The following is a 113591-nucleotide window of genomic DNA, read 5'->3' as shown; positions in this document are numbered from 1 at the left end:
GGTCCAGCGCACCGTCCCGCCCTCGGTCTCGAACTCCTCCGGCAGCTCCCAGTCCCCCATGCGTCCTCCTCGGTTACCGTCTAAGACTCTTAGACGGTAACATCGTCGGCATGGTCTACGCACGCTCCGGAGCACCGGGAGAACTGGGCGAGCTCGAGGCGCTCTGCAACTCCGCACGCCTGCTCTACACCGAGGACGCGCTCATCACCTCCGCCAGCGCCGCCGCCTGGCTGCGCGAGCAGGGACGCGACCTCGGCGAGCCGAACCGCAAGGAGCACGACCTGCTGGTGACGCTGCGCGAGACCGTGCGTGAGCACCTCGCAGGCACTTCGCCCGAGGCGAGCGCGACCACACTGAACCGGATCGCCAAGTCCACTGTGGTCGGAATCAGGTGGTCACCGGAGGGCGAGCCCGTGCTGCCGCCCAAGCGGCCCTCCGGCGTGGAGACCTACGTCGCGGAGCTGCTCGGCGCACTGTTCACGGCCGGGCTCTCCGGAGAGCTCGACAAGCTCAAGGTGTGCCGCAACCCCGCGTGCCGCTACGTGTTCTACGACCGTTCCCCCGCGCAGAACAGCGTCTGGTGCAGCATGGACATCTGCGGCGCCAGGAACAAGATGCGCACCTACCGGTCACGCCACGTGGGCTAGCCGCCTCGGCCTGACAGGCCTGGACCGCGCGAGGAAGACGCCCGCGAGCACCAGCACCGCACCGGCCAGGGTGTGCCAGCCGATGTCCTCGCCGAGCAGCAGCACGCCGATCGCCGTGGACCACAGCGGCGTCACGTAGGTGACCGTGGACGCGACAGTCGGGCCCGCGGTCCGGATGACGTTGAGGTTGAGCACGTACGCGAACCCCGTCGCGCCCGCGCCGAGCAGCACGAGCGCCAGTGCCGGACCCGCGCCGGGCCAGGTGGGCGCTCCCGCCACGAACGGTGTGACGAGCATCAGCTGCGCCGTGGCCGCACCGATCTGCGTCGCCGACAACGCGGCGGCCGATTCCGCTCCGCCGGAGAAGAACCGCCTGGTGTAGGCGAATCCGGCGCCGTAGCAGGTGGTGGCGGCCACGCACGCCAGCGCGCCGGAGAGCACGTCGCCGCCCCCGCCGCGCCAGGCTCCGAGCAGCACCAGCACACCCACGAAGCCCGTGACCAGGCCGCCGACCCTGGCGAGCGTGGGCCGTTCGTCGGCGACCAGCGCCATGGCGAACAGCAGCGTCGTGAGCGGGGTCGTCGCGTTGAGCACGCCGGCGAAGACCGAGCTCACCTGCGTCTCGCCGTACGCGATGAGCGCGAAGGGCACGGCGTTGAGCAGCAGCGCCACCACCGCGGCGTGCCCCCAGGTCCTCGGGTTGCGCGGCAGCGGCGTGCGCAGCACGGCGCACAGCACGAGCAGGGTCACCGCGCCGAACAGGCAGCGCCACAGCGCCACCCAGAGCGGAGCGACCCCGGCGTCGACCGCGATCTTGATCAACGAGAAGCTCGCTCCCCAGACCGCGGAGACCAGCACGAATCCCGGAAGCCACCGAACCATGGTCCCCACTCTCGCCTCAGCCCGGTCCGAGTGACCGGCGCCTTTCGGCCATGACGTTGCCCGATGCGCGATAGTGAGTCCAACAAGTACTTCGTGGTCGACTATGAGGGTTGCTCATGAACCTGCACCTGGCTCAGCTGCGCGCGTTCGTGGCGGTCGCGGACGAAGGCGGCTTCAGCGCGGCGGCCGGCGCGCTCGGCGTCAGCCAGTCCGCCGTGTCGCACGCCGTCTCCGCGCTGGAGCGCACGCTCGGTCTGCCCGTGCTCTCCCGCGACCGCAGGCCCAGGCCCACCGCCTTCGGCGAGGGCATCCTCGTGCACGCGCGCGCCGCGCTGTCGGCGACGTCGGCCATCGCCACGCTTGCCACGGAGCGCACCGGGGGCGCGAGCGGCATCGTCCGGCTCGCCGCACCTCCGAGCGTGTGCCAGGGACTGCTGCCCGGCCTGCTCGAGCACTGGAGCACGGAGTTGCCGCGGGTGCGGGTGCAGCTGTTCGAGGGCGACGACGACGAGGTCGCCGACTGGCTCGGCAACGGCACGGCCGACGCGGCGGTGCTCGTCGATCCCGGCCGCGACACCGGCGTGCTGGTGGGCGAGGACGTGTTCCACGCCGTGCTGCGCGAGGATCATCCGCTGGCCGGCGAGCCGGCGATCTCGGTGGCCGACCTCGCCGACGACCCGCTGCTGCTCTCGGCCGGTGGCTGCGAGTCGCACGTGCGGCGGCTCTACCGGGAGGCGCGCACCCCGCTGCGGGCGACCCACCACGTGCGGGAACTGGGGACGCTGCTGGCGATGGTGGCCCACGGAGTCGGGGTGTCCGTCGTGCCGGGGCTCGTCTCGGCGCTACTCGGCACGGGACTCGTGCTGGTTCCGCTGCGCGAGCGGGTGACACGCAGGCTGGTACTCACTGGTCCACACCACCAGCCGTGGCAGCCCGCCACGACGGCGCTGGTCGCGGCGGCCCCTCCGCGGCGGTGAGGCTCAGCCGCCCGCGCCGACGGGCAGCCGGACGACGACGGCCGCCACGGCGTCGCCCAGCTCGGCGAAGACCGGCAGCGAGCGGTCGAGCCCGGTCACCTCGAGGGGCCGGAGCACCGGCCTGCCCCCGGTGAGCGCCCACGGCAGCTCACGCTCGCCGGCCTGGGCCGAGAGCCCGACCAGCAGCGACAGCCCGGCGGCGCCGAAGAATCCGACATCGGTCAGATCGAGGACGAACGCGCTCGCGCTGCCGAGCTGTTCGTCGACACAGTGGCGCAGCGGTGGGATGGCGATGATGTCCACGTCGCCCGCGACGTGGGCGACCACGAGCCCCGCGGGCCGGGGCTCCACTCTGATGTCGAGATTCGGGCCGTCATCCATTTGTCCGCCGCCTTCCGGTTGTTCATCACGTCCGGGGAGTCGGCTGGGATACGGAGAGAAAACAGCTAACCACCTCGGGTGACCGTACGCGCCCGGCGCGCCGGGCCGCAAGGCCCGTTGGCCAGGAAGTCTACTGTGGACGGTTTTGCCGTCGCACCGCCCCGGGTACCCGGCGGGGCCCAGCACGCCTGCGAAGGAGTGACGATGTCCGAACCTCGCACGCACGGCCCCGCCCTCGTCCGGGAGGGCCAGAGCGGAGCACCGGCGATTCTGGTGCTCGACCCGCTCGGCGAGGCCAAGCACGGTGACCTCCCGCCGACGTGGAGCGGCCTGGTCGCCGACCGGCACGTCTGCTGGTGCAGGCTGCCCGCCGACGGTGCCCGCACCGAAGCCGAGGACCTGCTGGCCGACCCCGACGCGATCGGCTACACCGTCGATCTGGTGGTCAGCGGGCCGGTCGCGTTCGAGGGCCTCGGCATGGCGGCCCGGCACCCTGACACCGTGCGCTCGGTGCTGCTCGTCGCCCCGGAGAGCCACAGCTTGCACGACGGCGAGGACCTGATCGCCGCGAGGACGACCGAACTCGAGTCGGAGGGGGTCGTGGTGACGGTCGTCGCGCGCAGCTTCGAGGGCGAGCGCGACCGCATCGGGCCGCCGCTGCCGCTGGGACACCCGGACGTCGCCGTCGCGATCCACCACGCCCTCACCGCACGGGACCGTGCCTGAGCAGAGCAGCCACGTCACCACCGAGCACGACCACACCCCGGCGCAGGGCCGGGAGTACGAGGACGTGGCGGCCCTGCTGACCGAACTCGCCCGCCTCGACGACCAAGACCCACGCCATCCGGCGCTGCGGGAGGAGATCGTCACCCGCTGCCTGCCGCTGGCCGAGCACATCGCGCGCAGGTTCTCCGGCCGGGGCGAGGCCCGAGACGATCTGGTCCAGGTGGCCCGGGTCGGGCTGCTGAACGCGATCGACCGATTCGACCCCGCACGCGGCACCGGGTTCGTCGGGTACGCCGTGCCCACGATCATGGGTGAGGTCCGCAGGCACTTCCGCGACACGGGCTGGGCGGTGCGCGTGCCCCGCAGGCTCAAGGAGCTGCACCTGACCCTGAGCCAGACCAGCGGCAGGCTCTCGCAGACCCTCGGCAGGGCGCCCACGCCGAGCGAGCTGGCCGCCGAGCTGGACCTGGCCCCCGAAGACGTCTGGGAGGGTCTGCTCGCGGGCAACGCCTACCAGTCGGTGTCGATGGACGCGGCCCAGCACGACGAGTCGACACTGCCGCTGTCGGAGACGGTCGGCGAGGAGGACTCCGCGCTCGAGCACGTCGACTACCACGAATCCCTGCGGCCCCTGCTGGCCCAGCTACCCGAGCGCGAGCGGCGGGTGGTGCTGCTGCGCTTCTTCGGGAACATGACGCAGACCCAGATCGCCGAGCGGATCGGGGTGTCGCAGATGCACGTCTCGCGCCTGCTGTCGCACACGCTCGAACACCTGCGCGTGCGGTTGAGCGAATGAGTCGTTTGGCCCTGGACGGCGCCGGGTATCTGCGAGCCATGGTGAGCAGCGCCCGCGCCGCGATCCGGGACAGCCGCGGATCGCGCGGGCCCCTGGGCTCGGCAGCACCTGCCGTACACCCGAGGCCCGGTCCGGCCGGATCGGCCTCGCCACTCACCACAGCCGCGACCCGCACGCCGATCCGCGCTCACCCCGTCGTGATCGCGAAGGCCGCGGCGACCGCCGTCGTGCGCCGCCACGGTGGGTCCACCCTCAGCCCCGGGGCAACCGGGGCGCCCGACGAGCGAGCCACCGGCGCGCGCCGACCCCCACGCGTCCGGCCAGCACGCACTCGGCGGGGCGGTGGATCACCGCGAGGCGGCGCACGGCGGCCCAGACCCGCGCACACCGACCGTCCGGCCACGGACCGGCCACGGCCGGACGGAACGGCACGACACCGCATCTCGTCGAGTGAACCCGGACGAGCACGGAGAGGAGGACGCCCGTGAGCAGGCCACCGCAGACGCAGCAGCCACCCGGCGACAGCGCCGCGATGACCCCGCGCCCGCAGGACTCGATGGCCGCGTACGTGGGCAGGGACCTGTTGCGGGACCGGCGAGCCCTGATCACCGGCGGCGATTCGGGCATCGGGCGCGCCGTCGCGGTCGCGTTCGCCAAGGAGGGCGCCGACGTGGCGATCGCCTACCTGAGCGAGCACGCCGACGCCGAGTACACGAGGCGGCTCGTCGAAGAGCAGGGCAGGCGCTGCGTGCTGCTGCCGGGCGACCTCGCGCGGGCGCGGCAGTGCACGGACGTGGTCGAGCGCACCGTGGCGGAGTTCGACGGCCTCGACCTGCTCGTCAACAACGTCGCCACGCAGCTCGCACTGGAGTCGTTCGAGGACCTCACCGACGAGCAGTGGACCCACACCTTCGACGTCAACATCCACAGCTACTTCCGGGTCACGGCGGCGGCGCTGACGTACCTGCCCAAGGGCAGCGCGATCGCCTGCGGGGCAACAAGAAGCTCATCGACTACTCGGCCACGAAGGGTGCGATCCACGCGTGGACGATGGCGCTGGCGCAGTCGCTCGCCCCGCGCGGCATCCGCGTCAACCGCGTCGCCCCGGGTCCGGTGTGGACACCGCTGATCCCGTCGACCATGCCCGGGGAGCACGTCGAGAGGTTCGGCGAGCAGGTCCCGTTCGGCCGCGCCGCGCAGCCCGACGAGCTGGCGCCGTCGTACGTGTTCCTGGCCGCGAATCAGCTGTCGTCGTACTACACCGGTGAGGTCATGGCCGCGCTCGGCGGCGAGACCACCCCGGGCTGAGCGGGGCGCGAAGTCCGCACCGGTTCGCACCCCGGCTTCGCACCGATTAGCCTCGCGGCATGGCAACTCTGGTCACCTTTCACGCGCATCCCGACGACGAATGCATCGGCTGCGGCGGGATCATGCGCAAGGCCCACGAGCAGGGACACCGGGTCGTGCTCGTCGTGGCCACCCGGGGGGAACGCGGGGAGGTGCCCGACGGATTCCTCGATGAGGGGGAAGAGCTCTGGCAGCGGCGTGTCGCCGAGACCCAGGCGGCCGCGGACATCCTCGGGGCGCAGCGCGTGGAGTTCCTCGGCTACGTCGACTCCGGGATGATGGGCGAACCCTCCAACGACGCGCCCGGCTCGTTCTGGACGACTCCCGTCGAGGACGCCGCGCAGAAGCTCGCCGCGATCCTGCGCGAGGAGTCCGCCGACGTGCTCACGTGCTACGACCACAACGGCGGCTACGGCCACCCCGACCACATCCAGGTGCACCGCGTGGGCATGCGCGCCGCCGAGCTGGCAGGCACGCCCCGCGTCTACCAGAACACGATCAACCGCGATCACATGGCGCACGGCATGCGCGAGCTCGCCGAGCGGCCCGAGTTCGCGGGCGTGGACATGCCCGAGCCCGACGCGAACTTCGGCCAGCCCGAGTCGGTCATCACCGCGGCCGTCGACGTCACGCCGTACCTCGGGCACAAGCGCCGCGCGATGCGCGCCCACGCCAGCCAGATCAGTGAGCAGTCGTTCTTCCTCGCCATTCCCGACGAGCCGTTCGCGTTCGCGTTCGGCACGGAGTGGTTCATCCGCGAGGGACACGGACCTGGCATCACCGAAACCGACCTCCTCGCCGGGCTGTGAGGCCCGACATGACCGTCTCCATCGCACTGTTCACGCGCGACCTGCGGGTCCACGACAACCCCGTCCTGCACGCCGCGGCGACCTCGGCCGAGCACGTGATCCCGCTGTTCGTGCTCGACCCGGCGATCACCGGTGGCTCCTTCAACCGGCCCAACCGCGCCGCGTTCCTCGCCGACTCCCTGCACGACCTGGACGCGAACCTGCGCGAGCTCGGCGGCCGCCTCGTGGTCCGCGAGGGCGAGGTCGCCGAGGTGGTCGCCACGCTCGCCGACGAGCACGACGTCGCCGAGGTGCACGTGGCAGGCGACGTCAGCGCGTTCGCCCACCGGCGCGAAACCGCGCTGCGGCAACGACTTCAGCAGAGCAGGCGCGAGCTGCGCGTGCACGACGCCTCGATCACCGTCGTGCCTCCGGGTGCGATCACTCCGTCCGGCAACGACCACTTCGCCATCTTCACGCCCTACTACCGGCGGTGGGCGGCCGAGCGGAAGCGGCCCGTGCTCGCTCCGCCGGAGCGCGTCTCGCTGCCGAAGGTGCGGGCGGGCACGCTGCCGAAGACCGCCGACATCTGCACCGGCGACACCGCCCCGGACCTGCCCGCGGGCGGCGAGCGGGCGGCGCGGGACCTGCTGCGGCACTGGCTGGACGGACCGGTCGACGACTACGGCAGCAGCAACGACGACCTCGCGGGCGACGCCACGTCCCGGCTGTCGGCGCACCTGCACTTCGGCACGCTCTCGGCCACCGAGCTGGTGTCGGGTGCGCACGGCTCGCCTGAGTTCGTACGCCAGGTGTGCTGGCGCGACTTCCACCACCAGGTGCTCGCGGCGAGGCCGAAATCGTCCACACAGGACTATCGAGGCCATGGCGACCGCTGGCGGCGCTCGGAGAAGGACCTCACGGCGTGGCAGGAGGGCCGCACCGGCTACCCGATCGTCGACGCCGGGATGCGCCAGCTCCTGCGCGAGGGCTGGATGCACAACCGTGCGCGGCTGATCGTCGGCAGCTTCCTCTCCAAGACGCTGTACCTGGACTGGCGACTCGGCGCGCGGCACTTCCTCGACCATCTCGTGGACGCCGACGTCGCCAACAACCAGCTCAACTGGCAGTGGGTGGCGGGCACCGGCACCGACAGCAGGCCCAACCGGGTGCTCAACCCGATCCTGCAGGCCAAGCGCTACGACCCGGAGGGCGAGTACGTGCGCCGCTACGTCCCCGAGCTGGGCAAGGTGGCCGGTGCCGCCGTGCACGAGCCGTGGAAGCTGCCCGAGGCGATGTTGAAGGACTTCGGCTACCCGAAGCCGATCGTCGAGCTCAAGGAGGGCCTGGACCGCTTCCGCGCCGCACGCGGCAAGGACTGACTCACGGCGCGGGCGCGCCGACCGGGTTGGGAAACGGCACCACGCCCGCGGCGATGGTGCGCGCGAACGGGCGCAGGAATGCCGCGAGCCGGTCGAGTTCGGCGTCGGAGGCGACGGCGTAGGGCGGCGCGGCGAGCACGTCGGTGCGCCGTTCGACGTGCTCGCGCAACGCCACGCCCTGATCGGTCAGCGCACCTGACGCGGAGATCAGGCCGCGCTCGCGCACGCGGTCCGCCGCGTCGGCCCACTCCCGCGCCGTCCAGCCCCGCGCGGGTTCGGTCAGCGAGCGGCTGCCGTCGGCGGCGTCCCTGAGCACGTGCGCCTCGATACCGTTGATGCCCTCGGACACGAGCACCGCGACATGCCCGTCACCGCGGTGTTCGCGCAACGTCGTGGCGGCCTGCCACAGCGCGGCGACGCCGTCGTCGGGCCTGGCGAGCGCGGCGTTGGCGGCGGCCAGCGGGCGACCCGCCCACGACACGGCGTCGGCGATGCGGTGCAGCAGCTCGACGATCCCTGGCAGGTGCGGGTCGGTGCGCAGCTCGGGAACGGCGGCGTCGAGCGCGGCCACCGCGCCCTCGGACCGCGCGGCGAGCGCCGTCGCGGGCGGAGCCAGCTCCCACACGGCGGGCAACGACCTGGCCAGGAACGCGGGCGCGAAGTTGTGGAACGCGGCCGTGACCGCGCCGAGGCTCGCCTGCCCGAGCGGAGCCGCGCGCATCGCGACATAACCACGCCAGAACCCGCGCAGCCCCACGGCCTCGTGCGAGGCGCGCGCCTGCGGGGCGAAGTAGGTGACGTCGTGCACCGGTTCCAGCAGCACCCACGACGACCGTGCGACCTCGGGATCCACCTGACCAGTATGCCCCGGCGTGGGATCATGGCGGAGTGCCGAACGCCGGGGACCGTCGCCTGATCGACCCACACCGGGTCGAGGCCGCGCTGGCCGGGCTCGGTGAGCGCGAGACGGTACAGGAGTGGGCCGAGCGGTTCTCCGTGCTGGCCGACCCCTCACGGCTGACCCTGCTGGTGTGCATCCACTACGCGCGCGAGATCTGCGTGTCCGACCTCGCGGTGGCCGCGGGCATGAGCGACACCGCGGTCTCGCAGGCACTGCGGCTGCTGCGTGCGCACGGGCTGGTGACGGCCACCCGCAGCGGCAGGGTCGTCTACTACCGGCTGGCCGACGACACGGTGCACGAACTGATCCACCACGTGCGGCCGCACACCACGGCCGACTAGGCACGCGATCTCAGTCGAGCCGGAAACCCCACGGCAGCTCGAGGCGATGGGCGGCGAGCAGCGCGGAGTCGGCGAGCAGATCGCGGGTCGGCCGGTCGGCCACCACCACGCCGTCGTCCACGAGCACGCCGCGCGGGCAGAGCTGCAGCGCGTAGGGCAGGTCGTGGGTGACCAGCAGCATCGTGCGCTCCAGCGTCAGCAGCAGCTCCGCGAGTTCGCGCCTGGCAACGGGTTCGAGGTTGGCCGAGGGTTCGTCGAGCACCAGGACGTCCGGCTCGCACGCGAGCACGGTGGCCAGCGCGACGCGGCGCCGCTGCCCCACGGACAGGTGCATCGGCGAGCGCACCGCGTGCTCGGCCATCCCGACCGCGGCGAGCGCGGTGGCCACCCGCCCCGGCACGTCGGACTCGGCGACTCCGAAGTTGCGGGGGCCGAACGCCACGTCCTCGGCGACGGTGGGCATGAACAGCTGGTCGTCGGGGTCCTGGAACACCACGCCGACGCGACGGCGGATCTCCGCGAGCGTCCGCTTGCGCACGGCGATCCCGGCCACCTCCACCTGACCGCGCTCGGCGGTCAGGACGCCGTTGAGGTGCAGTGCGAGCGTCGTCTTGCCGGCGCCGTTGGGGCCGAGCACGGCGACGCGCTCCCCCGGCTCCACGCGCAGGTCGACGCCCGCCAGCGCGCGGTGCCCGTCGGGGTAGGTGTAGGCCAGGTCCTTGACCAGTACGGCGGGAGTCACGTCGTCCACAGCGCCACCCCGCACGTGAACGCGACCACCAGCGCGGGCAGGACCCCGGCGAGCCAGCGCGCCACGCTCACCGGAGCCGCCGGCGGCGCGGGCTGGACCGGCTGGGCCCCCGTCCAGCCGCGCGACAGCATCGCCAGGTGCACGCGCTCGCCGCGTTCGTAGCTGCGCAGGAACAACACACCGATGCCGCGCGCCGTCGCTCCGGCCTGCCAGAGGAACCGCGGGTCGTGCCCCCGGCACACGCGCGCCGTGCGCATGCGCCGGGCCTCGGCGACGATCACCTCGGCGTAGCGCAGCATCAGGCTCGCGATAGTGGTCAGCAGCCGCGGCACGCGCAGCCTGCGCAGTCCTGCCACGATGTCGCCGGGAGACGTGGTGGCGGCGAGCGTCAGCGACACCAGCACGCCGAGCGTGCCCTTCACGAGGATGTTCCAGCCCGCCAGCGCCCCGTCGACCGAGACGGACACACCCAGCACGTCTGTTCTCGGCGCCGCGCCGGTGAACGGCAGCACGAGCGCCAGGAGCACGAACGGCACCTCGATGAGCGCCCTGCGCGCGAACCAGCCCACGGGCACGCGCGCGATCGTCCACACCGCGAGCAGCACCAGCAGGTCCACCCCGAAAGCCCAGAACGCCTCCCTCGGCGTCGCCACGACGCACAGCACCGCGGCGAACGCGCCCACCACCTTCACCTCCGGTGGCAGGCGATGCACCGGCGAGTCGCCAGGCCGGTGCAGCACCGTGGCGGTCACGATCGGTCGCGGCGTCCCTGCCCGCCGCGGGAGCCGGATCGCGCGCGCAGCAACCAGAACAGCCCGCCCGCGATCAGCAACGTCGCCAGCACGCCCAGGATCCCCGCGACGCCGAGGAACCCGTCGTCGCCATCCACCGCGTAGTCGGCCAGCGGCGAGCCGGCCAGCGCGTGCTCGCGCGCGTGCTGTGCGGGGCACGAGCCGTGCAGCGCTCCGCCGACCTCCGTGCAGCCCCTGGCCGTCACGTGGTCGAGCCCGTCGGGGTTGCCGGAGGCGAAGTAGGACACCACCCCGGCGAGCAGCAACGCGACCGCCACCGCGACGGCGGCGAACAACAGTCCTCGCCTGCTGACCCTGGAGCTCACGACGTCACCTCCCTCGCGGCCGTGCGATCGCGCAGCAGGTACACCAGATCCGGCCGCACCGACGCGACCGCTCCCACCGTGAGCGCGGTGAGCACGCCCTCACCGATGCCGATCAGCGCGTGCACCCCGAGCAGTGCCGCCGCGAACCCGCCGAGCGACACCGCACCCTGGCCGCCGAGGGCGTACTCCACGACGAACCCCGCCGAGGCCACCACGGTGTTGACGAACGCGGCCACGAACGCCACTCCGAGCAGCCCGGCCCGCGACCGTGTCGCGACCGACCGCAGCGCCACGGCCACGAGATAACCGGCCGCGGTACCCAGCAGCGCCATGTTGATGATGTTGACGCCCAGCGCGGTGAGCCCCCCGTCGGCGAACAGCAGGGCCTGCACCACGAGCACGACGCTCACGCACAGCGCGCCGACCCACGGTCCCACCAGGATCGCGGCCAGCGCGCCACCGAGCAGGTGCCCGCTCACACCGGGCAGCACGGGAAAGTTGAGCATCTGCACGGCGAAGACGAACGCCGCCACGAGACCGGCCAGCGGCGCCGTCCGGTCGTCCAGGTCCGTGCGCGCTCGCACCAGAGCCACGGCGACGCCGAGTACGGCGACCGCGCCGGTCGCCAGGGAGGTGGGGGCATTGAGCAGGCCGTCACTGGCGTGCATCGCGAGCGTGCTCATCGGCGGACTCCGAGGTGCTCGGTTCATCACCTTTTCAGCTGCTCAGATGTTAGGCGTGGCGACCTCGGAAAACCACTACTAGCGTGAACGGCATGATCGGGTTACCGAGCACGATCACCGCGTGCCTGTTCGACCTGGACGGCGTGCTGACCAGCACCGCGACCCTGCACATGCAGGCCTGGAAACAGACCTTCGACGACCTCCTGCGGCGCCGCGACGGCGGCGATTTCCAACCTTTCACAGAGCGGGACTACACGGCCTACGTCGACGGCAGGCCCCGGCTCGACGGTGTCCGGACCTTCCTCGCCTCGCGCGACATCGAACTACCCGAGGGCGGCCAGGACGACAGCCCGGACGCCGTGACGGTGCACGGCGTCGGCACCCGCAAGAACGATCTCGTCGGGCGCATCCTCGAGGAGCAGGGCGTGCAACCGTACGCGGGTTCGGTGCGCTACCTGGAGGCCGTCGAGCGGGCCGGGCTCGCGATCGGCGTGGTCACGTCGTCGGCCAACGCCGTGAGCGTGCTGTCGGCCGCGGGGCTCGACCGGTTCGTGCGCGCCCGCGTCGACGGCAACACGATCTCCGAGCGCGGGCTGCGCGGCAAACCGGCGCCCGACTCCTTCCTCGCGTGCGCCGAACAACTCGGCGTCGCGGCCGCGCACGCGGCGGTGTTCGAGGACGCGCTCGCCGGTGTCGAGGCGGGCAAGGCGGGCGAGTTCGGGTACGTGGTGGGGGTGAACAGAGCCGACCAGGCGGGCGCCCTGCACGAGCGGGGCGCGAGCACCGTGGTGGACGATCTCGCCGAGTTACTGGAGGAATCGCCGTGACCGATCCCGCACGTGGTTACGAGTGCTCGCCGTGGGAACTGCGCTGGCGAGGGCTCGCGGTCGACCAGCTGCAGCGAACGGAGTCCACCTTCGCGCTGTCCAACGGCCACATCGGCATGCGCGGCACGCTCGAGGAGGGCGAGCCGCGCGGACTGCCGGGCACCTACCTCAACGGGTTCTACGAGGAACACGAACTGCCCTACGCCGAGGCGGGCTACGGCTACCCCGAGGCGGGCCAGACGGTCGTGAACGTCACCGACGGCAAGGTCATCCGCCTGCTGGTGGAGGACGAGCCGCTCGACATGCGCTACGGCCACGCCACGGCGCACAACCGGGTGCTCGACTTCCGCTCGGGCACCCTGCGCAGGGAGACGGACTGGACGTCACCGACGGGGCGTCGGGTGCGCGTGCGGACCGAGCGGCTCGTGTCGTTCACCCAGCGCGCGGTGGCGGCCATCCGCTACGAGGTGGAGCCGCTGGACGACGAGGTACAGCTGGTGGCGCAGTCGGACCTGCTGGCCAACGAGCCGATCGAGTCGGACACGGGCGACCCGCGCGTCGCCGCCGCGCTCGAGGCGCCGCTGCAGTCCGAGTACGTGATGGCCGAGGACTACCGCGCCGTGCTGGTGCACCGCACCAAGCGCTCGGGCCTGCGCATGGCCGCCGCGATGGACCACCAGGTGGAGACCGGCGACGGACTGCGCACCGAGATCACGTGCGAGGAGGACCTGGCGCGGCTCACCCTCGCGGTCGACGTGCCGCTCGGGCAGAAGCTGCGCGTCACCAAGTACCTCGCCTACGGCTGGTCGGCCCAGCGCTCGATTCCCGCGCTGAGGGCACAGGTCGACGCAGCGCTCGCGGGCGCGCTGCAGACCGGCTGGGACGGCCTGCTCGCCGAGCAGCGGCAGTTCCTCGACCAGTTCTGGAGCACCGCGGGGGTGGAGGTCGACGGCGATCCCGAGCTGCAGCAGGCGATCCGCTTCGCGCTGTTCCACGTGCTGCAGGCCGGGGCCCGCGGCGAGAGCCGCGCGATCCCCGGCAAGGGACTGACCGGCCCCGGCTACGACGGGCACGCGTTCTGGGACACCGAGAGCTTCGTGCTGCCGGTGCTCACCTACACGCTGCCCGACGCCGCGCGCGACGCGCTGCGCTGGCGTCACTCCACTGTGGACAAGGCGAGGGACAGGGCTGACCAGCTGGGGCTACGCGGCGCGTCGTTCCCGTGGCGCTCCATCAACGGCGCCGAGTGCTCGGCGTACTGGCCTGCCGGCACGGCGGCGTTCCACGTCAACGCCGACATCGCCGACGCCATCGCGCGCTACCTCGCCGCGACCGGCGACGCCGAGTTCGAACGCCAGCACGGCACCGAACTGCTGCTGGAGACCGCACGCCTGTGGATGTCGCTGGGACACCACGACCCGCACGGCGGGTTCCGCATCGACGGTGTCACCGGACCCGACGAGTACTCCGCCGTCGCCGACAACAACGTCTACACCAACCTGATGGCGCAGAAGAACCTGCGCGAGGCCGCCGACTCGTGCGACCGGCACCCCGACATCGCCGAACGTTTCGAGGTGAGCACCACCGAGATCGCGGGCTGGCGAGAGGCCGCGCGCACGATGCTGGTGCCCTACGACGAACTGCTGGCCGTGCACCCGCAGTCGGAACGGTTCACCGAGCACGCGCGGTGGAACTTCGCCGACACGCCCGCGGACAGCTATCCGCTGCTGCTGAACTTCCCGTACTTCGACCTCTACCGCAAACAGGTGGTGAAGCAGGCCGACCTCGTGCTGGCGATGCATCTGCGCGGCGACGCGTTCACGCCGGAGCAGAAGCAGCGCAACTTCACCTACTACGAAGGACTGACCGTCCGCGACTCGTCGCTGTCGGCGGCCACGCAGGCGGTGCTCGCCGCGGAATGCGGGCACCTGGACCTGGCCTACGACTACCTGGCGGAAGCGGCGCTGACCGATCTGCACGACCTGCACAACAACGTGCGCAACGGCCTGCACATGGCCTCGCTCGCGGGCGCGTGGATCGCCGTGGTCTCCGGGTTCGGCGGCATGCGCGACCACGGCGGCGAGCTCACGTTCCGACCGCGCATTCCGTCCGCTGTGGACCGGATCGCGTTCCGGATGTGCTTTCGCGGCTCGCAGTTCGGCGTGGAGATCGAGCAGGACAAGGCGACCTACCAGCTGCTCAGCGGCGACGGGCTCACGATCACCCATTACGACACCGAGGTGACGCTCACCGAGCAGGCCACCCCGCTGCCGCTGCCCGCGCTGCTCGTCACCGAGCACCCGGCGCAGCCCGAAGGGCGGGCCCCGCAGCACCGGGGCGACGGCGTGCCGCGCGAGGGCGACACCATCCAGCCCTGGTACGCGCGCGAGGTGCAGTGACTGCGCCGGTCAGTCCGGGGGTTCGAGCTCGCCCGCGTCGGGGGTGACGTCGTCGCCGGTCTGGATCTCGTTCTTGTTGGGCGGCTCGGGGACGTCCTCGGTGCCGTGGTCGAAGTCGTGGCCGGGCGGAGCCGGGACATCCGGCGACAGCTTCCGCTCCGGTTCCTCGCGGTTCACGTCGTCGCTGTGCATGTCTCGATCTCTACTCTCCTCCGCGGTCGTTGTCAGGTGGCACGGCCTCATGCGACCGACAAGCACGGATCTTCCTGCTCGGCCTGGTCGAGCAGGGTCAGCAACAGGCCCTGGGTCGTGGACCACGGGCACACGACCAGCGAGCCGCCGAGCACGGTCAGCAGGGCTTCCGCGACCACGGCTCCGGCCAGCGCCTGGTGCGCGCGCGAGCGCGAGATACCGGGCAGGTCGGCGCGGCGAGCCGCCGGCATCACGGCGAGCCGGGGAATCCAGGTGCGCAGGTCGTCGACGTGCAGCTCCACCGATGCCGCGGCGCGGCCCGGCCTGGCGCCCGTGAGGCGCGCGAGCTGGTTCAGCACCTTCGAGCAGCCGATGGTGCGGTAGCCACGCAGCTCGGGCTCCGCTTCGGCGAAGGCGGCCCTGGCGCGGTCGAGGGCGAACCCGCGCAGTGCGTCGATGCTCTCGCGTGACGGCACCTCGGCGTTGAGCCAGGTCCGGGTGGTCTCCCTGGCGCCGAGCCGCAGCGAACGCGCGAACGCGGCCTGCCCGCCGTCGCCCGCGGCGAACTCGACCGTGCCGCCGCCGATGTCGAGCACGGCCAGCGGTCCCGCCGCGGCGCCGAACCAGCGGCGCGCGGCGAGGTAGGACAGCTCGGCCTCGCGCTGGCCGCTGAGGAATCGCAGTTCGGTCCCGGTCTCGCGGCGCACTCGCTCCACGACCTCGGCCGAGTTGCACGCGTCGCGGATCGACGAGGTGGCCAGCGGGAACACGGTGCTGACGCCGTGCCGTGCGGCGAGCCCGCTCTCCTTCGCCACGGCGGCGATGATCGCCTCGACGCCCTTGGTGCCGAGTCGTCCCGAGGAATCGAGCGCGCGGTCAAGGCGCAGGCGAGTCTTGTGGCTGAACACGGGGTCGAGCAGGGATCCGCCACGCGCGGCCACCAGTAGCCGAGCGCTGAAGCACCCCACGTCGAGTACGCCCACCGTCGTCGAGGTCGTCGTTGTCGCCGCCGTTCTCACCCTGTCCTCCTGTCCGCCGCCAATTCGGACATTCCCACTACTGTAGGCGGATCACGACTGTATAACCCGAATGAGTGACATTTAATCGTGTGACGCTAGGGGCCGTAACGCCACATACCGGTTGGTGCGATCAGCAGGCATCGAGTGTCCGACGGCGGCGCCTGCCGACGGGACAGAGCGGGAAACTCCAGGTGGAGGGGGCGGCCATGAGCCGAACGCGTGCCGTGGTCCGAACGAGCGGCGAGCTCCGGTGTCTGTGACCGTAAACACACGTGACGACGCGGGCAGGCTGGGGGCTGTGGCGGCCGCCGTGGTCGTCACGCTCGCGGCGGTGCTGACCACCGTGACGCTCGCGCGCTCGCAGCCCGCCGACGAGGCACTCGACCACGCGACACCGCTCGGCCCCGGCACGCTGACCGACCGCGGCGAGGTACTCGACGGCCCTGTCCCTCGCGCCCACGATCCCCTGCCGGCGTCGGTGCCCGGCTCGCTGCACGTGCCCGAGATCGGGCTCGAGACCGACGCGCTCGCCGAACTGGGCCGCACCCCCACCGGGGTGCTCGAGGTGCCTGGCACCGCGGCGACCGTGGGCTGGCTGGCTGAGAACGGCACCCCCGGCGAACGCGGCGCCGCCGTGCTCACCGGGCACACCGACTTCGCCTACGAACACGGGGCGTTCTACCCGCTCGGCGACGTGCGGCCGGGCGCGGAGGTGTCCGTGGGCAGGGCCGACGGCACCACCGCGGTCTTCACCGTCTACCGCGTGCAGACCGTGGCCCACGACGCGGCGCGGGCACTGGCCACCGCGCCCAGCGACCACCCCGACCTGCGCCTGCTCAGCGTGTCCGGCCAGTTCGACTCCTCCGCCGCCGAACCCGACGCCGTGGTGGTGTTCGCCAGGCTCACCGGCGTGGCCCGCTAACCGGCCGAGGCAGAGGCAGCCACCCAGTCGGCCACGACGTCGGCCAGCACCGACATCGGCACCGCGCCGACGCCCAGCACCAGGTCGTGGAAGGCCTTGATGTCGAAGCGCTCACCGAGTGCCCGCTCCGCGTCGGCCCGCACGCGCTCGATCTCGAGCCTGCCCACCATGTACGCCAGCGCCTGGCCCGGGTAGACGATGTAGCGGTCGACCTCGGCGATGACCTCCACCTCGGTCATCGGCGAGTTGGCCAGCAGGAAGTCGATCGCCTGCTGCCTGCTCCAGCCCAGCGCGTGCAGGCCGGTGTCGACCACGAGCCTGCCCGCCCGCGTCGAGTCGAGGCTGAGCATGCCGAGCAGCGCGAGGTCGTCGGAGTAGAGCCCCATCTCGTGGGCGAGCCGCTCCGAGTAGAGCCCCCAGCCCTCCGAGTACGCGTTGAAGTTGCCCAGCCTGCGCAGCAGCGGCAGGTCGGTGAGCCCGAGCGCGGTGCTGAGCTGGAAGTGGTGGCCGGGTACGGCCTCGTGGAACGCGGTGACCTCGGCCGTGCAGCGCTGGCGCTCGGTCACCTCGTAGGTGTTGGCGAAGTACGTGCCCGGCCGGGAGCCGTCCGCGGAGGGCAGCAGGTAGAAGGCCGCCACGGAGCCGGGCGCGTCGGCGGGCGGCACCGGCTCCACGGCGCACGGCTGCTCGGGGATGCTGCCGAACCAGCCCGGCGCGGCCTGTTCGGCGCGCGCGATCGCCGAGCGCGCCGTGTCCAGCAGCTCGTCCTCGGACTTCCAGCGCAGCGCGGGATCGGTGCGCAGGCGCGCGAAGATGTCGGGAACGCTGTGGGTGCCGAACGCCCGCCCGCCGATCTTGGAGTACTCCACGGCGAGCTGTTCGATGATCCGCAGCCCGGTGGCGTGCAGCTCGTCGGGGCTGCGGTCGGTGGTGGTGTGCACGCGCGCGAGGGCGGCGTAGGTCGACTCCCCGCCGGGCAGGTGACACAGACCGGGCCGCTCGTCGGACCTGCCGTGCGGCAAGATCTCGGCCTCGAGCACGTCGCGGTAGGCCGCGAACGCCGGGTGCACGACCTCGGACAGCAGCGCGGACCGGCGCTCGGCGAAGTCCCCGTCGGGTGCGGTCTGGCGCGCCAGCGGGTCGGCGTCCGGTTCGGCCAGGTAGCGGTCGAGGTGCTCGATGGCGCCCCGCACGAGCCGCGCGACCGGGACCCGGCCAGCGGCCACGCCGTCGCGGTGACGCTGCGCCACCTGCTCGAGGAAGGCAGGGATCGCGGCGAGCCGGTCGAGCTGGGCGGCGGCCTGCACGGCGTCGCCCACCGGCACCATCGGCAGGAGGTTCAGCAGGCCTGCCACGGGCACCACGAACAGCGGGCTGATGCTGAACTCGGTCAGTCGCGCGTCGATCTGGTCGATCGCGGCCGTGGCCGAGATGATCAGCACGTCGCGCGTCACGCGGTCCTGTGGCGCCAGCGCGGCGGAGTCGAGTTCCCTCGCCCGCTCGGTGAGCTCGAGCAAGGACGCGCGGTGCCGCTGCTCGGCCTCCTCGCTGAGTTGCTCGAGTCCGTTCCTCGGCGATTCCATCCCCAGCAGAGCGGGCCACAGCGGGTCGGCGTCGAACAGCAGGTCCATGTACTCGTCCGCGAGCGCGGCCACAGCGGTCATGGCCGCAGCATACTGACGGGGGGCCATCCGACTACGCTTCTCCGCGTGGCTGTGACCGACCCTCTCGACGCCCGCCTGCTCGCGGCTCTCGCGGAGCTGGGCAAGGCCGCGGTGCACGAGGTCGCGGCCAAGGTGGGCATGGATCCGCGCGACGTCGCCTACCGGCTCGTGAACCTCTCGGCCAGCGGGCTGCCGCTGCTCGTGGGTGTGGAGAGCGACCCGAACGGGCTGCGCGCCGCGCTCGCGGGTGGCTGGGGTGCCCCGCCACAGCCACCGCAGCCACCGCACCCCCACCCGCAGCAGCAGACACCGCACCCGCAGCAGCAGCCGCATCCGCAGCCCGGTGGGCCGCAGGCCGTCCACGGAGCCCCGAGTGGCGCCTACCCGGTCCAGGGCGCGCCGAGCGGCGCGTATCCCGTCCACGGGGCTCCCAGCGGCGCGTATCCCGTCCAGGGCCCGCACCCCGGGCACGCCGCCCACGCGGCACAGGGCACGCCGTCCGGCCGCTACCAGCCGCCGCCTCCCGCGCAGCAGCGTCCACCGCTCGCTCCGCAGCAGCCGCCGCCACCGGACCCGGTGATGACCACGTGGGGCCCTCCGCAGAGCGCCCTGTGGGCGCGTGGCGACCAACCACCGTCGGCACCGCCCCCCGCGCCCGCCACGCCGCGCACCGGCCGATCCGGCGACGTGCTGCAGACCGAGGGCCTAGAGGGCGAGCGCCTGGCGGTGCAGCTGCTCGAGGTGCAGGACCCGGCCGACTATCTCTTCGGCGCCGCGGGCTACCGGCTCGACGAGGGCGAGCGCGCCGTCGTGGTGCACACCGAGATCACCAACCGGGGACCGATCCCGTTCGCGTCACTGCCGGACAACTACCTCGAGCTGATCACCACCGACGGCGCGGCGATCGCGAAGGCGCCCGTCTCGCTGAGCTCCCGGCCCCCGCACAAGATCGGCGTCGCGCCGGGCGAGACCACGGGTGGGCACACGGTGTACGTCCTGCCCGACGCCACACGGGTCGTGTCGGTGCGCTGGAGCCCCCGCCCGGAACCGGACGAGCGCTCCTTGCTCTGGTCGATCGACGACTGAGAACGACCCAGAACTAGGACTCGGCGCGCAGGACGTCGAGCGCCGCCGCGAGGTCAGCGGGGTACTCGCTCGTGAACTCCACGTGCCTGCCGTCGGCGGGGTGGGCGAACCCGAGCGTGCGGGCGTGCAGCCACTGTCGCGACAGGCCGAGCTTGCGCGCCAGCACCGGGTCGGCGCCGTAGGTCAGGTCGCCCGCGCACGGGTGGCGCAGCGCGGAGAAGTGCACGCGGATCTGGTGCGTGCGGCCGGTCTCGAGTTTCACGTCCACGAGCGAGGCCGCCCGGAACGCCTCGATCACCTCGTAGTGCGTCACCGAGGCACGACCGCCCGCGACCACGGCGAACTTGTAGTCGTGCCGGGGATGCCGGTCGATGGGCGCGTCGATGGTGCCTCGGATCGGGTCGGGATGACCCTGCACGAGCGCGTGGTAGCCCTTGTCCACCGTGCGTTCCTTGAACGCGCGCTTGAGCACCGTGTAGGCGTGCTCGCTTTTGGCCACCACCATCACGCCGGTGGTGCCCGCGTCGAGCCGGTGGACCACGCCCTGGCGCTCGGCGGCGCCGGAGGTGGAGATGCGCAGCCCCATCGAGGCCAGCCCCGCCACCACGGTGGGCCCGGTCCAGCCGGGGCTCGGGTGCACGGCGACGCCGACGGGCTTGTCGACCACCACGATGTCGTCGTCGTCGTGGATCACCTTGAGGCCGTCGACGGGCTCGGCGACGACCTCCAGCGGGGCGTCCGGCTCGGGCAGTGTCACCTCGAGCACGCCGCCCGAGGTGAGCCGGTCGGACTTGCCGACGGGCCTGCCGTCGACCAGCACGTCACCCGACGCGGCCAGCTCGGCGACGACGGTGCGGGAGAGTCCGAGCAGCTTCGCGAGACCGGCGTCGACCCGCATGCCGTCGAGCCCTTCGGGCACCGGCAACATCCGCGCGCTCACGCCTTGTCCTCCCCAGCCTGCTGCTGTTCCTGTTCCTGTTCCTGTTCCTTCTCCTGCTCCTTGCGGGACTTCGTGGTGCTGCCGTCGTAGTCACGGCCCATCAGCGAGAGCACCACGATCAGCACGGCGCCGATGGTGATGGCCGAGTCGGCGCCGTTGAACACCGGGAAGAAGGAACCGTTGGGCTCGAAGGCGGAGATGAAGTCCACGACGTGGCCGTGCAGCGGCCCGGGGGCGCGGAAGATGCGGTCGGTGAGGTTGCCGAGCGCGCCGGCCAGCACCAGGCCGAGGCCCACGGCCCAGCCAGGGGAACGCAGCCTGCGGGCGAACCAGATGATCGCGCCGACCACCCCCATGGCGACGATCGCGAGGATCCAGGTGCCGCCGAAGTCCATGCCGAACGCGGCGTAGGGGTTGCGGACCAGCTGCAGGTAGACGGCCCCGCCGAGGATGCGGATCGGCTCCTCGCCCTCCAGCGTCGCGGTGGCGACGATCTTGGTGACGAGGTCGACGGCGTAGGCGAGCACCGCGACGACGACCAGCAGCAGGATGCGCTGCCGGGGCGGCTCGGGGGCCGGGGGCTCCGCGTCGCTGGTTGACGGCTCGGGTGACTGCTCGCTGCTCACGGCTCCATTGTCCACGGCTGCCCCGCGCACCCGGCACGCAGCACCGGCACGCGGCTTCGGCACCGCCCGGCCCGTCGCCGTCGCCGCCGCGACGCGGGCACGCTCAGTCGCCCAGCTCGCCCCTCCACCTCGCGAGCGGTCCCGCCCTGTCCACGGCCCTGATCCTGCGTTCGGCGGCGGCCCGCACGTCCTGTGTGGTGACCACCAGAAGCTGGTCCTGTTCCTGCAGCCGCGTGGTGTCGGCGGGGGTGAAACCCTGGCCCCTGCGCACGACCAGGCTCACCCCGGAGCCGGTCGGCAGGCGCAGCTCCGCGAGGTACACCCCGTGCAGCCGGGAGCCGCGCTGGATGCGCACCTGCAGCAGCACGGCGCCGAGTTCGTCGAGCGGCGCGGCGTCGACCTCGATCTCCTCCGGCTCGGAGTCGGTGGTCAGCCCCAGCCATCTCCCGAGCGGCCCGATCAGCGCGCCCTGCAGCAGCGTGAACACGATGACGATCACGAACACGGCGTCGAGGAGCTGTTCGGCGCCTGGCACGCCCTCGGCGAGCGGGATGGTGGCGAGCACGATCGGCACGGCGCCGCGAAGCCCCGCCCACGACAGGAACACCTGTTCTCGCCAGGGCACGCGGAACGGCGTGGCCGACAGCAGCACCGACACCGGCCGCGCCAGCAGCAGCACCACGGCGCCCGCGACGAGTCCCGGCACCACGTTGTCCACCAGCCGTTCCGGCGAGGCGAAGAGGCCGAGCAGCACGAACAGCCCGATCTGGGCGATCCAGCCGAGCCCCTCCGCGAACGAGAGCGTGTCGGAGCGGTGCGGCAGCCTGGAGTTGCCCAGCACCACGCCCGCGACATAGGTGGCGAGCAACCCCGAGGCGTGCCCCGACTGGGCCGCCGCGTACGCCGCGAAGCACACCGCGACCGTGGCCAGCGGGTACAGCCCGGTGGCGGGCAGCGCGGCCCTGCGCAGCGTCTGCGCGCCGAGCCAGCCCAGCAGGAAGCCGATCAGCGCCCCGGCCACGAGCTCGTAGATCACCAGCAGCGGCAGGCTCCACGTCAGCGTGGCCCCCGACGCGAGCAGCACCACGGCGATGTAGGCCGGAGCGTCGTTGAGCCCCGACTCGAGCTCCAGCGTGCCGGTGACCCTGCTGCCGATGCCGGACGAGCGCAGCACCGAGAACACCGCCGCCGCGTCGGTCGACGACAGCACCGCGCCCCACAGCAATGCCGTGCGCCAGTCGTGGCCCAGCAGCAGGTGCAGCGCGGAGCCGGTCACCAGGATCGTCACCAGAACGGCCACAGTGGACAGTGCGATCCCCGGCCCCAGCGAGGGCCGCACCGTGGACCAGCGCGTGGTGAGACCGCCCTCGGCCAGGATCATCACGAGCGCGGCCAGCCCCAGGCTCTGGGTCAGCTGCGGGTTCTCGAAGTCGACGCCGAAACCGACCTCGCCGATGAGCAGACCGATGCCGAGGTAGATCAGCAGCGACGGCAGGCCCAGCCGGATCGAGAACCGGACGGCGAGCACGGAGGCGAGCAGAACGAGCGCTCCCGATCCGAGGATGACCGGAAGATCGTTCATGGCACCTCCCGTTCAGCCCGTTCGTGCGGTTCTGGGCCCTCCACAATAGATCCCGGCGGAGGCCACGGTGTCCGCAGGCGCGTTCTGTCAGGCGTTGTGCCCGCGCCGCAAGGAGATCACGACGAAACGCCCACCACCGCCACGGCGCGTGGCCACACCGGTACGCCACGTTTCCTTGTGGCCCCTGCGATGCCGCGAGGCCGAGCCGACCGCCCGGCCTCACCGTAGCGGGCTCACGCCGGCAGTTCGCGCAGAAAGGTCGACGCCGCCCGCACCCACGGATTCCGACGTTCCCGCGCTCTCCACCAGCACGGCGAACGCGACGTGGCCGCGGTATCCGGTGAACCAGCCGTGCGGGAGGGATCGGCAAGCTGCGTCGTGCCCGTTTTGCCCGCTGTGTCACCGAAAGCGGCGACTGTCGTTAAGGTCCTCGAGCGCGAAGCTCGACCTCACCCGCCGATAACCCCGTTCCCGGGATTGCGGCGAGGTGCCCTGACTCGACTCGCCCCGCAGCACCAGCACCCCAGCGGTGACGATCGCGACCACCGCCAGTGCGGCGCCGCCGAGCACCATGCGTTTCGTCCGAGCCCGCATCAGGCCCCCGGGGTTTTCAGTTCTCAGCCCGCTTCCGCGGCAACCCTGGCCACCGTGGCAAGGGCCGAGCCCACAAGAACGAGCCGGATGGCCCGTTCGGTCGCATCGGCCACCAGCTCCTCCGCCCGCTCGATGGCCTCCGTGAGCGGCACCGGCGCCGCGAGGATCCCGGCGTAGGCGTCGATCCCGGCGTCGTGGGTGGCGCGGGCGCCGCGGCCGATCGTGCCGGCCAGCGCGATCACCGGCTTGCCGTACCGCTTGGCGCGCCTGGCGACCTCGGCGGGCACCTTGCCCCTCGGCGTCTGGAAGTCGATGGCCCCCTCGGCGGTGATCACCAGGTCCGCATCGGCGAGGCGCGCGTCGAGTCCGGTGTGATCGAGCAGCACGTCGAAGCGGGAGAGCAACCGCGCTCCGAACGCGCCGGCGAGCCCCGCGCCGAGTCCGCCCGACGCACCGCCTCCGGCGACGAGCCGGAGGTCGGGTCCGCACCGGTGCTCGAGCACCTTGGCCCACTGCGTCATGGCCGTCTCCAGGGCGGCGACCTGATCGTGGCTCGCTCCCTTCTGCGGGCCGAAGACCGTGGCCACACCGGACGGCCCGGTGAGCACGTTGTGCGGGTTGCACGCCACCACGAGCTCGGTCTCCGCCATCCGTTCATCCACCGTGGACATGTCCAGCTCGACGGCACCGGCCAGCGCGTAGCCCCCGTCGGCGACGGGCTCGCCCGCCGCGTCCAGCGCGCGTGCGCCCAGCGCGGTGAGGGCTCCGGCGCCACCGTCGCACGTGCCCGAGTCGCCGCAGCCCACGAGGATCCGGCGGCACCCCGCGTCGAGCGCGGCTCTGATCAGCTCGCCGACGCCACGCGTGGTGGTCAGCCCGGGGTCGCGCGCGTCCGGCGGCACCAGGCGCAGTCCCGCGGCGGCGGCCATCTCGACGAACGCGGTCTTCGGGCCACTTCCGCCGAGCAGCGCGAAATGCGCGTCCACCGGATCGCCGACCGGCCCGGTGACCCGCACCGGCACGAGCGCGCCCTCGGTCGCCGCGGCGAGCGTGCTCGCCGAGCCCTCGCCGCCGTCGACGAGGGGAACGCTGTCCACCACGGCGCCGGGCACCACGCGGCGCAGTCCCGCGGTGATCGCACTCGCGACGGCCTCGGCGGCCAGCGACTCCTTGAACCCGCTCGGTGCTACGACGAAGCGCAGTGGCGTGATCGCGGTCATTGTTGTCTCCCTTGGGTCAGCGCAGCGGCAGGCCGAGCGCGGGCCAGACGGCCAGTGCGAACACGAGTACGAGCAGGATCACGAGCGGCCCGAGCACAGCCGAGAGCCGCAGCAGGTCGCCGCGCCGGTACGTCGGCACGCCCTCCACCGCGGCGAACATGGCGACCGGCTTGGCCGACGACGGCAACGTGTGGCAGAACCCGGCGGCGGCGGTGGAGGCGAACGCGATCGCGGCCGGGTTCAGCCCGGCGACCATCGCGAGCGGGATCACCAGCGGCACGAGCACCGACGACCGCGCGGAACGCGACTGCAACACCAGGTGTGCCGCGGCGCTGAGCGCCACCACCACGGCGAGGAACGCGAGCTCGTCGCCGATGCCCGCGGCCAGCGACCCACCGAGCCACGCGGCCGCACCCGACGAGGTCAGCGCCGTACCGAGCACCGCGGTGGTGACCATGAACAGCAACAGCGACCACGGCACCGAGGCGAGCGCGGGCCCGAACGACGTGGTGCCCAGCCTGGGTGACGTGGCCAGCACAGCGCCGACGAGCGCGACCAGTGCGGGTGAGGCACCGTGCAGGGACTCGGTGCACCACAGGACGATCACCAGCGACAGCACGCCGAGCGCGCGGCGTTGCTCCGGTGTCAGCGGTCCACTCACGCGCACGCCGGCGAGGTCCGCGACGTGGACGGGGTCGAGGCCGATCGGGTTGCGCCGGTCGGTCCTGCGAGTCATCAGCAGCAACACGAGCTCGGCGGCGAGGTGGGAACTCAGTACGGCGAACGGCATCCCGAGCAGCAGCCAGTGCGCGTAGCCGATGCCGGAGCCGGTCGCGTCGGCGAGCAGCTGGCTGGTGATCACGTGGGCGCCCGCGCCGGTCAGCGTCGCGACGGCGGAGAGCAGGATGACGGTGGGAAACAGCAGCGCGAGCGCCCGGACCACGGCGTCCCGGCCGGCGAGTGCCGTGGCGAGCGCGACGAAGACGGGCAGCGCCAGCGCAGCTCGCCCCGACGTGGCGGGAACCGCGAGGGAGGTGACGACCAGCGCGGCGGTGACGCGGTGGACGAGGCCCCGCACGGTGCGGGCGTTGCCGCACAGCGCCAGTGCGAACCGGGTGGGCAACCCGGTGCTGGTGAGCGCGGCCGCGAGCACGAACGCGGCGATGAGGAGCCAGATGGTCTCGCTGCCGAGTGCGCCGAAGAGCTCACCGGAGTGCAGCACGCCCGCGCCGATGAGCACGAGCACGGCGGCGAGCCCGATGTAGGTGTCGTCGAGGCGGCTGAACATCCACGCGAGCACGGCGACACCGAACACCCCGAGGGTGATCCAGCCGTCTACGGGAAGTCCTGCCATGTGAACAAGATTCGGACGCGGGGCTGAACAACGGGTGAAACGGACGTGAGCCAATCTTCATGCCCCACGCCCCGAACGCGGTGAAGGGCACCTTTACTGCATCTGATGCAGTAAAGGTGCCCTTCACCGCATGAGCAGAGCGCTCGACACGGCTCGTGGGTCAGCCCAGGCGGTAGCCCATGCCCCGCACGGTCACGATGTGGTCCTGGCCGATCTTGCGGCGCAGCGTCCGTACGTACACATCGACCACATTGGACCCGGGATCGAAGTCGTACCCCCACACGTGCGAGAGGATCTGCTCCCGCGAGAGAACCTGGCCCGGATGCCGCAGGAACAGCTCCAGCAACGCGAACTCACGTGCGGTCAGGTCCACCATCCCGTCGGGTGTCTCCGCGCGGCGGGTGCGCAGATCGAGCGACACCGGCCCGGCTCGCAGCACCGTCACCTCCGGCGCCCGGTCGGACGAGCGAAGCCGCAGCCGCACCCGCGCGAGCAGTTCCTCGAACCGGAACGGCTTGGTCATGTAGTCGTCCGCGCCGCCCTCGAGCCCCGCCACGGTGTCGTGCACCGAACCTCGCGCGGTCAGAATGATCACCGGCGTGGTGACCCTCGCCTGCCGCATCGCCTGCAGCACCGCGAACCCGTCGCGCCTCGGCAACCCGAGGTCGAGCACCACGAGGTCGAACTCACCGGCGACGACCTGGGCGAGCGCGGCGTCGCCGTCGCCCACCACCGTGGTCACGAAACCGTTGGCACGCAATCCCTTCTCGACGAACGAGGCGATACGCTGCTCGTCCTCGGCGATCAGGATCCGGCTCATCTGGTCATTCCCCCCGTGGGTAGTTCAAGTCCGAACGTCGCCCCCTGCCCTGGCTGCGACACCAATCTCACCTGGCCGTGATGCGCGTCGGCGATGGCCTTCACGATCGAGAGGCCCAGCCCCGCACCGGTGCCGTCCCTGGCCCCGGACTCCCCTCGCACGAACCGTTCGAAGATCCGGGCGGCGTCCTCGTGCGACACCCCGGGCCCGCTGTCGGTCACCCAGAACGACGTCGAGCCACTGTGGACGGCGGAGCCGACCCGGATGGTCGCACCCTCGACCGTGTGCTGCACGGCGTTCTGCGCCAGCTGCACCACCGCCTGCGTCACCCGCTGCCCGTCGATCCACACGTCACCCTCGCCCAGCGACTCCAGCACCCAGTTGCGGGGCGCGAGGGCCCTCACCTTGGCGTCGATGTCGCTCGTCAGCTCGGGCACGGACGTCCACTCGGGACGGACGAAGTCCGGTTGCTCGGCCTTGGCGAGCAACAGCAGGTCGTCGACGATGCGTGCCATGCGGTCGAGTTCGTCGGTGCACAGCCGCACGACCTCGGCCCGTTCGGCCGGGTCGTCGCCCATCACCTCCAGGTGCCCCCGGATGATCGTGATCGGGGTGCGCAGTTCGTGCCCGGCGTCGTCGAGGAACTGCCTGCGCGTGGCGAAGGCGCTCTCGAGCCGGTCGAGCATCGCGTTGAACTGCTCGGCCAGCGCGGCGATGTCGTCGCGTCCGTGCACGGGAATGCGGTGGGTCAGGTCCTGTTCGGTCAGCTCGGCCGCGGTCCGCCGCACGGTGTTGACGGGCGCGAGGATCTGACCCGCGACCGCCCACGACACCCCGGCGGCGAGCACGAGCGCCACGGCGCTGATCGCCAGCAGCGTGCGCACGGTGTCGTTGGCGTCGGACTTCGCGACGTCCACGAAGTAGCCGCTGACGAACCACGCGTTCGGCTGGTCGGATCCCGACGGCGGCAGCACGGCCATCCGCAGCCAGCGCAGCTCGCCACCGGTGGTCTCCGCCGTGCCTGTCGTCGACGGGTCCTCGACGATCCGGCGCAACAGCGCGTCGTCGAGCGAGACGTGGTCGAGCTCCTGGTCGCTCTGGCGCACCGTGTTGAGCCGGGTGCCCTGCTCGGTGATCCCGAGCATCATCTCCGCTCGATCGGGGTACTGGCCTGCCAGGTGCCGCGTCAGCAGTTGGTACGGGTCGGTCAGCGGTTGCCCGGTCGCCGGGTCACGCCCCATCCCCGCGACCTGCCGGAACTCGCGCACATCCTGTTCGAGCCCGCTGACGACCCTGCGGTCGATGGCGCGGTGCTCGAACTCCGCGACCAACAGCACCACGGTCGCGAGCCCCGCCGTCATCACGAGCACGAGCCAGCCCATGATCTGCACCCTGGCGGGAACGCGGGTGCCCTTCGCCGACTGCGGCTTGCCCGTGACGGGCTGGTACACGGTCGGCCGGTCGCTCATCGGGCCAGCGGGCTGGCTCCCCGAGCCGTCAGTCATCGTCGGGGTCGTCGGCGTCATCGGGACCGTCGTCATCGTCATCGTCGTCGTCCACCGGCGGTGGCGGCGGCAGCTGCACCCGGCTCGACGTGGTGGGCTCGCCGGAGGTGCTGGGCTCGCCGGACGTGGTCGGCGGCCCCGACGGCGGCGGGGTCATCTCGCCGGACTCGCCGATGCGCACGACGGGTGCGGTCTCGCGCGGCGGGCTCGGGTCCGAGAGCAGCAGCGTCGCGAGCACGGCCGCGACGGGCAGGGCGAGCACCGCCACGAAGGCGATGACTCGCGGGGTTGGGCTCATACCGGAACTCTCCCGCCCTGAGGAAAGGCCAGGATGAGCCGAAGATGAGGAATTCTTCATCGACGGCTCATCCCGGCCTGGTGTCTACCGCTTGACGACCGCGACGCTGACCTTGTCTCCGTCGCCGACCGAGCCTTCGAACCCGGCCTCGACGGCGCCGTACTCGACGTCGGTCGCGAGCGTCTCGCCCGCGACGAACTGTTCGTGCGCGCGCACGGCCGCGAGCACGTCGTCAGGCGCGTGCACGGTCAGCGTGATCCGGTCGGCGACGTCGAGGCCCGCGTCGCGGCGGGCCTGCTGCACCACGCGCACCAGGTCCCTGGCCACGCCCTCGGCGGTGAGCTCGGGCGTCACCTCGGTGTCGAGCAGCACCAGACCGGAGCCGCCGGGCAGCTCGGCCGCGGCGCCGGGGTCCCTCGCGACGAGGCGTCGCTCGTACTCGCCCTCCAGCAGCTCGATCCCGTCGGCCACCACGGCGCCCTCGGCGGTGGTGCTCCAGTCGCCCGCCTTGACCGCCTTGATCACGCGCTGCACGTCCTTGCCGAGCCTCGGCCCCGCCGCGCGCGCGTTCACCGCGACCTCGAAGCCGCCGTGGGAGGCGACGTCGGTGGTCAGCTCCACGGACTTGACGTTCACCTCGTCGCGGATGATGTCGGCGAACGGCCGCAGCAGCTCTGCGTCCTCCGCGGCCACCAGCAGCTTCGCCAGCGGCAGCCGCACGCGCAGCTTGTTGGCCTTGCGCAGCGACAGCGCCGAGGAGCACACCTGCCGCACCCGGTCCATCGCGGTCACCAGCGCCGCGTCGGCGGGCAGCTCGGACACGCTCGGCCAGTCGGTGAGGTGCACCGAACGGCCACCGGACAGGCCCCGCCACACCGCCTCTGTGGTGAGCGGCAGCAGCGGCGCCGCGGTCCGGCAGACCGCCTCGAGCACGGTGTGCAGGGTGTCGATGGCGTCCTGCTCAGCGGCCCAGAACCGGTCGCGCGAGCGCCGCACGTACCAGTTGGTCAGCACCTCGAGAAAGTCCCGCAGCGTGGCGCACGCGCCCGCGATGTCGTAGTTGTCGAGCGCGTAGCCGACGTCGGTGACCAGTTCCTGAGTCTTGGCGAGCACGTAGCGGTCGAGCACATGCCGCGAGTCCGTGCGGACCGAGCCCTCGACGCCACCGGCACCCGCGTACAGCGCGAGGAAGTAGTACGAGTTCCACAGCGGCAGCACAGCCTGGCGCACGGCGTCGCGGATGCCCTTCTCCGTGACGACCAGGTTCCCGCCGCGCAGGATGGGGCTCGCCATCAGGTACCAGCGCATCGCGTCGGAGCCATCGCGGTCGAAGACCTCGTTGACGTCCGGGTAGTTCCGCAGCGACTTCGACATCTTCTGCCCGTCCGAGCCCAGCACGATGCCGTGCGAGATGCAGGTGCGGAAGGCCGGCCGGTCGAACAGCGCGGTGGCCAGCACGTGCAGCAGGTAGAACCACCCGCGCGTCTGGCCGATGTACTCGACGATGAAGTCGCTCGGGTAGTGGTGCTCGAACCAGTCGGCGTTCTCGAACGGGTAGTGCACCTGCGCGTAGGGCATCGAACCCGAGTCGAACCACACGTCGAGCACGTCGGGGATCCGGCGCATGGTGGACTGCCCGGTCGGGTCGTCCGGGTTCGGCCGGGTCAGCTCGTCGATGTAGGGCCGGTGCAGGTTGTCCAGCCGGACACCGAAGTCGCGCTCCAGCTCGTCGAGCGAGCCGTAGACGTCGGTGCGCGGATAGGTCGGGTCGTCCGACATCCACACCGGGATCGGCGTGCCCCAGTAGCGGTTGCGCGAGATCGACCAGTCCCGCGCGTTCTCCAGCCACTTGCCGAACTGGCCGTCCTTCACGTGCTCCGGGTACCAGGTGATCTGCTGGTTCAGCTCGACCATGCGGTCCTTGAACTCGGTGACCGCCACGAACCACGACGACGCCGCTCGGTAGATCAGCGGGTTGCGGCAGCGCCAGCAGTGCGGGTACGAGTGCTCGTAGGTCTCGTGGCGCAGCAGGATGGCCCCCTGCGCCGCCGCGGAGCCCGTGCCGTTCTTGAGGTCACGGATGATGTTCGGGTTGGCTTCGAAGACGTTCTGGCCCTCGTAGTCGGGGACCTGTGCGTCGAACCGGCCTTTGGCGTCCACCGGCGTCACCGGGGCGATGCCCGCCGCGTCGGTGACGACCTTGTCCTCCTCACCGTAGGCCGGTGCGATGTGGACGATGCCGGTGCCGTCGTCGGTGGTCACGTAGTCGGCGCCGAGCACGCGGTGGGCGTTCTCGTGGCCCACGAAGTACGGGAACGGCGGCACGTAGCGAGTGCCGAGCAGGTCGGCGCCCCGGTACCTCCCGACGAGGGCGGGCTCCTCGCCGAGCTCCTTGGCGTAGGCGGCCACCCTGGCCTCGGCGAGCACGAACCGCCTGCCCTCGCCGTCGGCCACCTGGACGTAGTCGACGTCGGGGTTCACGGCGGTGGCCATGTTCGACGGGACCGTCCACGGCGTGGTCGTCCAGATCAGCAGGTGCGCGCCGTCGAGGTCGTTCTCGTTGCCCTCGACGCGGAAGCCGATGGTCACCGCGGGGTCCTGACGGCTCTGGTAGACGTCGTCGTCCATCCGCAGCTCGTGGTTGGACAGCGGCGTCTCGTCGCGCCAGCAGTACGGCAGCACCCGGTAGCCCTCATAGACGAGGCCCTTGTCCCAGAGCTGCTTGAACGCCCAGATCACCGACTCCATGTAGGTGACGTCGAGCGTCTTGTAGTCGTTGTCGAAGTCCACCCAGCGGGCCTGGCGGGTGACGTACTCCTGCCATTCCTTGGTGTAGCGCAGCACCGACTCGCGGCAGGCGCGGTTGAACTCCGCGATGCCCATCTCGTCGATCTGCGACTTGTCGGTGATGCCCAGCTGACGCTCGGCCTCCAGCTCGGCGGGCAGACCGTGGGTGTCCCAGCCGAAACGGCGCTCGACGCGCTTGCCACGCATGGTCTGGTAACGGGGAACGATGTCCTTGACGTAGCCGGTCAGCAGGTGGCCGTAGTGCGGGAGGCCGTTGGCGAACGGCGGGCCGTCGTAGAAGACGTACTCGTTGGCGCCGTCCGTGCCGGTCTCGCGCGCCTCCACCGTCGCCGCGAACGTGCGGTCGGACTCCCAGTAGGCCAGTACGTCCTTCTCCAGCTCGGGAAACGACGGCTGGGACGGGACCTGGTCGGCCGGCTGCCCGCCGACGGAAGCCTGGGGATACATCCGGGTGTGCTCCTCGCGGTTCATCGTTCTCGTACGGACTCGGTGAGCCCACACGGGGACGACACGGCGCCTCGGGCGCGCGTTCCGCGGTACCACCCCGCTTGCCCACGCGACACGGCGAGGGCCACTCGTTCGGCGGCGATGACGGGCCGCGACCGTCCGGTTCTACTGGGGCGCGGGCGCGCCCGTTCTTCCGGAGGCTCCCCGGTGATGGCCGGATCGACGCCTGTGCCTACCAGATTAACCGGTGTCGGCAAACCTTTTGTGCGCGGCTCCTCGGGGCGAGGAGTTCACTTGCGCGACTTGCGCTTCTCCCGGTGCTGCGCGGCCAGCGTGGCGTCGGGGCCGCAGAGCGCGCACGGCGTGAAGCCGAGCTCGCGAGCCTCCTTCGCGGGCAGCGGGATCGTGTCCTTGGTCTCGAGCCACGTGCAGCCGCTGACGTGGTAGCGCGGGAACTCGTCCACCACGAGGACCTCCGTCTCGAGCGACGAGATCACGAGCAGGTCCGCGGCATCGGTCTGTTCTTCGGCAGGCTCGCCCGCGACGGTCTTGAGCTCACCCGAGGCCGGCAGCAGCGCCGTCTGGTCCTCTCGCTCGGCCTCGGTCTCCGGCTCGGACTCCTCGTCGTCGTCTTCGTCGGAGTCGTCGGCATCGGTGTCGGCGTCGGTCGTGCTCGACGCCGGCTTCGCCGAACGCCTGCGCAGCCACTCGACGAGCAACACGAGCCCCGCCAGGACCGAGAACCCGACGGACACCCAGGCCCACAGCGAGTCGGCGGTGATGAGCGATGTGACCACCAGTCCGAGGGCGGCCAGCACCAGGATGAGGACGAAGTAGAGCACGGTGAATTACAACACGAGGGAAATGCAAAACGGCCCCGACCCTCCCACTGGGAGTGTCGGAACCGTTTCGTTGCGCGAGGTGAAGCGGGCGTCAGCCTGCTTCCGCACGGGGACCGAAGGAGTAGCCCTGGCCGCTGTTGGCGCCGGAGCCGCCGTTGCCGGACTGGCCCGACGCGGACGAGGACGCGGACGCGGGGGCCGCGGAACCACGGTCGTCGAGCTCACGCAGCTGGGACTCGAGGAACCCACGCAACCTCGTGCGGTACTCCCGCTCGATGGTGCGCAACTCCTCGATCTTCTTGTTCAGCGCGCCCTTTTCGGTGTTCAGGTTGTTCATCGTCTCGGTGTACTTGCGCTGCGCCTCGCGATCCAAGGTCGTTGCCTTGTCGCGGGCCTGGCGTTCGAGGGTCTCCGCCCTCGTCCGCGCGTCGTTCAACATGGTCTCCGCACGCGTACGTGCTTCATTGACCATCGAGTCCGCCTTCGAGCGGGCGTCGGAGAGCAACTGCTCCGACTTGGTCCGCGCCTCGGCGAGCATGCCGTCGGACTCGGTCTTGGCCTCGGCGGTCAGCCGGTCTGCCATCTCCTGGGCGAGGCCGAGAACCTTCGCCGCCTGGACGTTGGGCTCACCGCTGTCCCCCATGAAGCCGTGTGCCTGCGTCTGCTCCATCGACGAGGGCGGGGGCACGGGCGCCAGCCTGCGCGAAGGAGGCTCTGCCGGGGCCTGAGGAGCGGCGCCGACACCGGCCTTCGCGGACTCCAGCTCGCTACGGGTCGATTCCAACTCCGCATCGAGCTGCTCGACCTGCTGGCGCAGCTCGTTATTGTCCTCTATCAATCGGGCAAGTTCGGTCTCCACCAGGTCGAGGAACGCATCCACCTCGTCCTCGTTGTAGCCCCGCTTGCCGATTGGAGGCTTGCTGAACGCGACGTTATGCACGTCCGCAGGGGTCAACGACATCTGATCACCTCACGCACTCCATGGCCTTGCCGGACACCCGGGTTCCCCGTTACCCGGGATACGCCAGTTGCATCAGTATGAACACAACCAACAGCAGCACCATAATCGATAAGTCCAGCCCCACGCCGCCGATCCGCACTATCGGAATAATCCGGCGGACGAGTCGAACCGGTGGGTCCGTCACTGTGTAGATGGTCTCGAGCGTGACCGCAACCCCTCCGACGGGGCGCCACTCGCGGGCGAACGCTCGAACCAGCTCCACCACGATACGTGCCGTGAGCAGGAGCCAGAAGGCAAAGAGCAGCCAATAAAGGATCAACCGGACCGCATCCACGACACCACTCTGCCACACCCCGAACTCGCGCTCAGTGGCGGAGGAACAGTCCGCCCTCGGCGATGCGCCTGCGGTCCTCCGCCGTCACGTCAACATCGGGCGGTGAGAGCAAGAACACCTTGTTGGTGACCTTGTCCATGGACCCACGAAGCGCGAATGCCAGCCCCGCCGCGAAGTCGACAAGTCGCTTCGCGTCGGCGTTGTCCATCTGTGTGAGATTGATGATCACCGGGGCACCGTCGCGGTACGCCTCACCGATCTCCCGAGCCTCGAAGTAGCTCTTGGGGTGCAGCGTGGTGATCCGGCTCAGCGCGTCCCGGCCGGCCGACGACGCCGACGACAGAGCCGGCTCCGGCGCGGGGCGCAGCCGCGAGACCGGTTCCGGCTGCCGGTCGACGGCCAGCGCTCCGTGCGTCGAAGGCTCGCTCGCCGGCGCAGAACGGCGCGCGCGCACCGGCTCCGCCTCGTCGAACTCGTCCATGACGTGGTAGCGAGGCCGCGCGCGGCGCGACTCGGCGTACTGGGGCTCGTCGTACCGGTCGTAGTCGTCCTCATCGGAGTAACCGCGCCGGTAGTCGTCATCGAAGTCGTACTCGTCCTCGGCTGGGACCATCCCGAAGTAGGCCTTCAGCTTCTGCAGCGCGCTCATGCCCCTCCTCCGCCCTTCACGGCAGATCCATCCTGACGCTGAGTCACGCGCATGGATGCCGCTGTGGGTGAACCTCTCTATGGCGAGGCTAGACCGCGACCCCCGAGCAACGCAGTTCCGACACGCACACACGTCGAGCCGTGCGCAATAGCCTCATCGAGGTCACCGCTCATACCAGCGGAAATCTCGGTCGCGTCGGGATGATCACGACGAAGTGCCTCGGCGGCGCGCGCCAGCCGCTCGAACGCGCGGGCAGGCTCCTCGCCGAGCGGAGCGACCGCCATCAGTCCCCGCAAGTGGAGAATGTCACTCGACCGGGCGATTCGCTCCGTGAGCGCGGGCACCTCCGCGAGCGGGCAACCGCCGCGCGCGGGATCGTCGTCCAGGCTCACCTGCACCAGCACGTCGAGCGGGCCCTCGCGTTCCCCCGCGTCGAGCGCCGTCGGCACGGCCTTCGCGAGCGCGTCGGCGAGCCGGGGCGAGTCGACGGTCTGCACCACCGACGCCCACCCGGCCACCGAGCGGGCCTTGTTGCGCTGCAGGCTGCCGACCATGTGCCAGCGCACGGCCGCGTCGGGGCGAAGGTCCGCGACCGCGCGAGTCTTGGCGGCCGCCTCCTGGTCGCGGTTCTCGGCGAGCTCGGTCAGGCCGAGGTCGGTGAGCAGCGCCGCGTCCTCCGCGGGAAACGTCTTGGTGACGGCGAGCAGGCGGACATCGCCGGGCTCGCGTCCCGCCGCCTCGCACGCCGCGTCGATCCGCTCGCGGACGGCGGTGAGGTTCTCTGCCAGTTCGCGGCGCCGGTCCATGTCGCTCAGTCCTCGGTCCACGTGACGCCCGCGATGCGGCCGGTCGGCGCCTGCCTGCGGTGGCTGAACAACGTGTCGTCCTCGAAGGTGCACCGGGGATCGACGCCGATCCGGCCGACCCCGAGATCGGCGAGCTGCTGCCACAGGCCCGCCCGCAGGTCGAGGCCCGCGGTGCCCTTGCGGCTGCGGCACTTGCTGCCGGGCAGGTGCGCCTCCACGTCGTCGGCCATCTCGGGCGGCACCTCATAACACTCGCCGCACACCGACGGGCCGAGCAGCGCCTCGATCCGGTGCGGCTCGGCGCCCAGCGAGCGCATCGTCTCGACCGCGGCGGGCACCACGCCGACTCTCGCGCCGACCCGGCCGGCGTGGACGGCGGCCACGACCCCGGCCTCGGCGTCACCGAGCAGCACGGGTACGCAGTCGGCGACGAGCACGACGAGCGCGACACCACGCCGGTCGGTCACGAGCGCGTCGGTGGCCTCGGCAGGCTCGGTCTCGGTGCCGTCGACGACGGTCACCGTGCGGCCGTGGACCTGTTCCATCCAGGCGATCCGGTCCGGGCGCAGGCCGAGCTCGGTGGCGAGCCGCTCGCGGTTGGCGGTGACGGCGGCGGGGTCGTCGCCGACGTGGTCACCGAGGTTGAAGGAGTCGTACGGGGCCGTGGACGCACCGCCCGCCCTGGTCGTGACCACTCGCCGGATGCGCAAGACGCCAACCCTTCCCAATCTTTCTTCTGCCTCGTCGTCCCCGAGCCTAATAAAGGCCCCCGAGGGCGTTCCGGTGGTGGAACGCCCTCGGGGGCCTGAACTGAAGCGTGGGTCAGCGGCGCATGAACGGCGGAACGTCGACGTCGTCGTCGGACGGGTCGTCGGTCACCGGAAACGCCCTGCTGGGCAGGCTGCCCTGCGAACGCGGAGCCGTCGGGGACGCGGGCGGCACGTAGCCGCTGCGGTTGCCCGCACCCGCCTGCGGCGGCAGCGATCCCGACTGCGAGCCGTGCCCGTTGCCGGCCACCGGGTTCTGGGTGCGCGACACCGGCGGCGTCGGCTGCCCGCCACCACCGCCGACGGGCGGGGTCGCGCTGGGCCTGGTCTGCGGTTCGGCGGCGCCGCCCACCTGACCCGCCTCCGCGGTGGCCGTGGAGCCGCCGCGGGTGTTGAACGAGCCAGGGTCGAGCTTCTTGTGCGTCGGAGCGCCCGCGTCGAACCCGGCCGCTATCACCGTCACCCGCACCTCGTCGCCGAGCGAGTCGTCGATGATCGTTCCGAAGATGATGTTCGCCTCGGGGTGAGCCGACTCCTGTACCAGCGACGCGGCCTCGTTGATCTCGAACAGCCCCAGGTCGGAGCCACCCGCGATCGACAGCAGCGCGCCGTGCGCACCGTCCATGGACGCCTCGAGCAGCGGCGAGTTGATCGCCTTCTCCGCGGCCTGCACGGCGCGACCCTCGCCGCGCGCCGAGCCGATGCCCATCAGAGCGCTGCCCGCACCCGACATCACGCTCTTGACGTCGGCGAAGTCCAGGTTGATCAGACCGGGGGTGGTGATGAGGTCGGTGATGCCCTGCACACCGGAGAGCAGCACCTCGTCGGCCGAGCGGAAGGCGTCCATCAGCGAGACGCCGATGTCGCCGAGCTGCAGCAGCCGGTCGTTGGGGATCACGATCAGCGTGTCGCACTCGTTGCGCAGCGACTGGATCCCCTCTTCGGCCTGCCTGCCACGGCGCTTGCCCTCGAAGGAGAACGGCCTCGTGACCACGCCGATCGTGAGCGCGCCGAGCTTGCGCGCGATCTGCGCGACGACGGGAGCGCCACCGGTACCGGTGCCACCGCCCTCGCCTGCGGTCACGAACACCATGTCGGCGCCCTTGAGGACCTCTTCGATCTCTTCGCGGTGGTCCTCGGCGGCCTTCTGCCCGACCTCGGGGGCCGCGCCGGCGCCGAGGCCGCGGGTCAGTTCCCTGCCGATGTCGAGCTTCACGTCGGCGTCGGACATCAACAGCGCCTGCGCGTCCGTGTTCACCGCGATGAACTCGACGCCTTTGAGGCCGACCTCGATCATCCGGTTCACGGCGTTCACGCCGCCGCCGCCGATACCGACGACCTTGATCACCGCGAGGTAATTGTGCGGGGGCGTCATCGGGTTCGCCTTCCTGATCGTGGTGCTGTCCCTGCCTCCGCTGGAGGTCGACGGAATCTGGGTGAGGTTGAACCGTGTCCCCAAAAACTCTCAACCTCTAGTCGAGGCTTAGAGCTATGTCAACTACCAACGTTGATGTAGGACGGTAGGCATCGGAAAGGCCCGAATCCAGGAGCCACGCCGTGTGTCGCGGACGTCATTCGACACAACGTCTTTTCCGTGTCTTCTTCACGTTCTCGCGGCACCGGCGCTCAGGCGGGCATGTCGACCCTGAGGATCGGCGCCCCGGAGGGTGCGCCGGTCGGCGAGCCGCCCTGCTGTTCCACCGTCACCGCCATCCCGCGGGCCGTGTCGACCCCGTCGGCGCCGTTGGCGAGCAGCATCTCATCCGGCGGCAGCACCCCGGCGGAATGCATCTCGCCGTCCGGCTGGAGCAGCCACAGCTCGTAGTCGTGGCCCTGCTCAGCGGGCGGGAGGCCGCCGCCGAGCACCATCATGGCCTCGCGGGAGCGCGACACCAGCACCGTGGCCGACCCGCCGATGGTGGACTGCGCGTGCTCCACCCGCACGTCCGAGGCCGTGAGCAGGTCGGAGACCGGGGCGTAGCGGCCCGAGGCCTGCTCGATCTGCTGCTGGGCGGCGTCGTACTGGTTCTGGGCCCGCAACGCCAGGCCGCCGAACACCCCCGCCAGCGCGAGCCCGACCACGGCGGCCGCGGCCGCGGTGAGCATCGCCCACCTCGGCACTCCGGTGTCCCGGCTGGCACGCTTCGGCTCCGCGTCCGCGGCGGGCGGCACCTGCCGGGTGGCCCTGATCTCGGCCAGCACCCTGCCCTTCAGCTCGGGCGGCGGCTCCAGCGCGGCGGCCTCGCCGAGCCGGGCGGCGGTCGCCTGCAGCTCGCGCACCTCCTGCCTGCACGAGTGGCACTCGCTGAGATGCCGGCGGAAGCGAGCACTCTCGTGCTCGTCCAGCGCGTTGAGCGCATAGGCGCCCGCGAGCGTGTGCAGATCGGGCGAGGTCATGCGATCACCCCCAGGCAGTCCCGCAACCGGATCAAACCATCGCGCAGGCGGGTCTTGACGGTCCCCTGTGGCGTAGCGAGGACCTCCGCGACCTCGCGGTACGTGTAGCCCTGGTAGTAGGCCAGCAGCACGGACTCGCGTTGCAGCTCGGTCAGGTTCCCGAGACAACGGCGGACCTGCCTGCGTTCCCAGCGGCTGGTGACCTCCTCCGAGACCTCGTCGAAGGGCCGTGCCCTGCCCGCCTCGAAGGTGGCCCGCTGCTCACGGTCGGTGCCCGCCCTCGCCGAGCGGACCCTGTCGACGGCCCGCCGGTGCGCGAGCGTCAGCGCCCAGTTGAGCGCGCCGCCCTTGTCCGGCGCGTACCGCGTGGCGGTACGCCAGAGCTCGACCAGCACCTCCTGGGCCACTTCCTCCGACTGGGCGGGGTCGCGCAGCACCCGCCGCACAACGCCGAAGATCGGGGCGGCGAACCGCTCGTAGAGCTGTTCGAAGGCGCGCTCGTCGCCCTTGGCGACCTCGACGAGCAACTCCTCGTTCGTGGGTTCGTCCCGCTGCGCACCAGCGATCTCCGGCCCCGCGTCCGGCTCGTCCATGGGGCCTTCCCGGCCTCGCCTGCCCGTGTTGTGCACGCTAGTCGTTCGGAGCAGACGCACATTCGGATTGGCCTCGACCGCAAACCGTGGGTGAGTGCGCTCACCCACCGCCCACAGTGGACGTGACTCTCACGACACGGTCGGCAGCTCCGGGCTCGACACGTCGAAGACCTTGCCCTCGCGCGTCATGAGCGCGGCGAGGACCTTCGCCTTGCGGTCGGTCTGCTGGGCGTCACCCCACCGCACGACCTTGCCACCCTCGAGCGTGAACTCGACGCTGCCGGGGGTGTCGGCCCGCACGACGGTGACCCGCTCGCGCAGCTGCCCCGGCAGCGAGTCGAGCACCTCGGTCACCGCGCTGGTCGCGGGGTCGTTCGGCCCGACCTCGGAGAGCTTCAGCTCGGGGAAACCCTCGGGCGGCTCGCCGACCTGCTTGTAGACCACGCCGCCGGTGTCGACGAGGTACAGGGCCTCACCCGTGTTGTAGAAGCCGATCGGGGTCCGTTCGGTCACGGCGATCTCGATCGTCGAGGGCCACGAGCGCGACACGTCGACGGTGGCCACGCCGGGCAGCGTCGCGACGCGATCGGCGATCTCGTCGGTGTCCACCCGCAGCATCGCGCGCCGGTCGGGCACCTTCGCGACCTCGCGGACCTGGTCGGCCGAGATGCTCTGGGTGCCGACGACCTCGACCGAACGCACTCCGAGCAGCGAGGTGAAGAAGAGAATGTAGACCAGCGCGGCCGCCGTGAGCAGGCCCAGCAGCGCCACCCAGCGACGGCGCAGCGCCTTGCGCCGGGACACACCCGTGCCGGTGCGGGTCCTCGCGTTCTCCGGCCTTCGACCACGACGGCTGCGCACCTGCTCGGTCGTGCGCCGTCGCGACGGCGTCCGCCGTGCCGGACGCTGTCCCGCGCGCTGCCTCGTCGTGGTCATGGCGGCCGCCCGTTACGCGCCGCGGCGGTCGAGTTCGGCGAGGATCTCGGGGCCCAGCTGCGTGACGTCGCCCGCGCCCATCGTGACCAGCAGGTCGCCGGGCTTGACGAGGTCGGCGGCCAGTGCGGCCGCCCTGTCGAACGCGGGCTCGTAGTGCACGGCCGCGCCCGCGATGCGCTCGGCGACGAGCTCGCCGGTGACACCGGGCTCCGGCTCCTCACGGGCGCCGTAGACGTCGAGCAGGATCACCTCGTCGGCCAGGCCGAGCGCCTCGGCGAACTCGGTCGCGAAGGCCTTGGTGCGCGAGTACAGGTGCGGCTGGAAGACCACGATGACCCGGCCGAGGCCCGCCGCGTGGCGCACGGCGCGCAGCTGTGCGGCGACCTCCGTGGGGTGGTGGGCGTAGTCGTCGTAGACCCGCACGTCGGCCGCGCGGCCCTTGAACTCGAAGCGCCTGCGCACCCCGCCGAACGCGGCCAGCCCCTCGGCCAGCTCGTCGGCGGGCGCGCCCAGCTCGAGCCCGGCCAGCAGCGCGGCGACGGCGTTGAGCGCCATGTGCTCGCCGGGCACGGCGACCCGCACGGCGAGCTCGTCGCCGCCGAGGGCGACCCGCACCGTGCCGCCGTCCTCGCCGGGCGCGTAGTCGAGCACCCGCGCGTCGTCGGCGCCGGTGGCCGAGCGGCCGTAGCGGCGCACGCGCACACCGGCGGCCTCGGCGTGCGCGGCGAGCTCGTTGGCCGGCGCGTCGTCGGCGCACACGATCAGCACGCCGTCCGGCTCGATGCGCTCCACGAACCGCGTGAACACCGCGACGTAGGCCTCGGCGGTGCCGTGGTGGTCGAGGTGGTCGGGCTCGACGTTGGTCACGACGGCGACCGACGGCGAGTAGGTGAGGAACGAGCCGTCGCTCTCGTCGGCCTCGGCGACGAACAGCCCGCCCTCGCCGTGGTGTGCGTTGGCTCCGGACTCGTTGAGGTCGCCGCCGATGGCGAACGACGGGTCGAGCCTGCAGTGCTGCAGCGCGACGGTGAGCATCGACGTGGTCGACGTCTTGCCGTGCGTGCCCGCGATGCACGCCGTCCGGTGGCCCTCCATGAGGGCCGCGAGCGCCTGCGCCCGGTGCAGCACCGGGACGCCGCGCTCCCTGGCGGCGACGAGCTCGGGGTTGGTGTCCTTGATGGCGGTGGAGACGATCACGGCCGACGGTCCGCCCTCGAACGCGTCGAGGTTCTCCGCGCTCTGCCCCACCTCGATGCGGGCGCCCTGCGCGCGCAGCGTGAGGAACGCGCGCGAGTCCTTCGCGTCCGAACCGGACACCTGCGCGCCGCGGGCCAGCAGGATGCGGGCGATGCCGCTCATCCCGGCACCGCCGATCCCGATCAGATGGGCGCGTCGCAGCTCATCGCGAAGTTCCATGTCCCCCAGCCTCCAGCACCAGTTTCGCCAGCACCTCGTCCGCCTCACGATGCCCGAGTGACACCGCGGCCGCACTCATCTTCGCGAGCCGCTCCGGGTCGGTGGCGAGCGGGAGCACCAGCTCGGTCACCTTGTCCGGGGTCAGCTCGCCGTCGGGCACGAGCAGCGCGGCGCCCGCGTCGACGGCGGGCTCGGCGTTGAGCGCCTGCTCGCCGTTGCCGATGGGCAGCGGCACGAACACCGCGGGCAGGCCGACGGCCGACACCTCGGCGACGGTCATCGCGCCCGAGCGGCACAGCACCAGGTCGGCCGCGGCGTAGGCGAGGTCCATGCGCTCGAGGTACGGCACGGGGACGTAGGAGGGCCTGCCGGGGTACTCGCGCACCGCCACGGTGTTCTTCGGGCCGTGCGCGTGCAGCACGCCGACGCCCGCGTCGGCGAACTCCTTCGCCGCACCGGAGACCGCCGTGTTGATCGAGCGCGCGCCCTGGGAGCCACCGAAGACCAGCAGTGTGGGCGCGTCCGGGTCGAGGCCGAAGTGACTGCGCGCCTCGGCCCGCAGCGCGGCCCTGTCCAGCGAGGTGATGGAGTGCCGCAGCGGGATGCCGACCACCTCGGATCCCGGCAGCGTCGTGCCGGGCACCGCGACGGCGACCTTCGAGGCGAACCTGGCCCCGACCTTGTTGGCGAGCCCGGCGTGCTTGTTGGCCTCGTGCACCACGATCGGCACGCGCCCGCGCGCGGCCAGGTAGGCGGGCAGCGCGACGTAGCCGCCGAAGCCCACCACCACGTCGGCGCCGACGCGGTCGAGCACCTCGCGGGTGCGGCGCACCGAGTCGCGGACCTTGAGCGGCAGGCGCAGCAGCTCGGGCGTCGGCTTGCGCGGCATCGGCACGGGCGGAATGAGTTCGAGCGGATAGCCACGGGCGGGCACGAGCCGGTTCTCCAGCCCCCGCTCCGTGCCGAGCGCCACGACCTTGGCGTCGGGCCTCAGGCGCATCACGGCGTCGGCGAGCGCGAGCGCCGGTTCGATGTGGCCCGCCGTGCCTCCTCCCGCGACGACCACGGTCGGTGCCGCTGTCGAAGCGGCCTTCTCGCCCCCAGGTACGGGCTGGCTCACCTGCGTCCTCTCCGCGTTTGCGTTCCTCGTCGGGCGCCGCCTCGTGGCGTGCTCCGTCGACCGTACTCCGGCGCGGCTCGCCTGCGATCGGGCGTCGACGCCGAGCGTGCGCTGCGGGCGGCGGGCCTGCCGCCCTTGGCCGGGGCGCCCCGGCCGCTGCCCCTGCGCTTGGCGGGAGGGCGGTACGGGTCCGGCGCGGGCAGCCGCATCAGACGGCCGAACTTACCGGGTCCCTGCGTGCGCAGTGCCGCGACCGCCTCCGGTTCGTGCCGCGCGCAGTTGGCGAGGATGCCGAACAGCAGCATCGTCACGAGCAGCGAGGTGCCGCCGTAGGAGATCATCGGCAGCGTCACGCCCGTGACAGGCAGCAGGCCGACCACGTAGCCGATGTTGATGGCGGCCTGCGCCACCAGCCACACCGTCAGCGTGCCCGCGACGATGCGGATCCACGGGTCGAGGTTGCGCACCGCGATGCGCAGGCCCACGAACGCGAGCAGACCGAACAGGCTGATCACCACGACGGAGCCGACGAAGCCGAGCTCCTCGCCGATGAGGGCGAAGATGAAGTCGTGCTGCACGTTGGGCAGGTACGCCCACTTGGACTGGCCCTGCCCGAGTCCCTTGCCGAACAGGCCGCCGTCGGCCAGCGCGTACAGCGCCTGGTTGGCCTGCAGCCCCTTGCCGAGCGGGTCCTCGTCGGGGTTGAGGAACGTCATCACGCGGTCGAGCCGGTACTGGGCGACCAGCGCGAGGGTGACCACGCCGGCGACCCCGGCCGCGAAGATCACCCCGAACAGCCGTTTCGGCGCGCCCGCGAACCACAGCAGGGAGACGAGCACGACGCCGAGCGTGATCGTGCCGCCCAGGTCGGGCTGGGCCATCACGAGCGCGAACATCAGCAGCGCCACCGGCACGAGCGGCACGAGCAGGTGACGCCACTGGTGCAGGACGTTGTACTTCACCACGAGGATGTGCGCACCCCACAGCGCGAGCGCGACCTTGGCGACCTCGACGGGCTGCAGGGACAACGGCCCGATCACGAACCAGCCCTGGGAGCCGTTGACGCTGCGGCCCAGCGGGGTGAGCACGAGTGCCAGCAGGCCGAGGCAGACGACCACGCCTGCGGACGACAGTGTCCGGATGCGTTTGAGCGGCACGCGCACGCCGAGCCAGAACACCACCGTGCCGATCAGGCAGAACAGCACGTGCCGCTGGAACAGGGCGTAGACGCTGGAGTCGCTGCCAGGGCTGTACGACGAAACCGACGAGGCCGACAGCACCATCACGATGCCGATCGCACCGAGCATGCCGCACGTGGCGAGGATCAGGTGGAAGTCGGCCAGCGGCCGGGAGAGCCACGCGGTGAGCGCGCTGCGGACCGCCGCGAACCCGCGTTCGGCCCGCTCGCGTCTGCGACGGGGGACGCCCTCACGCCGTTCGTCGCCGCTGCTTCGGGCCTCGTCAACCGCCGTCACGGGGGTGCTGCCCTCTCAGCGCGCCCACGGCAGCGGCGAACGCGTCTCCACGCGCCGCGTAGTCGCGGAACATGTCCAGCGACGCGGCAGCGGGCGCGAGCAGCACCGCATCACCCGGGTGCGCCAAGGCGCGGGCCACCGTCACCGCCGAAGTCATGGGCTCATGGTCACCCGGACTCAGCCGCTTCACCGGGACATCCGGCGCGTGTCGCGCAACAGCGGTGGCGATCACGTCGGCGTCGGCGCCCAGCAGCACCACCGCACGCAGGCGCCCGGCGACCGTCGCCACCAGCTCCTCGACCGACGCGCCCTTGAGCAGGCCGCCCGCGATCCACACCACGGAGGGGTGCGCGAGCAGCGACCCGGCCGCCGCGTGCGGGTTGGTGGCCTTCGAGTCGTTGACGTAGCGGACGCCGTCGATCTCGGCGACCTCGACGGCGCGGTGCGCGCCGGGCCGGAACGCGCGCAGCCCCTCGGCGATCTTCCCGGCCTCGACGCCGTACGCCCTGGCCAGCGCGGCCGCGGCCAGCGCGTTCGCCACGTTGTGCGGCCCGCCTGGGCGCACGTCGGTGAGGTACGCGAGCTCGTCGGCGGTGGTGGCCGGATCGGCGACGAACGCGCGGTCGACCAGCAGGTCCTCCACCACGCCCAGCTCACCTGGCCGCGGGGTGTCGAGCCGGAACCCGACGTGCGCCGCGCCCTCGGGCGCGTGCGCGGAGGCCAGCCGCACCGAGGTGGCATCGGCGGTGTTGTGCACGACCGTGGCGGAATGGTCGTGGATCTTGCCCTTGGCCTCGGCGTAGGCGTCGAGGCCGCCGTGCCAGTCGAGGTGGTCCTCGGCGACGTTGAGCACCACCGACGCCGTCGGCGCGAGCGTATTCGACCAGTGCAGCTGGAAGCTCGACAACTCCACCGCCAGCGCCTCGTGCCCCGCCAGCACGGCGTCGAGCACGGCGAAGCCGACGTTGCCGCAGGCCACAGCGTTCACCCCGGCCGTGCGCAGGATGGCCTCGAGCATGCCGACGGTGGTGGTCTTGCCGTTGGTGCCGGTGACGGCGAGCCACGCGGGCGGGTTCTCCCTGCGCTGCGAGATCCGCCAGGCCAGCTCGACGTCGCCGATGACCTCGACGCCGCGCGCTGCCGCCGCGGTGAGCAGCGGCGCGTCGGGGCGCCAGCCGGGGCTGGTGACGACCAGGTCGGTGTCCTCGGGCGGTTCGGCGAGACCGGGGACCAGCGTGGCGCCGAGCCCGTCGAGCTCGGCGAGCCGCTCCGCGTTGCCGTCGGTGACCGTGACCTCGGCGCCGAGCGCGGTCAGCGCGGCGGTCACCGACTTCCCGGTGACCCCGGCGCCCGCCACGAGCACGCTCCTCCCCGCAGCGTCCGCGAGGTCCATGGGGCTAGCCTCCTCCGAGCCCGAGCTGCTCGCTGTAGAACAGTCCGAGGCCGAACATGCAGCAGATGGCCGCGAGCAACCAGAAGCGGATGATCACCGTGGTTTCCGCCCACCCGGCCAGCTCGAAATGATGATGGAACGGCGCCATGCGGAAGAGCCTGCGCCTGGTCGTGCGGAACACCGCGATCTGCAGCACCACCGAGATCATCTCGACCACGAACAGGCCGCCGATCACGATCGCGAGCAGCTCCGTGCGCGTGGTCATCGACAACCCGGCGACCAGACCACCGAGCGCCAGCGAGCCGGTGTCACCCATGAAGATCTTCGCCGGTGCGGCGTTCCACCACAGGAACCCGACGCACGCACCGGCGCCCGCCGCGGCCACCACCGCGAGGTCGAGCGGGTCGCGCACGTCGTAACACGCGGCCTGCGGCGACTCCACACAGCTGAGCCTGGCCTGCCAGAACGCGATCACCACGTACGTCGACAGCACCATCGCGGCCGCGCCGCCCGCGAGCCCGTCGAGGCCGTCGGTGAAGTTCACCGCGTTCGACCACGCCGAGATCAGCAAGTAGCAGAACAGGATGAAGATGGGCACCGGGAAGAAGATCAGTGCCAGGTCGCGCACGTACGACAGGTTCTGCGACGCCGGGGTGAGCCCGTTCTCGTCGGCGAACTGCAGCACGAGGATGCCGAACGTCACCGCCACCACGAGCTGGCCCACCAGCTTCGCGGTCTTGTTCAGGCCGAGGTTTCGCTGCTTGCGGATCTTGATGAAGTCGTCGAGGAACCCGACGATGCCGAGCCCGACCGAGAGCCCCAGCACCAGCAGTCCGGAGGCGGTCGGCCCGTCGTTGATGGAGCCGCGCAACCAGTCGGCGAGGTGGGCGACGAAGTACGCCACCACCATCGCGACGATGATCGCCACACCGCCCATCGTCGGCGTGCCGCGCTTCGACTTGTGCCCCTCCGGGCCCTCCTCACGGATCTCCTGACCGAAGCCCTGCTTCGAGAAGAACCGGATCAGGTACGGCGTGAGCAGGATGGAGACCAGCAGCCCGACCCCGGCCGCGATCATGATGCTGATCACGCGTTATCGCCTTCCAGTAGTGCATCGGTCACGCGCCACAACTGGACGGAGTTCGAAGCCTTCACCAGAACGACATCGTCGGGACGCAGCTCGTCGCGCAGCAGCGCGACCGCGGCGTCGGTGTCGGGCACCAGGACCGACTCCTCTCCCCAAGATCCTTCGTGGCACGCGCCGTGGTGCATGGCGGCGGCCTGCTGGCCGACCACGACGAGCCGGTTGATGTTGAGCCGCACGGCGAGCCTGCCGATGTCGTCGTGCGCGGACACGGTATCGGCCCCCAGTTCGGCCATCACACCGAGTACCGCCCACGACTTCTTGCTCTTCGACATCGAGGCCAGAGTCTTGAGCGCGGCGCGCATCGACTCCGGGTTCGCGTTGTACGAGTCGTCGAGCACGGTCAGCCCGTCGGAGCGGGTGACCACCTCCATGCGGTGGGCCGAGCGGCGCTGCGCGGTGCTGAGCCGCTCGGCGACCTCCTCGACGGACGAGCCGAGCTCGAGTGCCACGGCCGCGGCCGACAGGGCGTTGCCGACGTGGTGCTCGCCGACGAGCCCGAGCGTGACGTCGGCCTGGCCCTGCGGGGCGACCAGCCGGAACGACGCACGGGCCTGGTCGTCGAGGCGCACGTTCTCGGCACGCACCGTGGCGTCCGGACGTTCACCGACCCCGACGACGCGGGCCTTCGTGCGCGACGCCATCGCCGCCACCAGCGGATCGTCGACGTTGAGCACGGCGACACCGTCGGCGGGCAGTGCCTCCACGAGCTCGCCCTTGGCCTGGGCGATGCCGTCGCGGGACCCGAACTCACTGACGTGCGCGCTGCCGACGTTGAGCACCACCCCGATGCGGGGCGGCGCGATCGCGGCCAGCTCGGCGATGTGACCGACCCCGCGGGCGGACAGCTCCAGCACCAGGTGCCGGGTGCCCGCGTCGGCGCGCAGCGCGGTCCACGGGTGGCCGAGCTCGTTGTTGAACGAGCCGGGCGGCGCGACGGTCGGCCCCAGCGGTTCGAGCACCTGGGCGATGAGGTCCTTGGTCGACGTCTTGCCCGACGAGCCCGTGACGCCCACGACCGTCAGCTCGTCACGCGAGAGCACCGTGACCACGTGGCGGGCGAGCTTGCCGAGCGCCGCGAGCACGGCGGCGCCGGAGCCGTCGGTGTCGCCGGTGAGCGCGACCGAGCGCTCGTGGGCCTCACCCTGCGGCAGCGGCGGCACGATGACGGCGGGCGCGTCGACCTCGCGGGCCGCCAGCACCCCGGCCGCTCCCGCGTCGATCGCGCGCGCGGCGAACGTGTGCCCGTCGACCCGCTCGCCGGGCAGCGCCACGAACAGACCGCCCTCGGTGAGCGCGCGGGAGTCGAACTCGACGCCTCCGGTGACCCGCTCACCGCCGTCACTGTTGTGCAGCCGCCCGCCGACGATGTCGGCGATCTCGGCCAGGCTGAGCGCGATCACACGGTCACCTCGAGTTTGTCGCGGATCGCGGCCTCCAGTTCGTCGCGGTCGGAGAAGGGATGCACCACGCCGGCGATCTCCTGGCCGGTCTCGTGGCCCTTGCCTGCCACGAGCACGACGTCACCGGGCCGGGCCCGCTCGACGGCGGCGACGATGGCTTCGCGGCGATCGCCGATCTCCAGCACCTCACCGCTCTGGACGGGACCGACGGCGCGGGCGCCGTGCAGCATCGCCTCCCTGATGGCGGCGGGGTCCTCGCTGCGCGGGTTGTCGTCGGTGACGATCACCAGGTCGCTGCCCCTGACCGCGGCCTCGCCCATCATCGGGCGCTTGGCGGTGTCGCGGTCGCCGCCGCAGCCGAGCACCGTGATGATGCGGCCCTCGGTGCGGGCGCGCAGGGCCTGCAGCGCCTGCGCGACCGCGGCGGGTTTGTGGGCGTAGTCGACGACGGCCGTGAAGTCCTGGCCGAGGTAGACACGCTCCATGCGGCCGGGGACCTCGACGGTGGCCAGGCCCTCGACGATGTGCTCCAGCTCGATGCCCGCGGTGTCCAGGATCGCGGCGGCGAGCGCGGCGTTGGCGACGTTGAACGCGCCCGGCAACGGCAGGGTCGCCGTCGCGGTGCGGCCGTCGGGGTGGTGCAGGACGAAGCGCTGCTCCCCCGTCGCGACGATCTCGATGTCGGAGGCGCGCCACACGGCCGACGTGCCCGGCTCGGTGGAGACGGTCACGGTCTGCGGGGTGACCAGCTGCTGGCCCCACGCGCTGTCGACCACCACGGCCTCGTGAGTGGACCTGCCGTCGAACAGCAGCGACTTGGCGGCGAAGTACTCCTCCATGTCGCGGTGGAAGTCGAGGTGGTCCTGCGAGAGGTTCGTGAACGCTCCGACGGCGAAGCGGGTGCCGTTCACGCGGCCGAGCGACAGGGCGTGGCTGGACACCTCCATCGGCACGTGCGTGACGCCCTGCTCCACCATCACGGCGAGCAGCGCCTGCAGGTCGGGCGCCTCGGGGGTGGTGAAGGCGCTGGTGAGGCGCTCGCCCGCAATGCGCGTCTCGACCGTGCCGATGAGCCCGGTGACCCGGTCCGCGGCCCGCAGGCCCGACTCGACCAGGTAGGCAGTGGTGGTCTTGCCCGACGTGCCGGTGATGCCGAGTACGGCCAGCTGCAGCGACGGCTCGCCGTAGATCCACGCCGCGACCTCGCCGAGCACCGCGCGGGGGTCGGTGTGGACGAGCACGGGGACGTCGGTGTCGCGCAGCGAGGGGCGCTCGGCGCCGGCCTCGTCGGTGAGCACCGCGGCGGCGCCCGCGGCGATCGCGTCGGCGGCGAAGTCGGCGCCGTGCACGCGCGCGCCGGGCAGCGCGGCGAAGAGATCACCGGGGATGACGTGCTGCGCACGCAGGGTCGCGCCGGTGATCGCGATGTCCACGGCGGCGGGGTCGGCGATGAGGCGGGCGTCGGCGCGCGCGACCAGCGTCGTCAGCGGCACCGGTTCGATGCGGAGTGGACGCGGTGGCGCGGCGGAGACCTTGGCCGGGCTGTCCGGAACCCGCCCTGCCTGGGCGGACTCGTTGTTGTTGACAGACACGCGGGAAGGTTACCGGCGGCGCGCCCGGCCGCTGGAAGCGGTGCGCCCCTCGCGTGCGTCCCGCACGCCGGCGCGCGTCACCACCCCCGAGCCGACAAGCCAAGCCCCGCCCGCGAGTCCCCCGCCCAGGCCCGCGAGTCCCCCACTCCGGCACGCGAGTTGCCCGCCGAGGCACGCGAGTTGCCCGCTCCAGCCCGCGAGTTGCCCGCCCAAGCGCGCGAGTCCCCCGCTGCGGCGCGTGAGTTGCCCACTCTGGCGCGCGAGATCCCCGGCCAAGCGCGCGAGGTCCCCCGCCCAAGCGCGTGAGTTGCCCCTTTGGCGCGAGTCCCCCGCTCCAGCCTGCGAGTCCCCCATTTCCGCGCATGAGTTGCCCAGCTCCGGCCCGCGAGTCCCCCGCCCAAGCGCGCGAGTCCCCCGTTGCAGCGCGCGAATTCCCCGATCCGGCACGTAGGTTCCCGTTGCGGGGCGTGACTTTCCTGTTGCGACACGCGAGTTCCGTTGCCGGGTGGGAGTTCCCCGCTCGGGTGCGAGGATTGGCGTCGTCGCACTCGAGTGGGTTCACCGGGCCGGGACCACACCTGCGCCGGGGTGTCCGCCTTCCGCCGGACCGAATCGCGGGACGTGTCCACCGGGGCGGACGGCCCGCGCCTCCGGGATCGGGCAACTCGCGAGCCTGGGCGGGCAACTCGCCGATCGGAGCGGGGGACTCGCGTGCTGGAGTGGGGGACTCGCGGGTCAGAGTGGGGTCAGGGACGAGAGTTTCCAGGAGCCGCCCGCTCGGGTGGCCGCCACGGTCAGCGCGGCCGTGGTCGTGTCCTGGCGGTTGTCCTCGGCCGTGTGCAGGGTTTGCTGGTCCACCAGGACCACGACTCGCGCCTCGCTTCCCGCGAGCTCCTGCACGCCCACCGAGCGGACCGTGGTCGTGCGCACTAGACGTTGCTCCTGCGCCCGCGCCTTCGCGTCGGCGAAGCTGCGGGCGTACTGCTCGACCGCGCGGCCGACGAGCACGTCGTCCGCCGCGCGCTCCGTGCGCGCGAGGTTGTTGTAGTCGTAGGAGAAGATCGCCTTCAGTCCCGCGCTCACCTGCTCGGCGACCTCCCGCGTCGCCGCCTCGTCCGCCAGCGCCACGTTGCCGCCAGGGTCTCGCAGGCGCTGCGCCTCCAGCCCCGACCACACCGCCGCCCCGATCGCCAGCACGAGCACGGCGACCAGCGCCGCCAGGACCGTCGCCCGCCTGCCCGCTACTCCGCGCCGCGGCTCGGCGTCCTCGGGCGGCTCGGCCGTCTCTGCCGTCTCCGGCGCCGCCGGTCCGGGGCTTGGCTTCGGTCTGGCGGTGGGGCGGGGTCTGCGCGCCGGAGCGGGTGGCCTGGCCGGGTCGCCCTCGTCGTCCGGCTCGGGGGCCGCGGTCCGCTGCCCGGCGTCACTGTGCTCGGGAACCCGCCCCTCGGCGTCGCCCGGCCCGGAAGGCACAGCCCCCGCCTCGGCGTCGTCCGGCTCGGGGGCCGGCTCGTCGATGTCGGCCTCGGTTCGCTCCGTCATCCGCCCGCCGCCTGTACCTCGCTGACCTTCCAGACCTCGCCGGCGCGCTCCGCACCCACGGTCAGCCTGCTGCGCTGCGGCTCGGGCGGTTCGCCTTCGGTGCCCAGCCGCACGTCCAGCACCGCGACGAGCCGCGCCGTGCCCGCCTCGTAGTCCAGCTCCGTCACCGCTGCCTCCAGCAGGGTCGCCGACGCCACCGTCTTCGTGCCCGCCGCGCGGTCGAGTTGCAGCTGCCGGTCCCTGGCCAGCTCGTCGCCCAGCTCGCCCGTGGTCACCTCGATCCACCGGGCGATGTCGCGGTCGGCATGACGGTGGTCGATCGTGTGCAGCGCGACCAGACCGTCGCCGACAGCCGCGAGCACGGCGTCGCGTTCGCGCGCGACCTCGAGCCCGTCGTCGTTGGCCGCGCTCACCCACGTCCAGCCGAACCACGCCGCGGCCGCCACGGCGAGCGTGGCCACGACGGCCAGCGCCCTCATCGGTCCAGCCCCAGCAGCCCGCCGACGCCGCGTCCCGCGCCGCCGAGCAGTCCCAGCACGCCGGGCAGCGCGTCGTCGCGCGGCCTGCCGTCGGTGGTCTGCTGTTCCTGCCGCGACGCCTCCGGCACGTCCACCGGCATCCCCGCGAACGGTGCGTTCTGCGCGCCGCGCACGCTGCTCGGGCTGCCGGGCGGCTCCGCGCAGTACGCCTCGGTGTTGGGGGGCGCCTCGCTGGTGTCGTTGGCAGGCCGCTGTTCGGTGCCCTCGTAGCCGCGCGTGCAGGAGTACGGGTCGAACAGGTTGAGCACGAACCCGAGATGTCCTTCGCCGCCCGAGGTCACCGAGCGCGTGAACGCCGAGATCACCGGGTAGGCCACGAGCAGCTGCTCGATCGCGTCGGTGCGCGCGGTGGTGATGGTGGACGTCGTGAGCAGGTTGGCGATCACCACGCCGAGGTCGGTGCCCGACACGGCGAGCACGTCGCTGACCTCCTTGCTGAGCCGGGGCGCCTCGTCGATCACCTTCCGCAGGTCGGGGTCGGCGCCCTTCAGCTCGCCCGAGATGGTGCGCAGTCCCTCGGCGATCGCGCCGATGTTCTCGCCCTGCCTGCGCTGGGTGTCGAGCACAACGCGGCCGTCGGCGAGCAGCGCGCGCGTCTGCGGCAGGTTCTCGGTGGCCGTCGTGGTGAACGAGCTCGCCGAGTCGAGCAGCTGCTGCAGATCCGGCCCCGCACCGGCGAACGCGTCGTAGGTCTCGTCCACCACCGTGCGCAGCGATTGGGGGTCCACACTGGACACCAATTCGTCGAGGTTGGCGAGCACGGTGTCGGGCGCCAGCGGAATCGACGTGCGGGGCTGCTCGATCACCGACCCGTCCTCGAGGTACGGGCCGTCCTGGTGCCCCGGCACCAGGTCGACGTATTGCTCCCCGACAGCCGAGCGGTTGGACACCCTCGCCTCGGTATCGGCGGGGATCGGCTCGGCACTCGGCTCGACGTCGAGGGTGAGCTCCACGCCGCGCTCGGTCAGGTTCATCGCCACGACCTTGCCGACCGCGACCCCTCGGTAGGTCACCTCGGCGTTGACGAAGATGCCGCCCGAGTCGGCCAGCCGCACAGTGACCGCGTAGCCGCGGGTGCCGAACAGCCGGTCCAGCCCCGCGTAGTTGATCCCCGCGTACACCACGGAGACCACCGCGATCACCAGGAACGCCAGCAGTTTGAGGCGGTGTCGTCCGGTGAGCATCAGCCACCTCCCAGCAGTCCGCCGAGCAACCCGCCGAGCACGCCGCCCTCTCCCGGCTCCCGCTCCGGCGGCGTGATCTCCGGCAGCGGCAACGCCGGGGGCGCGGGTCCCTCGGGCAGTCCGAGATCCGGTGTCGGCGGTTGCAGCGGCGGCTGCGACGAGTTGGTGAAGTTCTGCAGCAGCAGGTCGAGGTTGAGGTCGACGCGCGCGGTGACGTTGGCGTAGTCGCCCCTGATCACCCTGCCCGCCGCGTCGGGGAACGGGTAGGTCGGCAGGATCCGCAGCGCGGTCGGCAGGTCGGTGCCCGCCTCGGCGAGCTTCTCCAGCGTCGGTGCGAGCGCGTGCAGGTTGGCGACGAGCTCATCGCGGCTCCGGTCGATGGTGTCCACCGCGACGCCGGAGAGCTGGTCGAGCGACTGCAGCATCCCGACGAGCTGGTCGCGCTGCTCGGTCACCACCCGTAGCCCGGGTTCGAGCTGGTCGAGCGCGGTGGTGAGGTTGCCGGTCTCGGCGACGAGCGTGCTGGAGAGGCGGTTGAGGCCGTCGATGGCGCGAATGATCTCGCCCTTCTGCCCGTCGAGTTCGGTGGCGAGCTCGTCGACGCGGGAGAGCAGGGCCTTGACCTCGGCCTCGTTGCCGGACAGTGCGGCGTTGAGCTCCTCGGTGATCGTGGACAGCTGCTCGATGCCGCCGCCGTTGAGCAGCAGCGACAGCGCGCCCAGCACCTCCTCGACCTCGGGGTTGCGGTTGGTGCGCTCGATCGGGATCCGCGCGCCGTCGGCGAGGGTGCCGGTGGCGCGCTCCCCCGCGGGCGGGCCCAGTTCGACGAACTTCTCCCCCAGCAGGCTCGACTGCCGCAGCCGCGCGTCGGCGTTGGCGGGCAGTCGCACGTCGCCGTTGACGGCCAGCGTGACGATGGCCGACTTCGTGTCCTTGGCGAGCTCCACCTTCTCGACCCGGCCCACGGCGACGTCGTCGACCTTCACCGACGCCTGGGGCACGAGATCGAGCACGTCGCCGAACTGCGCGGTGACGCGGTAGGGATTCTCGCCGAGGTCGGCACTTCCGGGCAGCGGAGTGTTGTACAGCCCGCCGAAGCCGCTGTCTCCGCCGCAGCCCGCCAGCAGCAGGCAGGCTGTGACCACAGGGAGCACGGGGAGCAGCAGTCGTCTCATCAGCCCGTCTCCAGCGGCGTCGTCAGGAGGTCGGCCACGGGCAGCGGCAACGGCGGGAGCTTGCCGTTCTGCAGCGCGTTGAGCGTCTCGGGCACCGACGGCAGGTCGAGGGTCTCGTCGAAGAACGGCGCCAGGCCGCGGCAGAGATCGCCGAGCGTGTCGGGCAGCTGCTCGGGCGTGCCCGCGCTCACGAGCTTGCACAGTGTCTCCATGAGCGGGTGCGCGAGCTCGTTGGCGTTGTAGCGCACCTGGATGCTGCCGGAGGCCGCGTCGTAGGTGTTGATGAAGTTCGTCATGCCGGTGGGCCCGACATCGAGCACCTCGGCGAGCGCGGCCCGCTGGTCCACGAGCACACCCGTGATCCCGGCCAGTTTGTCCACATTGGAGGAGAGTTGTTCGCGGTTGTCCTGGACGAACCGCCGCACGTCGGTGAGCGCGCCGCCCAGCGCGGACAACGCCGTGCCCACGTCGCCGGAGTCCTCGGCCAGAAAGCCCGTGACGTCGGCGAGCCGGTCGTAGAACTCGTTGAGCTGGGCGTCACTGCGAGCGAGCGTCGAGGTGAACGTCTGCAGGTTCCGCACGGTCCCGAACAGGTCACCCTTGGAGTTCTCGAGCGTGCTCGCGAGCCCGGCCAGCTCGGTGACGGTGTTGTTGAGGTTCTTGCCGTTGCCGTCGAGGTTCTCGGCTGCGGTGTCGAGCACGTCGGACAGCGCGCCGTCGGCGTTGGCACCGTTCGGTCCGAGACTGGTGGACAGCTCGTTGAGGCTGTCGTAGAGGTCGTCGAGCTCCACCGGCGTCGCCGTGCGCTCGCGCGGGATCACGGCGCCGTTGCCGAGTGCACGGCCGGTGTCGTAGGCAGGGGTCAGCTGCACGTAGCGGTCGCTCACCAGGCTCGGCGCCACCACGACGGCGCCCGCGCCCTCGGGCACGGGGACGTCCACCTCCAGGTCCACGCGCACCGAGCCGCCCTCGGGCGTCACGCCGGTGATCTGTCCGACCGGGACACCCAGCACGCGCACCGACGATCCGGCGTAGAGGCCGACGGTCTTGTCGAAGTACGCCGTCAGCCGCGTGCCGCCCGCCCTGCCCAGCCACCACAGCGCGGTCGCGAGCAGCAGCAGGGCGACGCACGCCAGCGCGAGCCAGCTGTAGACACTGCGCCGGGCCCGCGTGTCGACGGTCATCAGTTCCCCCCGACGCCCTGGTTCGGCGCCGCGATCGGCGGCGAGCAGCCCTCGGGGTTGATCTGCGCGCCGCCCACGGTGATCACGGGCGGGAGCAGACCGCAGATGTAGCCCTCGAACCAGCGGCCGTTGCCGGTCGCGTTGGCTCCGATGCGGGTGAACGGGGCCAGCATCTCGAGGCTGCGGTTGAGGTTGTCCTGGTTGCGCTGCAACAGATCCGTGACCACGCCGAGCTGTTCGAGCGCGGGCGTGAGCTGCTCCTGGTTGTCGGCGACGAGCCCGGTGAGCTGGTCGGAGAGCTGCTGCGCGCCGGTGAGCAGCCGGTCGATGGCCGTCTCCCGGTTCTGCAGTTCGGTCAGCAGGAGGTTGCCGTCGTCGATCACCTGCCGCAGCTGGGTGTCGCGGTCGGCGAGCACCTTCGAGACGCCGCTGGTGTTGGACAGCAGGCGGGCCAGCTCGTCGTCGCGCGAGGACACCGTCTGGGCCAGCGCGGACATCCCGCCCAGCGCGTCGCGCAGGTGCTGCGGGGTGTTCTCCAGTGAGTCGGCGATCACCTCGAAGCTCTGCGCGAGCTGCCCGGTGTCGATGTCGCCCACCGTCCGGTCGAGGTCGGAGAACACGTCCTGGATCTGGTACGGAGTCCTGGTGCGCTTCACCGGGATGGGCTCGTTCGGGTCGAGCGTGCCCTCGCCGTCGGGCCGCAGCGCGAGGAACTTCTCACCCAGCAACGTCTTCACCTCGATCGAGGCCTCGGTCCGCTCGCCGAGCCGGACGTTCTCGACCTCGAAGGTCACGTGCACCCGCTTGCCGTCCAGCGTCACCCCGTCGACCTCGCCGACCTTGACTCCGGCCACCTGCACCTCGTTGCCCGAGGACAGGTCGGCGGACTCGGCGAAGTAGGCGGAGTAGGTGGTGCTGTTGCTGAACAGCGGCAGGTCGTCGGAGTTGTAGGCGACCAGCCCGGCGAGCGCGATGAGCACGAGCGTCACGGCGCCCACCGCGGCCTGGTTGCGTTCCTTGAGTGGCTTCATGGTCCTGGTGGCGCTCCCGTCGGCTCGCACCTCTCGGGCTGTTCGGTCGCGGGCAGGGGCAGGAATGGCAGCGTGATGTTGAGCGAGGAGAGGCCGATCGTGCCGGTGAGCCCGCAGAGGTAGTAGTTGAACCAGCTGCCGTAGCTGAGCGTGCGCGTGAACTTCTCGAGGTTGCCCGGCATCACCTGCAGCAGGTGGTCGAGCAGTTCCTCGGAATCGGCCAGGTTGCCCGACAGCGCACCGAGCGCGGCGATGTCGCGTTTCAGTGGCGGCCGCGCCTCGCTCAGCAGGCCGGAGGTCGTGGTGGTGAGCTCTCCCAGCGCGGACACCGCCTCGCCGATGGGCTCGCGCTGCTCCGACAGGCCCGTCACGAGCTGCTGGGTGGCGTCGATGAGCCCGCCCAGCTGGGGCCCGCGCTGGTTCAGCGTCCCGAGCACGGTGTTGAGGTTGCCGATGACCTGGCCGATCACCTCGTCCCTGCTGGCGATCGTGGACGTGAGCGAGGCGGTGTGGGACAACAGGCTCTCGATCGTGCCTCCCTCGCCCTGCAGCACCGCGATGATCTCGTGGGAGAGCTGGTTCACCTGCTCGGCGTCGAGCGCGTCGAACAACGGCTTGAACCCGTTGAACAGCACGGTGAGGTCGAGGGCGGGCTGGGTGCGGTCGACGGGGATCGCGTCGCCGGGCCGGAGCGCGCCCTCGCCGGCGACGTCGGTGCCGAGTGAGAGGTAGCGCTGGCCGACGAGGTTGCGGTACTTGATCGTGGCCGTGACGCCGGAGGGCAGTTCGCGCACCTGTTCGATGTCGAAGCGCACCTCGGCGAGGTTGTCGTCGGACACGGTGATCTCGGAGACCTTGCCGACCTTGACGCCCACGATGCGCACGTCGTCGCCCGCCTGCAGGCCCGAGGCGTTGGTGAACACCGCCGTGTAGCCGGAGGTGGGCCCGAAGTTGGTGTTGGCGATGGTCGCGCCGAGGATCCCGGTGAGCAGCACGGTGACGACGGCGAACACCAGGATCTTCAGCAGCGACGGGACGAAGCTCCTCATTCGAGCCTCACCTCCGCTCCGCGATAGGCGGGTCCGACGAGCAGGCTGCCCCAGCCGGGAGCCTCGTCGGGCGCGATGCCGGTGGACGGTGCCAGCAGCTCGGCGAGCAGGTCGTGCTCGGCGGGCGAGTTCGCCAGCTCGGGAACCCCCGCCGTGGTGCCGCCGCCGTACCCGGCACGCTTCGGTGGCGGCGGATGCGTCGAGCCGTCCTCGATCGGGCCCTCGGGCGGGTACTGCGGCCACGCACCGGGCGGCTCGACCTGCGGGTAGCAGCGAGGCCCCCGTTTGTCGTCATAGCGTGGCTCGTCCTGGCCCGGCAGGTACTTGCCGCGGCTGGCGGTGATCCGGATCGTCACGTGGTTCATCTCGTCGGTGCCCTTGCCGAACGCCTGCTCCGCACGCGGCACGGCCTCGGCGAGCTGGCGCAGCAGGCACGGGTACTCGGGGGCGTACTTCGCGAGCACGTCCAGCGTCGGCTGCGCGGTGCTGGTGAGCGCGATCAGGTTGTCGCGGTTCACCTCCAGGAAGCGGCCGAGGTCCACCGACGCGCCGCCGACGCTCTGGTAGAGACCAGCAAGTTCCTCCCGCTTCTCGACGAGCGTGCGCGTGGTGGTGGTCAGGTCCGACAGTGCCTCCAGGAAGTCCGGCGCCGCGCGGTCGTAGGTGTCGGCGACGTCGGCGAGGCCGCTGATGTCGGCCTTGATGTCGGGCAGCGACGGGTTCAGCTCTCCCAGGTAGTCCGACAGCTGCACGAGCGTGTCGCCGAACTGCTCGCCCCTGCCCTCCAGCGCCGTGGACACCGCGCCCAGCGTGCTCGACAGCTTCTCCGGCTGCACCGCCTGCAACAGCGGCAGCACGTTGGACAGCACCTGTTCCAGCTCGACGGCGGAGCTGCTGCGGTCCTGCCCGATCACCGCACCCGCCGCGATCGGTGAGCCCGACCGTTCGGGCAGCTGCAGCGCCACGTACCGCTCGCCGAAGAGCGTCTTGGGCAGCAGCCGCGCGGAGACGTTGCCGGGGATGACCTCCACCTTGTCGGGTTGCAGCGCGAGTTCGAGCGCGGCGCCGTCCCCCGTGGTCTCGATCTCGCGCACCTCGCCGACGAGCATGCCGCGCACCTTCACGTCGGCGCCCACCCGCATCTGGTTGCCGACGCGGTCGGTCTCCAGCCGCACGCCCACGTACGCGGTGAACTCCTTGTTGTAGATCGCCACGCACAACGCGAGCAGCAACGCGGCCACGAGGAGGAACACCAGGCCGAGAACCTGGTGCCAGAGCCTGCGCAGCAGCGTCGCCCTCACCCGGAGATCCTCACCGTCGTCGAGGAGCCCCAGATGGCGAGGCTCAGGAAGAAGTCGATCACCACGATCAGCACGATCGAGGTGCGCACGGCCCTGCCCACCGCGACCCCGACGCCCGCGGGCCCACCGCTCGCGGTGTAGCCGTAGTAGCAGTGCGACAGGATCACCAGTGCACTGAACACGACCACTTTGAGGAACGACCAGAGCACGTCCTCGGGTGGCAGGAACAGGTTGAAGTAGTGGTCGTAGGTGCCCGCCGACTGGCCGTAGAACCACACGGTGATCTGCCGGGAGGCCAGATAGGACGACAGCAACCCCACCGCGTAGAGCGGGATCACCGCGGTGATCCCGGCGAGCACGCGCGTGGTGACGAGGTAGGGCAGACTCGGCACGCCCATCACCTCGAGCGCGTCGATCTCCTCCGAGATCCGCATGGCGCCGAGCTGTGCGGTGAACCCGCAGCCGACGGTCGCCGACAACGCGAGCCCCGCCGCGAGCGGCGCCACCTCGCGGGTGTTGAAGTACGCGGAGATGAACCCCGTGAGCGCTGCCGTGCCGAGCTGGTCCAGCGCCGAGTAGCCCTGCAGGCCCACGATGAGCCCGGTGAACAGGGTCATGCCGATCATCACGCCGAGGGTCCCGCCGATCACGGCGAGCGCGCCGGTGCCGAAGCTGACCTCGGTGAGCAGGCGCAGCATCTCGCGGCGGTAGCGGCTCAGCGTGCGCGGCGCCCACGCGAGCGCCCTGGCGTAGAAGGACAGTTGCTTGCCGAAGCCCTCGAGGCTCGCGCCGGGTCGCGCGATGATCTCCAGGGTCCGGTCGGACACCGTCGGCTCGCCGCTCATCACAAGGCCTTCGGGGGAACGATCTGGAGGTAGATCGCGGTGAGCGCGACGTTGATCAGGAACAGCAGCAGGAACGTGATGACCACGGCCTGGTTCACCGCGTCGCCGACGCCCTTCGGCCCGCCCGCCGGGTTGAGCCCGCGGAACGCGGCGACCACTCCGGCGACGAAGCCGTACAGGAACGCCTTGATCTCACTGATCACCAGATCGGGCACCTGCGCCAGTGCGTTGAAGCTCGCGAGGTAGGCGCCGGGCGTCCCGCCCTGCATAACGACGTTGAAGAAGTAGCCGCCGAGCACACCGACCACGCTCACGAGGCCGTTGAGCAACACCGACACCACGATCGCCGCGAGCACCCTCGGCACGATGAGGCGCTGGATGGGGTTGACCCCCAGCACCTCCATGGCGTCGATCTCCTCGCGGATCTTGCGCGCGCCGATGTCGGCGCACACCGCGCTGCCGCCGGCCCCGGCCACGAGCAGCGCGGTGATCAGCGGGCTCGCCTGCTGCACGATCGCGAGCGCGCTCGCCGCGCCGGTGAACGACTGCGCGCCGATCTGCTGCGTGAGCGAACCGAGCTGCAACGCGATCACCGCGCCGAACGGGATCGCGACGAGCGCGGTCGGCAGAATCGTGACACTGGCGAAGAACCAGCACTGCTGGATCCATTCCCTGGTCTGGAACGGCCTGCGCGGGATGGCCCGCAGCACCTCCCACGACAGGGTCGCGAGCCTGCCCACCTGGCTCAGCGCGGCGGTGCCTGGGATCCTCGTCGATCCCTGCTGGGCTGCCATCGCACCTCCGCCGCTCTTACCTGGTCACAGTTTCAACGCGTGGGTGGCCGTGGCGCCCCCGTCCGCCACGAACTCGCTGCCCGTGCAGTACGAGCTCTCGTCGCTCGCCAGGAACAGGGCCAGCGCGGCGACCTCGTCCGGTTGCCCGGCCCTGCCCAGTGCGAGCCTGCGGCCCGCGCGGGAGAAGTCCACGTCGACTCCTCCCGCCGCGTCGCTCACCATCTGGGTGTCGATCATGCCGGGGTGCAGGCTGTTGACCCTGATCCCGCGCTCACCGAGTTCCAGCGCGGCGACCTTGGTCATGCCGCGGATCGCGAACTTACTCGCCGTGTAGGCGACCAGAAACGGCATACCCGCGAGTCCCTCCACAGAGGACACGTTGACGATCGAACCACCACCGGCGGCCGACATCGGTTCAACGACCGAGCGCATGCCGAGAAACGCCCCGAACTGATTGATCCGCACGACCCGCTCGTAGTCGGCGAGCGCGGTCTGTTCCAGCGGCGAGATGTGCAGGACGCCCGCGTTGTTCACCAGCACCGTCAGCGAGCCGAACTCGGCGACAGTGCGCTCCACGACGCGTGACCAGTCGTCCTCCTCGGCCACGTCGAGGTGCGCGTAGGCGGCCGACGGGCCCAGCTCGTCGGCCAGCGCCTTGCCCTCGGCGTCGTTGACGTCGGCGATCAGCACCCGCGCGCCCTCGGCGACGAACCGGCGCGCCGCGGCGGCACCCTGGCCGCGCGCGGCGCCGGTGATCAGGGCGACTTTGCCCGCTAACCTGCCCATGCCCAGGTCACATCATCTCGTCGGTCAGCGGCAGGAACACCGACTTCAGCTCGGTGTAGGCCTCGATAGCGGACTGCCCGCCCTCGCGGCCGAGGCCCGACTGCTTGAACCCGCCGAAGGGCAGGTGCGGCTCGATCTGGAAGCCGTTGACGCCCACGGTGCCCGCCCGCAGCGCGCGCGTGACGCGGAAGGCGCGCTGCACGTCGGCGGTGAACAACCCGGCGCCCAGCCCGTACTCGGTGTCGTTGGCCAGCGCGATGGCCTCGTCCTCGTCGTCGAAGGGCACCACGGCCAGCACCGGGCCGAAGATCTCCTCCTGTGCGATGGTCGCCGAGTTGGCCACGTCGGCGAAGATCGTCGGCGCGACGAAGTTGCCGCCAGCCAGGTCGCCGCCGAGCCGCTCGCCTCCGGTGACGAGCCTGCCCTCGGACTTGCCCTGCTCGATGTAGCCCAGCACGCGCTCCAGCTGGCGTCCGTTGATGAGCGGCGCCGAGATCACTGTGGGGTCGAACGGGTCGCCGTAGGTCACCGCGGCGGCCATGCCCTGCGCGGCGCCGAGGAACTCGTCGTAGACGTCGCGGTGCACGAGTGCCCGCGTGTTGGCCACGCACGCCTGCCCGGACAGGCCCATCGTCACGGCACCGACCACGGTCGCGGCGGCGACGCCGACGTTGGGCGCGTCGGCGAACACCACGGCGGGGCTCTTGCCGCCGAGCTCGAGCGAGACCCGCTTGAGCGTGGTCGCCGAGGACCGCACGATGTGCTTGCCGACGTCGCGGCTGCCGGTGAAGCTCACCTTGTCGACGTCGGCGTGGTTGATCAGCGCCTCGCCCACCTGCTCGCCGGTGCCCGTCACGACGTTGACCACGCCGTCGGGCAGACCCGCCTCGATGAGCAGCTCGACCATGCGCAGCACGGAGAACGTGCAGTACTCCGAAGGCTTGAGCACCACGGTGCAGCCCGCGGCCAGTGCGGGAGCGAGCTTCTGCGCGAACAGCAGGAACGGCGCGTTCCACGGCAGGATCGCCGCCACCACGCCGATCGGCTCGCGGAAGGTCATCGCCAGGTGGTCGCCGCCCTGGTACGGCGGCAGCGTCTGGCCGCCGAGCTTGTCGACCCACCCGGCGTGGTGGTCGAACACATCGGCCGCCGCGCCCACCGAGGTCGCGTAGATGCCGCCGAACGACAGCGGCACGGAATTGTCCAGCGCCTGCAGGGAGCGCAGCTCGTCAGCGTGCGCGCGCAGCAGTTCGGCGTAGCGGTGCAGCAACCCGATCCGCACCCCCGCCCGCGAACGCGACCAGGTTCCCGCGTCGAACGTCCTTCGCGCCGAGGCGACGGCGGCGTCGACGTCGGCCGCGGTGCCGAGTGCGAACTCACCCACCTCCTCGCCGGTCGCCGGGTGATGGTGGGTCCAGGTGGCGCCGCCCTCGGCGGGGCACCAGCGGCCGTCGATCAGGAGCTGGCCGGTCTTGAGTCCCACGGACTCGCGGTGCGGCTGGACGGTGAGCGTCATCAGATCTCCTAGGGAAGCGACAGAACGTCGTCGGCTGCGAACATCCGATCGGGGTCACGGTCGGCGAAGTAGCCGCCGAGCTGCTCGGCGAGCTCGCCGGTGGTCCAGGTGGCTCCCGCCGCGTCGAAGCGCCGCTCCACGGCGGGAGGCGTCAGCAGCGCGACCATTCCCCCGTGCACCACGAACACCTGGCCGTTCACGGCCGAGGCCGAGGGCGAGGCGAGGTAGGCCACCAGCGGGGCGACGTGCTCGACCGACAGCGGGTCGATGCCGCCGTCGGGCGCGTCGCCGAAGACCTCCGCGGTCATCGCCGTGCGCGCCCGGGGACAGATGGCGTTGGCGCGCACGCCGTAGCGGGCCAGCGCCCGCGCGCTGGACACGGTGAGCGCCGCGATGCCCGCCTTCGCGGCGGCGTAGTTGGGCTGGCCGGGCGAGCCGACGAGGAAGGCCTCGGAGGCGGTGTTGACGATCCGCCCGTAGACGGGACCGCCCTCCATTTTGGACTTGGACCGCCAGTGCGCGGCGGCGCCACGGGAGAGCAGGAAGTGCCCGCGCAGGTGGACGCGCAGCACGGTGTCCCACTCGTCGTCGGACATCGAGAACAGCATCCGGTCGCGCAGCACGCCCGCGTTGTTGACGAGCACGTCGAGCCCGCCGAAGTGCTCGGTCGCGGCCGCGAGCAGCGAGTCAGCGGTGTCGCGCTCACCGACGTCGCCGGTGACCGCGAGGGCCTTGCCGCCGGCCGCCTCGATGTCGGAGACGGTCCGCGCGGCGCCGTCTCCGACGTCGTTGACCACGACGGCCGCACCGGCCGCGGCGAGCGCGAGCGCCTCCGCGCGCCCGAGCCCGGCGCCCGCACCGGTGACGATCGCGGTCCTGCCCCGCAGGCTCTGCTCGCTCACTCGATGGTCACCACCTGGCGGATCACGTCGCTGGTGCCGGCACGCAGCACGCCGAGCCCGTCGTTGATCTCGGTGAAGCCGAGGCGGCGCGAGATCATGCCCTCGAGGTCGAGCAGCCCGGCACGCCAGAACGTCAGCATCCTGCCGGTGTCGCGATGCACGTGGGCGGAACCGTAGAAGGAACCCAGGATCTTCTTGTCGTGCAGGAACAGCTCCTGTGCGCTGAACTGCACCATCGCGTCGGCCTTGCCCGCGCCGACGATCACGACCGAGCCGCCCCGGCGCGCGTTGTCCCACGCCGAGCGGATCGTGGCGGGCAGCCCCACCACGTCGAACCCGTAGTCGAAGCCCTCGTTGCCCGTCAGCGACTCCTTGAGCTCGGCCAGCCCCTCGGGTGTCGTGGCGTGGGTGGCACCGAAACGCCGCGCGAGGTCGTGCTTGGCCTCCACCGGGTCCACCGCGACGATGGTCGTGGCCCCCGCGATGCGCGCGCCCTGCAGCACCGAGATGCCGACGCCACCACAGCCGATCACGAGCACGGTCGATCCCGGCGCGACCCTCGCGGTGTTCAGCACGGCTCCGACGCCGGTGAGCACACCGCACGCGATGAGCGCCGCGGTCTCGAACGGCACGTCCTGGTCGACCTTGACCGCGCCGGAGGCCGGCACCACCACCTCCTCGGCGAACGTGCCGAGCCCGGCGTAGCCGAACAACGGTGAGTCACCCTGCTTGAAGCGGGGCGTGGTGAACGCGGCGATCGCGTGCACCGCGCACAGGTTGGGCTCGCCGCGCAGGCAGCTGGGGCAGCTGCCGCAGGGCGGCACGAACGAGACCGTGACGTGGTCGCCGGGAGCGAGGTGCTCGACCCCCGCGCCCACCTGCAGCACCTCGCCCGCGCCCTCGTGGCCGATGATGCCGGGCGCCAGCGCGGGCAGGGTGCCGTCCATCGCCGACAGGTCGCTGTGGCAGATGCCCGAGGCGCGCACGCGGAGCCGGACCTCGTGCGGTCCCGGGTCCACCGTCGTGACGTCGTCGCGCAGTTCGAGCTTCTCGTCGCCGATCGCGTTCAGTACGGCTGCTCTCACGCCGGCTGCCTCCCGCCAGGATCGCCGCGGACCGCCCTTGGCCCGCGTGTCACGCCAAAGACTAGAATCTGTTCTCGTTTAGATCAAGCCTCAATCAGTCCCCCTTGATCAGGGCATTTCGTGGGCACGATGAGATCGCTTGAGTAACAAGTTCTACTTCGTCGTTCGGCACGTCGTCCGCGAGCACGTGCAGCTCGTCGTCGTCATCCAGCTCGAACACGGCGGGCGCGATGCCCGCGCACACCGCGTTGGCCTCGCACAGATCCCGATCGACCTCGACCCTCATGCTCGACCTCCTCAAATAACTAGAACCTGTTCTACACTAGCCCGGCGGGCGAGCCCGGCACCATGCCCAACGCGCGAGCGGGAGGATCAGATGCGGATCGGTTTCACATCCGAGCAGGAACGGCTGCGCGCCGAGCTCCGGGAGTACTTCGCCGAGCTGATGACCCCCGAGCGCCGCGACGGCCTGTCGGGCGAGGGCGGGGAGTACGGCGATGGACTGGCGTACAAGGAGATCGTGCGCCGGCTGGGCCAGGACGGCTGGCTCGCCATCGGCTGGCCGAAGGCCTACGGCGGGCAGGAACGCTCGATGCTCGACCAGCTGGTCTTCACCGACGAGGCGGCCGTCGCCGGGGTGCCCGTGCCCTTCCTGACCATCAACACCGTCGGCCCCACGATCATGCGGTTCGGCACCGAGGAGCAGAAGGCGTTCTACCTGCCGCGGATCGCCGCCGGCGAACTGCACTTCGCCATCGGCTACTCCGAACCGGGCGCGGGCACCGATCTGGCGTCGCTGCGCACGAGGGCGGTGCGCGACGGCGACGAGTACGTGATCAACGGCCAGAAGATGTGGACCAGCCTCATCGAGTACGCCGACTACGTGTGGCTCGCCGCGCGCACCGACCCCGACGCGCGACGGCACAAGGGCCTCAGCATGCTCGTGGTGCCGACCACGGCCGACGGCTTCTCCTGGACCAAGGTGCGCACGGTCGCCGGTCCCGGCACCAGCGCCACCTACTACGACGACGTCCGCGTCCCGGTCAGCGCGCGCATCGCCGAGGAGAACGCGGGCTGGCCGCTGATCACCAACCAGCTCAACCACGAGCGCGTCGCCCTCACCTCCGCCGCGCCGCTGGCGTCGGCGCTGGCCGAGGTGACCGCCTGGGCACGCGAGACCAAGCAGGCCGACGGCAGCCGCGTGCTCGACGCCGAATGGGTGCGCACCCACCTCGCGCGCGTGCACGCCCACACGGAGTACCTCAAGCTGCGCAACTGGCGGATCGCGTGGGCGGCGGCCGAGAGCGAGCTGGGGCCCGCCGAGGCGTCGGGCACCAAGGTATTCGGCACCGAGCTCGCCACCGAGGTCTACCGGCTGCTGATGGAGGTGCTCGGCGCGGGCGCGGTCGTGCGCGAGGGCTCGCCAGGGGCGCTGCTGCGCGGCCGCGTCGAGCGCATGCACCGCTCAGCGCTGATCCTCACCTTCGGCGGCGGCACCAACGAGGTGCAACGCGACATCGTCGCCGCGACCGCGCTCCAGCTGCCCGTGACCCGCTGAAAGGAGCACCGTGGACTTCTCCCTCACCGAGGCCCAGCAGGACCTCGCCGCGCTCACTCGCCGCATCACAGGCGACCACGTCACCCCGGAGTCGCTGGGCCCCGCGGGATCGGGCGGCTTCGACCGTGCACTGTGGACCGCACTGGCCAGAGCCGGGATACTCGACGCCGCGCTGCCGTCCTCGGTCGGAGGCGGTGGCTTCGGGCTGCTGGAGCAGTGCTCGATCCTGGGCGAGCTCGGCCGGGCCGTCGCGCCCGTGCCGTACCTGCCGACCATCACGATGGCGGCGTCCGTGCTCGCCGAGTCGGGCGGGGAGCTGACCGAACGGCTGCTCGTTCCCGCCCTGCGCGGCGACCGCGTGCTCGCGGTCGCGCTGCCCGACACGGGGACGCCCACCGGGTTCACGGCCGAACGCGACGGCTCCGGCTGGCGTGTCTCCGGGGCCCAGAGCGCGGTGCCGTTCGGCGCGTTCGCCGACGCGTTCCTGATCCAGGCCACCTCGCCGGAGGGCGACGTCGTGGCCGTCACCGACGCCGACGAGCTCACCGTGTCGCCGCAGCAGGCCGTCGACCACGCCGACGCCGCGCTCGTCGAGACCTCCGGAGCGCCGGCCACGGTGCTCACCGGCCACGCCGCCGCGCGACTGCGGGCGCGCGGCACCGTCGGGCTCTGCGCGCTGCAGCTCGGTGTGCTGGAGCGGGCACTGGAGCTGACCGCGGAGTACGCCCGCGAGCGTAAACAGTTCGGGCAGCCCATCGGCGGCTTCCAGGCCGTGCGGCACCGGCTGGCCGACGCCCACCTCGACGTCGAGGCGGTGCGCCTGACGCTGTGGCAGGCGGCATGGAAGCTCAGCGAGGGCAGCGACGAGGGCGCCGACGCGCCCGAGGAGGTGGCCACGGCCAAGTACTGGGCCGCCGAGGCCGGTCACCGCGTCGCCCACACCGTCGTGCACGTCCACGGCGGCGTCGGCATCGACGTCGACCACCCGGTGCACCGCTACTTCGTGGCCGCGAAACGCCACGAGTTCACGTTCGGCGGGGCCACCGCGCACCTGCGCCGGCTCGGTTCGCTGCTGGCATGAACGACGTCCCGACGGTCACCGAGCTGCTGCTCGCCCGCGCCGGTGACGAGCACGCGGGCCTGCTTTTCGAGGACCGCACGTGGTCGTGGGCGGAGTACGTGCGCGACAGCGCAGTCCACGGCGCGCTCCTGCGAGACCTGCTGCGGCCGGGTTCGCCGCCGCACGCGGGAGTGCTCGCGGACAACGTCCCGTCGCTGGCGTTCCTGCTCGGTGGCGCGGCACTGTCGGGCACGGTGCTGGCCGGGCTCAACCCGGCCCGCCGTGGCCCGGCGCTGGCACGCGACGTCCACCTCGCCGACTGCCAGTTCGTGCTCGCCGAGTCGCACCTCGTCCCGCTCCTGGCGGACGCGGGAGTGCCCGTGCTGGACCTCGACGGTCCCGAGTGGACGGACCTGCTCGCCGCGCACGAGGATGCCGAGCTCGACCCCGTCGCCGCGGAGCCCGGCGACCTGCTGATGCTGATCTACACCTCGGGCACCAGTGGCGACCCGAAGGCCGTGCGCTGCACCCACGGCAAGATCGCCTTCCCCGGCCGCATGCTCGCCGAGCGCTTCGAACTGTCCGGCCACGACACCGTGTACGTCGCGATGCCGATGTTCCACTCCAACGCGATCATGGCCGGCTGGTCGGTCGGGCTCGCAGCGGGCGCCACGATCGCGCTGCGGCGCCGCTTCTCCGCGTCCGGCTTCCTGCCCGACGTGCGGCGGTTCGGGGCGACCTACGCGAACTACGTCGGCACGCCGCTGTCCTACGTCCTCGCGACCCCGAGGAAAGCCGACGACGCCGACAACCCGCTGCGACTCGTGTACGGCAACGAGGGTGCAGAGGCCGATCTCGCCGAGTTCGCCGAACGCTTCGGCTGCCACGTGGTCGACGCCTTCGGCTCCACCGAGGGCGGCGTCGGGTTCGCTCGCACCCCGGACACTCCACCGGGCTCGCTCGGCAGACCCACGCCCGGTGTCGAGGTGCTGCACCCCGACACCGGCGCACCGTGCCCGCCCGCGCGGTTCGACGAACACGGGAGGCTGCTCAACGCCGTCGAGGCCGTCGGCGAGCTCGTCAACACCAGCGGCCCTGGCTGGTTCGCCGGCTACTACCGCGATCCCGACGCCGACGCGCACCGCGTGCGCGACGGCCGCTACCACACCGGCGATCTCGCCTATGCCGACGAACACGGCTTCTGCTACTTCGCCGGGCGGCACGGTGACTGGCTGCGTGTCGACGGCGAGAACCTCGGCACCGCGCCGATCGAACGGGTGCTGCTGCGCCATCCCGGTATCGCGGAGGCCGCCGTCTACGCGCTGCCCGGCCGGGTCGGTGATGAGGTGGCGGCCGCGCTCGTGCCCGAGCCAGGAACCGCACTCACCCCGGCCGATTTCGGCGCGTTCCTCGCCGCACAGCCCGATCTCGGGCCGAAGCAGCTACCCCGCCATGTGCGAATCGTCAACCAACTACCGAAGACCGCCACGTTCAAGATCCTGAAACGCACGCTGGCCGAGGAGGGTCTGCGCTGCTCCGAACCGGTGTGGTCGCGCTCGGACGTGGCACCTGTTTACGAACTACGCCCCGAAACGGACGATTCTGGCCTACCGTGACCGCATGAGAAGCCGAAGATCACCCTCCGCTCTCTCCGCTCTCTCCGCGCTCGTGGTGCTCGTCGTGGTGGGCGCTCCGGCCCCCTCGGCGAGCGCGGCCCCCACCGCACTGGCCGCGAACGACTTCCGCCTGTCCGAGGGCGAGTACAACCCCGTGATCGCCCAGCTCGACGACGAACTTCCCGTCGCGTCGGTACCCGCCGTGCTCGACAGCGCCAACCGCGCCGCGACCACCAGCGGCTGCGACCCGGCCGCGACCGGACAGCTCGCCGCGTTCTGCTGGCAGTCGGGCGACAACAGCACGCCCGACTGGTACCCGCAGGGCATCAGCACCACCGCCGACGCCTACGACAGCGGCACCTACGAGGGCCGCACCGCGGTGTTCGTCAGCTGGTACTACAACGGCTCCGGCACCGACAAGGGCGCCCGGATCTCCTTTGTGGACTACGAGAACCCGTCCGCGCCGGAGTACCGGCACGTGCTGCTGGTGGAGCCCTACACCAACTCGGCAGGGCAACCGGACTTCCGCCCGGTGACGATCCACGCGGGCGGCATCTTCACCTACGGCCACTACCTCTACTCGGCCGACACGTGGGGCGGCTTCCGCGCCTTCGACCTGCGGCACCTGTGGAAGGTGAGCACCGGCGACGAGGCGAAGATCGGCCGCCAGTCCGACGGTTCCTACCACGCCTTCAACTACGCCTACGCCCTGCCGCAGGCCCAGAAGTTCACCGCGTCCACCACCAACGACGTCGCGCGGCTGCGCTACTCGGCCGCCTCGCTGGATCGCACCACCAGTCCCGACAGCGTGGTCGTGCCGGAGTACAACGCCGACGGCACCGGCTCGCGAGTGGTCCGCTTCCCGATCGATGACACCGACCGCAAGTTCGCCGAGTCCGACGACGGCTACACCCACGCCACCGAGGCCTACCGCACCGACATCCCCAGCATGCAGGGCGCGACCGCGATCGACGGCGAGTTCCTGGTGTCGGCCAGCGCGGGCTCGGGCAGCAGGGGCTCGGTGCACACGTTCACGGCGGACTCGGGCCCCACCAAGCATTCGAGCGCCCAGCCGATCGGTCCCGAGGACCTGTCCTACCGCGGGCCGGACCAGCAACTGTGGGGGCTGACCGAGTACCCCGGCACCCGCTTCGTCTACGCGATGGACCCGGCCGCGTTCTGAGGCGGCTCAGTCGGCTCAGTCGTCGAGCGCGTTGATCTGGCGCAGCCGTCGCGGCCCCGAGTCCGGCCGCGACGGTGGCGGGCCCAGCACCACGCTCGCGTTGGTCACGAACGCGCCGTCGGGCGAGGCGAGGATCGGGTCGAGGCTCAGCTGGCGCACCTCGGGGTTGTCCTCGGCCAGCGCGGCCACCCGCAGCACCAGATCCTGCAACGCGGCCAGGTCGGCCGGTTCGTCGCCGCGATAACCGGTGAGCAGCGGGGCCGTCCTCGGCTCGCGCACCACCGTGGCCGCGTCGACGTCGGTCAGCGGCACGGCGCGAAACGCCTGGTCGCCGAGCAGCGTGCTCACCACGCCGGAGAGCCCGAACGACACGAGCGTGCCGAACGAGGGGTCGTCCTGCAGCCCGATCACGCACGACACCCCCTTCGGCGCCATGCGCTGCACGTACACCACATCGGAGTCGGAGACCTCGCCCAGGCTCTGGTAACCGACGCGCACCGAGTCCTCCGACGTCAGGTCCAGCCGCACGCCCGCGAAGTCGGGCCTGCCCCGCAACCGGTCGTCGAACGCCTTGAGCGTCACCGGATACCCCAGCTCCGCCGCGGCGGCCACGGCGTCGTCGGCGCTGGAGACGAGCCGGAACGGCACCACCTCGATGCCGTAGCACGCCAGCAGCCGCATCACCTCGTCGTCGGTGAGCACCTTGTTGTGGTCCTCCGCGAGCAGTTCGTGCACGAGACCCTGCGCCTGTTCGGGGTGCATGTCGGCGGGCCGCACGATCGTGCCCTGCGGGCGCTGCCGCCACGCGGCATAGCGCACGGCCCTGGCGAGGGCGTTCACCGCGCGCTCCGGGCTCGGGTAGCTCGGGATCGACCCGGCCGACGGCGCGCCGTCGACGCCGGGCACGGCCAGCTCGGCGGGAACACCCTCGGCGGCGAGGAACGTCGAGACGATCGGCTTCTCCTGGTCGCCGCGGCGCGCCGACACCGTCTCGCGCAGCGCTCGCGCGTAGGCCGTGCCCGGCACCGCCACCGGCGGCACGAACACGGCCACGAGCGCGTCCACGTCCGGCGAGTCCAGCGCCTCCCCCATGGCGGCGGCGAACTCTTCCGGCGACGCCTGCGGGCCGATGTCCACCGGTTCGATGCCGAGGCGCAGGCCCTGCGCCCGCGCGGTGTCGGCCGCGAGCAGGCCGATCGCGCTGGAGTTGCCGACGATCGCGATCCGCGAGCCCGAGGGCAGCGGCTGGTGCGCGAACAACAGCGCGGTGTCGAACAGCTGCGCCAGCGACTCCACCCGCACCACGCCCGCCTGCTCGAACAACGCCTGCACGCTCGACTCGTCGATCTCGGTGGACGTGGCGGCCAGCTGCGGGCGCACCGCGTGCCGGCCCGACTTCACGGCCACGATCGGCTTGCTGCGGGCGAGCCTGCGCGCTAGCCGCGCGAACTTGCGCGGGTTGCCGAACGACTCCAGGTAGAGCAGCACCAGATCGGTCGTCGGGTCGGTCTCCCAATACTGCAGCAGGTCGTTGCCGGAGACGTCGGCGCGGTTGCCAGCCGACACGAACGTCGACAGGCCGAGCCCGCGCGCCTCGGCGTCGGCGAGGATCGCGGTGCCCAGCGCGCCGGACTGGCAGAAGAAGCCGGTGCGGCCACGCTTGGGCAGCCGCGGCGCGAGCGTCGCGTTGAGGCGGACGCCCGGATCGGTGTTGAGCACGCCCAGCGCGTTCGGCCCCACCACGCGCATGCCGTGCGCCCTGGCCTCGCCCACCAGCCGCAGCTCGGCGTGCTGACCGTGCGGGCCCGACTCGCCGAAGCCCGACGACACGATCAGCAGCGTCTTCACGCCCTTGGCGAGCGCGCCGTCGAGCACGGACTCCACCTGGTCGGCAGGCACCGCCACCAGTGCCAGGTCCACGGGATCGGGGATCTCCAGCACCGATTTGTACGCCCGCACCCCGCGCACGGACGCGTGCTCGGGGTTGACCGGGTACACCGTGCCCGCGAAGTCGGCGGTGAGCAGGTTGGTGAGCACCGCGTAGCCGATCTTGGTCGGATCTGTCGACGCACCGATCACCGCGACCGAACGCGGGTGCAGCAGGTTGTGGACGCTGCGCGCCTCGGCCGCCTGCTCCCGCGCCCTGGCCACCGCCAGCGACTCCTCCGTGGGATCGATGTCGAACTCCAGGTGCACCACGCCCTCCTCGAACGCGCGGCTCACGTGGTAGCCGGCGTCGCGGAACACGCGGACCATCGCCGAGTTCTCCGCCAGCACCTCGGCCACGAACCGGCGCAGCCCGCGCTCTGACGCCGCCGCGGCCAGGTGTTCGAGCAGAATCGAGCCGAGGCCACGGCCCTGGTGCGCGTCGTCCACCACGAACGCGACCTCGGCCGAGTCGTCGTCCAGTCCCTCGTACCTGCCGACCGCCACGATGTCGTCGCCGAGCAGCGCGACGAACGCGACCCTGCTGTGGTGATCGACCGTGGAGAACCGTTCGAGATCACGCGCGGGGATGCGCGGGTAGGCACCGAAGTAGCGCAGGTAGCGGGTGCGGTCGGACAACCTGCCGTGCAACGCCACGAGCCCGTCCGCGTCCGCGGGCACGACGGGTCGCAAGTGGACGGTCCCGCCGTCGGAGAGCACGACGTCGGCCTCCCACTGCCGGGGGAAGTCGAACGGGTCGAAGCTCTGCTCGCCGGTGTCGCTCGTCATCCTCGATCAGTCCCTCGGATCGTCGGGATCCAGGCCGTGCAAGGGGAAGACCGCCCTGCGGGTGTCGCGGACCGCGACGTCGACGGCGTCGTCGAGGCCATCGCCCCACGGCGAGTACCCGGTGTCGCCGCCGTCGGTCATGCGCAGCGGCAGCTCGGCGCGCGGAGCCGCCTCGCGCACGAGGTCCGACCACTCGGGTGGCAGCGGCGTGTCCGGGTCGACGTCGCGATCGAGGACCGTCGCGATCAGGTGCGTCCACGAGCGTGGCACCACGCGGATCAGCTGGTAACCGCCGCCTCCGACGGCGAGCCACCGGCCGTCGGCGTGGGTGTCGGCGAGCTCGCGCAGGGTGCGGTAGATCGTGCGGTGCCCGTCGACGGAGAGCGAGAGGTCGGCCAGCGGGTCCTCCTCGTGGGAGTCCACACCGCACTGGCTCACCAGGATCTGCGGGCGGAACTCGGCGAGCAGCGACGGCACCACGGCGTGGAACGCGCGCAACCACCCCGCGTCCTTCGTGCGCGGCGGCAACGGGACGTTCACCGCAGTGCCCTCGGCGCCCTCGACGCCGACCTCGCTGGAGTAGCCCGTCCCCGGGAACAACGTGAACGGGTGCTGGTGCAACGAGATCGTGAGCACGCGCGGGTCACCGTAGAAAGCGGCCTGCACGCCGTCGCCGTGATGCACGTCGGTGTCGACGTAGGCGATCCGGTCGAAGCCGTTGTCCAGCAACCACGAGATGGCCACCGACAGGTCGTTGTAGACACAGAAGCCCGCCGCGCGATCCCGCATCGCGTGGTGCAACCCGCCCGCGATGTTCACGGCCCGTCGCGCCTTTCCCTCGGCGAGGGCTCGGGCGCCGAGCAGCGTGGAGCCCACCACCAGTGAGGCCGACTCGTGCATGTCGGTGAAGATCGGGTTGTCGTCGGTGCCGAGGCCATGCCCGACGTCCCAGCCGGTCATGGGCGCCTGCCGCACCGCCTCGAGGTACTCCGCGGCGTGGGCGCGGTACAACTCGGCCTCGGTGGCGGGCTCGGGCACCAGCAGCGGCACGTCCTCGAGCACGCCGAGCGCGGTCGCGAGCTTGATCGTGAGGTGCAGGCGGACCGGGTTGAACGGATGCTCGCCACCCAGGTCGTAGCCGAGCAGCGCGGGGTCCCAGACGACGGCGGAGGGCGACATGGGACGAGCGTAGCCGCGCGCGGAGCCTCCTAGGGGGTGACGACGTGATCCGGTGCGCGGCCACCGGCGAGTGGCGCCGCCGCGACCGGCGGGACCTGGCGACCCGAGGTCACCCGCCCGGGCACACCCGGTCGCCGACCGCGGTGATAAGTGCCGCCGGACAACCGTGCCGCGTCGTTCCCGTCCGCCCACGTGCGAACCCCGCGCAGGACCGGACGCCCGAGATACACCACCCACCCGCAGTGATCAGGTGTCACCGGGCAACCGTGCCGCGTCGCTCTCGTCCACCGACGTGCGAACCCCACACAGGACCGGACGCCCGACATGCACCACCCACCCGCAGTGATCAGGTGTCACCGGGCAACCATGCAGGTCATTCCCGTCCACCGACGTGCGAACCCCACACAGGACCGGACGCCCGACATGCACCACCCACCCGCGGCGGCCGGTCCCGGGTCCGGATCCTCCACCGGCGCGGCGCCCGCGGGTGTCCCGGCAGCAGCGCTGCCGTCAGCCGGGTTCGCCGCCGGTGGCCGCGGGCCGTCCCGCATCGGCAGACCAGTTCGACCACGAGCCCGCGTAGAGCGCGGCGGGCTCGACCCTGCCCGCGACCTCCAGGGCCAGCACCACCGAACTGGCCGTGATGCCGGAGCCGCAGTAGGCACCCACCGGCACGTCCCCGGCGACGCCGAGCGCGGCGAAGTGCCGCGCGAGCTCCTCCGGCGAGCGCCAGCGCCCGTCGGGGGCGACGTGCGAGGAGAACGGCGCGTTGCGGGCTCCGGGGATGTGCCCTCCGCGCGGGTCAACCGGCTCCGTCTCGCCGGTGTAGCGCTGCGGGGCCCTGGCGTCGAGGAGCACACCGTTCCTGGCCAGCGCCGCCGCGGCGTCGGCGTCCAGCACCGGCAGCCCACCGGGGCGCACCTCGACGTCGCCCTCCGCGCCCTCCGCGAGCTCGGGCACCTCGGTGGTGACCGGCCTGCCCTCGGCCTCCCAGGCCGCGAACCCGCCGTCGAGCACGGCGACCTCGGCGTGGCCCGCCCAGCGCAGCAGCCACCAGGCCCGCGCGGCGACCGACGAGTCACCGTCGTCGTAGGCCACTACCGGGTGACTCTCGCGCACGCCGGCGGCGCGCAGAACGCGCTGCAGCGCGGCAGGGTCCGGCAGCGGGTGCCGTCCGCCGGGTCCGGGTGGCGAGGACAGCTCCGAATCCACGTCGACGAACACGGCGCCCGGCAGGTGTCCGGCACGATAGGAGTCGGACGCCGGCGGACCGGTCAGCCGCCACCGCACGTCGAGAACGGTGGGCCGATCCCGAGGATCTGCCTCGAGCAGTGCGGCGAGTTCGGCGGTCGCGATGACGGGACGCATACGCTCGATCCTCCTCCGGGCCGCGTCGTTCACGCAGCGTGGGCGGCCTTCGGTCCAGCTGGCAGTCGTTATCCGATCGCCTGCCGTAACCGTCAGGCCCAACGACTACCATGAGCATGGCGAACAAAGGGGACAGGCGTGAACGATCTCATCGACACCACCGAGATGTACTTGCGCACCATCTACGAGCTCGAGGAAGAGGGTGTCGTGCCGCTGCGCGCGCGGATCGCGGAGCGGTTGCAGCAGAGCGGCCCCACTGTGAGCCAGACGGTGGCACGAATGGAACGCGACGGGCTGGTGGTGGTCGCCGACGACCGGCATCTCCAGCTGACCGACCACGGCAGGGAGCTGGCCATCGCCGTGATGCGCAAGCACCGCCTCGCCGAGCGGCTGCTCGTGGACGTGATCGGCCTGGAGTGGGAGCACGTGCACACCGAGGCGTGCCGCTGGGAACACGTCATGAGCGAGGCCGTCGAGCGCAAGCTCGTGACGCTGCTCGACCACCCGACGACGTCGCCGTACGGCAACCCCATCCCCGGCCTCGACAAGCTGGGCCAGGGTGGTGAGCCCGCACCGCCTGCCGAGTCGGACCTGGTGCGGCTCGACGACGTGGCCCGCTCGGGCGGCGGCAAGGTGGAGATCCGGCGCATCGCCGAGCACGTGCAGCTCGACGAGACGCTGATGACCGAGCTGAAGGCCGTCGGCATCATGCCGGGCAAGACCGTGCGGGTCGGCAGGATCAACGGCGGGGGTTCGACGGTCGAGGTGTCCGACGACACCCGCTCGGCCCAGGTGCCCACCTCCGTTCTGCACGCCGTGCTGGCGCAGGCCCGGTGACCTCTGCCGACGCCGCGGCAGGCGCCTTCCGCACCGTGCACGGCTCCGAGCCGCGTGGGGTGTGGTCGGCCCCGGGCCGCGTGAACCTGATCGGAGAGCACACCGACTACAACGACGGCTTCGTGCTGCCGTTCGCGCTGCCCCACCGCCTCGCCGCCGCGGCGTCCCCTCGCGACGACAAGGTGCTGACGCTGGCGACGCTGGGCTCGGACGGCCGCATCCAGGAGGCCGAGGCCTCGCGGATCCCGGACCTGCGGCCCGGCGAGCCCGACGGCTGGGCCGCCTACCCGGCCGGTGTGGCGTGGGTGCTGCGCGAACACGGCATCGACGGCGGAGCCGACATCGTGATCGCGGGCGACGTGCCCACGGGCGCGGGCCTGTCGTCCTCGGCCGCGATCGAGTGCGCGGCAGCGCTCGCGTTGCTCGGCCTCGCCGGCCACGACGAGCCGGATCAGGCCCGCCGGGCCGAGATCGCCAAGTGGGCGCAGCGCGCCGAGAACGAGTTCGTCGGCGTGCCCACGGGCGTGCTCGACCAGACCGCGTCGATGTGCTGCGTCGAGGGCCACGTGCTGTTCCTCGACGTGCGCTCCGGCGAGATCGAGCAGGTGCCGTTCGACGCCGAGGGCGCCGGGTTGCGCGTGCTCGTCATCGACACCCGCGTCAAGCACGCCCACGGCGAGTCCGGCTACGGCGAGCGCAGGCGCGGCACCGAACGCGCCACGGAGCTGCTCGGCGTCGCTGCGCTGCGGGACGTCGACGGTGCGGGGCTGCAGGCCGCGCTCGACACGCTGCCCGAGGACCTGGCTCCGCTGGTGCGCCACATCGTCACCGAGAACGACCGCGTTCTCGAGGCCACGCGGCTCCTGCGAGCGGGCAGGATGGCCGAGATCGGCCCCGTGCTCGACGCCTCGCACGTCAGCATGCGCGACGACTACCGCATCTCGTGCCCGGAGCTCGACCTCGCCGTCGACGTAGCGCGCGAGGCCGGGGCGCTGGGCGCCCGGATGACCGGTGGTGGCTTCGGCGGCTCGGCCATCGCCCTGGTGCGCGAGAGCGACCAGCAGGCCGTCGAGGACGCCGTCAACGCGGCGTTCGAGCAGGCGGACTACCGCAAGCCGCGCCTGTTCACCGCGGTTCCCTCCGCGGGAGCGGGCCAGGAACGACCCTGATCCACACCGGGCCGCCGGCTGGGGCACACTGTGCTCCTTGCCGGCGCCCAACGGCCGCACGAGGTGCGTGCCACCATCGTGGGAGCCGCCCGGAACCGGGTTCGTGAGCGCCGGCATGGCGACGCGTCGGGCACGCACCCGCCGGGCACAGCGGCATCTCAGCGGCTGCCCAGTCCGGCTCGGACCGCGTATTCGTGTCGTTGCCGATAACCCCCGATCTTGTCGTTCCAACGAGGAAGGCCCGGAGTAGATGTCCACCGACACGGCCCCATCCGGAAAGCCCATGAAGCTGGTCGTCACGGGCGGAGCCGGCTACATCGGCAGCGTCTGCGCGACGCGGCTGCTCGAAGCAGGCCACAGCGTCACCGTCGTCGACGACCTGTCCACCGGCCACGAGGACGCCATCCCCGAAGGTGCCGAGTTCGTGCACGGCGACGCGGCCGAGGTCGCCGAAACGTTGCTGGGACAGGGTTTCGACGGAGTGCTGCACTTCGCCGCCAAGTCCCTCGTCGGCGAGTCGATGCAGGACCCGGGCATCTACTGGCGTGGCAACGTGCTCACCTCCCTCCGGTTGCTCGACGCGATGCGCACCCACGGCACCCCGCGACTCGTGTTCTCCTCCACCGCCGCGACCTACGGCGAGCCCGACACCGGCCTGATCCCGGAGACCGCGCCCACCAGGCCCACCAACACCTACGGCGCGACCAAGCTCGCCATCGACCACGCCATCACCAGCTACGCCCGAGCCCACGGTCTGGCAGCGGTGAGCCTGCGGTACTTCAACGTCGCCGGCGCGTACGGCCGCTTCGGCGAGCGGCACGCCACCGAGACGCACCTGATCCCGATCGTGCTGCAGGTCGCCACCGGCGACCGCGCCCAGGTGCAGATCTACGGCGACGACTACCCCACCGACGACGGCACGGCGGTGCGCGACTACATCCACGTCGCCGACCTCGCCGACGCACACCTGCTGGCGGTCGAGCACGCCATCGCGGGCGAGCACGAGATCTACAACCTGGGCAACGGCACCGGGTTCTCCGTGCGGCAGGTGATCGAGGCCTGCCGCGAGGTGACCGGGCACCCGATCCCCGCCGCGGTCGCCCCGCGCCGCGCCGGTGACCCCGCCGTGCTGGTCGCCTCGAGCGAGCGGGCCAGGACCGCGATGGGCTGGAAGCCCCAGCGGGCCGACCTCGCGGGCATGGTCGCCGACGCGTGGCGGTTCACCCAGGACCGCAAGCAGGCGAACCCCGCGTAGGCGGCGGGGCTCCGTCGTCGTCGGGGCCCCACAACGGGGCGGCATCGCAGGTGCCGCCGAGCTTGGCGAGCCGGTCCGGCGGCATCGAGTGCCCCAGCGCCTGCGACAGCAGCCCGGCCAGGACGTGGCCGGGATGAGCGTCCAGCGCCTTCGTGATCGCCATTCCCGCGAGCGGACCGTCTCCCCGGACATAGGCTGAGTACGCGAGCAGGCTCGCCGCCTCCGCACGTTCGGGCTCCGGGGTGGCGCGCACGAGAACGAGCCACAGCCGCTCGGCAGTCGTCGCCCTCGCTCCGCCCGGAGGTAGCGCCAGCGCCAGGCACGCGTCCCTGACCTCGGTGACGGTCAGCGCGAGCGCCAGCTCGGCGATCTCCTGGTCGGAGAACCCGAGCTCGCCTCGGGCCGCCCTGACCAACGCCGTCCGCACGACGGCGAACGCCTTGCCCGCCGAGGTTCCTCGCGAGCCCGGTGTCGTGGCGAACGCGTCCACAGCGGCATCGAGCAGTGCGGCGCGGCGAGCGAGCACCACGTCGTCGTCGGGAGCGAGCTGCTCCTCCATCGCCTCCCTGCTGGCATAGGTGACGAGGCCAGCGTGCGCGCTGACGGCGGCGAGCACCGACGAGGCGGGGTCGGGCAGCCGCCCGCCGCAGTCCGGTTCGTCGTAGCACCGCCATCTCTGTCCGGTGTGGATCTTCGGTACCCAGAGTGCGTGCACCAAGGGGATTCCGAGCTCCCCGAGCATGCTGGTGACGAGGTCGACGAACTCCGCGTACGGCGGCCCGGCCTCCTGTCGAGCTCCCGTCCCGCCGACCACGACGACCGTCACCCCGGCCGGTTCCCCCGCGAGCAGCGGAGTACGCAGCCGGTGCGCGAGTTCGAGCTCGGCTCCCGGCGGCGGCAGGTCGGCGCGCAGGACACAGCCCACGCGGTTGGCTGAGGCGCCGTTGTGCACCACCGCGACGAGTGAGTCGACGGGCAGGAATCCGACGAGGTGCGGTAGGGCCGCGAGCAGCTGTCCGGGTGTACGCAGGTCGACCGAGGTCACGCCGGTCGTGGATGAGGTGGTCATGGGTCCACGGTGGCGTGGGGAGGGTGGGTGTGGCGGGGGTGGGCGGAATCTGTGGACGGGTGGGGGTGGGTTGAACAAGGTGGACGTGGTGACCGGGTGGGGGCGAGTCGGTGTCGGTGGGCGGGGCTAGGATCTGCGGCCCCGCCCACCGGGCACCGCTCAGAACGCCTTGCGCAGCGCGCCCTTCCCACCGACGACCGGCAGCGTGACCGATGTCTTTCTGACGTCGATCGCGAGTCCGGCACCCGGCTCCGGCCTCAGGGTGAAGTCGTGGTCACTCGACAGCAGCGCGAACTCCAGCCGGTGCCCCTTCGCGAGCACGTAGTCCTTCGGCTGCAGCTCGAACGTCACGTCGTAGCTTTTGCCCGGCTTGATCGGCCGCGTGCGGTGCGGGCTCGTGCGGTTCTGCGGGTCCGTCCACCCGCGAGTGATCACCGTCGAGGTGCCGTCGGGTGCGCGGTCCACGAGCACTCCGGTGACGTTCGCGGCGGGCCGGTCGAACGAGACCTCGAGGTCCACCTCCGCGGTTCCGCTCAACCGCACCGGTTTCCGCGCTGGCTCAGAGGAGTACGCGAGCCGGTTGGCCGACGAGTCGGCGTCGACCAGCTGCTCGACGGTCTTGGTCGCGTCGTCGGTCAGGCGCTCCACGACGGGCTTTCCCCGCAGCGGGCCGCCCACGTCGAGCCCGCCCCGATCGGGACCGCCCGGCCGCAGGTACGCCGTCGCGTCGCGGGTTCCCGGCGCGGGCCAGTCGGCCTCGTCGGCCCACGAGAGGTCCTCGCGCTGCACCGTCGACCTCGGCTCGCTCTCGATGCCGTTGTCGACGTCGTAGAGGTAGTGCGAGAACCACCGGTTGAGCGTGCGCAGCCACTCCTGCTGCCGCAGCGTGTACGGGTCGGAGTGCCCGGACTGGTGCCACCAGATCTTGCGCTCCACGCCGGCCTCGCCCAGCGCCGCGTACCACTTCGCGGCTTGGCTGGTCGTGACGTTCCAGTCGTTGAGGCCGTGCACCACGAGCACCGAGGCGCGCACGCGATGGGCGTCGTCGAGATAGTCGCGCTCGTCCCAGAACGCGTTGCGGTCGCCGGTGACGCGGTCCTGCTCCCTCGCGAGCTCGTCGATCACGGGACGGCAGACCTCGCGGTCCTCCCGGGTGTAGACGTACTCGGCGAGCACGTCGGCGTCCTCGCCCTGGTACCCGCCGGGCGCGACGACCGCGCCGTCCTCGCGGTAGTAGTCGTACCAGTCGGAGATCGCCGCGATGGGCACGATCGTCTCGAGCCCTTCGACACCGGTGCTGGCGACCGCGTTGGGCAGGGTGCCGTTGTAGGACACGCCCATCATCGCGGTCTTGCCGGTGGACCACTCCGCGGCGACCGGCGTGCCCTCGGCATCACGTGCGGGCGCCCTTCCGTTGAGCCAGTCGACGACGGACCTCGCGCCGATCGTCTCGTTCTCGCCGCCCGTGGTCGGGCATCCCGTGGAGGCTCCGCTGCCGAGCGATTCCCCGTACACCACGGCGAATCCCCGCGCGAGCAGGTACTCCTCGTAGCGCCATTCGATCTGCGGTTTCGGCTTGCCGTGCCCGTCGGGGACGTGCAGCTCCACGTCCACGTTGTGGTTGGCGACATCGTTGCCGCCCGCATAGTAGGGGCTCGCCTGGTAGACGACCGGCACCCGCAGGCCGTCCTCGGTGGCCTTCGGCCGAACGATCTCGACGTGCACCTCGTCGTCGACGCCGTCCCGGTCACTGTCCACGGGTGCCCGCACCCACAGGTTCTCGCGCACCACGTCCTCGGGGTCGAACACCGGTTGCGCCTGCCCGTCCTCGAACACGGGGTTCTGGGGCGGATCCGCGTGTGCCGTGGCCGGAACCAGCGGTAGCGCGAGGGTGGCGGCGAGCAGGACGGCAAGGCGTGCAGATCTCACAGGGCCCCCAGTCTGACGACGATCGGAGAGTGGTTTGACCTTTCCGGCGGGCCACACACGTGTCAAGGAAACCGGGACAGATCCAGACGAAAGGCTGCGCGGAATGCGGCCGTACCGGCGACCGGCATGCCGTAGCGTCGAGGGATGCCCACCACGCTCGAGGCCCCGATCGTCGCGGTCACGGTGCATCCCCGGCACGCCAGGGTCACGCGCTGGGGCATCACCAGGCTCACCGGCGACCACCGGTTCGTGGTCAGTGGACTGCCGAGCGAGCTCCCGGCCGAGTCGGTTCGCGCGGGCGGGTCGGGGCCCGCTGCGATCGCCGGGGTCGACGTGGCGAAGGAGATCCGCGCGCAGGAGAGCGGGCCCGCACTCAAGGCGCTGCTCGACCAGCGGGACGCGGTGCGCGCGCGGCTCGACGAGCTCGTCGAGCACACCGATCTCGGCGAACTGCGGCGGAGGCTGGAGCTGGACCAGAGCGCGACCGCCGAGATCACGCTCGACTTCCGGGTCGACGTGGCCAAGGGCATCGAACTGAGCGGCTGGCGCGACTGACCGGTTGAGCCGGAGACGCCTGCAGCGGCCAGGCTAGGCTGTCCGGCGCCATGACGAAGCTGCGCCAACGGGTGGCCGATGCCGCCGAGACCGCCCTCTCCCGCCAAAAGTACGTGGCTCCCGTCGAGCTGTTGTCGGCTCTGGGCTGGCTGCCGTCACCGCGCGTCGACGAGTGGCGCTCTGGGCGCGTCCCGCACCTCGAACAGGCCGTGCCGGTGGACGCGGACAAGCTCGTGGACGCCGTGCGCCACCTGCACGCCTGGGCGGCCGAGCGCGGGCTGCTGCCGAGCGAGACGGCCTACGTCGCGCGCACCCGCGACGCGCGCGAACTGCGGTTCACCGCCGGCGGCGACGAGCGCGTCGAGGCGCTGTTCCGCACCCACTGGATGTCGCCGGAGCTGACGCCGAAACGCCTCGAATCGCTGCGGGCGAGGCAGAACAAGGCGCCCGATCTCACGGTGAGTCCCGCCGACCAGGCGTGGACGTGCGCGGACTGCGGCACGCGCGCCGACGCGGGCGAGTTCCAGCTCGTCGAGGACGCGGGCCCGCTGTGCCTGGAGTGCGCGGACTTCGACCACCTCGTGTTCCTGCCCTCGGGCGATGCCGCGCTGTCCCGGCGGGCGAAGAAGGAGAGCACGCTGTGCGTGCTCGTCGTCCGGTTCAACCGCAGGCGCAAGCGCTACGAGAGACGGGGCATTCTCGTGGAGCCGGCCGCGCTGGAACGCGCCGAGGAACAGTGCTTCGCCGACGAGGACCTCCGGGCCCGGCGCCGCGTGAGGGACGCCGAACGGCGGGCCGGACAGGACGTCGAGTTCCAGAGCCGGTTCGCCGCCGAGATCGTGCGCCGGTTCCCAGGCTGTCCCACTCCGAGGGCGCGGGCCATCGCCGAGCACGCCGCGACGAGGGGCAGCGGCCGCGTGGGCAGGTCGGCCGAGGGCAGGGCACTCGGCGAGGACGCGGTCCGGGCCGCCGTGGTCGCGTCGGTGCGGCACCTGGACACCGACTACGACGAGCTACTGATGTCGGGGGTGCCCCGCGCGCTGGCGCGCGAGCGGATCCGCGCCGACATCGACCGCGTGCTCCTCGGCTGGGAGTCAGCCGCCTGAGATGTAGGCCTCCAGCTGCTCCTGGTTCTGTTCCAGTTCGTCCATCCGGGTCTTGACGACGTCACCAATGCTGATGATGCCGCCGAGTTTGCCGTCCACGAGCACCGGGATGTGCCGGATCCTGCGCTCGGTCATCACGGCGCTGAGCTCGTCGACCGAGTCCTGTGGCGTGCACGTGGCCACCAGCGTGGTCATGATGTCGGCGACCGACCGCTCGAGCAGGTCGGGGCCGTGGTCGTGCAGGCGGCGCACGACGTCGCGTTCGGACACGATGCCCGACACCACCTCCTGGGCGTCCACCACCACGAGCGCGCCGACGTTGTGCTGGGCGAGGCGGGCGAGCAGCTCTCTGACGGTCGTCTCCGGAGCAACGGTGGCCACCGTCGACCCCTTGCTCCGCAGCAGATCGGCAATGCGCATGAACGTCTCCTCCCGCGGTGAACAGTGAGCTGCCTCACAACAGGCTACGGGCTGGGTGCGCGGCGGGAAAGCGCGCGAACGGGGTGCCCGCCCTCAGGCGACGTCTGCGGCAGGCACGGTCCACGTGTCGCAGGCGGCTGTGCCGTTGCCCTCGAACCCGATCTCGGCCCAGCGGATCTGGTTCGCGAGCGTGCCGTGGGTGTCGCTGTCGATGCTGTTGGCGAAGTCGGCGACGGCGGCTCTGGCCTCGTCCTCGCTGATGTCGCCCCGACCCGAGGCGGCGGCGAGGAACAGGCCCGCGAGGCAGTTGGCCTGCAGCTCGATCCGGCGGGTGATCTCCAGATCGAGCTCCGAGCCCGGTCCCGACAGGCCGCTGCGCAGGCCCGCGGACATCAGCGTGCCGCTGAGCTGCTGCACGTGGTGGCCGTACTCGTGGGCGAGCACCCCGAGGTGGGCGGGCTCGTAGAGGCCGAGGTAGTCCATGATCCGGGCCTTCGGCATGTGGATGACGCTGTCGGCGCCGCAGTAGAACGCCGTCGCCTCGTCGGCGCCGGGAACCTCACCACAGGAACTGGCGGCGTCCGAGGCGATCTCGATGCCCGCCTCGGCGAACGTCGCGCCGGTGCTGGTCAGTACCGGTTCCCACGCCGTGTCGAGGCAGGTCAGCGCCGCGGAGTAGAACGCCGTCAGTTGCTCGTCCGAACCGCCCAGCCCGGGCAGCTCGCACGCGACACCGGCCAGCACGACGCCCTCGCCCAGCAGGCCGCCCGTGGCCTCCGGCTCGGCGGAATCGGTGGGCTCGGCCGGCCGCGGCGGTTCCGGCGAGGCGGCCCGCGCCAGCGCGTCCGGCGCCGGCTGCGCGATGCCGCGGACGGGCGTGAGGGCGCGTCCCGTGAGCGCGACCACTCCGACGACACCCAGCACGAGCACCAGGACGCCGAGGATCGCGAACGGGTTGTTCTTCTCGGGCCGGACATCGAGGTTTCTGTCCACAATGCACGTCAGCTTATCCGTGGCGTCACCCGTCCGGGATCACGAAACGAGAACGCCCCGCCGCTGGCAGACTGGGGTCATGACCGACGCGACCATCCCCGTTGACGACGATCCGTACCTCTGGCTCGAGGACGTCACCGGCGAGACCGCGCTCGACTGGGTGCGTTCCCGCAACGCCGAGGCGGTCGAGCGGCTCGCGGGCGGCGAGCCCTTCGAACGAGCCCGCGACGAGCTGCGCGAGGTCCTCGACGCCGACGACCGGATCCCCTACGTCCGCCGTCGCGGCGAGTACCTCTACAACTTCTGGCGCGATGGCGCACACCCCCGCGGGCTGTGGCGGCGCACGACGCTGGAGCAGTACCGCACCGCCGAGCCGGACTGGCAGGTGCTGATCAACGTGGACTCGCTCGCCGAGGCCGAGGGCGAGAACTGGGTCTGGCAGGGCGCGGCCGTGCTACGTCCCGGGCTGAGGCGCTGCCTGGTCGAGCTGTCGCGCGGCGGTGCCGACGCCACCGTGGTGCGCGAGTTCGACCTGGAGCGGCTCGAGTTCGTCGACGATGGCTTCACCCTGCCCGAGGCGAAGAGCTCGGTCGCCTGGATCGACGAGGACCACATCTACGTCGGCACCGACCTCGGCGAGGGCTCGCTCACCAACTCCGGCTACCCGAGGGTGGTCAGGCAGTGGCGGCGCGGCACCCCGCTGGCCGAGTCGGCCGTGGTGTTCGAGGGCAAGCCCGAGGACGTGTCGGTGCGCGGCTACCACGACTCCACCGAGGGCTGGGAACGCGACTTCGTCCGCCGCAACGTCGACTTCTACCGCTCGGAGCTGTACCTGCGCTCCGGCGACGACCTGGTGCGCATCGACGTGCCGGAGGACGCGGGCGCGTCGGTGCACCGGGAGTGGCTGCTGGTGCGCACCCGCACGCCGTGGGGCGAGTACCCGGCAGGCGCGCTGCTCGCCGCGAAGCTCGACGACTTCCTCGCGGGCGCGCGCACCATGACCGTGCTGTTCGAGCCCGACGCCCACACCTCGCTCGACTACTACGCCTGGACGCGCCACCACCTGGTCCTGGGCACGCTCAACGACGTCAAGACCCGGCTGCGCGTGCTGACGCCTGCCAAGGACGGCTGGCGTGACGATCCGCTCGCGGGCGTGCCCGAGGTCGGCACCGTGGACCTCGTCGGCGTCGACGCACACGACAGCGACGAGTTCATGCTCGACGTCGCCGGGTTCACCGAGCCCTCCACGCTCGTGCGCGGCACGATCGGCGGGCCGCTCGAGACCCTGCGCCGGGCACCGGCGCGCTTCGACAGCGCGGGACTGTCCGCGGAGCAGTTCTTCGCGACGTCGGCCGACGGCACGCGCATCCCGTACTTCGTCGTGGGCGCGCGCGAGAACCAGCCGGGGCCGACCCTGCTCTCCGGCTACGGCGGGTTCGAGGTGTCGCAGACCCCGTACTACAGCGGCGTGATCGGCAGGGGCTGGCTCGCGAAGGGCGGCACCTACGTGCTCGCCAACATCCGCGGCGGCGGCGAGTACGGGCCCGACTGGCACAACCAGGCGATCAAGGCCCACCGTCATCGCGTGTACGAGGACTTCGCCGCCGTGGCGGCGGATCTGGTGGAGCGCGGCATCACCACACCGGCCCAGCTGGGCATCCAGGGTGGCAGCAACGGCGGGCTGCTGATGGGCGTGATGCTCACCCGCTACCCGGAGCGCTTCGGTGCGATCGTCAGCCAGGTGCCGCTACTGGACATGCGCCGCTACCACCTGCTGCTCGCGGGTGCCTCGTGGATGGCCGAGTACGGCGACCCCGACGACCCGGCCGAGTGGGACTACATCTCGCGGTACTCGCCGTACCAGAACGTCCACAGTGGACGTGATTACCCACCGGTGCTGTTCGTGACCTCGACGCGCGACGACCGGGTGCACCCCGCACACGCGCGCAAGATGGTGGCACGGATGCGGGAGTACGGCTACGACGTGCAGTACCACGAGAACATCGAGGGCGGGCACGGCGCCGCGGCCGACAACGCCCAGCTCGCGTTCAAGTGGGCACTGGTGTTCCAGTTCCTGTGGCAGCGGCTGGCGGGCGCTCAGAGTCGCTGAGCGAGGAACTCGGAGAACGTCACCGTGCCGTCGGTGTGTGCGGGCGCGAGGTGCACACCGTCGCGGAACGCGCGGAAGGAACCGCCAACCGGTGGCACGGTCAGTATCCGGCGGCGACGCCCCGCCGCCGACAGGTACGCCCGGGCCAGGTCTGTGAACTCGTGGACCTCGGGCCCGCCGAAGTCGGGGACACGGCCGGCCGGCTCGTCCTCGGCCAGCGCGGCGAGCCGCGCCCCGACCTCGCCGGCGTCGACGGGCTGCAGGCGCAGAGCCTTGGGTGCCACGAGCACGGGCGGCCGGGCCAGTGCGGACACGATGCGCAGCACGAGGTCGTGGAACTGCGTCGCGCGCAACACCGTCCATCCGAGACCGGAGCCGGAGACCACCTGCTCGGCGGTGTGCTTGGCGCGATAGTAGCCGAGCGGGTGCCGGTCGACGCCGACGATCGAGATGTAGATCAGGTGCGGGCACTCGGCGGCTTTCGCCGCGGACACCACGGATTCGGCGAGCCGAACCTCACCGCGCACCAGACCGGTGGCGCAGTGCACCACCGCGGAGGCACCCTCAATCGCGGCCGTGAGGCCGTCGCCGCGCCGGTAGTCCACCGTGGCCCACTCGTAGGGCACCGATCCGGGCGGCGCCTCCCGCCTGCTCGCGACGCGCACGGGCCTGCCGTGGTCCAGCAGGTGCCGGACGACGTGCTTGCCCAGCCTGCCGGTACCACCGGTGACGAGAATCGGAGCGGATGTCATGGGTGAGGCTTACGCCGCCCCGCACAACCGCGCAAGACGCCACCCGGCACGACAGGACCACACAAAATACAGCGGGGAGCGGGCGTGGCGCCCGCTCCCCGCTGTTTGTCCGTCAGCTGATCAGCTGCAGCCCGAGGTGGCTCCGCAGCCCTCGCACGCGTAGCACGACCCTGCCGGGCGCATCTTCGTGCCGCAGGTCATGCACAGCGGGGCGTCGGCCGCCTTGCCGAGGTGCAACTCCATCAGTTCCGTCGTGGTGTGCGCGTCCTGGAACTTCGCGGATGACTCCTCGTCGCCCTTCTCCAGCGCACGCTGGCTGGACGCGTCGACACTGGACCGAAGCTCCTCGAGGACCGCGCTCTCCTGAGCGTCGCCACTCGTGCCGTAGTCGGCCTCGACCTGCGCGGACCGCTCGTCGGCGGTGAAGATGCCGAGCTGCACGCGCTTGTCGTAGGGCAGGTAGTCCAGCGCCAGCCTGCGGAACAGGTAGTCGAGCACGCTCGTCGCCATCCGCACGTCCGGGTCGTCGGTCATGCCGGCAGGCTCGAACCGCAGGTTGGAGAACTTCGAGACGTAGAACTCCAGCGGAATGCCGTACTGCAGACCCACCGAGATCGACATCGAGAAGGCGTCCATCACACCCGCGAGCGTGGAACCCTGCTTGCCGAGCTTGACGAAGATCTCGCCGAGACCGTCGTCCGGGTACGAGCCCGCGGTCAGATAGCCCTCGGCGCCGGCAACGGTGAACGACACCGTCTGGCTCGGGCGCTTCTTCGGCAGGCGCTTGCGCACCGGCCGGTACTCGACGACCTTCTCCTGCTCGGCCTCGACCTTCTCCTTCTTGCCGCTGGACAGCGGCTGGCCGACCTTGCAGTTGTCGCGGTAGATGGCCAGCGCCTTGAGGCCGAGCTTCCAGCCCTGGAAGTAGATCTCCTCGACCTCTTCGACGGTCGCCGTCTCCGGCATGTTGACCGTCTTGGAGATCGCGCCGGACAGGAACGGCTGCACGGCCGCCATCATCCGCACGTGGCCGATCGGCGCGATGGAGCGCTCACCGACGGCGCAGTCGAACACCTCGTAGTGCTCGGGCCGCAGGCCCGGAGCGTCCACGACGTGACCGTGCTGCGAGATGTAGTCGACGATCGCCTCGATCTGCTCGTTCTGGTAACCGAGCGAGTGCAGCGCGCGCGACACGGCGTTGTTGACGATCTGCATCGAGCCGCCGCCGACGAGCTTCTTGAACTTCACCAGCGCGAAGTCCGGCTCGATACCGGTGGTGTCGCAGTCCATCATGAAGCCGATGGTGCCGGTCGGCGCCAGCACGCTGGCCTGCGCGTTGCGCCAGCCAGCCGTCGAGCCGACGTCGATGCCGCGCTTCCACTCACGGGTGGCCACGTCGCGCACGTTGACGTCGTTGGTGTGGTGCGTACGGATCGAGTCGTTGGCCGCGGCGTGCTTGCGCATGACACGCTGGTGCGCCTCGGCGTTGCGGGCGTAGCCCTCGTACGGGCCGACGACACCGGCCATCTCGGCCGAACGCCGGTACGACACGGCCGTCATCAGCGACGTGATGGAGGCCGCGAGCGCGCGACCGCCGTCGGAGTCGTAGGCGTGGCCGGTGGCCATCAGCAGCGCGCCGAGGTTGGCGTAACCGATGCCCAGCTGACGGAACTTCCGCGTGGTGTCGGCGATCGGCTCGGTCGGGAAGTCGGCGAAGCAGATCGAGATGTCCATCGCGGTGATGACCACCTCGACGGCCTTGGCGAACAGCTCCGCGTTGAACGTGCCGTCGTCCGACAGGAACTTCAGCAGGTTCAGCGACGCGAGGTTGCAGCTGGAGTTGTCCAGGTGCATGTACTCCGAGCACGGGTTCGACGCGGTGATCCGGCCCGACTCGGGGCAGGTGTGCCAGTCGTTGATCGTGTCGTCGTACTGGATGCCGGGGTCGGCGCACTCCCACGCGGCCTTGGCCATCTTGCGGAAGAGGTTCTTTGCGTCGACGCGCTCGATGACCTCACCGGTGAGGCGGGCGCGCAGACCGAAGTCCGAGTTGTCGTCGACGGCCTTCATGAACTCGTCGGACACGCGGACCGAGTTGTTGGCGTTCTGGTACTGCACCGACGCGATGTCGCTGCCGCCGAGGTCCATGTCGAACCCGCCGTCGCGGAGCACGCGGATCTTGTGCTCTTCCTTCGCCTTGGTCTCGATGAACTCCTCGACGTCCGGGTGGTCGACGTCCAGCACGACCATCTTCGCCGCGCGCCGGGTCGCACCGCCCGACTTGATGGTGCCCGCGGACGCGTCGGCGCCGCGCATGAACGAGACGGGGCCCGAGGCGGTGCCGCCCGAGGAGAGCAGCTCCTTCGAGGAACGGATGCGCGAGAGGTTCAGACCCGCACCGGAACCGCCCTTGAAGATGCGGCCCTCTTCCTTGTACCAGTCGAGGATCGACTCCATCGTGTCGTCGACGGAGAGGATGAAGCACGCGGAGACCTGCTGCTTCGACGAGGTCCCGACGTTGAACCAGACCGGGGAGTTGAAGCTGAACACCTGGTGCAGCAGCATCCAGGTGAGCTCGTGCTCGAAGATCTCGGCGTCGGTGGACGTGGAGAAGTAGCCGTGCTCGAGGCCCGCGGCGACGTACTTCTTCACGACTCGGTCGATGAGCTGCTTGAGGCTGCTCTCGCGCTGCGGGCTGCCCACGGCGCCCCGGAAGTACTTGCTGGTGACGATGTTGGTGGCGTTGACCGACCAGAACTCGGGGAACTCGACGCCCCGCTGTTCGAAGTTGATGCTGCCGTCACGCCAGTTGGTCATGACGACGTCGCGGCTCTCCCACCGCACCTCGTCATAGGGGTGCACGCCCTCGGTGGTGTACACGCGCTGGACGTCGAGTCCCTTGCGCGAGGCACCACTCTGGCGCTTCTTCCCCGACCTGCCGGGGGTCTCGGCGCCGACCCCCACGGTTTCTGTCATGAGTCCCACTCCCGCGTTCGCACTCGCGGCGACGTCACGCGTCGTCCGCACCATTCCCGCTGCCGGCCAGATCGGCCGTATCCGCAATCGCCTGCCGAAGATCCGAGATCTCCTTCTCGAAGTCCTCGATCGAGGAGAACGAGCGGTAAACACTCGCGAACCGCAGATAAGCCACAGTGTCCAGCTCGCGAAGCGGGCCAAGAATGGCCAGCCCCACCTCGTGGCTCGGAATCTCCGCGACGCCTGCCGCCCTGATCGACTCCTCGACGCGCTGCGCGAGCTGCTGCAGCGCGTCGTCGTCGACGGGACGGCCCTGGCATGCGCGGCGCACTCCCAGAACCACCTTGTCGCGGCTGAACTGTTCGGTGACCCCGGAACGCTTGACGACGGCGAGGACCATCGTCTCCGAGGTGGTGAACCGGCGGCCGCACTCGGAGCACGACCGGCGACGGCGGATCGCCTGACCTTCATCGACCTCGCGGGAGTCGACGACACGCGAATCGGCGTGCCTGCAGAACGGGCACCGCATCGTCGATCACCTCCTCATCGCACCGGTTCCAACCGGAGTCCGGACCCCCTGGACAGCGTCGCCCTGGTGATCATCTTGTGGACATCCGGTGGGTGAACACCGACAAGCTGTGGATAACTCTGTCGATTCTACCCCAACTTGTGGACCAACTACAGCCATGTAACTACTACATGTAGGGGTTGACTGTAAGAGTCGCAGGCTCTCGGCGCAAGCGGACACGAGCCCCCCGAGGGGGTGACGGCGAACATACGTGCCGCACGGGTAGAAGAGATTCTCGCGCGCCCGATCAGGCTTCGGCGGGGACCACGAGCGGGACGCCGGCGTCGACAGCGGCGCCCGTGAGCCCGTTCAGCTCCTGGATACGCTCGACCACGGCGGCGGGGTCGCTACCCGGAGCGGTGCGCTGGGCGACGTCCCAGAGGGTGTCACCCGGCGAGACCGACACGACCGCGGTGCCGACGGGAACCGTCGCCTCGCCGCCGCCCGCGACGCCGCCCGCGAGCGTTCCGAGCCCGACGACACCGAGGCACACCGCGGCGCCGAGCGCCAGCAGTAGCGTCCAGCGCGGCGCGACCGTCCTCGGCGCGCACGAGGCGACACCCGAAGGCCGCCTGCCTGCGACGACGCGTGCTCGCGTCGGCGGCCGACGCGTCTCCCCCGTTCGCGGCCTGCGCACGACCCTGCCCGGTCGCTGGACCCGACCGATCTCGTGAACTTCGCGCTCCACGACAACCGACATCGAAACCTCCTCGAACATGCGTTCTATCGAACGCCCGTGCGAAGGTCTACCACCCGGGTCCGACAAAATCGAGAGCGCGGCGGCGTGTCGATCGAACAAATGTTTGAAATCGCCGGTGAGGCGGGCTAGCGTCGGGAAAGGACAGCGGGCGTGCCCACGGGCGCAGGCGCGCAGCACGACAGCAACCCGGGGTACGGCGACGACCGGCCCTCGACTGGGAGGCAACGCGGTGGCACGCAAGACCAAGGACGACGGCGGCAAGGTGCACGCCCTTCCGGAGATCGAGGACCCGGACGACAGCCTGACTCCGCGCCAGCAGAAGGTCCTCGAGGTGATCCGGGAGTGGGTCAGCCGGTACGGCTACCCGCCCAGCGTCAGGGAGATCGGCGAGGCCGTGGGCCTCACGTCCACGTCGTCGGTGTCGCACCAGCTGCGCGCGTTGCAGCGCAAGGGCTACCTGCGCCGCGACGCCAACCGGCCGCGTGCGGTCGGCGTGCTCTCCGCCCAGGCCGACCGTTCCGCCGCGATCGCCGAGCAGCTGCCCAAGCCCGCGTTCGTGCCGCTCGTGGGCCGCATCGCCGCCGGTGGCCCCGTGCTGGCCGAGGAAGCGATCGAGGACGTCTTCCCGCTGCCGAAGGACATCGTCGGAGAGGGCGACGTGTTCCTGCTGAGCGTCACGGGCGACTCGATGGTCGACGCCGCGATCACCGACGGCGACTGGGTCGTCGTGCGGCAGCAGCCGAACGCGGAGAACGGCGACATCGTGGCCGCGATGATCGAGGGCGAGGCCACCGTCAAGACGTTCAAGCGCAAGGACGGGCACGTCTGGCTGATGCCGCACAACGAGGCGTACGAGCCGATTCCCGGCGACGACGCCAGCATCCTCGGCAAAGTCGTCGCCGTACTGCGCAGGCTCTGAGCGCCGGACCGGCTAGCGGCGGCGGAGTTTGCCGACACCGAAGACGAGCACCGCGGCCACGCCAACGGCGATCGCGATTCCCGGCAGCACCGGGACACCTGAGCTGTCCTCGTCCGACGCCGGAGCGGGGTCACCGGCCGACGGTGACGCCGCCTGCTCCTCGGACTCGGTGTTCTGGCCCGCCGTCGCGGCGAGGTCCGCGGCACCGCGCACGATCCGCACCGGGCTGCCCACGCCCTCACTGACCGACACCAACGAGCCGTCAGGGTCGAACGCGATCGCCTCGCCCTGTTGCTCGTCCGGCAGCGGGACGCGCACCGGCGACCGCCGCAACGCCGCGAGGACGTCGCCGTCCGGCGCGGGGTACAGGTAGGCGTCGGTGTAGGTCCGCACCGCGAACACTGTGGAGTCGGCGTTCGACGCCGCGCCCGTCACGAGCATCGACCCCACCGGGCCGACGGGCCCGCCCGGCGTGTCGGTGGTGGTGATCGCGAGCGAGCCGACGTTCTCCAACGGTGTGGGTCCTGGGCTGGTCAACGGCCCGGCCGGCCGGTAGACCACCGAGTTGCCCAGCACGTTCTTGGTGATGATGTACGGCGTTCCCGAGCGGTCCAGCAGCAGCGCTTCCGCGTCGTGCGCGCCGTCCGGGTAGGTCAGCCGGTACAGCGTCGACGAGCCGTCCGGCGACACCGCGTGCAGCGCCACGGTGTCGCGCCGCTTGCGGTTGTCGCCGGTGTCGCCGAGCCAGAGCGTGCCGTCCTGGGCCAGCGCCATGTCCTCGACGTCGTAGGGATCGGTGGGGTTCTCGATCACACCGCGCACCGAACAGTCCTTGCCCAGCACGAAGATCTCGATGCTGGTGCCACCGTCGTTGACGGCGTACCAGTTGTCCCCGTCCGCGGCCAGGCCGGACACCTCGTCGAGCCGCTCGTCGGCGAGCGAGCAGACCTGCTCGGGTGCGGACGCCTGTGCCGAGGCGGGGAGGACGCCGCACGCGAGCAGGCCGACGAGAACGGATGCGCCGACCGCCCAGCGAGGACCATGCACGCTCACACCGTCAGATCGCGGAACCGTCGGCGACGTAACTCCGCAACGCCGCGGCCAGGTCGGGGTGGACCCGGGCCTGCAGCCGCGTGCCCTCCGGCGTGTGCTCCTCGGAGAGCACCTCGCCGTCGGCGTGCGCTCGTGCGACGAGCTCGCCACGCGCGTACGGGACGAGGACGTCCACGGCCACCTCCGGACGGGGCAGCCGTCGGGAGACCTCGTCGACCAGTGCGGTGACGCCCTGACCGCTGCGCGCCGACACCACCATGGCGTCCGGCAGCAGGTGCCGGAGCCTGGCCAGCGTCAGCTCGTCCGCCGCGTCCGCCTTGTTGATCACGATCAGCTCGGGCGGCAGCGCGTCGGAGCGCCGGTGCGCGATCTCGTTGAGCACCTCGTGCACGGCCTCGACCTGCTCCTCCGGAGCGGGCGCCGAGCCGTCCACGACGTGCACGAGCAGGTCCCCGTCGGCCGCCTCGTCGAGGGTGGACCGGAACGCGTCGACCAGCTGGTGCGGCAGGTGCCGTACGAACCCGACGGTGTCGGTCAGCGTGTACGACCTGCCGTCCGGTGTCTCTGAGCGGCGGGTGGTCGGGTCGAGTGTCGCGAACAGCGCGTCCTCCACGAGCACGCCCGCGCCCGTGATGGCGTTGAGCAGGCTGGACTTGCCCGCGTTGGTGTAGCCGACGATCGCGACGCTCGGCACCTCGTTGGCCACCCGCCTGCCGCGCTTGGTGGCGCGGATGGTGTCCATCGACGCGATCTCGCGACGCAGCTTGGCCACCCGCTTGCTGATGCGCCGCCGGTCGGTCTCCAGCTTCGTCTCACCGGGACCACGCAGACCCACACCACCGTTCGCGCCTCCGGCACGGCCACCGGCCTGCCGGGACAGCGACTCACCCCAGCCCCGCAGCCGCGGGATGAGGTACTGCAGCTGGGCCAGCTCGACCTGCGCCTTGCCTTCCCGTGAGCGGGCGTGCTGGGCGAAGATGTCGAGGATCAGCGCGGTGCGGTCGATGACCTTCACCTTGAGCTTGGCTTCGAGCTGCCGTAGCTGGCCCGGCGAGAGCTCGCCGTCGCAGATGACGGTGTCGGCCCCGGTCGCGACAACGACGTCGGCCAGCTCGCGCACCTTGCCCGAACCGATGTAGGTGGCCGGGTCCGGCCGGCCCCTGCGCTGCACGAGGCCCTCGAGGATCTCGGAGCCCGCGGTCTCGGCCAGCCTGGCGAGCTCCTCGAGCGAGGCTTCGGACTGCTCGGCGGTGCCCTCGGTCCACACTCCGACGAGCACGACGCGTTCGAGCCGCAGCTGGCGGTACTCGACCTCGGTGATGTCGGTGAGTTCGGTGGAAAGTCCCGCGACCCTGCGCAGCGAGGCGCGGTCCTCGAGTTCCAGTTCCCCCTGGGAAAGCTCGGCGTCGACCTCGTCGACGTACTGGCCGAACTCGTCGAAGAGTTCCTCCGGCCGCGACTCCGCCGAGTCGAACTGTGCTTCCGCCCGCGAGTACTCGCGGGGATTCGGCTTGCTCACATGCCTCCAGTTGTGCTGCCGGGCCGACTCACCGATCGACCCTCTCTGCCCACCATGCTGCCACGATTCGACCGATTCGCCGAACCGATTAGCGACTGGGGTACATCCCGATGTACACCGCCACGCGCTCGGCGTCGGGGTCGGCGGGCCGGTTCCTGAAGTCCTCGAGCAGCTCCTCCAGCCGGTTCGTGAACTCCTGGCGCTGCTCCTCGGGGACCTGAGCGACGAACCGCCACTGCGACAGCTCCGCCTGCTCCACCTCGGCGATCTCGGCGAGGTAGGCCTCGAGGATCGCTTCGCGGATCCTGGTGTCGTCACCCGCGGAGTCGAGCCGCCACGACAGGCCGGTGGAGAGGTACGGGATCTCCGTCGCGCCACGGTTTCCCTTGCGGCGCGGCTGTGGTTCGAGAAAGCCCGTGTCCACCAGCTTGCGTACGTGGTGCAGCGTGGTGGCCGGATCGCGACCGAGCCGCTCGGCCAGTTCCTTGTTGGTCAGCGCCTCGGAGTAGGTCAACCGGATGATGCGCAGGCGTATTCCCGAGGCCAGCGCGTTCGCCTCGGCCTCGGTCGCTCTGCGTCGCCGCGGGTCCACTCGGTCAGCCTACGAGGCGCGAGTGATTGACACATTCCAATCACTCAATGACACTCGTGCGGGTGACCTCCCTGTGGTTTCATCGCGACTTCAGGCAGCTGTGGGCAGGCGATACCGCCAGCCAGTTCGGCACGTTCGTCGGGCACACCGTGCTGCCGTTGCTCGCCGCGACGGTGCTCGGGGCGACGCCGTTCGAGATGGGACTGCTGACGGCGGCCGAGCACGCCGCGTTCCTGCTGCTGGGGCTACCCGCCGGAGTCTGGGTGGACCGGATGCGCCGCAAGCCGCTCATGCTGCGGGCCGACCTCGTGCGCGGCACCCTGCTGCTCACCGTGCCGCTGGCGTGGTGGGCCGGCGTGCTCACCCTGCCCCACCTGATCGTCGTGGCCCTGCTCGTGAGCGTGTGCACGCTGTTCTTCGACGTCGCCTACCAGTCGTACCTGCCGTTCCTCGTCGGACGCGAGAAGCTGGTGGAGGGCAACGCGAAGCTGCAGGTGAGCCAGTCGGTCGCGCAAGTGACCGGACCTGGCCTCGCCGGAGTGCTCGCCCAGGTACTCGGCGCGGCCAACGCCGTCACCGCCGTCGGGCTGAGCTACTTCGCCTCGGCGGCGAACCTGCGCCGGATCCGCGCCGTCGAGCCGGAACCCGAGCCGAAGCGAGACCGCAGGCTGCTGCCCGAGATCGGTGAGGGCCTGCGCTTCGTGTTCGGCAACCCCAACCTGCGCGCCATCACCACCTGCACCGCCGTGGCCAACCTGGCGGGAGCCGGGCTCACCGCGGTACAGGTGCTGTTCCTGACCCGCCACGTGGGCCTGTCCCCCGCCGGTGTCGGCTTCGTACTCGCGGGCGCCGGGGTCGGCGGCGTGCTCGGCGCGCTGACCGCGAGCCGGTGGATGCGGCTGCTCGGGCAGGCCAGGGCCGTGTGGCTCGTACCGCTGCTGACCTGGCCCGCCCAGCTGCTCGTGCCGCTCGCCGCGCCGGGCTGGCGTGCCTCGCTGGCGGGCGTCGGCCTCGCCATCGCGGGAGTCGGCATCGTCGTCTACAACGTCGCGCAGGTCAGCTACCGACAGGCGATCTGCCCCGATCGCCTGCTCGGCCGAATGAACGCGAGCGTTCGGTGCGTCGTGTGGGGCGCGATGCCCATCGGCGCGCTGCTCGGCGGTGTGCTGGGCGAGTGGATCGGGGTGCCCGCGACCATGTGGGTCACGGCCTCGGTGCTCGTCTCGTCGGTGCTGCTGGTGGTGTGCTCACCGCTGCGGAAGCTGCGCGACATCCCGCGAACCCCCGCCGTGGCCTAGAGGCTGTTCCACCACGACTCGTCGAGCTCGCCCCTGCCGACGAACACCGCGGGCCCGGTGAGCGTGGAGGCGCCGCGCTCGACGGTGACCGTCACCCTGCCACCGGGTACATCCACAGTGGACTCACCGCTGTCGGTGCCTGCCAGATGCAGGGTCGCGGCGACCGCGGCCACGGTGCCTGTGCCACACGCCCTCGTCTCGCCGACCCCGCGCTCGTACACTCGCATCCGCAGCGACTCGGCGTCGAGGACGTTGACGAACTCCAGGTTGACGCCGTCGGGGAAGAAGTCACCGTCGTAGCGCGGGGCGTCGGCCAGCTCCAGCGTCGCGACGTCGTCGTCGAGCGCGGACACCAGGTGCGGGTTGCCGACGTCGACGGCGACTCCGGAGAGCTCGCGGCCACCGACGATCGCCACCGACGTGCCCGTGATCCGCGCCGGTCCCATGTGGACGGTGACGGAGCGGTCGGGGTGCACCCGGACCGGCCGGTCTCCCGCCCTGGTGCCGACGACGAAGTCGGACCCCTGCTCGAGGCCCGCCTCCACGAGGTAGCGAGCGAACACGCGCACACCGTTGCCGCACATCTCGGCGATCGAGCCGTCGGCGTTGCGGTAGTCCATGAACCACTCGCCCTCCGACTCGACGCCGAGGGCGGCCGAGCGGACGACGCGCAGCACGCCGTCGGCGCCGAGGCCACGGCGGCGATCGCAGAGCGCGGCGACCCGCGCCTGCGTCAGCTCCAGCCTGGCCGACGCGTCGGGCAACAGCACGAAGTCGTTCTGCGTGCCGTGCCCCTTCAGGAACTCGATCCCACCCATGACACCAAGATTACGGGGCGAGCCAGGAGAGGACGTGATCGGTCAGCCCCTCGGCCGCTCCGTCGAACCAGTGGATCCGCTTGTCCCGGCGAAACCACGAGCGCTGCTTGCGCACGAAGCGCCGGGTGGCCTGCGCGGTCGCCGCGGCGGCCCCCGCGAAGTCGGTCGAGTCCTCGTCGAACGCGGCGAGCACCTGCTGGTAGCCGAGGGCGCGGGGGGCCGTCTTTCCCTCACGCAGGCCCAGCTTCTCCAGCGCCCGCACCTCGGCGACGAGCCCGGCCTCGAACATGTGCTCCACCCGCAGGTCCACGCGGGCGTCGAGCTCGGCGACCTCGCGGTCGACGCCGACGAGCACCGTGCCGTAGCGCGGTTCGCCCGGTGTCGGCAGGTTGGCCGAGAACGGCTCGCCGGTGATCGCGATGACCTCCAGCGCTCGCACGATGCGGCGCACGTTGGTCGGCAGGATCGTGGCGGCCGCCGCCGGGTCGACCTCGGCGAGGCGGTCGTACAGCACCCGCGTACCCAGCCGCTCGGCCTCCAGCTCCAGTTCGGCGCGCACGGCCGGATCGGTGCCGGGAAAGCGCAGGTCGTCGAGCACGGCCTGCACGTAGAGGCCCGAACCGCCGACCAGCACCGGCACGCGGCCCGCCGCGAGCAACCGCTCGACCTCGGCACGCGCGTCGCGCTGGTAGGCGGCCACCGAGGCTGCCTCGGTCACGTCGAGGACGTCGAGCAGGTGGTGAGCGACGCCGCGCCGCTCGTCGGCGGTCGCCTTGGCCGTGCCGATGTCCATGCCGCGGTAGAGCTGCATGGCGTCGGCGTTGATCACCTCGCCGCCAAGCGCGAGCGCCAGCTCCACCCCGAGCGCCGTCTTGCCGGTGGCGGTGGGGCCGACGACGGCGACGGCGACGGGCCTGATCACGACCGCTCCCAGGCGGCCACGTGGTAGGCCACGCCGAGTTCGGTTCCGGAGTGGAGCAGCTCGGCGTGCCACGTGCCCGTGCCGGCCACGGCGGCCAGCACCTGCCACGACGCTCTGCCCTCGGCGCCCAGTTCGGCCGCGAGCACCGGGTCGAGTGCCCGCAGCGCGTCGCGGTCGGCGCCGGCCAGTGCCTCGCGCACGAGCGCGTCGAAACCCTCCGCCCGCTCGTCGGCGCCACCGGGCGACGCGGCGCCGTGGCGGTTCGAGCCGTCGCCGAGCACCAGCAGGCCCACCTCGTCCTCGCGCGCGGCGAGCCGTGCGCCGACGGCCGCGCACTCCGCGGGAGTCACCGACGGGGACAGCAGCTCGACCTCGACCGCGTCGGCCCCCGCACGCTCGCGCAGCCACCCCGCGAGCAGCACGGGAAGGGGCAGGTCGGCGGGTTCTCCCGCGTGGGGGGCCGCGTCGAGCGCGACGCGCACGTCGACACCGAAACCGCGGAACGTCCCGCACACCGGCGGCGGAATCGGGCAAGCTTGAGCGGTGGTTCCCACGGCGATCCAACGGGCCGGAAGCCGCTTCACAGCGGTCACACAGGCTTCGCGAAGACTGGCGGTCTCCTCCACGGCCCCCGGCGCGAGTTCGGGGACGAGGAGCGGGGGCTGGGGCACCACCACGGCACGCGTGATCACGCGTTCCGAGGTTACCCGGCGCGCCCGGAGAGGTACGTCTTGAGGCATGAGGTACCCAGAACCGCGCTGACCTGTTTGAATGCGGTCTTGGAACCCAACACGCAACACCCGGCCCCGCCGACAGCGGGGCGCCCGCGCAGCGGCGGGCCTACAGGCGAGAAGGAGCCGGCCATGGCCGAGCAGAACACCCCGAACGGCAGCGATGTTCCGGCGCCGCACCAGGTGCCGCACACCCCGGCTGGCGCGCACGCCGCTCCGGCGGTGCCGCCCGCCGAACCCCACCCGGAACGCTGGGGCCGCATCGACGAGGACGGCGCGGTGTTCGTGCGCTCGTCCGAGGGCGAACGGCAGATCGGCGTGTGGCAGGCAGGGTCGGCCGACGAAGGTCTCACGCACTTCGCCCGCCGGTTCGACGACCTGCGCACAGAGGTGGAGCTGCTCGAGACTCGCCTGACGTCGGGTGCGGGTGACCCCAAGCAGGCGCTCACCAGCGCGACGCAGCTGCGCGACGGGCTCGCCGAAGCCGCCGTCGTCGGCGACCTCGACGCCCTGCGGGCGCGCGTCGAGCACGTCATCTCGCACGCCGAGCGCGCGCTGTCCGAGGTCAAGCAGGAGCGCGAGCAGGCGAGGGCCGCCGCGGTCGGCCGCAAGCAGGCGCTGGCGGAGGAGGCCGAGGCCATCGCCGCCGAGTCCACCCAGTGGAAGGCCGCGGGCGACCGGCTGCGCACGATCCTCGACGAGTGGAAGACGATCAAGGGCGTCGACCGCAAGACCGACGACGAGCTGTGGCGCCGATTCTCCAAGGCCCGCGAGGCGTTCAACCGCCGCAGGGGCTCCCACTTCGCCGAGCTCGACAAGCAGCGCGCGACGGCGAAGCGCCGCAAGGAGGAGCTCATCGAGGAGGCGGAGTCGATGGCCGGCTCCACCGACTGGGGGCCGACGGCGGGCCGCTACAAGGACCTCATGGCCGAGTGGAAGGCCGCCGGCCGGGCGCCGAAGGACACCGACGAGGCGCTGTGGCAGCGGTTCCGCGCCGCGCAGGACGCGTTCTTCGCCGCACGCTCGGCCGCGTTCTCGGAGCGCGACGCCGAGTTCGCCGACAACGCCGCGCGCAAGGAGGAGCTGCTCGCCGAGGCCGAGAAGATCGACCCGGCGGCCAACCTCGACGCCGCGAAGTCGCAGCTGCGCAAGATCCAGGAGCGCTGGGACGAGATCGGGAAGGTGCCGAGGGAGCGCATCCGCGAGCTCGACGGCAGGCTCAAGTCCGTACAGGACGGAGTGCGCTCGGCCGAGGACTCGAAGTGGCGGCGCACCGACCCGGAGGCGCAGGCCCGGGTGGCGCAGTTCCGCGAGCGCGTCGAGCAGTTCGAGTCGCAGTCGGCCAAGGCCCGCGCGGCCGGCGACGAGCGCCGCGCCAAGAAGGCCGACGAGCAGGCCGCACAGTGGCGCGAGTGGCTGCGGGCCGCCGAGGCGGCTGTCGCCGACCGCTGACGTCGACGGGCACCGGTGCGCGGATCGCGCCGGTGCCCGATTGGTCTTGTGAAAGGCCGGGGATTTCACCACCGGCACCACGTGCCGAAGCGCTGCTCGACGCGGGTCCGGATCACCGGGACGGCACCTTTTCCGTTTCCGGCCGGATTCCTTGCGCCCCATCGGGAACCGCATCCTCGGCTACATGGAGCCGGTTCAGGAAACGCGGGCGCTTCGCCGCTACCGCATCGCCGCGATCGTTCTCGGAATTGGGTTCTCCGTCGCCACGGCGCTCGCGGTGTTGTTGCTGATGCAGCGCGCGGACGTCACCCCGCCCACGACCGAGGGCGGGATGACGTCCTTCTCGCGGCGCTGCTACTCCACTGTCGACCCGTGCTGAGCCAGGCCGGTCAGGCCCTGGCCCTGCGCGTGACGGCGGCGACCAGCGACACCCCGCGCCGCGTGCCGTCGGGGTAGGAGACGCAGCCGACCACGTCCGGCCTGCTCAGCGCGGCGTCGACGCCCTCGCCGCCGCCGTGCAGCAGGGTGAAGGGCAGTCCGTGGCGAGCGGCGAGCGCGGTCGCGATCGCCAGAGCGGGGCCCGCCGGTTCGGTCGCCTTGACGATCGCCGCGTTGCCCGCCAGCACCTGCACGAGCATCGCGTGCACCAGCGTGGCGGCCGGGCACTGTGCCTCGGCGATATTGCTGACCGGGCCGCGCAACGGATCGCGGCCCGCGATCAGACCCTCGATCCGCTCGGCGCACTCGCGGGTCTCGGCGAGCCCGTCGGCGAAACCCCCGCCACCGGCCAGCCGGTCGAGCAGCTCCCGGTGTGCGGCGAGGTCGTCGAGGGTGGCGTCGACGCGCAGCCTGCGTTCGGTGAGCGGCGCGAGGGTCCACGTGCGGTGTTCGTTGAGTCCGGCGCGCACGGCCCTGGCAGCGTCGGCGGCCTCGAGTTCGGGAACGCCGTCCGCGCGCCACAGCCCGCCCCAGAAGTTGAGCGGCCTGCCAGCCCGGAACGCCTCTGGCGCCACGGTGCCCGCCGCGGGCTCCACGCTGACCGTCATCGGGCACCTCCCTGTGCGGCGGCGAGCGCTGGCGCCGCTGTCGTGACGTGGACATTGAGCAGATCGGCGAGCGCGTTCACCACGCGCAGCGTCGGCACGGCGACGTCGGCCAGGTCTGCCAGCTCGACCACCGCGGCGAGGATCGCGTCGAGCTCGAGCGGCTTGCCCTTCTCCAGGTCCTGGAGCGTGGACGTCTTGTGCTCGCCGGTGCGCTCGGCGCCCGCGAGCCTGCGCTCGATGGAGACGTCGGTGCGCACGCCCAGCGCGGTGGCGACGTCGAGGGTCTCGCGCATCATCTCCACCACGAGCGCGCGCGTGTTGTCGTGCCGGCAGATCCCGGCCATCGTCGCTCTGGCGAGCGCACTGATGGGGTTGAACGCGATGTTGCCCATCAGCTTGACCCAGATGTCCTTGCGCAGGTCGGGTTCCACCGGGCACTTGAGCCCGCCCGCCACCATCGCGTCGGCGAACTCGGTGCAGCGCGCCGAGGTCGTGCCGTCAGGTTCGCCGATCGAGAGGCGGGTGCCCTCGAGGTGGCGCACCACGCCAGGTTCGGCGAGCTCGGTGGCCGCGTAGACCACGCAGCCGATGGCCCGTTCGGGCGCCAGCACCGCACTGACGGCGCCGCCGGGGTCGACCGCCTCGACGCGACGGCCCTCGTGCGGTCCCTGCACTCCGTGGAAGTACCACCACGGGATGCCGTTCTGTGCGGCGATCAACGACGTGTGCGGGCCGAGCAGTGGTTGCACCAGTGCGCCCGCACCCGCGTACTGGTTCGCCTTGAGGCCGAGGAAGACGTGGTCGACAGGGCCGATCTCCGCGGGGTTGTCGGTGGCGTGCGGCCTGGCCGCGAAGTCTCCCCTCGGACTGAGCACACGCACTCCCGACTCGCGCATGGCTTCCAGGTTCGCGCCGCGGGCGACGAGGTGGACCTCGGCTCCCGCTCGATCAAGGCTGGCGCCGACATACGCACCGATGGCGCCGGCACCGAGAACAGCAACTTTCACGGTGACTCCGTTCTTGGCCGTTTCTTCGCGCCGCCTCCGGGTGTAGAGAAGAGCAACACCGGAGCGGGCGCCGACAGGAAGGACGGGTCGCGTCCGAAGTGGAAGATGACTTGCCAGCAAGTTGTATGCAGTATACGGTATGGCAAGCTCCGGTCAATGGGTCCGACCAGGGAGGTGCGGTTCAATGAACGAACTGCGGAAGTGGACGGCGACCGTCTGCGCCGACCTCGGACTCGACGCCGATCAGTGCGACCACGCGCTGATACTGGCGCTGGCTCGCGACGCGGGCAGAACCGTCGCCCGACCCGCAGCTCCCATCACGGCCTTCCTCGTCGGCATGGCCGTCGCGCGCGGTCTCCCGCCAGCCGAAGCCGCCTCGCGGCTCGACGCGCTGACCCGCGACTGGCCCCGCTTCGACTGGCGCGACTGAGGAATCAGGCCAACCGGCTTTCGGCTCTGGACAACACGTTGATCGAGGGCCACGATAACTCCATATGGTATGCAGTATGCGGTAGTCAGCAAGGTCTGCACGGTCTAAGGAGTGACGACGCACATGGGGCAGATGTCCAAGACAGAGCCGGCCAGCGCGGGTCAGCCGAGCGAGCTGGCCGCCACGAACGGTGAGCCACAGCTGATCTCCGGCGGACACCTGGTGGCGAAAGCGCTGAAGGCAGAGGGCGTGGACGTGATCTTCACGCTCTGCGGTGGCCACATCATCGACATCTACGACGGCTGCGTCGACGAGGGCATCGACGTGATCGACGTACGGCACGAGCAGGTGGCCGCGCACGCGGCCGACGGCTACGCCCGCGTGACCGGGAAACCCGGGTGCGCGGTGGTCACCGCCGGACCAGGCACCACCGACGCCGTCACCGGCGTCGCCAACGCCTTCCGCGCGGAGAGCCCCATGCTGCTGATCGGCGGGCAGGGAGCGCTGTCGCAGCACAAGATGGGCTCACTGCAGGACCTTCCGCACGTCGACATGATGGCGCCGATCACCAAGTTCGCCGCCACCGTGCCGGCCACCGAGCGCGCGGCCGACATCGTCTCGATGGCCTTCCGCGAGTGTTTCCACGGCGCACCGGGGCCATCGTTTCTCGAGATCCCCCGCGACGTCCTCGACGCGAAGGTCCCGGTCGACAAGGCCCGAGTGCCCAAGGCCGGGGCCTTCCGTGCTTCTACGCGCAGTGTGGGCGATCCCGCCGACATCGAGCGCCTCGCCGACCTGATCGTCAAGGCCGAGAAACCGTGCGTGCTGCTGGGCAGCCAGGTCTGGACGTGCCGGGCCACCGACTCGGCCATCGAGTTCGTCCGCACCCTCAACGTGCCCGCCTTCATGAACGGCTCCGGACGCGGCACGCTCGCCCCCAACGATCCGCACCACCTGCAGCTGGCTCGCCGCTACGCGTTCCAGAACGCCGACCTCATCATCATCGTCGGCACGCCGTTCGACTTCCGCATGGGTTACGGCAAGCGGCTCTCCCCCGACGCCACGGTCGTGCAGATCGACCTCGACTACCGCACCGTCGGCAAGAACCGCGACGTGGACCTCGGCATCGTCGGCGACGCGGGCCTCGTGCTCTCCGCCGTCACCCAGGCCACGTCGGGTCGCGTCGACAACGGCGCGGTGGGCCGCAAGGCGTGGCTGGAGGAGCTGCGCGGTGTCGAGACCGCGGCCTACGAGAAGCGGCTGCCCCGGCAGCTCTCCGACTCGAGCCCCATCGACCCGTACCGGCTCGTGCACGAGATCAACGAGTTCCTCACCCCCAACTCCATCTACATCGGCGACGGCGGCGACATCGTCACCTTCTCCGGCCAGGTGGTGCAGCCGAAATCGCCGGGTCACTGGATGGACCCCGGTCCACTCGGGACACTCGGCGTCGGCGTCCCGTTCGTCATGGCGGCGAAGTACGCGCGGCCCGACGCCGAGGTCGTGGCACTGTTCGGCGACGGCGCGTTCAGCCTCACCGGCTGGGACTTCGAGACGCTCGTGCGGTTCAACCTCCCGTTCATCGGCATCATCGGCAACAACTCGTCGATGAACCAGATCCGCTACGGCCAGATCCAGAAGTACGGCGAGGACCGCGGCCGGATCGGCAACACGCTCGGCGACATCCCCTACGGCGAGTTCGCGAAGATGCTCGGCGGCTACGGCGAAGAGGTTCGCGACCCCGCCGACATCCGTCCCGCACTGGAGCGCGCCCGCGAGTCGGGCAAGCCGTCACTGATCAACGTGTGGGTCGACCCGGAGGTCTACGCCCCGGGAACGATGAACCAGACCATGTACAAGTAACGCCAAAGGGGCTTGCACCATGGGAAAAGCACTCGAGGGTGTCCGCGTTCTCGACATGACGCACGTCCAGTCAGGTCCGTCGTGCACGCAGATCCTGGCCTGGCTCGGCGCCGATGTCGTGAAGCTGGAAGCGCCGACCGGTGACATCACGCGCAAGCAGCTACGCGATCTGCCCGATGTGGACAGTCTTTACTTCACGATGCTCAACAGCAACAAGCGCAGCATCACCCTCAACATGAAGAGCGAAGAGGGCAAGCGGATCTTCACCGAGATGCTGCCGAAGTTCGACGTGCTCGCCGAGAACTTCGGGCCCGGCGCCGTCGACCGCATGGGCTTCACCTGGGAGCGCCTGCAGCAGATCAACCCCCGACTCGTCTACGCCTCCATCAAGGGGTTCGGCGACGGCCCCTACACCCACTTCAAGGCCTACGAAGTGGTGGCGCAGGCGATGGGCGGCTCGATGAGCACCACCGGGTTCGAGGACGGGCCGCCCCTGGCCACCGGCGCGCAGATCGGCGACTCGGGCACCGGCATCCACACCGTCGCCGGCATCCTCGCCGCCCTGTTCCAGCGGGAGCAGACCGGCACGGGCCAGCGCGTCACGGTCGCCATGCAGCACGCGGTGCTGAACCTGTGCCGCGTCAAACTGCGCGACCAGCAGCGCCTGGAACACGGGGCGCTGGCCGAGTACCCGAACGACGAGTTCGGCGACACGGTGCCGCGCTCGGGCAACGCCTCGGGCGGCGGGCAGCCCGGCTGGGCCGTGCAGTGCGCGCCGGGCGGGCCGAACGACTACATCTACGTGATCGTGCAGCCCGTCGGCTGGGGACCCATCACCAAGCTCATCGGCAGACCCGAGCTCGCCGACGACCCGGACTGGGCGACGCCCGAGGCCAGGCTGGACAAGCTCGACAAGATGTTCCAGCTGATCCAGGAGTGGAGCAGCAACCACGGCAAGTGGGAAGTACTCGCGCGGCTCAACGAGCACAACATTCCGTGCGGTCCGGTGCTGTCCACCAAGGAGATCATCGAGGACCCCTCGCTGGCCGACAACGACATGGTGCTGTCGGTCGACCACCCCAAGCGCGGCGAGTACAAGACGGTCGGCTGCCCGATCAAGCTGTCCGACTCGACCGTCGACGTCCTGCGCTCGCCGCTGCTGGGCGAACACAACGAAGAGATCTACGTGAGTGAGCTCGGCCTGGACACGGACCGGTTCACCGAACTCAAGGCGAATGGAGTGATCTGAGGATGCCGGCTCCAGACAAGGCAGCGGTCCGCGAGATCATCGACAAGGTACGCGCGGAAGGCCGCGAGGGACTCACGGCGCCGGAGGGCAAGCTGGTCGCCGACGCCTACGGCATCCCAACCCCCGCAGAGGGTCTCGCCACCACCGCGGACGAGGCGGCGAAGCTGGCAGGTGAGATCGGCGGCTCCGTGGTCTGCAAGATCGTCTCTCCCGACATCCTGCACAAGACCGAGGCCGGTGGCGTGATCGTCGGCGTCACCGGGGCCGACGCCGCGCGGGAGGCGTTCGACAAGATCATGGCCAACGCCAAGGCGTACAACGCCGAGGCCACGATCGACGGCGTCCAGGTGCAGCAGATGGTCGGCGGTGGCCAGGAGGTCATCATCGGCGCCACTACCGACCCGACGTTCGGCAAGATCGTCGCGTTCGGCCTCGGCGGCGTGCTGGTGGAGGTGCTCAAGGACGTCACGTTCCGCCTCGCCCCGCTCGACGCGGCCGAGTCGAGGTCGATGGTCGACGGCATCAAGGCCGCCGAGGTGCTGCACGGCGCCCGCGGCGCGGAGCCCGTGGACATCGACGCGCTCGCCGACGTGATCCAGAAGGTCTCCGCGCTGGTCACCGACTTCCCCGAGATCAGCGAGTTCGACCTCAACCCGGTGTTCGCGAGCGGCACCGGCGCGACCGCGGCCGACATCCGCATCCTCGTCGAGACCGGCGAGGTCGCCGAGCCCGTCCGCCTGACGCAGGAGGAGATCCTGTCGTCGATGACGCGGCTGATGAACCCGCGCGCGATCGCCGTCGTCGGCGCCTCCGACCAGGAGGGCAAGATCGGCAACTCGGTGATGAAGAACCTCATCAACGGCGGGTACGCGGGCGAGATCTACCCGATCAACCCGAAGGCGGACCAGATCCTCGGGCGCACCGCCTACAAGTCGGTGAGCGACGTGCCCGGCGACGTGGACGTGGCCGTCTTCGCGGTACCGGCGAAGTTCGTGGCCGGCGCGCTCACCGAGTGCGGCGAGAAGGGCATCCCCGCCGCGGTGATGATCCCGTCCGGGTTCGCCGAGACCGGCAACCAGGAGCTGCAGGACGAGGTCGTCGAGATCGCGCACCGGTACCAGATCCGCATGCTCGGCCCGAACATCTACGGCTACTACTACACGCCGCAGAACCTGTGCGCCACGTTCTGCACGCCCTACGACGTCAAGGGCGGGGTCGCGCTGACGTCGCAGAGCGGCGGCATCGGCATGGCGATCCTCGGCTACGCGCGCACCACGAAGATGGGTGTCTCGGCGATCGTCGGACTCGGCAACAAGTCCGATGTGGACGAGGACGACCTGCTGACCTACTTCGAGCAGGACGACAACACCCAGGCCGTCGCCATGCACCTCGAGGACCTCAAGGACGGCAGGGCGTTCGTCGAGACGGCCAAGCGCATGACCAAGAAGAAGCCCGTGGTGGTGCTCAAGGCGGGCCGTACGGCGCTCGGCGCGCGGGCCGCGAGCTCGCACACCGGCGCGCTGGCCGGCGACGACAAGGTGTACGACGACATCCTCCGGCAGTCCGGCGTCGTGCGAGCGCCGGGACTCAACGAGATGCTCGACTACGCCAGGGGTCTGCCACTGCTGCCCACGCCGCAGGGCGAGAACGTCGTGATCATCACCGGTGCCGGTGGATCGGGCGTGCTGCTCTCCGACGCGTGCGTTGAGGCCGGGTTGTCCCTGATGGATATTCCGCCGGACCTGGATGAGGCGTTCCGCCGCTACATCCCGCCGTTCGGCGCGGCCGGTAACCCGATCGACATCACCGGTGGCGAGCCGCCGTCGACCTACGAGGCGACGATCCGGCTCGGGCTGGAGGACCCGCGTATCCACGCGCTGATCCTGGGTTACTGGCACACGATCGTGACGCCGCCGATGGTCTTCGCCGAACTCACCGCGCGAGTCGTGGAAGAGGCACGGGCGAAGGGCATCGACAAGCCGGTCGTCGCGTCGCTGGCAGGCGACACCGAGGTCGAGAAAGCCAGCGATTACCTGTTCGATCACCGAATCATCGCCTATCCGTACACCACCGAGCGGCCCGTCGCGGTGCTCGGCGCCAAGTATCGCTGGGCGAGGGCAGCTGGCCTGCTCAGCTAACCGGGGGCAGCCACCTCGAAAACTGGAGGTCCAATGGTGGATTCTTCGAAAGTCCCCGTGTCGGGTGCCGGCCAGCCCGGCCCCGACACGGGCAAAGCAGAACGGGTGTGGCGAGCCGGCGGGCTCGATCCCATGCCGATCCGCAAGCTGCCCGACGCTCCACCGGCCATCCACATTCTCGGCCCGACCGTGTTCCTGGTCGCGCTCGGTGTGGGGATGGGCGAGTCCTACATGTGGCCGAGGCTCGTGCTCGTCTTCGGGCCCGAGATCAGATGGCTGTTCCTGATCGGTGTCACCCTGCAGGCCGTGGTGATGCTCGAGATGGCCCGCTACGCGATGGCCACCGGCGAGAGCATCTTCACGGGTGCCGCCCGGGTGTTCAAACCGTTGATGTGGTTCTTCTTCGCGGTGGCGATACTCGTCTATGTCTGGCCGGGGCATCTCTCAGCGGGCGCCGCCGCGTTCGAGGAGATCACCGGCATACCGTGGGTGCTGACGGCGTGTATCGCACTGGTACTGGTCGGCGTGGTGTTCACGCTGGCCAAGGTGATCTACAACCTGCTCGAGAACCTGTTGTCGGTCCTCATCGGCGTACTGGTGGTGGGCACGGCGATCGTGGCGTCACTGGTCGGCAGCTGGGGTGACCTGTCGAGCACGCTGACGGGCATGTTCGCCTTCGGCTACTTCCCGTCGGAGGCGATGTCGAGCACGTGGTTCCCGATCGTGGTCGGTGCCATCGCGTTCGCGGGACCCTCCGGTATGCAGCAGATGTGGTACACGCTGCACCTGCGGGACAGCGGCGCGGGCATGGGTGCGCACGTACCCAAGATCCGCGGGCTGCGGCACGCCGCCGAGCAGGAGGAGATGCCTGCCCGCGGGTTCATGTTCGACACCGAGGACCCCGAGGAGATGAAGAAGTGGAAGGGCTGGCGGCGCTGGGTCACCTTCGACGCGCTGCTGCTCTTCTGGGGCATCACGATGCTGGTCACCGTGTCCTTCACGGTGCTGGCACAGGCGGCGGCACGGGAGAACCCGAACGTCGCGAGCCTCATCGAGGGCGGTGATCGCGACGCCGCGCTGGGCGCGATGTCCGACGCCTTCGCCTCGGTGGGCGGATCGGTGCTCGGCGGCGTGTTCTTCGGGTTCATCGCACTGATCGGTCTCAACGCGACACTCGGCCTGTTCGACTCGTTCTCGCGAGGACAGGCGGACATGACGTACTTCTTCGTGCCCGGCGCCAAGCGGTTCAAGATCTCCCACATCTACGCGTTCTTCCTGTGGGCCGTGATCATCTTCGGCATCCTGATCCTGAACTTCGGACCAGCCGACGGACCGAGTGGCGTGCTCGACATCCTCGCGTTCCTGTCCACGTTCGCGATGGGCGCGTACTGCGTCGTGCTGTTGCTGGTGAACAACAAGATGCTGCCGAAACCGATCCGGCCCAAGTGGTGGGCCAACCTGATCATCGGCTTCGGCGCGGTGTTCTACCTGGGCATGCTGTTCTACAGTCTCCTCCGGTTCGGCGTGGTCGTGAGCTAGATGGACACGACACGCCTGCTCCGGCTCGGCGAGCTCGCCCTTCCCGGGCTCGCCGTGGGACTCATCGCCGGCGCCGTCGCCGGCGGGCTGGCCGGCATCGTCGGCCAGCCCGTCGGCTGGGCACTGGTGAGCATGCTCGCGCTCGGTGTCCCGCTCGCCATCCTCGGCGGCGGATACGGCCTGCTCGTGGCCTACCGGAAGGTGCGGATCGGCGCCTTCGCGCCGGTGGCACTGTTCTGGCTCGTCGGGTTCCCGCTCGCCAGGCTCACCCACGAGGTGCTGACCTACCTCGTGCTCGCCGGCGAGCCGAGACTGCCGCCCGACGTGCTGGGTTTCCTGGCCTACCAGGGAATCATCAGTGCCGGGTTCGCCATCGGGTTCCTGTGGCTGCACGAACGCATCGCACCGCGGTGGTGGCAGCGGATGGCGCCGCGCAACCCGGTCGCCGCCGACGTATACAGCGCCTACGCGGCCTACGCGAAGCAGGTCTACGAACAACGAGAGGCACGGCGGCGCTCCCGCGGCCGCGCCACGACCCAGCAGCGCTGACCCACCCCGCACCGGCACCGTCCGCCGCACGATCGGCGGACGGTGTGGTCGGGCGTGCGCTGGAAAGGGACGACAGTGACCATTCCCGTGTGGGTCTGGCTGGTGACCATCGCCTGCCTGACCGCCATCATCTGTTTCGACTTCTACCTGGTGTCCCGCAACCCACGGCACCCCTCGCTGCGTGAGTGCACCATCTGGGTCGGCTGCTACGTCGGCCTGGCCGTCCTGTTCGGCATCGGGGTGCTCCTCATGGCGGGGCCGCAGTACGGCGGCGAGTTCTTCGCGGGCTGGATCACCGAGTACTCGCTGTCGGTGGACAACCTCTTCGTCTTCGTGATCATCATGTCGAGCTTCGCGGTGCCCAAGGAGTACCGGCAGAAGGTACTGCTGATCGGCATCGTGGTGGCGCTGCTGCTGCGCGGCCTGTTCATCGCCGTGGGCGCCGAGGCCATCACGCGCTTCGACTGGCTGTTCTACGTCTTCGGGGCGTTCCTGCTCTACACGGCGTGGAAGCTGTTGATGCACTCCGACGACGAGGACGACGAGTTCAAGGAGAACGCCGTCCTGCGCACGGCGAAGAAGTTCCTGCCCGCGACCGACGAGTACAACGGCGCGAAGCTCACGGTCAGGGTCGACGGGCGCAAGCTCGTCACGCCGATGCTCATCGTGATGATCGCGATCGGCACCACCGACCTGTTGTTCGCACTCGACTCGATCCCGGCGATCTTCGGGCTCACCAGGGAGCCGTACCTGGTGTTCACGGCCAACGCGTTCGCGCTGATGGGCCTGCGGCAGCTGTTCTTCCTCATCGGCGGCCTGCTCGACCGGCTCGTCTACCTGAGCAAGGGCCTGGCGGCGGTGCTCGGCTTCATCGGGCTGAAGCTGATCGCGGAGACCCTGCACCACCACGGTGTCTCGTGGGCGCCGGAGATCCCGATCCTGGTGTCGCTGGGCGTCATCCTCGGCACCCTCACCATCACCACGATCGCGAGCCTGATCAAGGTTCGCAGAGATCGTGCTCGCGAGCCCGAGCGGAGCGACGACCCACCGGTGGCCGCCCACAAGTCCGAGTGAGAGCGGCCCGTCCTGGCCGCGGGCCGAGCTGGCCTCGTTGACAGCTCAGGCTCGCGGTTCAGGACGAGGTCGTGCTCGGCCGCTCCTGGGCGGCACTCTGGCGGAGGAAGTCCTCGACCTCCTCGCTCGCCTTCTGGCTCTCGCGCTCCTGCGCGGTGGCCAGGCCGAGGCCCAGCACGCGCCCCTCGGCACGGAAGCCTGCCGGCTCCTGCGTGAGGGACTTCAGAAACTCTTTCCAGGTACGCATGTGCTCCAACACCTCCTCTCGAGGGCGTCGTCGAATTCCGGTGTCCGCGTCGACGCGGATCCGGTGGTCTGGGTGGAGAGAGTGCGCGTCAGACGCGCGGCGCGGTGCGCCTGCGGCGCGAGCGGACCTGTACCGGCGCCACGTCCGGTTCGGGGTTCTCGCGGCGCTGTTCGAGGTAGGACTCGCGGGTGCGCTCGGTGTGCTCGCGCATCGCCTTGGCGGCGGTGTCGGCCTCGCCAGCCTCGATGGCGTCGATCAGCCGGGCGTGCTCCTGCCAGGACTTGTTGCCGCGGTGGCGCGCGATGGGCGTGTAGTACCAGCGCACCCTGCGGTCCACCTGTGAGACGAAGTCGAGCAGCACCTGGTTGCCGGACAGCTCGGTGACGCAACGGTGCAGTTCCGCGTTGGCGGCGACCATCCCGTCGATGTCGTCGGAGGCCACGGCGGCCTCACCCTGGGCGACGAGCTTGCGCAGCCTGGCCACGCCCTCGGTGTCGGCGTTCAGCGCGGCGAGGCGGGCGGATTCGGCCTCGAGCGCCGAGCGCACCACGAGCAGCTGGTCGACCTCGGCCTCGGTGGGCGCGTGGACGAACGCACCGTAACCGGGCCGCAGATCCACCCAGCCCTCCGAGTTGAGCAGCTGCAGCGCCTCGCGAATGGGCTGACGCGAGACACCGAGCATCTCGGCGAGTTCGCTTTCCACGAGGTGCTGACCGGGAGCGAGCTGCCTGGAGATGATCAGCTCCTGCATCGCCTGGTACACCCGCTCGCGGAGCGGAACAGGCCGGTCGATACGACGAGCAGACATCTGCTGCGGCAGCTCGGTCGACGGCATGATGTACTCCCAAAGTCCGGTGACGACAGTGCTTTTCCCGGTGTTATCGGCCAATCGGTCGACTGCCTACAGCATACAATGGGCAGAATGCCCGATACTGGTGACACCCATCACTACAGCGAGTGACACCGGTCTCGTTCTCATCCACAGGATTGACCTTCTCGGCTCACTGAAACCTCGACTTATGTATACAGAATACTGTATCCTTCTTGGTGAGGCGATGTCGACCGCGACACAACCGACGAAGGGTTGGGAGCCAGTGGATCTGTACGAGTACCAGGCGAGGGACCTCTTCGCCGCCCATGGTGTGCCGGTTTTGCCGGGTGCCGTGGCGAGTAATGCGGAAGAAGCGCGTGTGGCCGCCGAGGAGATCGGTGGGCCGGTCGTGGTCAAGGCGCAGGTGAAGACCGGT

Annotated in this window: 107 protein-coding genes and 1 pseudogene (1 of these 108 running past the window's edge); 34 read left to right on the top strand and 74 right to left on the bottom strand. The window is 71.1% G+C overall.

The features are described from left to right. A protein-coding gene (locus JHE00_RS29170) for an alpha/beta fold hydrolase (protein ID WP_200324326.1) crosses the window boundary here: on the bottom strand, window positions 1–60 show its 5' end (the start). 768 nt of this gene lie to the left of the window's left edge; 60 of the gene's 828 nt are visible here — the first part of the coding sequence; it begins with the start codon at window positions 58–60; its stop codon lies off the left edge, out of view. A gap of 50 nt (window positions 61–110) precedes the next feature. Between JHE00_RS29170 and JHE00_RS29165 the strand changes: the two genes are divergently transcribed. Continuing rightward, complete coding sequence (locus JHE00_RS29165) at window positions 111–647, top strand: CGNR zinc finger domain-containing protein (protein WP_200324324.1); 537 nt, start codon at window positions 111–113, stop codon at window positions 645–647. Here JHE00_RS29165 and JHE00_RS29160 read toward each other — a convergent pair. Further along, complete coding sequence (locus JHE00_RS29160) at window positions 630–1529, bottom strand: DMT family transporter (protein WP_200324322.1); 900 nt, start codon at window positions 1527–1529, stop codon at window positions 630–632. The two genes, JHE00_RS29165 and JHE00_RS29160, sit on opposite strands and share 18 nt — an antisense overlap. A 116-nt stretch (window positions 1530–1645) precedes the next feature. On the opposite strand from JHE00_RS29160, the gene JHE00_RS29155 reads away from it, so the two are divergent. Further along, window positions 1646–2506, top strand: coding sequence for a LysR family transcriptional regulator (locus tag JHE00_RS29155; protein WP_200324320.1), 861 nt, complete (start codon window positions 1646–1648; stop codon window positions 2504–2506). Window positions 2507–2509: 3 nt separating this feature from the next. Here JHE00_RS29155 and JHE00_RS29150 read toward each other — a convergent pair whose 3' ends face one another. After that, window positions 2510–2887, bottom strand: coding sequence for an STAS domain-containing protein (locus tag JHE00_RS29150; protein WP_200324318.1), 378 nt, complete (start codon window positions 2885–2887; stop codon window positions 2510–2512). Between the two features lie 204 nt (window positions 2888–3091). Between JHE00_RS29150 and JHE00_RS29145 the strand changes: the two genes are divergently transcribed. From JHE00_RS29145 to JHE00_RS29125, 5 genes and pseudogenes are all read left to right on the top strand, one after another. After that, window positions 3092–3613 (top strand): hypothetical protein, encoded by a 522-nt coding sequence (locus tag JHE00_RS29145; protein ID WP_200324316.1) that lies wholly within the window; start codon window positions 3092–3094, stop codon window positions 3611–3613. Then, on the top strand, window positions 3606–4409 hold the full coding sequence (locus JHE00_RS29140) for a SigB/SigF/SigG family RNA polymerase sigma factor (RefSeq protein ID WP_200324314.1): 804 nt from the start codon (window positions 3606–3608) through the stop codon (window positions 4407–4409). Before JHE00_RS29145 ends, JHE00_RS29140 begins: the two co-directional genes overlap by 8 nt. Before the next feature lie 532 nt (window positions 4410–4941). Then, a pseudogene (locus tag JHE00_RS29135) lies at window positions 4942–5717 on the top strand (SDR family oxidoreductase). A gap of 59 nt (window positions 5718–5776) precedes the next feature. Further along, window positions 5777–6565: a PIG-L family deacetylase gene (locus JHE00_RS29130; RefSeq protein ID WP_200324312.1), complete on the top strand. Its 789-nt coding sequence runs from the start codon at window positions 5777–5779 to the stop codon at window positions 6563–6565. 8 nt (window positions 6566–6573) lie between these two features. Next, window positions 6574–7926, top strand: a complete 1353-nt coding sequence (locus JHE00_RS29125; protein WP_200324310.1) for a cryptochrome/photolyase family protein — start codon at window positions 6574–6576, stop codon at window positions 7924–7926. A gap of 1 nt (window position 7927) precedes the next feature. Here the strand turns inward: JHE00_RS29125 and JHE00_RS29120 are convergent, their stop codons facing one another. After that, entirely contained in the window at window positions 7928–8779 is an 852-nt protein-coding gene (locus tag JHE00_RS29120; protein WP_200324308.1) for an SCO6745 family protein, read from the bottom strand. 35 nt (window positions 8780–8814) lie between these two features. Here JHE00_RS29120 and JHE00_RS29115 point away from each other — a divergent pair, with 35 nt between their 5' ends. Continuing rightward, window positions 8815–9168, top strand: coding sequence for an ArsR/SmtB family transcription factor (locus tag JHE00_RS29115; RefSeq protein ID WP_307832166.1), 354 nt, complete (start codon window positions 8815–8817; stop codon window positions 9166–9168). 10 nt (window positions 9169–9178) lie between these two features. Here the strand turns inward: JHE00_RS29115 and JHE00_RS29110 are convergent, their stop codons facing one another. From JHE00_RS29110 to JHE00_RS29095, 4 genes are read right to left on the bottom strand one after another with little or no spacing between them, the layout of a single operon-like run. Beyond that, entirely contained in the window at window positions 9179–9919 is a 741-nt protein-coding gene (locus JHE00_RS29110) for an energy-coupling factor ABC transporter ATP-binding protein (protein WP_372440510.1), read from the bottom strand. Further along, entirely contained in the window at window positions 9907–10671 is a 765-nt protein-coding gene (gene cbiQ, locus JHE00_RS29105) for a cobalt ECF transporter T component CbiQ (RefSeq protein ID WP_200324306.1), read from the bottom strand. The genes JHE00_RS29110 and cbiQ overlap by 13 nt, the downstream gene beginning before the upstream one ends. Next, window positions 10668–11036, bottom strand: coding sequence for a PDGLE domain-containing protein (locus JHE00_RS29100; RefSeq protein WP_200324304.1), 369 nt, complete (start codon window positions 11034–11036; stop codon window positions 10668–10670). Before JHE00_RS29100 ends, cbiQ begins: the two co-directional genes overlap by 4 nt. Then, window positions 11033–11719, bottom strand: a complete 687-nt coding sequence (locus tag JHE00_RS29095) for an energy-coupling factor ABC transporter permease (RefSeq protein ID WP_200324302.1) — start codon at window positions 11717–11719, stop codon at window positions 11033–11035. Before JHE00_RS29095 ends, JHE00_RS29100 begins: the two co-directional genes overlap by 4 nt. A gap of 92 nt (window positions 11720–11811) precedes the next feature. On the opposite strand from JHE00_RS29095, the gene JHE00_RS29090 reads away from it, so the two are divergent. Continuing rightward, a complete protein-coding gene (locus tag JHE00_RS29090) occupies window positions 11812–12546 on the top strand; it encodes a beta-phosphoglucomutase family hydrolase (RefSeq protein WP_200324300.1) in 735 nt (244 codons plus the stop codon). Continuing rightward, window positions 12543–14945: a glycoside hydrolase family 65 protein gene (locus JHE00_RS29085; protein ID WP_200324298.1), complete on the top strand. Its 2403-nt coding sequence runs from the start codon at window positions 12543–12545 to the stop codon at window positions 14943–14945. The genes JHE00_RS29090 and JHE00_RS29085 overlap by 4 nt, the downstream gene beginning before the upstream one ends. Window positions 14946–14954: 9 nt before the next feature. Here the strand turns inward: JHE00_RS29085 and JHE00_RS29080 are convergent, their stop codons facing one another. Both JHE00_RS29080 and JHE00_RS29075 read right to left on the bottom strand, forming a co-directional pair. Beyond that, window positions 14955–15137: a hypothetical protein gene (locus JHE00_RS29080; RefSeq protein WP_200324631.1), complete on the bottom strand. Its 183-nt coding sequence runs from the start codon at window positions 15135–15137 to the stop codon at window positions 14955–14957. 47 nt (window positions 15138–15184) lie between these two features. After that, entirely contained in the window at window positions 15185–16156 is a 972-nt protein-coding gene (locus tag JHE00_RS29075) for a Ppx/GppA phosphatase family protein (RefSeq protein ID WP_307832165.1), read from the bottom strand. 250 nt (window positions 16157–16406) lie between these two features. On the opposite strand from JHE00_RS29075, the gene JHE00_RS29070 reads away from it, so the two are divergent. Then, window positions 16407–17078: a sortase domain-containing protein gene (locus JHE00_RS29070; protein ID WP_200324296.1), complete on the top strand. Its 672-nt coding sequence runs from the start codon at window positions 16407–16409 to the stop codon at window positions 17076–17078. Here the strand turns inward: JHE00_RS29070 and JHE00_RS29065 are convergent. Next, entirely contained in the window at window positions 17075–18742 is a 1668-nt protein-coding gene (locus tag JHE00_RS29065; protein WP_200324294.1) for a DUF885 domain-containing protein, read from the bottom strand. The two genes, JHE00_RS29070 and JHE00_RS29065, sit on opposite strands and share 4 nt — an antisense overlap. Window positions 18743–18787: 45 nt before the next feature. Here JHE00_RS29065 and JHE00_RS29060 point away from each other — a divergent pair, with 45 nt between their 5' ends. Next, window positions 18788–19828 carry an AsnC family protein gene (locus tag JHE00_RS29060; RefSeq protein WP_200324292.1) on the top strand — a complete coding sequence of 347 codons (1041 nt, stop codon included), beginning with the start codon at window positions 18788–18790 and terminating at the stop codon, window positions 19826–19828. 13 nt (window positions 19829–19841) lie between these two features. Here JHE00_RS29060 and JHE00_RS29055 read toward each other — a convergent pair whose 3' ends face one another. From JHE00_RS29055 to JHE00_RS28855, 42 genes are all read right to left on the bottom strand, one after another. Next, window positions 19842–20768 carry an RluA family pseudouridine synthase gene (locus tag JHE00_RS29055; RefSeq protein ID WP_200324290.1) on the bottom strand — a complete coding sequence of 309 codons (927 nt, stop codon included), beginning with the start codon at window positions 20766–20768 and terminating at the stop codon, window positions 19842–19844. Then, entirely contained in the window at window positions 20765–21394 is a 630-nt protein-coding gene (lspA, locus tag JHE00_RS29050; RefSeq protein ID WP_200324288.1) for a signal peptidase II, read from the bottom strand. The genes JHE00_RS29055 and lspA overlap by 4 nt, the downstream gene beginning before the upstream one ends. 103 nt (window positions 21395–21497) lie before the next feature. Beyond that, window positions 21498–22976: a potassium/proton antiporter gene (locus JHE00_RS29045; protein ID WP_200324286.1), complete on the bottom strand. Its 1479-nt coding sequence runs from the start codon at window positions 22974–22976 to the stop codon at window positions 21498–21500. Window positions 22977–23375: 399 nt separating this feature from the next. After that, window positions 23376–23549 carry a hypothetical protein gene (locus JHE00_RS35335; RefSeq protein ID WP_230425166.1) on the bottom strand — a complete coding sequence of 58 codons (174 nt, stop codon included), beginning with the start codon at window positions 23547–23549 and terminating at the stop codon, window positions 23376–23378. Between the two features lie 44 nt (window positions 23550–23593). Further along, window positions 23594–24790 carry a glycerate kinase family protein gene (locus JHE00_RS29040; RefSeq protein WP_200324284.1) on the bottom strand — a complete coding sequence of 399 codons (1197 nt, stop codon included), beginning with the start codon at window positions 24788–24790 and terminating at the stop codon, window positions 23594–23596. Window positions 24791–24806: 16 nt separating this feature from the next. Further along, entirely contained in the window at window positions 24807–26144 is a 1338-nt protein-coding gene (locus JHE00_RS29035) for an SLC13 family permease (protein ID WP_200324282.1), read from the bottom strand. A gap of 160 nt (window positions 26145–26304) precedes the next feature. Beyond that, window positions 26305–26964 carry a response regulator transcription factor gene (locus tag JHE00_RS29030; protein WP_200324280.1) on the bottom strand — a complete coding sequence of 220 codons (660 nt, stop codon included), beginning with the start codon at window positions 26962–26964 and terminating at the stop codon, window positions 26305–26307. Further along, window positions 26961–28433 (bottom strand): sensor histidine kinase, encoded by a 1473-nt coding sequence (locus JHE00_RS29025; RefSeq protein WP_200324278.1) that lies wholly within the window; start codon window positions 28431–28433, stop codon window positions 26961–26963. Before JHE00_RS29025 ends, JHE00_RS29030 begins: the two co-directional genes overlap by 4 nt. A gap of 28 nt (window positions 28434–28461) precedes the next feature. Beyond that, complete coding sequence (locus JHE00_RS29020) at window positions 28462–28767, bottom strand: hypothetical protein (RefSeq protein ID WP_200324276.1); 306 nt, start codon at window positions 28765–28767, stop codon at window positions 28462–28464. 84 nt (window positions 28768–28851) lie between these two features. After that, window positions 28852–32022 (bottom strand): isoleucine--tRNA ligase, encoded by a 3171-nt coding sequence (ileS, locus tag JHE00_RS29015; protein ID WP_230425165.1) that lies wholly within the window; start codon window positions 32020–32022, stop codon window positions 28852–28854. A gap of 290 nt (window positions 32023–32312) precedes the next feature. Next, window positions 32313–32864, bottom strand: a complete 552-nt coding sequence (locus JHE00_RS29010; protein WP_200324272.1) for a hypothetical protein — start codon at window positions 32862–32864, stop codon at window positions 32313–32315. Window positions 32865–32955: 91 nt separating this feature from the next. Next, window positions 32956–33825, bottom strand: a complete 870-nt coding sequence (gene wag31 / locus JHE00_RS29005) for a DivIVA-like cell division protein Wag31 (RefSeq protein ID WP_200324269.1) — start codon at window positions 33823–33825, stop codon at window positions 32956–32958. Window positions 33826–33874: 49 nt separating this feature from the next. Then, window positions 33875–34159 (bottom strand): YggT family protein, encoded by a 285-nt coding sequence (locus JHE00_RS29000; protein WP_200324266.1) that lies wholly within the window; start codon window positions 34157–34159, stop codon window positions 33875–33877. A gap of 31 nt (window positions 34160–34190) precedes the next feature. After that, a complete protein-coding gene (locus JHE00_RS28995) occupies window positions 34191–34808 on the bottom strand; it encodes a cell division protein SepF (protein WP_200324264.1) in 618 nt (205 codons plus the stop codon). A 77-nt stretch (window positions 34809–34885) separates the two neighbouring features. Then, window positions 34886–35614: a YggS family pyridoxal phosphate-dependent enzyme gene (locus JHE00_RS28990; RefSeq protein ID WP_200324262.1), complete on the bottom strand. Its 729-nt coding sequence runs from the start codon at window positions 35612–35614 to the stop codon at window positions 34886–34888. A gap of 5 nt (window positions 35615–35619) precedes the next feature. Then, window positions 35620–36324 (bottom strand): peptidoglycan editing factor PgeF, encoded by a 705-nt coding sequence (gene pgeF, locus JHE00_RS28985; protein ID WP_200324260.1) that lies wholly within the window; start codon window positions 36322–36324, stop codon window positions 35620–35622. Between the two features lie 112 nt (window positions 36325–36436). Continuing rightward, window positions 36437–37756 carry a cell division protein FtsZ gene (gene ftsZ / locus JHE00_RS28980; RefSeq protein WP_200324258.1) on the bottom strand — a complete coding sequence of 440 codons (1320 nt, stop codon included), beginning with the start codon at window positions 37754–37756 and terminating at the stop codon, window positions 36437–36439. A gap of 251 nt (window positions 37757–38007) precedes the next feature. Further along, on the bottom strand, window positions 38008–38778 hold the full coding sequence (locus JHE00_RS28975) for an anti-sigma factor (protein ID WP_200324256.1): 771 nt from the start codon (window positions 38776–38778) through the stop codon (window positions 38008–38010). Beyond that, the gene (gene sigK, locus JHE00_RS28970) at window positions 38775–39371 is read right to left on the bottom strand and encodes an ECF RNA polymerase sigma factor SigK (RefSeq protein ID WP_200324254.1); all 597 of its coding nucleotides are present in this window, start codon (window positions 39369–39371) and stop codon (window positions 38775–38777) included. Before sigK ends, JHE00_RS28975 begins: the two co-directional genes overlap by 4 nt. A 129-nt stretch (window positions 39372–39500) precedes the next feature. Continuing rightward, entirely contained in the window at window positions 39501–40307 is an 807-nt protein-coding gene (locus JHE00_RS28965; RefSeq protein WP_200324252.1) for a cell division protein FtsQ/DivIB, read from the bottom strand. 12 nt (window positions 40308–40319) lie between these two features. After that, window positions 40320–41723, bottom strand: coding sequence for a UDP-N-acetylmuramate--L-alanine ligase (gene murC / locus JHE00_RS28960; RefSeq protein ID WP_200324250.1), 1404 nt, complete (start codon window positions 41721–41723; stop codon window positions 40320–40322). Continuing rightward, entirely contained in the window at window positions 41707–42843 is a 1137-nt protein-coding gene (gene murG, locus JHE00_RS28955) for an undecaprenyldiphospho-muramoylpentapeptide beta-N-acetylglucosaminyltransferase (RefSeq protein WP_200324248.1), read from the bottom strand. The genes murC and murG overlap by 17 nt, the downstream gene beginning before the upstream one ends. Next, window positions 42840–44318 carry a putative lipid II flippase FtsW gene (gene ftsW, locus JHE00_RS28950; protein ID WP_200324246.1) on the bottom strand — a complete coding sequence of 493 codons (1479 nt, stop codon included), beginning with the start codon at window positions 44316–44318 and terminating at the stop codon, window positions 42840–42842. The genes murG and ftsW overlap by 4 nt, the downstream gene beginning before the upstream one ends. Next, on the bottom strand, window positions 44305–45711 hold the full coding sequence (murD, locus tag JHE00_RS28945; RefSeq protein WP_200324244.1) for a UDP-N-acetylmuramoyl-L-alanine--D-glutamate ligase: 1407 nt from the start codon (window positions 45709–45711) through the stop codon (window positions 44305–44307). Before murD ends, ftsW begins: the two co-directional genes overlap by 14 nt. Before the next feature lie 4 nt (window positions 45712–45715). After that, entirely contained in the window at window positions 45716–46801 is a 1086-nt protein-coding gene (gene mraY, locus JHE00_RS28940) for a phospho-N-acetylmuramoyl-pentapeptide-transferase (protein WP_200324242.1), read from the bottom strand. Then, window positions 46798–48258 carry a UDP-N-acetylmuramoyl-tripeptide--D-alanyl-D-alanine ligase gene (locus JHE00_RS28935; RefSeq protein ID WP_200324240.1) on the bottom strand — a complete coding sequence of 487 codons (1461 nt, stop codon included), beginning with the start codon at window positions 48256–48258 and terminating at the stop codon, window positions 46798–46800. The genes mraY and JHE00_RS28935 overlap by 4 nt, the downstream gene beginning before the upstream one ends. Then, window positions 48255–49850 carry a UDP-N-acetylmuramoyl-L-alanyl-D-glutamate--2,6-diaminopimelate ligase gene (locus tag JHE00_RS28930; RefSeq protein ID WP_200324238.1) on the bottom strand — a complete coding sequence of 532 codons (1596 nt, stop codon included), beginning with the start codon at window positions 49848–49850 and terminating at the stop codon, window positions 48255–48257. Before JHE00_RS28930 ends, JHE00_RS28935 begins: the two co-directional genes overlap by 4 nt. A gap of 735 nt (window positions 49851–50585) precedes the next feature. After that, window positions 50586–51389 carry a hypothetical protein gene (locus tag JHE00_RS35980; protein WP_307832164.1) on the bottom strand — a complete coding sequence of 268 codons (804 nt, stop codon included), beginning with the start codon at window positions 51387–51389 and terminating at the stop codon, window positions 50586–50588. Continuing rightward, window positions 51386–51868: an Rv1363c family protein gene (locus JHE00_RS28920; protein ID WP_200324236.1), complete on the bottom strand. Its 483-nt coding sequence runs from the start codon at window positions 51866–51868 to the stop codon at window positions 51386–51388. Before JHE00_RS28920 ends, JHE00_RS35980 begins: the two co-directional genes overlap by 4 nt. After that, the gene (locus JHE00_RS28915) at window positions 51865–53112 is read right to left on the bottom strand and encodes an MCE family protein (protein WP_200324234.1); all 1248 of its coding nucleotides are present in this window, start codon (window positions 53110–53112) and stop codon (window positions 51865–51867) included. The genes JHE00_RS28920 and JHE00_RS28915 overlap by 4 nt, the downstream gene beginning before the upstream one ends. Next, window positions 53112–54287, bottom strand: coding sequence for an MCE family protein (locus tag JHE00_RS28910; RefSeq protein WP_200324232.1), 1176 nt, complete (start codon window positions 54285–54287; stop codon window positions 53112–53114). Before JHE00_RS28910 ends, JHE00_RS28915 begins: the two co-directional genes overlap by 1 nt. Then, the gene (locus JHE00_RS28905) at window positions 54287–55471 is read right to left on the bottom strand and encodes an MCE family protein (protein ID WP_200324230.1); all 1185 of its coding nucleotides are present in this window, start codon (window positions 55469–55471) and stop codon (window positions 54287–54289) included. Before JHE00_RS28905 ends, JHE00_RS28910 begins: the two co-directional genes overlap by 1 nt. After that, window positions 55471–56502: an MCE family protein gene (locus tag JHE00_RS28900; protein ID WP_200324228.1), complete on the bottom strand. Its 1032-nt coding sequence runs from the start codon at window positions 56500–56502 to the stop codon at window positions 55471–55473. The genes JHE00_RS28905 and JHE00_RS28900 overlap by 1 nt, the downstream gene beginning before the upstream one ends. Then, window positions 56499–57551, bottom strand: a complete 1053-nt coding sequence (locus tag JHE00_RS28895) for an MCE family protein (RefSeq protein WP_200324226.1) — start codon at window positions 57549–57551, stop codon at window positions 56499–56501. Before JHE00_RS28895 ends, JHE00_RS28900 begins: the two co-directional genes overlap by 4 nt. Continuing rightward, complete coding sequence (locus JHE00_RS28890; protein ID WP_200324224.1) at window positions 57548–58852, bottom strand: MCE family protein; 1305 nt, start codon at window positions 58850–58852, stop codon at window positions 57548–57550. The genes JHE00_RS28895 and JHE00_RS28890 overlap by 4 nt, the downstream gene beginning before the upstream one ends. Further along, the gene (locus tag JHE00_RS28885) at window positions 58849–59697 is read right to left on the bottom strand and encodes an MlaE family ABC transporter permease (protein ID WP_200324222.1); all 849 of its coding nucleotides are present in this window, start codon (window positions 59695–59697) and stop codon (window positions 58849–58851) included. Before JHE00_RS28885 ends, JHE00_RS28890 begins: the two co-directional genes overlap by 4 nt. Beyond that, complete coding sequence (locus JHE00_RS28880; protein WP_200324220.1) at window positions 59697–60491, bottom strand: MlaE family ABC transporter permease; 795 nt, start codon at window positions 60489–60491, stop codon at window positions 59697–59699. Before JHE00_RS28880 ends, JHE00_RS28885 begins: the two co-directional genes overlap by 1 nt. Window positions 60492–60515: 24 nt before the next feature. After that, on the bottom strand, window positions 60516–61277 hold the full coding sequence (locus JHE00_RS28875) for a glucose 1-dehydrogenase (RefSeq protein WP_200324218.1): 762 nt from the start codon (window positions 61275–61277) through the stop codon (window positions 60516–60518). Between the two features lie 7 nt (window positions 61278–61284). After that, window positions 61285–62793 carry an aldehyde dehydrogenase family protein gene (locus JHE00_RS28870; protein ID WP_200324216.1) on the bottom strand — a complete coding sequence of 503 codons (1509 nt, stop codon included), beginning with the start codon at window positions 62791–62793 and terminating at the stop codon, window positions 61285–61287. A gap of 8 nt (window positions 62794–62801) precedes the next feature. Beyond that, complete coding sequence (locus tag JHE00_RS28865) at window positions 62802–63695, bottom strand: 3-oxoacyl-ACP reductase (RefSeq protein WP_200324214.1); 894 nt, start codon at window positions 63693–63695, stop codon at window positions 62802–62804. Then, complete coding sequence (locus JHE00_RS28860) at window positions 63692–64780, bottom strand: Zn-dependent alcohol dehydrogenase (protein WP_200324212.1); 1089 nt, start codon at window positions 64778–64780, stop codon at window positions 63692–63694. Before JHE00_RS28860 ends, JHE00_RS28865 begins: the two co-directional genes overlap by 4 nt. 94 nt (window positions 64781–64874) lie before the next feature. Further along, on the bottom strand, window positions 64875–65066 hold the full coding sequence (locus JHE00_RS28855; RefSeq protein WP_200324210.1) for a ferredoxin: 192 nt from the start codon (window positions 65064–65066) through the stop codon (window positions 64875–64877). Window positions 65067–65156: 90 nt separating this feature from the next. Here JHE00_RS28855 and JHE00_RS28850 point away from each other — a divergent pair, with 90 nt between their 5' ends. Genes JHE00_RS28850 through JHE00_RS28835 form a run of 4 tightly spaced genes read left to right on the top strand, consistent with a single transcriptional unit; the run spans window position 65157 to window position 70197 of the window. After that, window positions 65157–66338: an acyl-CoA dehydrogenase family protein gene (locus tag JHE00_RS28850; protein ID WP_200324207.1), complete on the top strand. Its 1182-nt coding sequence runs from the start codon at window positions 65157–65159 to the stop codon at window positions 66336–66338. A gap of 10 nt (window positions 66339–66348) precedes the next feature. Continuing rightward, complete coding sequence (locus JHE00_RS28845; RefSeq protein ID WP_200324205.1) at window positions 66349–67419, top strand: acyl-CoA dehydrogenase family protein; 1071 nt, start codon at window positions 66349–66351, stop codon at window positions 67417–67419. After that, a complete protein-coding gene (locus JHE00_RS28840; protein WP_200324203.1) occupies window positions 67416–69014 on the top strand; it encodes a long-chain-fatty-acid--CoA ligase in 1599 nt (532 codons plus the stop codon). The genes JHE00_RS28845 and JHE00_RS28840 overlap by 4 nt, the downstream gene beginning before the upstream one ends. 4 nt (window positions 69015–69018) lie before the next feature. Next, entirely contained in the window at window positions 69019–70197 is a 1179-nt protein-coding gene (locus JHE00_RS28835) for a hypothetical protein (RefSeq protein ID WP_200324201.1), read from the top strand. Between the two features lie 15 nt (window positions 70198–70212). On the opposite strand, the gene JHE00_RS28830 is transcribed toward JHE00_RS28835, so the two are convergent. From JHE00_RS28830 to JHE00_RS28820, 3 genes are all read right to left on the bottom strand, one after another. Further along, a complete protein-coding gene (locus JHE00_RS28830; protein ID WP_200324199.1) occupies window positions 70213–72912 on the bottom strand; it encodes a bifunctional acetate--CoA ligase family protein/GNAT family N-acetyltransferase in 2700 nt (899 codons plus the stop codon). Window positions 72913–72918: 6 nt separating this feature from the next. After that, entirely contained in the window at window positions 72919–74091 is a 1173-nt protein-coding gene (locus JHE00_RS28825; protein ID WP_200324198.1) for an acetoin utilization protein AcuC, read from the bottom strand. Window positions 74092–74601: 510 nt separating this feature from the next. Then, window positions 74602–75459, bottom strand: a complete 858-nt coding sequence (locus tag JHE00_RS28820) for a sulfurtransferase (RefSeq protein ID WP_200324196.1) — start codon at window positions 75457–75459, stop codon at window positions 74602–74604. A gap of 138 nt (window positions 75460–75597) precedes the next feature. On the opposite strand from JHE00_RS28820, the gene JHE00_RS28815 reads away from it, so the two are divergent. From JHE00_RS28815 to galE, 3 genes are all read left to right on the top strand, one after another. Beyond that, window positions 75598–76296 (top strand): iron-dependent transcriptional repressor DtxR, encoded by a 699-nt coding sequence (locus tag JHE00_RS28815; protein WP_200324194.1) that lies wholly within the window; start codon window positions 75598–75600, stop codon window positions 76294–76296. After that, complete coding sequence (galK, locus tag JHE00_RS28810; protein ID WP_200324192.1) at window positions 76293–77465, top strand: galactokinase; 1173 nt, start codon at window positions 76293–76295, stop codon at window positions 77463–77465. Before JHE00_RS28815 ends, galK begins: the two co-directional genes overlap by 4 nt. Window positions 77466–77715: 250 nt before the next feature. Beyond that, window positions 77716–78720 carry a UDP-glucose 4-epimerase GalE gene (gene galE, locus JHE00_RS28805; protein ID WP_200324190.1) on the top strand — a complete coding sequence of 335 codons (1005 nt, stop codon included), beginning with the start codon at window positions 77716–77718 and terminating at the stop codon, window positions 78718–78720. Here galE and JHE00_RS28800 read toward each other — a convergent pair. Further along, entirely contained in the window at window positions 78686–79789 is a 1104-nt protein-coding gene (locus tag JHE00_RS28800) for a DUF4192 domain-containing protein (protein WP_200324188.1), read from the bottom strand. The two genes, galE and JHE00_RS28800, sit on opposite strands and share 35 nt — an antisense overlap. A 159-nt stretch (window positions 79790–79948) precedes the next feature. Beyond that, a complete protein-coding gene (locus JHE00_RS28795; protein WP_307832163.1) occupies window positions 79949–81718 on the bottom strand; it encodes a Xaa-Pro dipeptidyl-peptidase in 1770 nt (589 codons plus the stop codon). 144 nt (window positions 81719–81862) lie between these two features. Between JHE00_RS28795 and JHE00_RS28790 the strand changes: the two genes are divergently transcribed. Together JHE00_RS28790 and JHE00_RS28785 are read left to right on the top strand one after the other, a co-directional pair. Then, window positions 81863–82273 (top strand): DUF4140 domain-containing protein, encoded by a 411-nt coding sequence (locus JHE00_RS28790; protein ID WP_200324184.1) that lies wholly within the window; start codon window positions 81863–81865, stop codon window positions 82271–82273. Between the two features lie 50 nt (window positions 82274–82323). Further along, window positions 82324–83379, top strand: coding sequence for a DUF2293 domain-containing protein (locus JHE00_RS28785; RefSeq protein WP_200324182.1), 1056 nt, complete (start codon window positions 82324–82326; stop codon window positions 83377–83379). Here the strand turns inward: JHE00_RS28785 and JHE00_RS28780 are convergent. Further along, the gene (locus tag JHE00_RS28780; protein ID WP_200324180.1) at window positions 83368–83799 is read right to left on the bottom strand and encodes a CBS domain-containing protein; all 432 of its coding nucleotides are present in this window, start codon (window positions 83797–83799) and stop codon (window positions 83368–83370) included. The two genes, JHE00_RS28785 and JHE00_RS28780, sit on opposite strands and share 12 nt — an antisense overlap. A gap of 93 nt (window positions 83800–83892) precedes the next feature. Then, the gene (locus JHE00_RS35330) at window positions 83893–84792 is read right to left on the bottom strand and encodes a neutral zinc metallopeptidase (protein WP_200324178.1); all 900 of its coding nucleotides are present in this window, start codon (window positions 84790–84792) and stop codon (window positions 83893–83895) included. 79 nt (window positions 84793–84871) lie between these two features. Between JHE00_RS35330 and JHE00_RS28770 the strand changes: the two genes are divergently transcribed. After that, window positions 84872–86902 (top strand): prolyl oligopeptidase family serine peptidase, encoded by a 2031-nt coding sequence (locus JHE00_RS28770; protein WP_200324176.1) that lies wholly within the window; start codon window positions 84872–84874, stop codon window positions 86900–86902. On the opposite strand, the gene JHE00_RS28765 is transcribed toward JHE00_RS28770, so the two are convergent. From JHE00_RS28765 to JHE00_RS28750, 4 genes are all read right to left on the bottom strand, one after another. After that, window positions 86890–87654: an SDR family oxidoreductase gene (locus JHE00_RS28765; protein WP_200324174.1), complete on the bottom strand. Its 765-nt coding sequence runs from the start codon at window positions 87652–87654 to the stop codon at window positions 86890–86892. The genes JHE00_RS28770 and JHE00_RS28765 overlap by 13 nt on opposite strands. A gap of 120 nt (window positions 87655–87774) precedes the next feature. Next, a complete protein-coding gene (locus tag JHE00_RS28760; protein ID WP_200324172.1) occupies window positions 87775–90630 on the bottom strand; it encodes a vitamin B12-dependent ribonucleotide reductase in 2856 nt (951 codons plus the stop codon). Between the two features lie 34 nt (window positions 90631–90664). Then, window positions 90665–91159, bottom strand: a complete 495-nt coding sequence (nrdR, locus tag JHE00_RS28755; protein WP_200324170.1) for a transcriptional regulator NrdR — start codon at window positions 91157–91159, stop codon at window positions 90665–90667. Between the two features lie 286 nt (window positions 91160–91445). Next, the gene (locus JHE00_RS28750; RefSeq protein ID WP_200324168.1) at window positions 91446–91898 is read right to left on the bottom strand and encodes a LysM peptidoglycan-binding domain-containing protein; all 453 of its coding nucleotides are present in this window, start codon (window positions 91896–91898) and stop codon (window positions 91446–91448) included. Between the two features lie 229 nt (window positions 91899–92127). On the opposite strand from JHE00_RS28750, the gene lexA reads away from it, so the two are divergent. Beyond that, window positions 92128–92817 (top strand): transcriptional repressor LexA, encoded by a 690-nt coding sequence (lexA, locus tag JHE00_RS28745; RefSeq protein ID WP_200324167.1) that lies wholly within the window; start codon window positions 92128–92130, stop codon window positions 92815–92817. Window positions 92818–92829: 12 nt separating this feature from the next. Here lexA and JHE00_RS28740 read toward each other — a convergent pair whose 3' ends face one another. From JHE00_RS28740 to JHE00_RS28730, 3 genes are all read right to left on the bottom strand, one after another. Next, window positions 92830–93864, bottom strand: coding sequence for a hypothetical protein (locus tag JHE00_RS28740; RefSeq protein WP_307832162.1), 1035 nt, complete (start codon window positions 93862–93864; stop codon window positions 92830–92832). 10 nt (window positions 93865–93874) lie between these two features. Continuing rightward, entirely contained in the window at window positions 93875–95254 is a 1380-nt protein-coding gene (gene hflX, locus JHE00_RS28735) for a GTPase HflX (RefSeq protein ID WP_230425179.1), read from the bottom strand. A 223-nt stretch (window positions 95255–95477) separates the two neighbouring features. After that, window positions 95478–95981, bottom strand: coding sequence for an ArsR/SmtB family transcription factor (locus tag JHE00_RS28730; RefSeq protein WP_200324163.1), 504 nt, complete (start codon window positions 95979–95981; stop codon window positions 95478–95480). A 47-nt stretch (window positions 95982–96028) separates the two neighbouring features. On the opposite strand from JHE00_RS28730, the gene JHE00_RS28725 reads away from it, so the two are divergent. Next, on the top strand, window positions 96029–97279 hold the full coding sequence (locus tag JHE00_RS28725; protein ID WP_230425164.1) for an MFS transporter: 1251 nt from the start codon (window positions 96029–96031) through the stop codon (window positions 97277–97279). Here JHE00_RS28725 and dapF read toward each other — a convergent pair. The 3 genes from dapF to JHE00_RS28710 are packed head-to-tail and all read right to left on the bottom strand — an operon-like array spanning window position 97276 to window position 99711. After that, window positions 97276–98097, bottom strand: a complete 822-nt coding sequence (dapF, locus tag JHE00_RS28720; RefSeq protein WP_200324161.1) for a diaminopimelate epimerase — start codon at window positions 98095–98097, stop codon at window positions 97276–97278. The genes JHE00_RS28725 and dapF overlap by 4 nt on opposite strands. Window positions 98098–98107: 10 nt before the next feature. Further along, entirely contained in the window at window positions 98108–99019 is a 912-nt protein-coding gene (gene miaA, locus JHE00_RS28715; protein WP_200324159.1) for a tRNA (adenosine(37)-N6)-dimethylallyltransferase MiaA, read from the bottom strand. Beyond that, on the bottom strand, window positions 99016–99711 hold the full coding sequence (locus JHE00_RS28710) for a class III extradiol ring-cleavage dioxygenase family protein (protein ID WP_200324157.1): 696 nt from the start codon (window positions 99709–99711) through the stop codon (window positions 99016–99018). The genes miaA and JHE00_RS28710 overlap by 4 nt, the downstream gene beginning before the upstream one ends. A gap of 171 nt (window positions 99712–99882) precedes the next feature. Between JHE00_RS28710 and JHE00_RS28705 the strand changes: the two genes are divergently transcribed. Both JHE00_RS28705 and JHE00_RS28700 read left to right on the top strand, forming a co-directional pair. After that, on the top strand, window positions 99883–101202 hold the full coding sequence (locus tag JHE00_RS28705; protein WP_200324155.1) for a DUF349 domain-containing protein: 1320 nt from the start codon (window positions 99883–99885) through the stop codon (window positions 101200–101202). Window positions 101203–101386: 184 nt separating this feature from the next. After that, window positions 101387–101581 (top strand): hypothetical protein, encoded by a 195-nt coding sequence (locus tag JHE00_RS28700; RefSeq protein ID WP_200324153.1) that lies wholly within the window; start codon window positions 101387–101389, stop codon window positions 101579–101581. Window positions 101582–101591: 10 nt separating this feature from the next. Here JHE00_RS28700 and JHE00_RS28695 read toward each other — a convergent pair whose 3' ends face one another. Further along, window positions 101592–102248: an aldehyde dehydrogenase family protein gene (locus JHE00_RS28695; RefSeq protein WP_200324151.1), complete on the bottom strand. Its 657-nt coding sequence runs from the start codon at window positions 102246–102248 to the stop codon at window positions 101592–101594. After that, window positions 102245–103255: a 2-dehydropantoate 2-reductase gene (locus JHE00_RS28690; protein WP_200324149.1), complete on the bottom strand. Its 1011-nt coding sequence runs from the start codon at window positions 103253–103255 to the stop codon at window positions 102245–102247. The genes JHE00_RS28695 and JHE00_RS28690 overlap by 4 nt, the downstream gene beginning before the upstream one ends. Window positions 103256–103439: 184 nt before the next feature. Here JHE00_RS28690 and JHE00_RS28685 point away from each other — a divergent pair, with 184 nt between their 5' ends. The 7 genes from JHE00_RS28685 (at window position 103440) to JHE00_RS28655 (ending at window position 112097) form a co-directional block, all read left to right on the top strand. After that, the gene (locus JHE00_RS28685) at window positions 103440–103685 is read left to right on the top strand and encodes a DUF6457 domain-containing protein (RefSeq protein WP_200324147.1); all 246 of its coding nucleotides are present in this window, start codon (window positions 103440–103442) and stop codon (window positions 103683–103685) included. Between the two features lie 123 nt (window positions 103686–103808). Next, window positions 103809–105548, top strand: a complete 1740-nt coding sequence (locus JHE00_RS28680) for a thiamine pyrophosphate-binding protein (protein ID WP_230425162.1) — start codon at window positions 103809–103811, stop codon at window positions 105546–105548. 19 nt (window positions 105549–105567) lie between these two features. Then, a complete protein-coding gene (frc, locus tag JHE00_RS28675; protein WP_200324145.1) occupies window positions 105568–106797 on the top strand; it encodes a formyl-CoA transferase in 1230 nt (409 codons plus the stop codon). Between the two features lie 2 nt (window positions 106798–106799). Continuing rightward, window positions 106800–108935, top strand: coding sequence for an acetate--CoA ligase family protein (locus tag JHE00_RS28670; protein ID WP_200324143.1), 2136 nt, complete (start codon window positions 106800–106802; stop codon window positions 108933–108935). A gap of 33 nt (window positions 108936–108968) precedes the next feature. Next, complete coding sequence (locus JHE00_RS28665) at window positions 108969–110474, top strand: Nramp family divalent metal transporter (protein WP_200324141.1); 1506 nt, start codon at window positions 108969–108971, stop codon at window positions 110472–110474. Beyond that, window positions 110475–111023, top strand: a complete 549-nt coding sequence (locus tag JHE00_RS28660; RefSeq protein ID WP_200324139.1) for a hypothetical protein — start codon at window positions 110475–110477, stop codon at window positions 111021–111023. It abuts the gene before it with no gap. A 75-nt stretch (window positions 111024–111098) separates the two neighbouring features. After that, window positions 111099–112097, top strand: a complete 999-nt coding sequence (locus JHE00_RS28655; protein ID WP_200324137.1) for a TerC family protein — start codon at window positions 111099–111101, stop codon at window positions 112095–112097. A gap of 58 nt (window positions 112098–112155) precedes the next feature. Here the strand turns inward: JHE00_RS28655 and JHE00_RS28650 are convergent, their stop codons facing one another. After that, the gene (locus tag JHE00_RS28650; RefSeq protein WP_200324135.1) at window positions 112156–112344 is read right to left on the bottom strand and encodes a hypothetical protein; all 189 of its coding nucleotides are present in this window, start codon (window positions 112342–112344) and stop codon (window positions 112156–112158) included. Window positions 112345–112432: 88 nt separating this feature from the next. Next, window positions 112433–113179 carry a GntR family transcriptional regulator gene (locus JHE00_RS28645; protein WP_200324133.1) on the bottom strand — a complete coding sequence of 249 codons (747 nt, stop codon included), beginning with the start codon at window positions 113177–113179 and terminating at the stop codon, window positions 112433–112435. Window positions 113180–113438: 259 nt separating this feature from the next. Here JHE00_RS28645 and JHE00_RS28640 point away from each other — a divergent pair. Next, on the top strand, window positions 113439–113591 hold a 153-nt coding region (locus JHE00_RS28640; RefSeq protein ID WP_200324131.1), incomplete at its 3' end, for an ATP-grasp domain-containing protein.

The sequence above is a fragment of the Prauserella cavernicola genome (assembly GCF_016595675.1).
In the GTDB taxonomy this organism is placed as follows: domain Bacteria; phylum Actinomycetota; class Actinomycetes; order Mycobacteriales; family Pseudonocardiaceae; genus Prauserella_A; species Prauserella_A cavernicola.
Note: the sequence above shows the minus strand (reverse complement) of the source record. Positions and strands in the feature narration are given on the sequence as shown.

Excerpts from the sequence above, each read along its gene's own strand:
- JHE00_RS28680 (WP_230425162.1), top strand. The coding sequence starts at position 103,809 with ATGGGGCAGATGTCCAAGACAGAGCCGGCCAGCGCGGGTCAGCCGAGC.
- sigK (WP_200324254.1), bottom strand. The coding sequence starts at position 39,371 with ATGGACGAGCCGGACGCGGGGCCGGAGATCGCTGGTGCGCAGCGGGAC.
- ftsZ (WP_200324258.1), bottom strand. The coding sequence starts at position 37,756 with ATGACGCCCCCGCACAATTACCTCGCGGTGATCAAGGTCGTCGGTATC.
- JHE00_RS28835 (WP_200324201.1), top strand. The coding sequence starts at position 69,019 with ATGAGAAGCCGAAGATCACCCTCCGCTCTCTCCGCTCTCTCCGCGCTC.
- JHE00_RS28760 (WP_200324172.1), bottom strand. The coding sequence starts at position 90,630 with ATGACAGAAACCGTGGGGGTCGGCGCCGAGACCCCCGGCAGGTCGGGG.
- nrdR (WP_200324170.1), bottom strand. The coding sequence starts at position 91,159 with ATGCGGTGCCCGTTCTGCAGGCACGCCGATTCGCGTGTCGTCGACTCC.
- frc (WP_200324145.1), top strand. The coding sequence starts at position 105,568 with ATGGGAAAAGCACTCGAGGGTGTCCGCGTTCTCGACATGACGCACGTC.
- JHE00_RS29160 (WP_200324322.1), bottom strand. The coding sequence starts at position 1,529 with ATGGTTCGGTGGCTTCCGGGATTCGTGCTGGTCTCCGCGGTCTGGGGA.
- dapF (WP_200324161.1), bottom strand. The coding sequence starts at position 98,097 with ATGGGTGGGATCGAGTTCCTGAAGGGGCACGGCACGCAGAACGACTTC.
- JHE00_RS35335 (WP_230425166.1), bottom strand. The coding sequence starts at position 23,549 with ATGGTGCTCGGCGGCGCCGCACTGGCGGTGGTCGCGATCGTCACCGCT.
- wag31 (WP_200324269.1), bottom strand. The coding sequence starts at position 33,825 with ATGTCGTTGACCCCTGCGGACGTGCATAACGTCGCGTTCAGCAAGCCT.
- JHE00_RS28850 (WP_200324207.1), top strand. The coding sequence starts at position 65,157 with ATGCGGATCGGTTTCACATCCGAGCAGGAACGGCTGCGCGCCGAGCTC.
- JHE00_RS28825 (WP_200324198.1), bottom strand. The coding sequence starts at position 74,091 with ATGTCGCCCTCCGCCGTCGTCTGGGACCCCGCGCTGCTCGGCTACGAC.
- JHE00_RS28870 (WP_200324216.1), bottom strand. The coding sequence starts at position 62,793 with ATGACGCTCACCGTCCAGCCGCACCGCGAGTCCGTGGGACTCAAGACC.
- JHE00_RS28990 (WP_200324262.1), bottom strand. The coding sequence starts at position 35,614 with ATGGACCGGCGCCGCGAACTGGCAGAGAACCTCACCGCCGTCCGCGAG.
- JHE00_RS35980 (WP_307832164.1), bottom strand. The coding sequence starts at position 51,389 with ATGACGGAGCGAACCGAGGCCGACATCGACGAGCCGGCCCCCGAGCCG.
- JHE00_RS28905 (WP_200324230.1), bottom strand. The coding sequence starts at position 55,471 with ATGACCGTCGACACGCGGGCCCGGCGCAGTGTCTACAGCTGGCTCGCG.
- JHE00_RS29095 (WP_200324302.1), bottom strand. The coding sequence starts at position 11,719 with ATGAGCACGCTCGCGATGCACGCCAGTGACGGCCTGCTCAATGCCCCC.
- JHE00_RS29090 (WP_200324300.1), top strand. The coding sequence starts at position 11,812 with ATGATCGGGTTACCGAGCACGATCACCGCGTGCCTGTTCGACCTGGAC.
- JHE00_RS28895 (WP_200324226.1), bottom strand. The coding sequence starts at position 57,551 with ATGAGGAGCTTCGTCCCGTCGCTGCTGAAGATCCTGGTGTTCGCCGTC.
- JHE00_RS28920 (WP_200324236.1), bottom strand. The coding sequence starts at position 51,868 with ATGAGGGCGCTGGCCGTCGTGGCCACGCTCGCCGTGGCGGCCGCGGCG.
- JHE00_RS28800 (WP_200324188.1), bottom strand. The coding sequence starts at position 79,789 with ATGACCACCTCATCCACGACCGGCGTGACCTCGGTCGACCTGCGTACA.
- JHE00_RS29065 (WP_200324294.1), bottom strand. The coding sequence starts at position 18,742 with ATGACCGCTGTGGCCGCGCTCGCGGACGAGTACATGGACCTGCTGTTC.
- JHE00_RS28880 (WP_200324220.1), bottom strand. The coding sequence starts at position 60,491 with ATGGCAGCCCAGCAGGGATCGACGAGGATCCCAGGCACCGCCGCGCTG.
- JHE00_RS28770 (WP_200324176.1), top strand. The coding sequence starts at position 84,872 with ATGACCGACGCGACCATCCCCGTTGACGACGATCCGTACCTCTGGCTC.
- JHE00_RS28700 (WP_200324153.1), top strand. The coding sequence starts at position 101,387 with ATGGAGCCGGTTCAGGAAACGCGGGCGCTTCGCCGCTACCGCATCGCC.
- JHE00_RS29040 (WP_200324284.1), bottom strand. The coding sequence starts at position 24,790 with ATGACCGCGATCACGCCACTGCGCTTCGTCGTAGCACCGAGCGGGTTC.
- JHE00_RS28660 (WP_200324139.1), top strand. The coding sequence starts at position 110,475 with ATGGACACGACACGCCTGCTCCGGCTCGGCGAGCTCGCCCTTCCCGGG.
- JHE00_RS29165 (WP_200324324.1), top strand. The coding sequence starts at position 111 with ATGGTCTACGCACGCTCCGGAGCACCGGGAGAACTGGGCGAGCTCGAG.
- JHE00_RS28665 (WP_200324141.1), top strand. The coding sequence starts at position 108,969 with ATGGTGGATTCTTCGAAAGTCCCCGTGTCGGGTGCCGGCCAGCCCGGC.
- JHE00_RS28840 (WP_200324203.1), top strand. The coding sequence starts at position 67,416 with ATGAACGACGTCCCGACGGTCACCGAGCTGCTGCTCGCCCGCGCCGGT.
- JHE00_RS29030 (WP_200324280.1), bottom strand. The coding sequence starts at position 26,964 with ATGAGCCGGATCCTGATCGCCGAGGACGAGCAGCGTATCGCCTCGTTC.
- JHE00_RS28645 (WP_200324133.1), bottom strand. The coding sequence starts at position 113,179 with ATGCCGTCGACCGAGCTGCCGCAGCAGATGTCTGCTCGTCGTATCGAC.
- JHE00_RS28975 (WP_200324256.1), bottom strand. The coding sequence starts at position 38,778 with ATGACCTCGCCCGATCTGCACACGCTCGCGGGCGCCTATGCGCTCAAC.
- JHE00_RS28650 (WP_200324135.1), bottom strand. The coding sequence starts at position 112,344 with ATGCGTACCTGGAAAGAGTTTCTGAAGTCCCTCACGCAGGAGCCGGCA.
- JHE00_RS29080 (WP_200324631.1), bottom strand. The coding sequence starts at position 15,137 with ATGCACAGCGACGACGTGAACCGCGAGGAACCGGAGCGGAAGCTGTCG.
- JHE00_RS29130 (WP_200324312.1), top strand. The coding sequence starts at position 5,777 with ATGGCAACTCTGGTCACCTTTCACGCGCATCCCGACGACGAATGCATC.
- JHE00_RS28685 (WP_200324147.1), top strand. The coding sequence starts at position 103,440 with ATGAACGAACTGCGGAAGTGGACGGCGACCGTCTGCGCCGACCTCGGA.
- murD (WP_200324244.1), bottom strand. The coding sequence starts at position 45,711 with ATGGACCTCGCGGACGCTGCGGGGAGGAGCGTGCTCGTGGCGGGCGCC.
- JHE00_RS28875 (WP_200324218.1), bottom strand. The coding sequence starts at position 61,277 with ATGGGCAGGTTAGCGGGCAAAGTCGCCCTGATCACCGGCGCCGCGCGC.
- JHE00_RS28910 (WP_200324232.1), bottom strand. The coding sequence starts at position 54,287 with ATGAGACGACTGCTGCTCCCCGTGCTCCCTGTGGTCACAGCCTGCCTG.
- JHE00_RS29145 (WP_200324316.1), top strand. The coding sequence starts at position 3,092 with ATGTCCGAACCTCGCACGCACGGCCCCGCCCTCGTCCGGGAGGGCCAG.
- JHE00_RS28670 (WP_200324143.1), top strand. The coding sequence starts at position 106,800 with ATGCCGGCTCCAGACAAGGCAGCGGTCCGCGAGATCATCGACAAGGTA.
- JHE00_RS28780 (WP_200324180.1), bottom strand. The coding sequence starts at position 83,799 with ATGCGCATTGCCGATCTGCTGCGGAGCAAGGGGTCGACGGTGGCCACC.
- JHE00_RS28900 (WP_200324228.1), bottom strand. The coding sequence starts at position 56,502 with ATGAAGCCACTCAAGGAACGCAACCAGGCCGCGGTGGGCGCCGTGACG.
- JHE00_RS29035 (WP_200324282.1), bottom strand. The coding sequence starts at position 26,144 with ATGGCAGGACTTCCCGTAGACGGCTGGATCACCCTCGGGGTGTTCGGT.
- JHE00_RS29150 (WP_200324318.1), bottom strand. The coding sequence starts at position 2,887 with ATGGATGACGGCCCGAATCTCGACATCAGAGTGGAGCCCCGGCCCGCG.
- JHE00_RS29125 (WP_200324310.1), top strand. The coding sequence starts at position 6,574 with ATGACCGTCTCCATCGCACTGTTCACGCGCGACCTGCGGGTCCACGAC.
- JHE00_RS28820 (WP_200324196.1), bottom strand. The coding sequence starts at position 75,459 with ATGCGTCCCGTCATCGCGACCGCCGAACTCGCCGCACTGCTCGAGGCA.
- JHE00_RS28885 (WP_200324222.1), bottom strand. The coding sequence starts at position 59,697 with ATGAGCGGCGAGCCGACGGTGTCCGACCGGACCCTGGAGATCATCGCG.
- JHE00_RS28765 (WP_200324174.1), bottom strand. The coding sequence starts at position 87,654 with ATGACATCCGCTCCGATTCTCGTCACCGGTGGTACCGGCAGGCTGGGC.
- JHE00_RS28790 (WP_200324184.1), top strand. The coding sequence starts at position 81,863 with ATGCCCACCACGCTCGAGGCCCCGATCGTCGCGGTCACGGTGCATCCC.
- murC (WP_200324250.1), bottom strand. The coding sequence starts at position 41,723 with ATGGAACTTCGCGATGAGCTGCGACGCGCCCATCTGATCGGGATCGGC.
- JHE00_RS28725 (WP_230425164.1), top strand. The coding sequence starts at position 96,029 with ATGACACTCGTGCGGGTGACCTCCCTGTGGTTTCATCGCGACTTCAGG.
- JHE00_RS28965 (WP_200324252.1), bottom strand. The coding sequence starts at position 40,307 with ATGACCACGACGAGGCAGCGCGCGGGACAGCGTCCGGCACGGCGGACG.
- JHE00_RS29020 (WP_200324276.1), bottom strand. The coding sequence starts at position 28,767 with ATGAGCCCAACCCCGCGAGTCATCGCCTTCGTGGCGGTGCTCGCCCTG.
- JHE00_RS28995 (WP_200324264.1), bottom strand. The coding sequence starts at position 34,808 with ATGAGCGCGCTGCAGAAGCTGAAGGCCTACTTCGGGATGGTCCCAGCC.
- JHE00_RS28785 (WP_200324182.1), top strand. The coding sequence starts at position 82,324 with ATGACGAAGCTGCGCCAACGGGTGGCCGATGCCGCCGAGACCGCCCTC.
- JHE00_RS29045 (WP_200324286.1), bottom strand. The coding sequence starts at position 22,976 with ATGAACGATCTTCCGGTCATCCTCGGATCGGGAGCGCTCGTTCTGCTC.
- JHE00_RS28830 (WP_200324199.1), bottom strand. The coding sequence starts at position 72,912 with ATGACGAGCGACACCGGCGAGCAGAGCTTCGACCCGTTCGACTTCCCC.
- ileS (WP_230425165.1), bottom strand. The coding sequence starts at position 32,022 with ATGTATCCCCAGGCTTCCGTCGGCGGGCAGCCGGCCGACCAGGTCCCG.
- JHE00_RS28705 (WP_200324155.1), top strand. The coding sequence starts at position 99,883 with ATGGCCGAGCAGAACACCCCGAACGGCAGCGATGTTCCGGCGCCGCAC.
- JHE00_RS28750 (WP_200324168.1), bottom strand. The coding sequence starts at position 91,898 with ATGTCGGTTGTCGTGGAGCGCGAAGTTCACGAGATCGGTCGGGTCCAG.
- JHE00_RS29155 (WP_200324320.1), top strand. The coding sequence starts at position 1,646 with ATGAACCTGCACCTGGCTCAGCTGCGCGCGTTCGTGGCGGTCGCGGAC.
- JHE00_RS28855 (WP_200324210.1), bottom strand. The coding sequence starts at position 65,066 with ATGAGGGTCGAGGTCGATCGGGATCTGTGCGAGGCCAACGCGGTGTGC.
- JHE00_RS28915 (WP_200324234.1), bottom strand. The coding sequence starts at position 53,112 with ATGCTCACCGGACGACACCGCCTCAAACTGCTGGCGTTCCTGGTGATC.
- JHE00_RS29025 (WP_200324278.1), bottom strand. The coding sequence starts at position 28,433 with ATGAGCGACCGGCCGACCGTGTACCAGCCCGTCACGGGCAAGCCGCAG.
- galE (WP_200324190.1), top strand. The coding sequence starts at position 77,716 with ATGTCCACCGACACGGCCCCATCCGGAAAGCCCATGAAGCTGGTCGTC.
- JHE00_RS28695 (WP_200324151.1), bottom strand. The coding sequence starts at position 102,248 with ATGACGGTCAGCGTGGAGCCCGCGGCGGGCACCGTGGCGCCAGAGGCG.